The 112,422-nt window shown below is 47.3% G+C and carries 128 protein-coding genes, 1 pseudogene and 1 riboswitch (1 of these 130 only partly in view); of the genes and pseudogenes, 79 read left to right on the forward strand and 50 right to left on the reverse strand.

Annotation, left to right across the window (positions count from 1 at the left end):
- The first annotated feature begins 336 nt into the window (after nt 1-336).
- Both KTG14_RS12855 and KTG14_RS12860 read left to right on the forward strand, forming a co-directional pair.
- Nucleotides 337-1,170: a nucleotidyltransferase domain-containing protein gene (locus tag KTG14_RS12855; protein ID WP_308462034.1), complete on the forward strand. Its 834-nt coding sequence runs from the start codon at nt 337-339 to the stop codon at nt 1,168-1,170.
- A 26-nt stretch (nt 1,171-1,196) separates the two neighbouring features.
- Nucleotides 1,197-1,787, forward strand: coding sequence for a histidine phosphatase family protein (locus KTG14_RS12860; protein WP_216971300.1), 591 nt, complete (start codon nt 1,197-1,199; stop codon nt 1,785-1,787).
- 120 nt (nt 1,788-1,907) lie between these two features.
- On the opposite strand, the gene KTG14_RS12865 is transcribed toward KTG14_RS12860, so the two are convergent.
- Nucleotides 1,908-2,525: an NUDIX hydrolase gene (locus KTG14_RS12865; protein WP_216971301.1), complete on the reverse strand. Its 618-nt coding sequence runs from the start codon at nt 2,523-2,525 to the stop codon at nt 1,908-1,910.
- The gene (locus KTG14_RS12870) at nt 2,515-3,168 is read right to left on the reverse strand and encodes an HAD family hydrolase (protein WP_308462039.1); all 654 of its coding nucleotides are present in this window, start codon (nt 3,166-3,168) and stop codon (nt 2,515-2,517) included. The genes KTG14_RS12865 and KTG14_RS12870 overlap by 11 nt, the downstream gene beginning before the upstream one ends.
- A gap of 307 nt (nt 3,169-3,475) precedes the next feature.
- Between KTG14_RS12870 and KTG14_RS17865 the strand changes: the two genes are divergently transcribed.
- The 10 genes from KTG14_RS17865 (at nt 3,476) to KTG14_RS12915 (ending at nt 9,795) form a co-directional block, all read left to right on the forward strand.
- A complete protein-coding gene (locus KTG14_RS17865) occupies nt 3,476-3,676 on the forward strand; it encodes an SMI1/KNR4 family protein (RefSeq protein WP_254178158.1) in 201 nt (66 codons plus the stop codon).
- The gene (locus KTG14_RS12875; protein ID WP_254178159.1) at nt 3,603-3,881 is read left to right on the forward strand and encodes an SMI1/KNR4 family protein; all 279 of its coding nucleotides are present in this window, start codon (nt 3,603-3,605) and stop codon (nt 3,879-3,881) included. Before KTG14_RS17865 ends, KTG14_RS12875 begins: the two co-directional genes overlap by 74 nt.
- Nucleotides 3,882-3,893: 12 nt before the next feature.
- A complete protein-coding gene (locus tag KTG14_RS12880) occupies nt 3,894-4,178 on the forward strand; it encodes a hypothetical protein (protein ID WP_216971303.1) in 285 nt (94 codons plus the stop codon).
- 53 nt (nt 4,179-4,231) lie between these two features.
- On the forward strand, nt 4,232-4,672 hold the full coding sequence (locus tag KTG14_RS12885; RefSeq protein ID WP_216971304.1) for a YhfM domain-containing protein: 441 nt from the start codon (nt 4,232-4,234) through the stop codon (nt 4,670-4,672).
- 30 nt (nt 4,673-4,702) lie between these two features.
- Nucleotides 4,703-5,167, forward strand: a complete 465-nt coding sequence (locus KTG14_RS12890) for a hypothetical protein (protein WP_216971305.1) — start codon at nt 4,703-4,705, stop codon at nt 5,165-5,167.
- Between the two features lie 173 nt (nt 5,168-5,340).
- Nucleotides 5,341-5,586 carry a hypothetical protein gene (locus KTG14_RS12895; RefSeq protein WP_216971306.1) on the forward strand — a complete coding sequence of 82 codons (246 nt, stop codon included), beginning with the start codon at nt 5,341-5,343 and terminating at the stop codon, nt 5,584-5,586.
- 254 nt (nt 5,587-5,840) lie between these two features.
- Nucleotides 5,841-6,599 carry an HAD-IIB family hydrolase gene (locus tag KTG14_RS12900; RefSeq protein WP_216971307.1) on the forward strand — a complete coding sequence of 253 codons (759 nt, stop codon included), beginning with the start codon at nt 5,841-5,843 and terminating at the stop codon, nt 6,597-6,599.
- 778 nt (nt 6,600-7,377) lie between these two features.
- The gene (locus KTG14_RS12905; RefSeq protein ID WP_216971308.1) at nt 7,378-7,626 is read left to right on the forward strand and encodes a hypothetical protein; all 249 of its coding nucleotides are present in this window, start codon (nt 7,378-7,380) and stop codon (nt 7,624-7,626) included.
- 268 nt (nt 7,627-7,894) lie between these two features.
- Nucleotides 7,895-9,217 carry a PQQ-dependent sugar dehydrogenase gene (locus KTG14_RS12910; RefSeq protein WP_216971309.1) on the forward strand — a complete coding sequence of 441 codons (1,323 nt, stop codon included), beginning with the start codon at nt 7,895-7,897 and terminating at the stop codon, nt 9,215-9,217.
- A gap of 293 nt (nt 9,218-9,510) precedes the next feature.
- Entirely contained in the window at nt 9,511-9,795 is a 285-nt protein-coding gene (locus KTG14_RS12915) for a hypothetical protein (RefSeq protein WP_216971310.1), read from the forward strand.
- 85 nt (nt 9,796-9,880) lie between these two features.
- Here the strand turns inward: KTG14_RS12915 and KTG14_RS12920 are convergent, their stop codons facing one another.
- Nucleotides 9,881-10,591, reverse strand: a complete 711-nt coding sequence (locus KTG14_RS12920) for a hypothetical protein (protein WP_058380769.1) — start codon at nt 10,589-10,591, stop codon at nt 9,881-9,883.
- Between the two features lie 327 nt (nt 10,592-10,918).
- Between KTG14_RS12920 and KTG14_RS12925 the strand changes: the two genes are divergently transcribed.
- The 3 genes from KTG14_RS12925 to KTG14_RS12935 all read left to right on the forward strand — a co-directional run bounded on the left by KTG14_RS12925 (nt 10,919) and on the right by KTG14_RS12935 (nt 12,663).
- Nucleotides 10,919-11,275 carry a hypothetical protein gene (locus tag KTG14_RS12925; protein WP_216971311.1) on the forward strand — a complete coding sequence of 119 codons (357 nt, stop codon included), beginning with the start codon at nt 10,919-10,921 and terminating at the stop codon, nt 11,273-11,275.
- 158 nt (nt 11,276-11,433) lie between these two features.
- On the forward strand, nt 11,434-11,676 hold the full coding sequence (locus KTG14_RS12930) for a hypothetical protein (RefSeq protein ID WP_216971312.1): 243 nt from the start codon (nt 11,434-11,436) through the stop codon (nt 11,674-11,676).
- A 732-nt stretch (nt 11,677-12,408) separates the two neighbouring features.
- Complete coding sequence (locus tag KTG14_RS12935) at nt 12,409-12,663, forward strand: hypothetical protein (protein ID WP_216971313.1); 255 nt, start codon at nt 12,409-12,411, stop codon at nt 12,661-12,663.
- Between the two features lie 52 nt (nt 12,664-12,715).
- Here the strand turns inward: KTG14_RS12935 and KTG14_RS12940 are convergent, their stop codons facing one another.
- A complete protein-coding gene (locus KTG14_RS12940) occupies nt 12,716-14,503 on the reverse strand; it encodes a M3 family oligoendopeptidase (protein ID WP_216971314.1) in 1,788 nt (595 codons plus the stop codon).
- Between the two features lie 153 nt (nt 14,504-14,656).
- Here KTG14_RS12940 and KTG14_RS12945 point away from each other — a divergent pair, with 153 nt between their 5' ends.
- From KTG14_RS12945 to KTG14_RS12980, 8 genes are all read left to right on the forward strand, one after another.
- On the forward strand, nt 14,657-15,193 hold the full coding sequence (locus tag KTG14_RS12945; RefSeq protein WP_216971315.1) for a GNAT family N-acetyltransferase: 537 nt from the start codon (nt 14,657-14,659) through the stop codon (nt 15,191-15,193).
- Between the two features lie 160 nt (nt 15,194-15,353).
- Nucleotides 15,354-15,998: a nitroreductase family protein gene (locus tag KTG14_RS12950; protein ID WP_216971316.1), complete on the forward strand. Its 645-nt coding sequence runs from the start codon at nt 15,354-15,356 to the stop codon at nt 15,996-15,998.
- Between the two features lie 106 nt (nt 15,999-16,104).
- On the forward strand, nt 16,105-16,533 hold the full coding sequence (locus KTG14_RS12955) for a MarR family winged helix-turn-helix transcriptional regulator (RefSeq protein ID WP_216971317.1): 429 nt from the start codon (nt 16,105-16,107) through the stop codon (nt 16,531-16,533).
- Nucleotides 16,534-16,562: 29 nt separating this feature from the next.
- Nucleotides 16,563-16,859 carry a putative quinol monooxygenase gene (locus tag KTG14_RS12960; protein WP_216971318.1) on the forward strand — a complete coding sequence of 99 codons (297 nt, stop codon included), beginning with the start codon at nt 16,563-16,565 and terminating at the stop codon, nt 16,857-16,859.
- A gap of 97 nt (nt 16,860-16,956) precedes the next feature.
- A riboswitch (TPP riboswitch) is annotated at nt 16,957-17,066 on the forward strand.
- Nucleotides 17,067-17,194: 128 nt separating this feature from the next.
- Nucleotides 17,195-18,202 carry an ABC transporter substrate-binding protein gene (locus KTG14_RS12965; protein ID WP_216971319.1) on the forward strand — a complete coding sequence of 336 codons (1,008 nt, stop codon included), beginning with the start codon at nt 17,195-17,197 and terminating at the stop codon, nt 18,200-18,202.
- A complete protein-coding gene (locus KTG14_RS12970) occupies nt 18,202-18,495 on the forward strand; it encodes a thiamine-binding protein (protein WP_216971320.1) in 294 nt (97 codons plus the stop codon). Before KTG14_RS12965 ends, KTG14_RS12970 begins: the two co-directional genes overlap by 1 nt.
- 5 nt (nt 18,496-18,500) lie before the next feature.
- Entirely contained in the window at nt 18,501-19,262 is a 762-nt protein-coding gene (locus tag KTG14_RS12975) for an ABC transporter permease (protein ID WP_216971414.1), read from the forward strand.
- Nucleotides 19,255-19,998 carry an ABC transporter ATP-binding protein gene (locus KTG14_RS12980; protein WP_216971321.1) on the forward strand — a complete coding sequence of 248 codons (744 nt, stop codon included), beginning with the start codon at nt 19,255-19,257 and terminating at the stop codon, nt 19,996-19,998. The genes KTG14_RS12975 and KTG14_RS12980 overlap by 8 nt, the downstream gene beginning before the upstream one ends.
- 127 nt (nt 19,999-20,125) lie before the next feature.
- Here KTG14_RS12980 and KTG14_RS12985 read toward each other — a convergent pair whose 3' ends face one another.
- Nucleotides 20,126-20,896, reverse strand: coding sequence for an alpha/beta fold hydrolase (locus KTG14_RS12985; RefSeq protein WP_216971322.1), 771 nt, complete (start codon nt 20,894-20,896; stop codon nt 20,126-20,128).
- 352 nt (nt 20,897-21,248) lie between these two features.
- Between KTG14_RS12985 and KTG14_RS12990 the strand changes: the two genes are divergently transcribed.
- Together KTG14_RS12990 and cls are read left to right on the forward strand one after the other, a co-directional pair.
- Nucleotides 21,249-21,983, forward strand: coding sequence for a YwaF family protein (locus KTG14_RS12990; protein ID WP_216971323.1), 735 nt, complete (start codon nt 21,249-21,251; stop codon nt 21,981-21,983).
- 110 nt (nt 21,984-22,093) lie between these two features.
- The gene (cls, locus tag KTG14_RS12995) at nt 22,094-23,548 is read left to right on the forward strand and encodes a cardiolipin synthase (protein ID WP_216971324.1); all 1,455 of its coding nucleotides are present in this window, start codon (nt 22,094-22,096) and stop codon (nt 23,546-23,548) included.
- A gap of 88 nt (nt 23,549-23,636) precedes the next feature.
- Here the strand turns inward: cls and KTG14_RS13000 are convergent, their stop codons facing one another.
- Nucleotides 23,637-24,488 carry a MurR/RpiR family transcriptional regulator gene (locus KTG14_RS13000; protein ID WP_216971325.1) on the reverse strand — a complete coding sequence of 284 codons (852 nt, stop codon included), beginning with the start codon at nt 24,486-24,488 and terminating at the stop codon, nt 23,637-23,639.
- 130 nt (nt 24,489-24,618) lie between these two features.
- Between KTG14_RS13000 and gnd the strand changes: the two genes are divergently transcribed.
- The 13 genes from gnd (at nt 24,619) to KTG14_RS13060 (ending at nt 35,049) form a co-directional block, all read left to right on the forward strand.
- The gene (gene gnd, locus KTG14_RS13005; RefSeq protein ID WP_216971326.1) at nt 24,619-25,500 is read left to right on the forward strand and encodes a phosphogluconate dehydrogenase (NAD(+)-dependent, decarboxylating); all 882 of its coding nucleotides are present in this window, start codon (nt 24,619-24,621) and stop codon (nt 25,498-25,500) included.
- A 30-nt stretch (nt 25,501-25,530) separates the two neighbouring features.
- The gene (locus tag KTG14_RS13010; protein WP_216971327.1) at nt 25,531-26,874 is read left to right on the forward strand and encodes a GntT/GntP/DsdX family permease; all 1,344 of its coding nucleotides are present in this window, start codon (nt 25,531-25,533) and stop codon (nt 26,872-26,874) included.
- Nucleotides 26,875-26,937: 63 nt separating this feature from the next.
- Nucleotides 26,938-28,482 carry a gluconokinase gene (gene gntK, locus KTG14_RS13015; RefSeq protein ID WP_216971328.1) on the forward strand — a complete coding sequence of 515 codons (1,545 nt, stop codon included), beginning with the start codon at nt 26,938-26,940 and terminating at the stop codon, nt 28,480-28,482.
- Nucleotides 28,483-28,676: 194 nt separating this feature from the next.
- Nucleotides 28,677-29,234, forward strand: coding sequence for a P-loop nucleotide/nucleoside kinase family protein (locus KTG14_RS13020; protein ID WP_216971329.1), 558 nt, complete (start codon nt 28,677-28,679; stop codon nt 29,232-29,234).
- 76 nt (nt 29,235-29,310) lie between these two features.
- Entirely contained in the window at nt 29,311-29,757 is a 447-nt protein-coding gene (locus KTG14_RS18030; RefSeq protein ID WP_308462035.1) for a protein kinase family protein, read from the forward strand.
- On the forward strand, nt 29,640-30,191 hold the full coding sequence (locus KTG14_RS18035) for a phosphotransferase (RefSeq protein WP_308462036.1): 552 nt from the start codon (nt 29,640-29,642) through the stop codon (nt 30,189-30,191). Before KTG14_RS18030 ends, KTG14_RS18035 begins: the two co-directional genes overlap by 118 nt.
- Before the next feature lie 131 nt (nt 30,192-30,322).
- Complete coding sequence (locus tag KTG14_RS13030; protein WP_216971330.1) at nt 30,323-30,694, forward strand: hypothetical protein; 372 nt, start codon at nt 30,323-30,325, stop codon at nt 30,692-30,694.
- A gap of 38 nt (nt 30,695-30,732) precedes the next feature.
- Nucleotides 30,733-31,248, forward strand: coding sequence for an NUDIX domain-containing protein (locus tag KTG14_RS13035; protein WP_308462037.1), 516 nt, complete (start codon nt 30,733-30,735; stop codon nt 31,246-31,248).
- On the forward strand, nt 31,241-31,729 hold the full coding sequence (locus KTG14_RS13040) for a hypothetical protein (protein WP_254178160.1): 489 nt from the start codon (nt 31,241-31,243) through the stop codon (nt 31,727-31,729). Before KTG14_RS13035 ends, KTG14_RS13040 begins: the two co-directional genes overlap by 8 nt.
- Nucleotides 31,726-32,187 (forward strand): VOC family protein, encoded by a 462-nt coding sequence (locus tag KTG14_RS13045; protein ID WP_216971332.1) that lies wholly within the window; start codon nt 31,726-31,728, stop codon nt 32,185-32,187. The genes KTG14_RS13040 and KTG14_RS13045 overlap by 4 nt, the downstream gene beginning before the upstream one ends.
- 42 nt (nt 32,188-32,229) lie before the next feature.
- Nucleotides 32,230-32,751 (forward strand): NUDIX hydrolase, encoded by a 522-nt coding sequence (locus tag KTG14_RS13050; RefSeq protein WP_216971333.1) that lies wholly within the window; start codon nt 32,230-32,232, stop codon nt 32,749-32,751.
- 15 nt (nt 32,752-32,766) lie between these two features.
- Nucleotides 32,767-33,132 (forward strand): cupin domain-containing protein, encoded by a 366-nt coding sequence (locus KTG14_RS13055; RefSeq protein ID WP_216971334.1) that lies wholly within the window; start codon nt 32,767-32,769, stop codon nt 33,130-33,132.
- An 81-nt stretch (nt 33,133-33,213) separates the two neighbouring features.
- A complete protein-coding gene (locus KTG14_RS13060; protein WP_216971335.1) occupies nt 33,214-35,049 on the forward strand; it encodes a beta/alpha barrel domain-containing protein in 1,836 nt (611 codons plus the stop codon).
- Nucleotides 35,050-35,120: 71 nt separating this feature from the next.
- Here KTG14_RS13060 and KTG14_RS13065 read toward each other — a convergent pair whose 3' ends face one another.
- From KTG14_RS13065 to KTG14_RS13080, 4 genes are all read right to left on the reverse strand, one after another.
- Complete coding sequence (locus KTG14_RS13065; protein WP_216971336.1) at nt 35,121-35,606, reverse strand: DUF948 domain-containing protein; 486 nt, start codon at nt 35,604-35,606, stop codon at nt 35,121-35,123.
- A 200-nt stretch (nt 35,607-35,806) separates the two neighbouring features.
- Nucleotides 35,807-36,505: a Na-translocating system protein MpsC family protein gene (locus tag KTG14_RS13070; protein WP_216971337.1), complete on the reverse strand. Its 699-nt coding sequence runs from the start codon at nt 36,503-36,505 to the stop codon at nt 35,807-35,809.
- A gap of 444 nt (nt 36,506-36,949) precedes the next feature.
- On the reverse strand, nt 36,950-38,038 hold the full coding sequence (locus KTG14_RS13075; protein WP_216971338.1) for an FAD-dependent oxidoreductase: 1,089 nt from the start codon (nt 38,036-38,038) through the stop codon (nt 36,950-36,952).
- 12 nt (nt 38,039-38,050) lie between these two features.
- Complete coding sequence (locus KTG14_RS13080) at nt 38,051-38,632, reverse strand: CDP-alcohol phosphatidyltransferase family protein (RefSeq protein ID WP_216971339.1); 582 nt, start codon at nt 38,630-38,632, stop codon at nt 38,051-38,053.
- Nucleotides 38,633-38,768: 136 nt separating this feature from the next.
- On the opposite strand from KTG14_RS13080, the gene KTG14_RS13085 reads away from it, so the two are divergent.
- The 6 genes from KTG14_RS13085 (at nt 38,769) to KTG14_RS13110 (ending at nt 45,448) form a co-directional block, all read left to right on the forward strand.
- Complete coding sequence (locus tag KTG14_RS13085) at nt 38,769-40,703, forward strand: FAD-dependent oxidoreductase (protein ID WP_308462038.1); 1,935 nt, start codon at nt 38,769-38,771, stop codon at nt 40,701-40,703.
- A complete protein-coding gene (locus KTG14_RS13090) occupies nt 40,700-41,362 on the forward strand; it encodes a TVP38/TMEM64 family protein (protein WP_216971340.1) in 663 nt (220 codons plus the stop codon). Before KTG14_RS13085 ends, KTG14_RS13090 begins: the two co-directional genes overlap by 4 nt.
- 82 nt (nt 41,363-41,444) lie before the next feature.
- A complete protein-coding gene (locus KTG14_RS13095; protein WP_216971341.1) occupies nt 41,445-42,689 on the forward strand; it encodes an ABC transporter substrate-binding protein in 1,245 nt (414 codons plus the stop codon).
- Entirely contained in the window at nt 42,673-43,557 is an 885-nt protein-coding gene (locus KTG14_RS13100; protein ID WP_216971342.1) for an ABC transporter permease, read from the forward strand. Before KTG14_RS13095 ends, KTG14_RS13100 begins: the two co-directional genes overlap by 17 nt.
- A complete protein-coding gene (locus KTG14_RS13105) occupies nt 43,557-44,384 on the forward strand; it encodes an ABC transporter permease (protein WP_216971343.1) in 828 nt (275 codons plus the stop codon). The genes KTG14_RS13100 and KTG14_RS13105 overlap by 1 nt, the downstream gene beginning before the upstream one ends.
- Nucleotides 44,381-45,448, forward strand: a complete 1,068-nt coding sequence (locus KTG14_RS13110) for an ABC transporter ATP-binding protein (protein ID WP_216971344.1) — start codon at nt 44,381-44,383, stop codon at nt 45,446-45,448. The genes KTG14_RS13105 and KTG14_RS13110 overlap by 4 nt, the downstream gene beginning before the upstream one ends.
- Nucleotides 45,449-45,950: 502 nt before the next feature.
- Here KTG14_RS13110 and namA read toward each other — a convergent pair.
- Together namA and proC are read right to left on the reverse strand one after the other, a co-directional pair.
- Nucleotides 45,951-46,967 carry an NADPH dehydrogenase NamA gene (gene namA, locus KTG14_RS13115; protein WP_216971345.1) on the reverse strand — a complete coding sequence of 339 codons (1,017 nt, stop codon included), beginning with the start codon at nt 46,965-46,967 and terminating at the stop codon, nt 45,951-45,953.
- A 164-nt stretch (nt 46,968-47,131) separates the two neighbouring features.
- A complete protein-coding gene (gene proC, locus KTG14_RS13120) occupies nt 47,132-47,935 on the reverse strand; it encodes a pyrroline-5-carboxylate reductase (RefSeq protein WP_216971346.1) in 804 nt (267 codons plus the stop codon).
- 372 nt (nt 47,936-48,307) lie between these two features.
- Here proC and KTG14_RS13125 point away from each other — a divergent pair, with 372 nt between their 5' ends.
- From KTG14_RS13125 to KTG14_RS13155, 7 genes and pseudogenes are all read left to right on the forward strand, one after another.
- Nucleotides 48,308-49,258 (forward strand): MBL fold metallo-hydrolase, encoded by a 951-nt coding sequence (locus KTG14_RS13125; protein WP_216971347.1) that lies wholly within the window; start codon nt 48,308-48,310, stop codon nt 49,256-49,258.
- Between the two features lie 87 nt (nt 49,259-49,345).
- Entirely contained in the window at nt 49,346-49,948 is a 603-nt protein-coding gene (locus KTG14_RS13130; protein ID WP_216971348.1) for a DUF3221 domain-containing protein, read from the forward strand.
- Nucleotides 49,949-50,162: 214 nt separating this feature from the next.
- A pseudogene (locus tag KTG14_RS13135) lies at nt 50,163-51,396 on the forward strand (argininosuccinate synthase).
- Nucleotides 51,393-52,766 (forward strand): argininosuccinate lyase, encoded by a 1,374-nt coding sequence (gene argH, locus KTG14_RS13140; RefSeq protein ID WP_216971349.1) that lies wholly within the window; start codon nt 51,393-51,395, stop codon nt 52,764-52,766. Before KTG14_RS13135 ends, argH begins: the two are co-directional and overlap by 4 nt.
- Before the next feature lie 248 nt (nt 52,767-53,014).
- On the forward strand, nt 53,015-53,725 hold the full coding sequence (locus KTG14_RS13145; RefSeq protein ID WP_211654187.1) for a cytochrome c biogenesis CcdA family protein: 711 nt from the start codon (nt 53,015-53,017) through the stop codon (nt 53,723-53,725).
- A gap of 15 nt (nt 53,726-53,740) precedes the next feature.
- Nucleotides 53,741-54,064, forward strand: a complete 324-nt coding sequence (locus tag KTG14_RS13150; protein ID WP_216971350.1) for a thioredoxin family protein — start codon at nt 53,741-53,743, stop codon at nt 54,062-54,064.
- Nucleotides 54,057-54,563: a CcdC family protein gene (locus KTG14_RS13155; RefSeq protein ID WP_216971351.1), complete on the forward strand. Its 507-nt coding sequence runs from the start codon at nt 54,057-54,059 to the stop codon at nt 54,561-54,563. The genes KTG14_RS13150 and KTG14_RS13155 overlap by 8 nt, the downstream gene beginning before the upstream one ends.
- 20 nt (nt 54,564-54,583) lie before the next feature.
- Here the strand turns inward: KTG14_RS13155 and KTG14_RS13160 are convergent, their stop codons facing one another.
- Nucleotides 54,584-55,018: a DUF2621 domain-containing protein gene (locus KTG14_RS13160; protein WP_216971352.1), complete on the reverse strand. Its 435-nt coding sequence runs from the start codon at nt 55,016-55,018 to the stop codon at nt 54,584-54,586.
- A 118-nt stretch (nt 55,019-55,136) separates the two neighbouring features.
- On the opposite strand from KTG14_RS13160, the gene KTG14_RS13165 reads away from it, so the two are divergent.
- The 4 genes from KTG14_RS13165 (at nt 55,137) to KTG14_RS13180 (ending at nt 56,432) form a co-directional block, all read left to right on the forward strand.
- Nucleotides 55,137-55,355, forward strand: a complete 219-nt coding sequence (locus tag KTG14_RS13165) for a DUF1659 domain-containing protein (protein ID WP_058380731.1) — start codon at nt 55,137-55,139, stop codon at nt 55,353-55,355.
- A gap of 18 nt (nt 55,356-55,373) precedes the next feature.
- Nucleotides 55,374-55,589 carry a DUF2922 domain-containing protein gene (locus KTG14_RS13170; RefSeq protein ID WP_216971353.1) on the forward strand — a complete coding sequence of 72 codons (216 nt, stop codon included), beginning with the start codon at nt 55,374-55,376 and terminating at the stop codon, nt 55,587-55,589.
- A gap of 61 nt (nt 55,590-55,650) precedes the next feature.
- Nucleotides 55,651-55,779, forward strand: a complete 129-nt coding sequence (locus tag KTG14_RS13175; RefSeq protein ID WP_083509135.1) for a YvrJ family protein — start codon at nt 55,651-55,653, stop codon at nt 55,777-55,779.
- A 95-nt stretch (nt 55,780-55,874) separates the two neighbouring features.
- Nucleotides 55,875-56,432, forward strand: coding sequence for an SCO family protein (locus KTG14_RS13180; protein WP_216971354.1), 558 nt, complete (start codon nt 55,875-55,877; stop codon nt 56,430-56,432).
- Nucleotides 56,433-56,480: 48 nt separating this feature from the next.
- On the opposite strand, the gene mscL is transcribed toward KTG14_RS13180, so the two are convergent.
- Nucleotides 56,481-56,870 (reverse strand): large conductance mechanosensitive channel protein MscL, encoded by a 390-nt coding sequence (mscL, locus tag KTG14_RS13185; protein WP_216971355.1) that lies wholly within the window; start codon nt 56,868-56,870, stop codon nt 56,481-56,483.
- Between the two features lie 148 nt (nt 56,871-57,018).
- Between mscL and KTG14_RS13190 the strand changes: the two genes are divergently transcribed.
- Nucleotides 57,019-57,666, forward strand: coding sequence for a lytic transglycosylase domain-containing protein (locus KTG14_RS13190; RefSeq protein WP_216971356.1), 648 nt, complete (start codon nt 57,019-57,021; stop codon nt 57,664-57,666).
- A 34-nt stretch (nt 57,667-57,700) separates the two neighbouring features.
- Here KTG14_RS13190 and KTG14_RS13195 read toward each other — a convergent pair whose 3' ends face one another.
- From KTG14_RS13195 to KTG14_RS13205, 3 genes are all read right to left on the reverse strand, one after another.
- The gene (locus KTG14_RS13195; RefSeq protein ID WP_068869160.1) at nt 57,701-57,964 is read right to left on the reverse strand and encodes a GlsB/YeaQ/YmgE family stress response membrane protein; all 264 of its coding nucleotides are present in this window, start codon (nt 57,962-57,964) and stop codon (nt 57,701-57,703) included.
- A 95-nt stretch (nt 57,965-58,059) separates the two neighbouring features.
- Nucleotides 58,060-58,602 carry a cysteine hydrolase family protein gene (locus KTG14_RS13200; protein ID WP_216971357.1) on the reverse strand — a complete coding sequence of 181 codons (543 nt, stop codon included), beginning with the start codon at nt 58,600-58,602 and terminating at the stop codon, nt 58,060-58,062.
- A 336-nt stretch (nt 58,603-58,938) separates the two neighbouring features.
- The gene (locus tag KTG14_RS13205) at nt 58,939-59,808 is read right to left on the reverse strand and encodes a site-specific integrase (RefSeq protein ID WP_216971358.1); all 870 of its coding nucleotides are present in this window, start codon (nt 59,806-59,808) and stop codon (nt 58,939-58,941) included.
- Between the two features lie 254 nt (nt 59,809-60,062).
- Here KTG14_RS13205 and KTG14_RS13210 point away from each other — a divergent pair, with 254 nt between their 5' ends.
- From KTG14_RS13210 to KTG14_RS13225, 4 genes are all read left to right on the forward strand, one after another.
- Nucleotides 60,063-60,566, forward strand: a complete 504-nt coding sequence (locus tag KTG14_RS13210; RefSeq protein ID WP_216971359.1) for a DinB family protein — start codon at nt 60,063-60,065, stop codon at nt 60,564-60,566.
- 130 nt (nt 60,567-60,696) lie between these two features.
- Nucleotides 60,697-63,411: an aconitate hydratase AcnA gene (gene acnA / locus KTG14_RS13215; RefSeq protein ID WP_216971360.1), complete on the forward strand. Its 2,715-nt coding sequence runs from the start codon at nt 60,697-60,699 to the stop codon at nt 63,409-63,411.
- A gap of 151 nt (nt 63,412-63,562) precedes the next feature.
- Nucleotides 63,563-64,012, forward strand: a complete 450-nt coding sequence (locus KTG14_RS13220) for an acyl-CoA thioesterase (RefSeq protein ID WP_216971417.1) — start codon at nt 63,563-63,565, stop codon at nt 64,010-64,012.
- Nucleotides 63,987-64,295 (forward strand): hypothetical protein, encoded by a 309-nt coding sequence (locus KTG14_RS13225; RefSeq protein ID WP_216971361.1) that lies wholly within the window; start codon nt 63,987-63,989, stop codon nt 64,293-64,295. The genes KTG14_RS13220 and KTG14_RS13225 overlap by 26 nt, the downstream gene beginning before the upstream one ends.
- Before the next feature lie 38 nt (nt 64,296-64,333).
- Here the strand turns inward: KTG14_RS13225 and KTG14_RS13230 are convergent, their stop codons facing one another.
- Together KTG14_RS13230 and plsY are read right to left on the reverse strand one after the other, a co-directional pair.
- Nucleotides 64,334-64,630 (reverse strand): HesB/YadR/YfhF family protein, encoded by a 297-nt coding sequence (locus tag KTG14_RS13230; protein WP_216971362.1) that lies wholly within the window; start codon nt 64,628-64,630, stop codon nt 64,334-64,336.
- A gap of 21 nt (nt 64,631-64,651) precedes the next feature.
- Nucleotides 64,652-65,242, reverse strand: coding sequence for a glycerol-3-phosphate 1-O-acyltransferase PlsY (plsY, locus tag KTG14_RS13235; RefSeq protein ID WP_216971363.1), 591 nt, complete (start codon nt 65,240-65,242; stop codon nt 64,652-64,654).
- A gap of 102 nt (nt 65,243-65,344) precedes the next feature.
- On the opposite strand from plsY, the gene KTG14_RS13240 reads away from it, so the two are divergent.
- The 5 genes from KTG14_RS13240 (at nt 65,345) to KTG14_RS13260 (ending at nt 72,816) form a co-directional block, all read left to right on the forward strand.
- Entirely contained in the window at nt 65,345-65,785 is a 441-nt protein-coding gene (locus KTG14_RS13240) for a CoA-binding protein (RefSeq protein WP_254178161.1), read from the forward strand.
- Between the two features lie 117 nt (nt 65,786-65,902).
- A complete protein-coding gene (gene parE, locus KTG14_RS13245; RefSeq protein ID WP_216971364.1) occupies nt 65,903-67,873 on the forward strand; it encodes a DNA topoisomerase IV subunit B in 1,971 nt (656 codons plus the stop codon).
- A complete protein-coding gene (parC, locus tag KTG14_RS13250) occupies nt 67,870-70,296 on the forward strand; it encodes a DNA topoisomerase IV subunit A (RefSeq protein ID WP_216971365.1) in 2,427 nt (808 codons plus the stop codon). Before parE ends, parC begins: the two co-directional genes overlap by 4 nt.
- 160 nt (nt 70,297-70,456) lie before the next feature.
- A complete protein-coding gene (locus KTG14_RS13255) occupies nt 70,457-71,020 on the forward strand; it encodes a GNAT family N-acetyltransferase (protein ID WP_216971366.1) in 564 nt (187 codons plus the stop codon).
- Between the two features lie 200 nt (nt 71,021-71,220).
- Nucleotides 71,221-72,816 carry a long-chain-fatty-acid--CoA ligase gene (locus KTG14_RS13260; RefSeq protein ID WP_216971367.1) on the forward strand — a complete coding sequence of 532 codons (1,596 nt, stop codon included), beginning with the start codon at nt 71,221-71,223 and terminating at the stop codon, nt 72,814-72,816.
- Between the two features lie 48 nt (nt 72,817-72,864).
- Here the strand turns inward: KTG14_RS13260 and KTG14_RS13265 are convergent, their stop codons facing one another.
- The 3 genes from KTG14_RS13265 to KTG14_RS13275 form a co-directional block, all read right to left on the reverse strand.
- Complete coding sequence (locus KTG14_RS13265; protein ID WP_216971368.1) at nt 72,865-73,410, reverse strand: TVP38/TMEM64 family protein; 546 nt, start codon at nt 73,408-73,410, stop codon at nt 72,865-72,867.
- A gap of 34 nt (nt 73,411-73,444) precedes the next feature.
- Nucleotides 73,445-74,233, reverse strand: a complete 789-nt coding sequence (locus KTG14_RS13270) for a helix-turn-helix transcriptional regulator (RefSeq protein ID WP_216971369.1) — start codon at nt 74,231-74,233, stop codon at nt 73,445-73,447.
- Nucleotides 74,234-74,471: 238 nt separating this feature from the next.
- Nucleotides 74,472-75,731 carry a YeeE/YedE family protein gene (locus KTG14_RS13275; protein ID WP_216971370.1) on the reverse strand — a complete coding sequence of 420 codons (1,260 nt, stop codon included), beginning with the start codon at nt 75,729-75,731 and terminating at the stop codon, nt 74,472-74,474.
- Nucleotides 75,732-75,998: 267 nt separating this feature from the next.
- On the opposite strand from KTG14_RS13275, the gene KTG14_RS13280 reads away from it, so the two are divergent.
- Both KTG14_RS13280 and KTG14_RS13285 read left to right on the forward strand, forming a co-directional pair.
- Nucleotides 75,999-76,394 (forward strand): VOC family protein, encoded by a 396-nt coding sequence (locus tag KTG14_RS13280; RefSeq protein WP_216971371.1) that lies wholly within the window; start codon nt 75,999-76,001, stop codon nt 76,392-76,394.
- Between the two features lie 197 nt (nt 76,395-76,591).
- Entirely contained in the window at nt 76,592-77,482 is an 891-nt protein-coding gene (locus tag KTG14_RS13285) for a DMT family transporter (protein ID WP_216971372.1), read from the forward strand.
- A gap of 573 nt (nt 77,483-78,055) precedes the next feature.
- On the opposite strand, the gene KTG14_RS17955 is transcribed toward KTG14_RS13285, so the two are convergent.
- The 3 genes from KTG14_RS17955 to KTG14_RS13295 all read right to left on the reverse strand — a co-directional run bounded on the left by KTG14_RS17955 (nt 78,056) and on the right by KTG14_RS13295 (nt 80,939).
- Nucleotides 78,056-78,178, reverse strand: a complete 123-nt coding sequence (locus KTG14_RS17955) for a hypothetical protein (RefSeq protein WP_258048471.1) — start codon at nt 78,176-78,178, stop codon at nt 78,056-78,058.
- Between the two features lie 55 nt (nt 78,179-78,233).
- The gene (locus KTG14_RS13290; RefSeq protein ID WP_216971373.1) at nt 78,234-80,246 is read right to left on the reverse strand and encodes an ABC1 kinase family protein; all 2,013 of its coding nucleotides are present in this window, start codon (nt 80,244-80,246) and stop codon (nt 78,234-78,236) included.
- A gap of 237 nt (nt 80,247-80,483) precedes the next feature.
- Nucleotides 80,484-80,939 (reverse strand): SRPBCC family protein, encoded by a 456-nt coding sequence (locus tag KTG14_RS13295; protein WP_216971374.1) that lies wholly within the window; start codon nt 80,937-80,939, stop codon nt 80,484-80,486.
- Nucleotides 80,940-81,045: 106 nt separating this feature from the next.
- On the opposite strand from KTG14_RS13295, the gene KTG14_RS13300 reads away from it, so the two are divergent.
- Complete coding sequence (locus tag KTG14_RS13300) at nt 81,046-81,258, forward strand: hypothetical protein (protein ID WP_216971375.1); 213 nt, start codon at nt 81,046-81,048, stop codon at nt 81,256-81,258.
- A gap of 67 nt (nt 81,259-81,325) precedes the next feature.
- Here the strand turns inward: KTG14_RS13300 and KTG14_RS13305 are convergent, their stop codons facing one another.
- The 4 genes from KTG14_RS13305 to KTG14_RS13320 form a co-directional block, all read right to left on the reverse strand.
- Nucleotides 81,326-81,670, reverse strand: coding sequence for a hypothetical protein (locus KTG14_RS13305; protein ID WP_216971376.1), 345 nt, complete (start codon nt 81,668-81,670; stop codon nt 81,326-81,328).
- 28 nt (nt 81,671-81,698) lie between these two features.
- Complete coding sequence (locus tag KTG14_RS13310; protein ID WP_216971377.1) at nt 81,699-82,286, reverse strand: histidine phosphatase family protein; 588 nt, start codon at nt 82,284-82,286, stop codon at nt 81,699-81,701.
- 44 nt (nt 82,287-82,330) lie between these two features.
- Nucleotides 82,331-82,534: a hypothetical protein gene (locus KTG14_RS13315; RefSeq protein WP_216971378.1), complete on the reverse strand. Its 204-nt coding sequence runs from the start codon at nt 82,532-82,534 to the stop codon at nt 82,331-82,333.
- Nucleotides 82,535-82,733: 199 nt separating this feature from the next.
- Entirely contained in the window at nt 82,734-83,099 is a 366-nt protein-coding gene (locus KTG14_RS13320; RefSeq protein ID WP_216971379.1) for a nuclear transport factor 2 family protein, read from the reverse strand.
- Between the two features lie 245 nt (nt 83,100-83,344).
- On the opposite strand from KTG14_RS13320, the gene KTG14_RS13325 reads away from it, so the two are divergent.
- Nucleotides 83,345-83,620 carry an HPr family phosphocarrier protein gene (locus KTG14_RS13325; RefSeq protein ID WP_216971380.1) on the forward strand — a complete coding sequence of 92 codons (276 nt, stop codon included), beginning with the start codon at nt 83,345-83,347 and terminating at the stop codon, nt 83,618-83,620.
- A gap of 92 nt (nt 83,621-83,712) precedes the next feature.
- Here the strand turns inward: KTG14_RS13325 and KTG14_RS13330 are convergent, their stop codons facing one another.
- The 3 genes from KTG14_RS13330 to KTG14_RS13340 are packed head-to-tail and all read right to left on the reverse strand — an operon-like array spanning nt 83,713 to nt 87,322.
- Nucleotides 83,713-85,644: a PTS fructose transporter subunit IIABC gene (locus tag KTG14_RS13330; RefSeq protein ID WP_216971381.1), complete on the reverse strand. Its 1,932-nt coding sequence runs from the start codon at nt 85,642-85,644 to the stop codon at nt 83,713-83,715.
- On the reverse strand, nt 85,641-86,573 hold the full coding sequence (pfkB, locus tag KTG14_RS13335) for a 1-phosphofructokinase (protein ID WP_216971382.1): 933 nt from the start codon (nt 86,571-86,573) through the stop codon (nt 85,641-85,643). The genes KTG14_RS13330 and pfkB overlap by 4 nt, the downstream gene beginning before the upstream one ends.
- Nucleotides 86,570-87,322, reverse strand: coding sequence for a DeoR/GlpR family DNA-binding transcription regulator (locus tag KTG14_RS13340; protein ID WP_216971383.1), 753 nt, complete (start codon nt 87,320-87,322; stop codon nt 86,570-86,572). Before KTG14_RS13340 ends, pfkB begins: the two co-directional genes overlap by 4 nt.
- 149 nt (nt 87,323-87,471) lie before the next feature.
- Between KTG14_RS13340 and KTG14_RS13345 the strand changes: the two genes are divergently transcribed.
- The gene (locus KTG14_RS13345) at nt 87,472-87,741 is read left to right on the forward strand and encodes a phosphocarrier protein HPr (protein WP_216971384.1); all 270 of its coding nucleotides are present in this window, start codon (nt 87,472-87,474) and stop codon (nt 87,739-87,741) included.
- On the forward strand, nt 87,738-89,450 hold the full coding sequence (gene ptsP, locus KTG14_RS13350) for a phosphoenolpyruvate--protein phosphotransferase (RefSeq protein WP_216971385.1): 1,713 nt from the start codon (nt 87,738-87,740) through the stop codon (nt 89,448-89,450). The genes KTG14_RS13345 and ptsP overlap by 4 nt, the downstream gene beginning before the upstream one ends.
- Before the next feature lie 46 nt (nt 89,451-89,496).
- Here the strand turns inward: ptsP and KTG14_RS13355 are convergent, their stop codons facing one another.
- The 3 genes from KTG14_RS13355 to KTG14_RS13365 form a co-directional block, all read right to left on the reverse strand.
- Complete coding sequence (locus KTG14_RS13355; RefSeq protein ID WP_216971386.1) at nt 89,497-90,219, reverse strand: 3-ketoacyl-ACP reductase; 723 nt, start codon at nt 90,217-90,219, stop codon at nt 89,497-89,499.
- 112 nt (nt 90,220-90,331) lie between these two features.
- Nucleotides 90,332-91,267, reverse strand: coding sequence for an MBL fold metallo-hydrolase (locus tag KTG14_RS13360; RefSeq protein WP_216971387.1), 936 nt, complete (start codon nt 91,265-91,267; stop codon nt 90,332-90,334).
- Between the two features lie 99 nt (nt 91,268-91,366).
- Nucleotides 91,367-92,506: a M14 family zinc carboxypeptidase gene (locus KTG14_RS13365; RefSeq protein WP_254178170.1), complete on the reverse strand. Its 1,140-nt coding sequence runs from the start codon at nt 92,504-92,506 to the stop codon at nt 91,367-91,369.
- 386 nt (nt 92,507-92,892) lie between these two features.
- Here KTG14_RS13365 and KTG14_RS13370 point away from each other — a divergent pair, with 386 nt between their 5' ends.
- Nucleotides 92,893-93,747, forward strand: coding sequence for an NAD(P)H-hydrate dehydratase (locus KTG14_RS13370; protein WP_216971388.1), 855 nt, complete (start codon nt 92,893-92,895; stop codon nt 93,745-93,747).
- 110 nt (nt 93,748-93,857) lie between these two features.
- On the forward strand, nt 93,858-94,841 hold the full coding sequence (locus KTG14_RS13375; protein WP_254178162.1) for a c-type cytochrome: 984 nt from the start codon (nt 93,858-93,860) through the stop codon (nt 94,839-94,841).
- Between the two features lie 46 nt (nt 94,842-94,887).
- Here KTG14_RS13375 and KTG14_RS13380 read toward each other — a convergent pair whose 3' ends face one another.
- Complete coding sequence (locus tag KTG14_RS13380) at nt 94,888-95,490, reverse strand: class I SAM-dependent methyltransferase (RefSeq protein ID WP_216971389.1); 603 nt, start codon at nt 95,488-95,490, stop codon at nt 94,888-94,890.
- Between the two features lie 158 nt (nt 95,491-95,648).
- Here KTG14_RS13380 and KTG14_RS13385 point away from each other — a divergent pair, with 158 nt between their 5' ends.
- The 3 genes from KTG14_RS13385 (at nt 95,649) to KTG14_RS13395 (ending at nt 97,348) form a co-directional block, all read left to right on the forward strand.
- Nucleotides 95,649-96,269 (forward strand): hypothetical protein, encoded by a 621-nt coding sequence (locus tag KTG14_RS13385; RefSeq protein WP_216971390.1) that lies wholly within the window; start codon nt 95,649-95,651, stop codon nt 96,267-96,269.
- Nucleotides 96,266-96,832 carry a peroxiredoxin family protein gene (locus KTG14_RS13390; protein WP_216971391.1) on the forward strand — a complete coding sequence of 189 codons (567 nt, stop codon included), beginning with the start codon at nt 96,266-96,268 and terminating at the stop codon, nt 96,830-96,832. Before KTG14_RS13385 ends, KTG14_RS13390 begins: the two co-directional genes overlap by 4 nt.
- Nucleotides 96,833-96,928: 96 nt before the next feature.
- Entirely contained in the window at nt 96,929-97,348 is a 420-nt protein-coding gene (locus tag KTG14_RS13395; protein ID WP_216971392.1) for a DUF2892 domain-containing protein, read from the forward strand.
- Between the two features lie 32 nt (nt 97,349-97,380).
- On the opposite strand, the gene KTG14_RS13400 is transcribed toward KTG14_RS13395, so the two are convergent.
- Nucleotides 97,381-98,475, reverse strand: coding sequence for an acyltransferase family protein (locus tag KTG14_RS13400; RefSeq protein ID WP_216971393.1), 1,095 nt, complete (start codon nt 98,473-98,475; stop codon nt 97,381-97,383).
- Between the two features lie 209 nt (nt 98,476-98,684).
- Complete coding sequence (locus KTG14_RS13405; RefSeq protein WP_216971394.1) at nt 98,685-99,374, reverse strand: SGNH/GDSL hydrolase family protein; 690 nt, start codon at nt 99,372-99,374, stop codon at nt 98,685-98,687.
- Between the two features lie 136 nt (nt 99,375-99,510).
- Between KTG14_RS13405 and KTG14_RS13410 the strand changes: the two genes are divergently transcribed.
- Together KTG14_RS13410 and KTG14_RS13415 are read left to right on the forward strand one after the other, a co-directional pair.
- Nucleotides 99,511-100,512, forward strand: a complete 1,002-nt coding sequence (locus KTG14_RS13410; RefSeq protein WP_216971395.1) for an ion channel — start codon at nt 99,511-99,513, stop codon at nt 100,510-100,512.
- Nucleotides 100,513-100,697: 185 nt separating this feature from the next.
- Nucleotides 100,698-101,429, forward strand: a complete 732-nt coding sequence (locus tag KTG14_RS13415) for a YqcI/YcgG family protein (RefSeq protein WP_216971396.1) — start codon at nt 100,698-100,700, stop codon at nt 101,427-101,429.
- A 53-nt stretch (nt 101,430-101,482) separates the two neighbouring features.
- Here the strand turns inward: KTG14_RS13415 and KTG14_RS13420 are convergent, their stop codons facing one another.
- The 6 genes from KTG14_RS13420 to KTG14_RS17960 form a co-directional block, all read right to left on the reverse strand.
- Entirely contained in the window at nt 101,483-102,469 is a 987-nt protein-coding gene (locus KTG14_RS13420; RefSeq protein WP_216971397.1) for a LacI family DNA-binding transcriptional regulator, read from the reverse strand.
- Nucleotides 102,470-102,822: 353 nt separating this feature from the next.
- Complete coding sequence (locus KTG14_RS13425; RefSeq protein WP_216971398.1) at nt 102,823-103,713, reverse strand: HNH endonuclease; 891 nt, start codon at nt 103,711-103,713, stop codon at nt 102,823-102,825.
- Nucleotides 103,714-103,836: 123 nt separating this feature from the next.
- Complete coding sequence (locus KTG14_RS13430) at nt 103,837-104,619, reverse strand: cytochrome c oxidase assembly protein (RefSeq protein ID WP_216971399.1); 783 nt, start codon at nt 104,617-104,619, stop codon at nt 103,837-103,839.
- Nucleotides 104,620-104,623: 4 nt separating this feature from the next.
- Entirely contained in the window at nt 104,624-105,103 is a 480-nt protein-coding gene (locus KTG14_RS13435) for a DUF2243 domain-containing protein (protein ID WP_216971400.1), read from the reverse strand.
- Nucleotides 105,104-105,196: 93 nt separating this feature from the next.
- A complete protein-coding gene (locus KTG14_RS13440; protein WP_217341221.1) occupies nt 105,197-105,502 on the reverse strand; it encodes an Hsp20/alpha crystallin family protein in 306 nt (101 codons plus the stop codon).
- Entirely contained in the window at nt 105,486-105,614 is a 129-nt protein-coding gene (locus tag KTG14_RS17960; protein WP_258048472.1) for a hypothetical protein, read from the reverse strand. The genes KTG14_RS13440 and KTG14_RS17960 overlap by 17 nt, the downstream gene beginning before the upstream one ends.
- A 381-nt stretch (nt 105,615-105,995) precedes the next feature.
- Between KTG14_RS17960 and KTG14_RS13445 the strand changes: the two genes are divergently transcribed.
- Nucleotides 105,996-106,193: a hypothetical protein gene (locus KTG14_RS13445; RefSeq protein ID WP_058380680.1), complete on the forward strand. Its 198-nt coding sequence runs from the start codon at nt 105,996-105,998 to the stop codon at nt 106,191-106,193.
- A gap of 97 nt (nt 106,194-106,290) precedes the next feature.
- Here KTG14_RS13445 and KTG14_RS13450 read toward each other — a convergent pair whose 3' ends face one another.
- The 6 genes from KTG14_RS13450 to KTG14_RS13475 form a co-directional block, all read right to left on the reverse strand.
- The gene (locus KTG14_RS13450) at nt 106,291-106,452 is read right to left on the reverse strand and encodes a hypothetical protein (protein ID WP_216971402.1); all 162 of its coding nucleotides are present in this window, start codon (nt 106,450-106,452) and stop codon (nt 106,291-106,293) included.
- 187 nt (nt 106,453-106,639) lie between these two features.
- Complete coding sequence (locus KTG14_RS13455) at nt 106,640-108,154, reverse strand: AbgT family transporter (protein WP_216971403.1); 1,515 nt, start codon at nt 108,152-108,154, stop codon at nt 106,640-106,642.
- Between the two features lie 21 nt (nt 108,155-108,175).
- Nucleotides 108,176-109,489, reverse strand: a complete 1,314-nt coding sequence (locus KTG14_RS13460; protein WP_216971404.1) for a helix-turn-helix domain-containing protein — start codon at nt 109,487-109,489, stop codon at nt 108,176-108,178.
- The gene (locus tag KTG14_RS13465) at nt 109,473-110,720 is read right to left on the reverse strand and encodes a M20 family metallo-hydrolase (RefSeq protein WP_216971405.1); all 1,248 of its coding nucleotides are present in this window, start codon (nt 110,718-110,720) and stop codon (nt 109,473-109,475) included. The genes KTG14_RS13460 and KTG14_RS13465 overlap by 17 nt, the downstream gene beginning before the upstream one ends.
- Entirely contained in the window at nt 110,701-112,029 is a 1,329-nt protein-coding gene (locus tag KTG14_RS13470; RefSeq protein ID WP_216971406.1) for an amidohydrolase, read from the reverse strand. The genes KTG14_RS13465 and KTG14_RS13470 overlap by 20 nt, the downstream gene beginning before the upstream one ends.
- Nucleotides 112,030-112,040: 11 nt before the next feature.
- Nucleotides 112,041-112,422, reverse strand: the 3' end of a protein-coding gene (locus tag KTG14_RS13475; protein ID WP_216971407.1) for a M20 metallopeptidase family protein. It continues 794 nt past the right edge of the window; the window shows 382 of its 1,176 coding nt (coding positions 795-1,176); the start codon falls outside the window, past its right edge — the gene reads right to left on this strand; it ends in the stop codon at nt 112,041-112,043.

Raw genomic sequence — 112,422 nt, forward strand, 5'->3', positions numbered from 1 at the left:
CATAAAAAGCCGCCGTTGGGCGGCCTTCTTATTCTTATGAGTGGTTCTCAGATGTCCGAAGTGGTTCTAAATTTTGTCCGAGGTGGTTCTATTTTATGGCACGAGTGGTTCTCGAGCTTGTCTTTCTTCACTGACAATATACAAAAAGAGAGTCACCGGTAAAATCTAGCCAGTGGCTCTCTTCTATGCATTTACTGGCCACATTCTCCGCAATTGATGGCTCAAATCTCCGCACACGTGGCTTTTTCGTTCCGCAATACTCATTTTTATTGAAAACAATGGTTTTAATAACAGATCCTTAAGCATTCAGGAAAATCCCATTAAGATTTTAGCTATATGAAAAAAGGAAGAGTATGGTATATTGATTTAATGCTTAAAAACAGAGGCGTCTTTGGGGGGATGGAATTGTTACAACAAGAATTAGCAGTGGAAAAAATATGCACAAGCTTAATAGAGGATCACCTGGTGAAAGCTATTTTCTTAAAAGGCTCAATGGGAAGAAATGAGCACGATGAGTACTCAGATATTGACCTTTATTGCTTAGTGGAAAAAGAAGATGAAGAGCTTTTTTTGAATAAAAGACTAGAACATATAAAAGCGTATCGAAAAATCATTTTTTATGATGATATCTATATCATCGCTCCTCAAATAATAGTGGTATTTGATAATTTACTGCATTTGGATTTGTTTACTGTTACGGAGCAAAACTTTACTGAAAAAGATTATTTTAAAGTTTTGTATGATCCTAGCCATTTACTAGAGCGATTTTTTGAAACACAAAGTCTAGAACTCAGTAAAAATGAATTCAGCGACAGTGCAATAGACATTGCTTGGTTCTTGTTCCAGTATAAAAAAGCAACCGACCGAGGCAACAATATTTGGGCTGTTAGAATGTTAACTAACGTGATGGAACATTTGGCAAGAGTGCTTCTATATAAGTATTGTCCAAAGAGAGCACAATTAGGATTGAAAACGCTTGATCAGTCGTTGCCAAATCATATCCTAAATCAAGTGGGAGATATTTTCGAACAAATAACTCCCATAAATCATTTGACTGCCTCTTCAAAAATCCGTCAATTGCTTGTAGAGGAGTACGAGTGGATCCTTTCGCATGTTAGCGATCGTTCTCTTGTTGAACCACTTCTTAAAGACATGGTCAATGTAAACTGAGAATACGAGCATGGAGGAGGTTAACTATGAGTACATTTATTTATATGGTAAGACATGGTGATTCCCCGAAGGAAGGAAATGAGAGAACGAGAGGATTAACTGAAAAAGGCGAAACAGATGCTCGACAACTAGCTGCAATATTGAAGGCTGAAGAAGTTAATGTGGTCACTTCAAGCCCCTATACGCGGTCCATACAAACGGTTGAAAAATTAGCTCATCGAATAGGGGAAGAAATTATAGTGTTTGAAGATCTAAAAGAGCGAGTATTTACTTTGGAAGGTGAGCGTATATCTGATCAGGAGTTGCTTCCACTATTAGAAAAATCATTTGTAGATTTCAATTACTCTTTAGAAGGCGGAGAATCAAACGCTGAATGTCAAAAAAGGGCGATAAAAGTTTTAAAGGAAATACTATCTGTTTATAAAGAACAGAAAATTGTAATTGGAACTCATGGAGCTGTTATGACTTTGATGATGGCCTTTTACGATAACAAATATGATTTAAAGTTTTTACATAGCACATCTAAACCAGACATCTATAAAATGGAATTTAAAGATCAGACTTTATTAAGTGTTCAAAGAGTATTGGTCAAAACAGGGGGGATTAATAACAGTTAATGAGCTAAGTTTACGTAGCGTCATTGAATATGGCATGAAAAAAATGACAGAGTAAATTACGCCATCTGCCATTTTACCGGGAGTAATAAAAAAATTCACTTGTCATAGTCGATCAGCAGCTCAATCAAATAAAGTTGCTTTAGTCGGATTCCTCTCAAATTCAAAGAGCATATGCAGCTGTGACTCGATATTCCGATTCAAGGATAGTTCCGGTAAATCGTATTCAGGAAAGAAATCCACTTCCTTTGTTTCGACACCGGTTTTTGCTTCACCGCCTACAATTTCACACTGAATGAAAAGCTTATAATAGTGAAAAGCTTGGGGTGGATGCGGATGTTTATTCATATCCAGTAAGGCAAGCATTTTTGTCGGCACCACAAGATAGCCGGATTCCTCCTGTATTTCTTTCGTAATGTTTTCAGCTGGAGATAAGCCAATATCGCAAAATCCGCCAGGTAAAGCCCATCTATCGTCGATACGTTCGCGAACCATGAGAATCTTTCCTTTATCGAAGACAGCACCCCTCACATCCATTTTGGGAGTCTGGTAACCTTCATCATTAGCAAATAACTCTTTGATTTTTTGCATTTCCTCGCCGGTATGTTCTTCCATGATTTCCACACTGATTTTCCGTAACTCTTCGTAACGTTCCAAATCAAAGACATCTTTTGAAAAAGTCAGTCCGGATTGAGAAAGCGATTGGATTCGCTTAGCCCAGTCCAGCCATTTAAGACTCATAATGGCCACCCGTTTCCAAGGATTCCATAAATTCAGCCGCAGTTCGGTATGAGGAATTCGGTGCTACTGCAAATTCCAAGGTTTGATAATCGGGCAACCAATGCACGCCGACGGTTAAAACGTTCGCGCTAATTCCAGCTTGAATGTCAGCATCACTGTCTCCGATGAATATTGCTTCCTGAGGGCTAACATCCAACATCGCTAAAGCTTTGAACAAACCTTCTGGATCCGGTTTAGGTTGTGCCACATCGTCCCCCGTAATGATGGCGTCGAAGAAATGCTCCATTTGAAGTGCTTTTAATGAGATATCCAAACTTCTTCTGGCTTTTCCTGTGACAATTCCTAATTTCATCCCTTTTTTTCTTAAATGCAGCAATAACTCGTGAATTTCTTGGTTATGGTCAACGAGTTGTCCATGCTGTTCTAGATATTTTGTATAATACAGTTCAATTGCTTCTTCTGTATCCCCATGAAGCAAATTCTTCCGGATGATTCCAGTTTCTGACGGGCCAAACATGGCGCGAATTTCAGCCGAAGAGAGATCGCGCTGGTCGAATTCCTTGAAAACATGTTGGAAAGCATAGTCGCAGACGGGCAATGTATTAGCTAATGTACCATCGAAATCAAAAATAATCGCTTTTATTGGAACCACCATCCTTGTTTAGATATATAAAGTTGAAGTTGCGAATTATGCTTGATAGTTAGAATTAACTGATAATTTTTATACTATAGGAACTCATCGTTTTTTTCTAGTTAATCCGATTTCCATAAAATCTGTTTAGGCATGTACAGTTGTCTTAATAGAGGCTATTAGAAAATTTTTGAACAAAAATTCAGTAAACAGAGTTAAAATTCTAGATACGCTATCATTCTTAATGAATTCAATGTAACTTATTGGTTATGAAGGTAACTTAAAATTAACTAGCTATTTATAGTATGGAGGTTAGATGATGAATGAAATTATGGACTTGTTAGATACTAATAGAAAAGGTGTAGCGGAAGCTGCGATAAGAGAAACGGAACAGAAATTGAGTATTCGTTTCCCGGATCAGTACGTTCAATTGTTTAGATTGGCAAATGGCCCTGAAATTGGCGAGTGGATTTTATTTCCCATCAAAGATCCTAATAATACGAAAAAAAACATGGGATGATGTAGTCAGACAAAATGAGGAAGTTTTAGATAGAGAGTTCCCTGACAATCTGCTTGCGATCGCTGAAGATGGTACAGGGGATTACTTATGCTTGAAAGTAGAAGATGAACAAGCGGCGGATTCAATTTATTTATGGCTCCATGAAACAGATGAAACAGAAGAGCTAGCTCCCACTTTAAAAGACTTAATCCAAAATATATTGTGAAAGGAGCCTATTATGAAACGAATAGCTTTAGGAGCGTTGCTTTTTGTGTTTATACTCGGTTTCTTTATAATGCTAAATAATATGGAACTCGCAACGAACATAACCGGCGTAATAGGGCTTGGTGGCATATTAATCGGGGGCTATTTGAAAACAGGATTCGTCAGCCCAAATGCACCTGTGATTGGAAATCTGGCAGTTATGAAACTAGATAAAAAAATGGATTTATCTAATACCATCTTGTTAATAGCTTTACCTCATATCATCGGTTCTTTGTTATTGTTTTTTTATACTTGGTAAGATGTTTTTCTTTCACTAAATGTACATTCGATGATTATGTGAGGGGTGTTAAAATGCGATTAATTGGCTGGGTTCCTATGCTGATCTTAATTTTTTGTTCGGGGTGTTCTTCAATTATTATAGAAGATGCAGAAACTGTGCGCTTGGATTATTGGAGCGGAGAAGTTACAGAAGAAATCCGAGAAGAATACATAGATGAAAATAATGGCCTCGATTATTTTGTAAATGCAGTGAATGCTGCAGAAGAAGTAACTGAGCAGAGCGTTATCACAACAAGACCACTTCTTTCACTTGAGTTTGTGATGGAAGATAAAGAGAACCGGAACTACCATCTGTGGGTAACAGATAGGGGAGAAGGATTTATCCAAAGCTTAAAGCCACATAAAAGTCTTACATTTCGATTGGATCCTGATTCTGTAAAGGAATTGAAAAGCTTCTTTGAAACGAAAGAAAGTGTAGAGGTTTTAAAAGGTAAAATTGAGTTTGAGCAGTGACAGAGAAAAAACTACAAAAGGGCTGATAGTTTGAAAAAGTTTCGCGGGAAAAGACGTTATTTCCGTAATTTGCATAAAGCAGCTGCCACGGATCATCTCCGGTTGGACTTCGGAAAAGGCGGCTGGTTTGATCTTTGGCACACCCACCTGGATTTTATTGGACATGGAAATAGAAGCATAAAAATCAGGAGAGAGCATGTCAAAGCTCATATAGCTTTATACAAAAGTTTATTAAAGAACTTGGAGATTTTCGAAAAGCCTTTTCAATCTTGGATTGAAATAGACGGACAGGATGCCGGATCAGATGCTGTTTATATTCATAGTCCCAATCCGAACGAAGACAATTTTCCTTTGAAGATAGAGAATATCGATTGGGAAGTTGAACTTCCTTTATACCTCAAGGGTTTAATCGACACACAAGAATTTGACATTGGTCAATACCTCTCGGAGACAGAAGTGCACTATATAATACAAGCCAAATGTCTAAAGAATTGACTTTAGGTCGTTTTAATTGGATTGAAGTAATGCGCCGATTCAGTTGATGTTTTCGAAGATAAAACATTTGAATGATTCCACTAAAATTCAATAAAGAATAAAAATTGAGGAAGTGAGTAACCATCTTATTAAAAGTTGTTTTTCCATTAATAATTTTAAGCACAGGGTTGGTCATGGCTTATATGTTAAGCAGACATAAGTCAGAGAAAAAGAAGCAGATTATATTGGGAATCACTCTGATAGTGGTGGTTGCACCCTTTCTTTCTTGGCTTGTCGGAGGCTTGTATGCAATATTTGGTTCTGTTGAAACTACAGGCTGGGCAGAAATCGTTTATCCTATGATTATTTTTCCTTTGATTGGCTTACTTGGAGTTGGATGGTTGGTAAAAGGGGTTCTTAAGAAGAAGGAAGCCAATTAGTTTGAAAGGGATAGAATTGAATCCAATGTTTCTAGAAGTATCCTATTTTCTTTACTCGTTTCTTGTCTGCTAACTTTTTAGGTTGTAAAAACAAAAGCAAGTAACTGGACAAGAATTTTGTCGGCCTTTTTCGTAAACTCACATATCCTTTTCGTTGCTTCAGTTTATCTTTACAAGTAAGCCTAAAAACTTTGGGAAAGTCGTTCTTTTTAGTACAACAAATCTTAGGCAAGATAAAAGTGAGGTAACTAATTATGCAATTTGTATTCGATCTTGACGGAACCATTTGTTTTAAAGGACAACCTTTAAAACAAGAAATTTGTGCTGCTTTGGATAGGTGCCAGGCAATGGGACACGAAATCATCTTTGCATCTGCGAGACCGATACGTGACTTATTGCCGGTGCTGCCGGAAAAATATCACTGGTTAAGAATGGTCGGTGGAAACGGGGCTTTTCGAAATGCGGATGGCTCAATCGACGTAAACAGTTTTGACAAGAGCACTTGCAGGCAACTGTTCAATATTATTGATACGCATCAGCTTCCGTATTTAATTGATAGCAGCTGGGATTACAGCTATACCGGAGAACAAACCCATCCGATCTATCAAAATATCGATCCGTTGAAGAGTGCGAAAAATGTGCCGATTGATTTGCTGGAAAATGTAGTGAAAGTGGTTCTTTTCACAAGCGATACCGAGATACAGAAAAGCTTGGAAGTCCTTCCTCTGACCCTGCATCTTCACCAGAATGAAGGAATTCTTGATTTGAGTCCTGAAGGCATTGATAAATGGGCAGGGCTACAACAACTGGGGCTCAAAGCAAATGAGTTCATTGCCTTTGGAAATGACTCAAATGACATTTGCATATTTGAAGCTGCCAAAGAAAGTATCTGCATTGGTCCCCATCCTGTTGCAAAACAACATGCAACCTTACAAATTACAGAGGATGAAGTGGCAAAAATGATTTTGCGTATGAGTGATAAGTATCTTCTGCAAGAGATTGAAGTTAAATAGTGTAAGCAAAGCTGTGTATACACTTTCAAACGCAGTTAAATTTAGAAAAGATATCTACAGATTGTCAGTTTACATATGACCACTTATTTGAAGAAGCTTAAGCTTCTTCTTTTTTTTGCATGGTAAAGCGTACTTTTACGAACACTTCTCTATTTTGAAAGACAAGGCGAATATTCTATCTATACAGCATGATATTTAATGCTAATCTGAATACAGATACTATCCTTTAAAGACATTGAAGTTAAAATTTAGAACAAAAAAGTTAGCTGTAATTATAGAAAGAGGTGGAAATTATTTTATTTTATATAGTTGGATCAGCTTTTCTTTTGTTCATTGGTATATCTGGAATTATCGGTGCTTTTAAATTAGATCGTAAAAGTCAAAACTCGATGTCAAAAGATCCATATAGCAGCATTTTTATTCTTATGCCTTTAGGGTTAGCAAAGGTCGTTCTTTTTCTACTGAGCTTATTTCCAATAGTAATTGTATTAGCACTGTGGTTACAAGAGTATGGTGTCATCGAGTAGAACCTTTTTAGAATCCTATAGTGAGTTAAATGTATTTCTATTATTTAAAGAGATTTAGAAATCGATATTTTGAAAGAATGTAAGTTTATATATCCGAAATCCCAGGCAGTTTGATATGTCTAGGATTTGGAACAATTAGTGCTTAGTTAAAGTAGTTAAATGCAACATAAGTACAGACTAGTTATCTTTAAAAGTTTTTTTGCGAGAAAGAAAGTTAATCATTATAAGTAGAAAAATTGAGGGAGAATAGTATGAAACAAAAATATCCATTCAAAGTAAACTGGTGTAAGCAATGCGATCAGGGTTGGATAGAGATTGTAAGATACTCTAAAGGCGGCAAGCCATTTGTTAAATGTAGTGAATGTGACGGTAAATGGGATACGCCTTTGGATAGTAATGATGCTAATAAAGCATCCATTCCATTAGATCAACGAATCAAGAGACCCACTACCCAAGAGGTTATAGAACTTGGCTGGGATAAATATATTCGAAAATTTTAGTGTAAACTGAAAATAACTTAATGTTGTTATCCAATCAATGAAGGTTCGCCGGTCGGTAGAAGCCACAACTTCTTGTATTTTCCCTTTCACCACACGAAAAAGTCAAATTATTTTCTATTATCCTATAATTATGATAACATTATTTACAAATAGGTTTCATATGTTTCATTATGATATAAAAGTCTTAACCATTTTAGATGTTAAATTTCGGTAGACCGAAATTTGATATATATTCGGTTGAATATTCTAGAAATGGGGAGGAAAAATTATGACAAAATTATCATGGTCAAGATTAATGTCTCTCACAGTGTTAAGCTCTGTATTGGCTTTAGCAGCATGTGGCGATGAAGATGCTTCAAACGAAGAGTCAACGAATGACTCGGATGCTGCAACAGAGGAAAGTACCGATGAGGGTACTACAACAGAAGAAGGTGCAGACGAAGGCGCTAATGAAAGTGCAGAAACTGAGCCAAAAGTTACTGAGTTTGAACCAGCATTTCCAGAACAAACTAGAGCACCTGCATTAGAGACTGAAACAGAACTTAATGAGGAAGTTGTTGTTGATGGTCTTGGCGTGACTTGGGGTATGGTAGAGTTTGAACCAAACCGCTTACTTGTGACGCAAAGAGATGCAGCAGAACTTCTTATTGTAAACCTTGAAGAGGGCTCTGTTTCAGAACCAATTGAAGGTACACCGGAAGTAAATAACTCAGGTCAAGGCGGTTTGCTTGATGTAGCCGTTGCACCTGATTTTGATGAATCAAGATCAGTATTCATGACGTTTTCTCAGGATATTGAAGGCGGCACTGTCACTGCTGTAGGTAAAGGTGTTTTATCAGAAGATGAAACTTCACTCGAAGATTTTGAAGTCATCTTCCAGGCAACACCAGCATATGATGGCGACTTACACTATGGCGGCCGTATTATCTTCGATGAGGAAGGCAACCTATTCCTAACAACTGGTGAGCGTTCAGACGATCCAATTCGTGAACGTGCACAAGACTTGGATGCTTACTTAGGTAAAGTCATTCACATTACACAGGACGGGGAACCAGTAGATTCAAATCCATTTGTCGAAGATGAAGACGCACTGGATGGGATATATAGCTATGGCCACCGTAATATTCAAGGCATAGACTACAACCCTGAAACAGGAGACTTATGGATCGTGGAATTCGGTCCACAAGCTGGCGACGAACTGAATATCATCGAACCAGCGAATAACTATGGATGGCCTATTGTTTCTTATGGTATCGAGTATACGGGTGAATTAATCAATGATGGGATCTCAGAACACGAGGCGCAAGGCTTTGTTGAACCAAGATATTATTGGGATCCAACAAGTGCGCCAAGTGGTATGTCATTCTATGATAATGACGCAATTCCTGAATGGGAAAACAACTTGTTCATCGGTGGTTTAGCGCCGAACTATATTGTACGTGTCGTTATTGAAGATGACATCGTTGTGGGAGAAGAACGACTATTAACGGATGAAGCGCAACGTTTCCGTGACATTCTTGTAACTGAAGATGGCGCGCTAATTGCGAGCACTGATGGCGGTCTGATTTACCAGATTACTGCAGCAGAATAATTTATTATTCTTTAAAAGCACCTAATCTTAGGTAAAAACTACGACGGTCAATAGTAGTATAGAAGCAGGCATTTATGGGAATCCATGAATGCCTGCTTTTTTTTGTGCCTGAACAGCTTGAAAGTATAAAGGTGGATGATCGAAACAAAGAGAAAAGGGTTGCATCCATCATTATCTCCCATTTCTTTCTATGGTATAATTACCCAAATCGATGAAGGTTTATAGACTGCTAAAATACCCTTACATTTTATTTATGCTTTTTAGTCTGTTTTAAGAAGGGAGAATGCTTCTTTATGAAATTAACCATCATACTTCTGCGTTTTGTATACCTTCCTATAGCTGGCCTTTTTATACTTCCCGTATCTTATTGGTTCGCAGCTGGCTTCATCTCTGAATATGGACCGGAAGCACCTGATATTATCTTTCCACTCTGGCTAATCCCCGCTGCTGTGTTCTTGCTCGGCGTCGTCATACAATGTTGGAGAAAGTATTTTTGGTTAGGGATAGGAATTACTGTGTTTTCGTTTGTTTTGTTCTTTACAGATATTATTCCCTATAGAGCAATTGATTTGTTTTGAATTAATGGAACAAGTTTATGAAGAAGAGAAGCGAAAATAAACAAGCCCGGCGCAGTTTATAACTGTGCCGGGCTTGTTTTGGTATCTACCATTCGAACACAAATTTCAATGTAATCGTAATCGCAGAGTATATGATGACAGAGATAAGGAAAGTCGGGAAATGCGTATCCTTTTCGCTCGGCAGTTCGTGCTTGAAAACCGTGTAGATCATCGCGCCGGAAACGAGGGAGAAGACGATCGATTTGAACAGCGGCGTCAGTTCAGTCGTCAAAGCGACGATCCAGCCGGCGACAATTCCGACAGCCAATATATAGCGGCCGTATTTATTGTATTCCACGGGAAACTTCCGCCACATGTCATGAGCGACCGCCATGAAATGCGGACCGATCGCGACGCAGTAAAACAAGGCTTGAACAGCCGATACTTCAAATGACAGCACAGAGTAGGAAACTAGCGCGTTATAGAAAGCATAGAACACGATGACCGACCAGAAAGTAGAGGTGTGGGAAATATAATTTTGCTGGATGACAATTTGAATGCCAACAAACAAGACGACACCGAGAAGGCCGACGAAATAGATTTCAGACTCCATCGTCAACTGCCGGTACGGTTCTTCGATGGCGGCTTGCTGCTTATGAAGTGTGGGAAGCAGGTAGATAAAAATATACGAAACAGCGAGCCCGCCTGAAAACGAGAACCATTTCACTTGCTTGAGTTTATCTCGAGGCACCAGGACGCTGGCGAAGAAATGGATCAAGATGAATACTATGCCGATCAAGAACGGTATCAACAGCATGACCCAAGCCTCCTGTCAGATGAAATGATCTGGTGAAATGGCGAGATTTTGTTAAGTAAAAAATGTCGTAAATAGTGTGCGATGATTTTCTATATTGTACTGCTTCGACTCTAAATAATGAATAACCTTTTAATCTTTAGAAGTGTTGCGTAGTTGAAACTATATTTAACAAGACGATAGGGTTTTTTGGCGAAGAAAGAGAATCTAGTCCAATGACTAAAATTCCGGAGGTTGAAGATGAAACACAATATGCATTATGAACTTACAAGCATGGCGGATACGCCTTAAACGTATTCTTACGCAGAAGACTATTCGTTTTGGATACCGATGATCGAGTATTTCTTTGCGTATGCAGATTCATTTGAAATCCATTGTTGGAAAGAAGAAAGCGCAAAATTCGAAGATATTATAAATGAGTTGTCGAGGGTAGAACGTGATGAAGATGGCCAGTTGTTTATTGCAAGTGGGCAATTAAATGAAAAAGCGAAAGAATTCATTCTTTCGCGATCTCTTGATACCAAAGGCAGGTTGAAGTGGTTCTCCTTATTTTTAGAAAAGCAAGGCGAAGCACTATTTTCGTCTGAACATTATGGAGTGGAATTGATCGGTTACAAGTTAAACGCAGAACAAATAGCCTTTTTAGAAAAAGTTCTTCCTGGAGATGTTCGTAGGTTTGAGTGGTGAATTTGATGACGCCTATATCCATAGTTCTGGTAATTATGTATCAAACTTCTTTACTACAAATTATTTTATTATTAAATCCATCTAATCGATAAGATATTTATATACAGATAATAGACACGGAGATATACTAAATTTTAGTATATAAGGGGGTAATTAGATTGAATCGAAGAGGGACTGGAACAATTTTTATCTTGATTGCTGCGATGTTGTATTCTGCAAAATATATAAGCGCTGCTATATTTGGAAGCGCCACTACCTCGTGGGACGAAGAGTTATTCGATATATTTTTGTCTTACACAGGAACTTCTTTACATGCCTTGAGTATTATTGCACTTATAAGCGGCATAGTATATATCGGATGGGCTGAAATAGGTGAAATAAAAAAAGGAAATTCAAATTAGGATGGAAGGTATAATATTTACAACCATTACTGAATAGAGTTCAAAAGTAAAAAAGCATCTTCATTCTATAGTGTCTTTTATCTTGGTTTAACCGAAGGATTGATCAAAACTATTAAAGGAGAACCACTTATGATTATTCACTTGTTGAAGTCATTCGCTCTATCGATCGTCTTCTTTTTCACCGCACTTATCTCTTTAATCATTGCTTTCAACGGAGACTCTTTTGCTATTGTAATATCAAGACCTTATGGAGCTGAATCTTGGGAAACATCGAGCAATTTGATTGATGCCTATACATATATCCCTATGTTCATTGGCGTTTATTTTCTTTTGCTTTCTTCGATTACTTTTACTATTTCATACTTAAATCTCCAAAAAAAATGAACTACGTTGTAATTACTGGGGAAAGAATTATTTGAAACTCCCTGATTATCACTAAAAAATTCTTCAATGTTTCAGATTTAACGCAATTGGAGTTATCAAATTGTCTTTTAGATTGATTGTATAAAACAGGGAGGCAGCCAATAATATGGCTGTCTCCCTGTTTCTATTTTGTGAAACACACAATAGATTGATAACCTTTTATGGTTATTTCTGGTATTCTATTGATATTAGCTCATCGGTTTTAAACCTATTTAAAAAGAGAGATACCTAAAAACAAGTTCAGGATCTATTCATTCCTAAGAATTTGAAATTCACATTTTTTGTATGAAATAGGCTAGGAGGGAGACAATGGTTTTTCAAATTTATCGGGTGGTTCATATATTGTTCACTGGAGCTGTCACTATCTTTATTTCCACTTTCATCGCATCGGGTGGCATCGCAGAAAACTATACAGATAATCCTTTTCCAAATCCGCAAGGTCTTTTGCCCATCTTAGTATGGGGAATTGGATGTGTGCTGTCCTTCATCAAAAAGACAATCATTGTCGGATTAATCATTAGTCTTTTGCCAACACTTTTTTTTCTAGTGCTTTTCTATATTTAAAATACGTTTTAATCATGATCTTGATGTGGAGTGATTCCCTTTATCGTTTTACTCATGCCAATCCGCTAAGCCGAATAAATTCCTCAGCATCTTTCACACATAGCGCCATGCCTTTTTCCCAGAATTCTTTCCGGGTAATATCTTCGCCTAGATGCTTCATCGCCAGCTCTTCTACGGTAAGTTTTCCAGTATCGCGGAGCAGTGCCAAGTATTGCTGCTCGAAGCCCGAGCCATGTTCCAGCGCCTTAGCGTAGACACTGATGGAAAACAGATAGCCGAATGTATAAGGGAAATTATAGAAGGGCGAACTGGTTATGTAGAAATGCGGCGTGGAGATCCAGTAATGCAGCGGCAGGTCATCCATCGAACCGGCATAGCCTTCATCCAGTGAAGATTTCATCAGTTGGTTCAATTGCTCTGCACTAAGCATGCCTTCCTTGCGCTTTTCATAAAGTTTTTCTTCAAAAAGGAATCTCCCGTGCAGGTTCATGAAGTTCATGACGCTGCGCTTTATTTTTTCATCCAACAGCATGAGTTTTTCTGCCTTCGTATCCGCTTTTTTAATGGCTGCATCCAACACGATCATCTCACAAAACGTGGACGCTGATTCCGCGGTCGTCATGCCGTATTTTCGGTTGAGCGGCTCAACTTCTTTCATCGCATGGTTATGGAAGGCATGCCCCAGTTCGTGCGTAAGAGTCAACAAGCTGGTCATCGATCCGTCGAATGTCAAAAACACCCTGGATTCACCAGTGGCAGGAAAGCCTGCGCAAAACGCGACAGAGCCTTTACCAGAAGAGTTGGCGGATTCAATCCAGCCTTCTTCAAAAGCGGTACGTGCAAATTGTTCCAGTTCCGGACCGAATTGACGGAATTGCTCCATGAGAAATTCGGCCGCTTGCGAATAATCCATGGAGGCTTTCTCCTGGTCAAAAGGCGCCCAGAAATCATGGAAAGACATTTTATTTCCGCCGGCTTTGTGTGTTAAATATGAGGCAAAGCTGTGCTTGTTTTCACTGACGACTTGCCACATAGCCTCCAAGGTTTCTTTTTGTATCCGGCTGTCTTGTAATGGCTTGTCGAGTCCATTCGGGATTCCTCTGTTTTTATCTACTTGCAGCCGGAACCCTGTGAGGTGATTGAGGATGCGGGCCATGGTATCCTGCTGCGTTTGCCACATGTTTTCTAAGGCTTGTGCTGCATGATGGCGAAGCTTTTTATCCGGGTGGGAGCGCAAGTTCGTCGCTTGGGCGATTGAATATTCTTTTCTCGTTCCGTTAATTTCGATGGCGACGGTCAAATTATTGAGGGTAGATCGGTAGAGATCGCCCCAGGCATGATATCCATCGACCATCAAATCAGACAGGAGATGTTCCGATTCTACAGACAATGGTGAATTGGCTTGCTCGCGCCATTCATTTAAGATGAACTGATAATCTTTTAGTTGCTCCAAGTCCATTAAGGCATTCCACTGGGGTTTGTCGATTCCTGACAGCAGCTGCTGGAAACGCGTCAGGATTGCATTGTATTCTGTTTGAAGCGAGGCCGTTTTTCCGCGCAATATCAATGCTTGCTGGTTTTTCGGGCTTTCTGCCAGCAGGCACGTGACAAACGAGCTCATCTGCGAAAGCGATAGCTGGACGACTCCAAAACCATTTAAGTTTTCCACCAACATTTTCTCGATGGAAAAACTTTTCGAATTGATGGAATCAATCAGTTCAGACAGCTCTTGAATCTGGCTTTTTGTCTGCTCCATTAATTGAAAAAATTCAGGCGAGGTGCTCTTGCCATTAAATAAAGCTTCCAAGTTCCAATGCTCGGGGTAAGTTGTGGTGTTCATTGAGTTACTCCTTTCAGCTTTTCGAATAGAAACATGTGTTCTATGTTAGTTTACAGCAACCGGTGAAAGAAGTCGAAATGATTTGAAGATTTTGTGCTGCAGCGGCATTCATTTAAAATGAGTGAAGTTAGCATTTTGAATGGGGAGAGAACCATGAAGTTAATCAATGAACGAATTTACTTGAGGCCAGTGGAGGCAGAAGATGCACAACTGTTCTTGGACCACACCGAAGACGAAGAAATGCGCTATATGACCGGAACGACAGCCAGGTTTTCGCTTGAGCAAATCCAAGACCATATCGAACGGATCCAGCAGGACGACTCGCGCTACGATTTTACGATCTGTTTGAACGCAACGGATCAAATGATCGGCGAGTTGTCGGTGCTGGATATTGATCTGGTCAACCAGAGTGCAGGTTTCAGGATCACTATGAATGCGATGCCACTGACGAGGAAAGGCTATGGCACAGAAGCGATCGAGCTGGTGCTGAAGTTTGTCTTCAACGAGCTAAAACTCAACCGCCTGCAATTGGAAGTGTTCAGCCATAACGCACGTGGCATACGCGCTTATGAAAAAAACGGCTTCAGACGAGAAGGCGTCTTGCGGGAAGCACTCTATTACAATGGGGCATTTTCGGATAAAATCATCATGGCAATGATCCGAAGCGATTATATGACTGCAAAAACATGAAAGGCTACAGAAGCCTTTCTTTTTTTGAGGATAAAAAATACTGTGAAACCTTCTGGTTGCATTTTTTCTGTAACGGGTTTATATTATGTGAGGCATCAATTAATGAGGGGTCAATTAATATCTCTCAAAACAATTAGGATAGAAAAAGGAGCAATTTATCATGAACACACTGCAAAACAAAAAAACCAATGATTTCAATGAAATCGTCAATGGACGCCGTTCCATTAAACAATACGACCCGGATGTGAAAATCAGCCGCGAGGAAATGACCGAGATCCTGGAACAGGCTTCTACGGCGCCATCTTCCATCAACATGCAGCCTTGGCGTTTCCTCGTTATCGACAGTGCAGAAGGAAAAGAAAAGCTTGCGCCGCTGGCATCTTTCAACTTGGAAAAAGTGATGAGTGCATCAGCTGTCATCGCTGTGTTCGGCGACCTCAAAAACATTGAGTACGCAGAAGAAATTTACGGAAAAGCCGTAGAACTCGGTTATATGCCGGAAGAAGTGAAAGAATTCCAAGTCGGCTACTTCAAACCTTTGTATGAAGGCATGTCCAATGAGCAGATGAAAGACATCGTGCTATTGGACTCAGGACTTGTATCCATGCAATTGATGCTCGTTGCCCGTGCATTCGGCTACGACACCAACCCGATCGGCGGCTATGACAAAGAGAAGATCGCTGAAACATTCGGCTTGGACCAAGAGCGTTATGTGCCAGTCATGCTTCTCACGATCGGTAAAGCCGCGAGTGAAGGCTTTCAGTCCTACCGCTTGCCGGTCGAGACGACCACGACCTGGAGCTAAGCCAGCTGACCTTGAGTATTCGGGATTTATGTATTATATTTGACTGGTCAATGAATAGTGGGCACAGCTATCAATTGACTTCACCGATCATTTAGGAGGTCTTTTTATGCCGTGTTCATTTTCAAAGCAGGAACAAGTGCTGCACCAGTTTAAGGGCCTGACCAATCAAATCAGCCCGAAGTTCGAGCGTTGCACAGGCATCAGTGCGTCGCGCTATGAGTTATTGTCCCAGCTTTATAAAGTTGACGAAATCAACCAGTCGACGCTGCAAAAATTGGTCAATATCGATAGTGCCGCGGTTACGCGCCACTTGAAACAGCTTGAAGCGAGCGGCATGGTCACGAAGCGCAGAAATCCAGAAGACAATCGCGTAATCTTTGTCAGCCTAACGGATGAAGGACGCGAGCGCATCGTCGAATACCGGAAAGAAAATACAGGCTTCGTCAAGCAAATGCTAAGCGACTTCACCACTGACGAAGTCGATGCGCTAAGCGATATGCTCCAGCGTATGCAAAACAATATCGTTGATTATTAAAAATACACATTAAAGGATGGCGAAATGAAATGATGATTATACACGCACATTTACAAGTAAAACCTGACCAAGAACAAGCATTTTTAGACGAAGGTAAAAAGTTGATCGAAGCGTCGCGTCAAGAACCAGGCAATGTCCAATACGATTTAATGAAATCGGTTGAGCGGGAAGGCCATTACACGATGATCGAAGTGTGGAAAGATGCGCAGGCGATCGAAGCCCATAACACGAGCGAGCATTTCACGGCTTTCTCCAAAAAAGCGGCTGGATTCATGAGCGCGCCGATGGAACTCAAAGTCTATAGCGGCGAAGCTGTCCCGATGTAAGGAACTTTAATTTGTTCAAGCGAGATGCCAGACCGCGCTTGAACATATCCGTCATCTGTGACAAGATAGTCTTTGAAAGACAAATGCTAATTTCATAAAACACATGTGGGGGAATCGGTGTTGCCGATTGAGAGAATATCCGTGAGATATTGACCCTTGGAACCTGAACTGGCTAATACCAGCGGAGGGAACATATTCAAATCGGTCTATTCTGCGATGATATGCGCCCAAGGTTTCTATAACCTTGGGCGCTTTTTTGTATCCGCAATTGAATATGTCCCCTGATTCAGCTTCTGAAATCATCTTTTATGAATTCATTCAGAGGGGGAAACAATATGAAAAAATGGACGATTGCCATTGCGCCGGTGTTACTGATGGCAGCATGTACAGACGAAGCGGAAAATCCGGGAAGCGATGTGGCGAATGAACAGCAGGAATTACAAGAGGTGACGATGGTCTTGGATTGGACGCCGAACACGAACCATACCGGATTGTATGTGGCACAGCAAAAGGGCTATTTTGAAGAGCAAGGGCTCGATGTCGAGATCATCTTGCCGGGTGAAGCAGGCGCTAATCAATTGGTCGCTTCCAACCAGGCGGAATTCGGCATCGGCGCACAGGAAAGCTTGACGGAAGCGAGAGTGCAGGACATTCCGATTGTTTCGATCGCGGCGCTCATTCAACACAACACCTCCGGATTTGCCTCACCTAAAGACAAAGGGATCGAGTCGCCGAGCGATTACGAAGGAAAAACTTACGGCGGCTGGGGAGCGCCAGTCGAAAAAGCGGTGCTTGGGTCCATCATGGAGCAGGAAGAGGCTGATGTGGAAAAAGTCGACATCGTCAATATCGGCAATAGCGACTTTTTCACGGCCGTCGAGCGCGATATCGATTTTGCCTGGATCTATTACGGTTGGACGGGCATTGAAGCAGAGTTGCGCGGCGATGAATTGAACATGCAGTATTTGACGGATTACTCGGACAAACTGGATTATTACACACCGATTCTGATGACCAATGAAAACATGATCGCAGAAGATCCGGAAACGGTTCGGGCATTTACTAAAGCGGTGTCGCAAGGCTATGAATTCGCGATTGAAGAGCCGGAACAAGCAGCGGACATCCTGATCGAGTCGGTACCGGATTTGGACCCGGAACTGGTGAAAGCGAGCCAGAAATGGCTGTCGCCGAAATATCAGGACGATGCCCCGAAATTCGGCGAACAACAAGAGCAAGTATGGGCAGATTACGCTGCCTGGATGTTCGACAATGGGTTACTGGATGAGGAATTGGACGTCGAGCAGGCGTACACCAATGAATTTTTACCGGAGGAGGAAAACTGATGGGTAATGCATTATTAAGTATTCAAATCATCCCGAAAACGAAAAACGGGGAAGACGTCATTCCGTATGTAGACAAAGCCATCGCCGTCATTGAAAAGTCAGGCGTCCCGTACCAAGTCAATCCACTGGAGACGACGATGGAAGGGGATCTGGCGCAGTTGTTTTCGATCGTCGAGGAAATGAACGAGGCGATGATCGAAAGCGGCAGTTCGAACGTCATCTCCCAAATCAAAGTGCTGTATCAGCCGAGCGGTGCATCGATGGACAAATTGACGGAGAAATACCGGCCGTGAAGATTATGCAAAAAGGATGGAGACCGGTTCTGGTCCTCATCCTTTTATTGATCATCTGGCAAGTGCTGGTGCCGCTGTTTCAAGTGCCGGACTGGCTGCTTCCGACCCCTTATCAAATCGGGCTGGAAGCGGTAAACAGTTGGCCAAACTACAGCGGTCATTTGTTTGCGACGATCCGGTTATCGATCCTCGGCTTTTTCATCGGATCGTCGGTCGGCCTTGGCGTCGCTATGATCCTCCATCTCGTGCCGAAACTGCGGGAGACCTTTTACCCTTTGCTGATTTTATCGCAAAATATCCCGATTATCGTGTTGGCGCCGCTATTGGTCATTTGGTTCGGTTTTGGCTTACTGCCGAAACTCGTCATCATTATCCTTGTGTGCTTTTTTCCGATCACCATCGCGGCGCTCGACGGGTTCAGGCAGACGAGCGGCGAGTTGCTGCATTATATGAAAATGGCCGGTGCCGACAGACGCCAGATTTTTTGGAAGCTCGAATGGCCGCATGCGATGCCATCGATTTTCTCAGGATTGAAAATTGCGGCGACCTATAGCGTTATGGGTGCTGTTATTTCCGAATGGCTCGGGGCGCAGGAAGGAATCGGAGTTTATATGACGCTCGCCTCGTCGTCGTTCCGGACGACGCAAGTTTTTGTCGCGATCTTGTTGATCATGTGTTTAAGTATGCTGTTTTTTGCGGCGATCGTGTTGCTCGAAAAGCGCGTCATCCGCTGGAAAACGAGCAGGGGAGGAGATGCGAATGGCTGAATTGGTGATTGAACAATTGATGAAAAGCTTCGACGGGGCCGAGGTGCTAAAAGAGCTGTCGCTGCATATTGAAAAAGATGAATTCGTCGCCGTGCTCGGCCCATCCGGCAGCGGAAAAAGCACTTTGTTTCATTTGATCGGCGGGCTTTATGAACCGGATGCAGGAGCGATCCTATTGGATGGCGACAACATCAACGGTGAAAAAGGCTCGGTTAGCTATATGCCGCAAAGCCCGTCTTTACTGCCGTGGCGCACAGTGCTGGACAATGTCTTATTAGGGGCTGAAATCGCTGGGCATAAAGATCAGCAGGCAGCCATTCAAATGATGGAAAAAGCAGGATTGGCAGGTTATGAGCAATCATATCCACACCAATTGTCAGGTGGCATGAAACAGCGCGCTGCTTTCATCCGCAGCCTCTTGAGCCCACAGCCGCTCATTTTGCTGGACGAACCGTTTTCCGCACTCGATGAGTTCACCCGTTCGGAGATGCAGCAATGGCTGCTTGATATTTGGCAGCGCAATAAACGCTCGATTCTTTTCGTCACACATAATATAGAAGAAGCCTTGTTTCTCGCAGACCGAATTCTCGTGTTGTCGGAAAAACCTGCGCACGTCGTTGCTGAATTCAAAGTGAAATTCGAGCGACCGAGAGCACAAGATATTACCTTGACAGAAGAGTTTCTGCAATATAAGAAGGAAATTTATAAGGTGTTGAAAAAAGGCGAACTAAAATAGGAACATAGAAGGCCGAAAAGAAGTCTCGACGGCCTTCTATGTTCCTTTTAAATCGGAGCGTGAAAGTCCTGCCAGTGCAAGCAGCCGGTTCACCGGCAGTGTTCATTTCGACAGGATATCTGGTGGATTAATCGAGAATTGGTAAATCCTTCTCTTCATACAGGTTTTTCGTTATCCATTTCCTCAATAGGCGATTGAATTCTGTTGCATGCTGAATTGGCCAATCATGTCGGGCACTTGGGATTAACATGCCGACAGCATTCGGCATGACAACAGGAGCAATTTCAATCGAAGCGATGATGGCGCGAGACTCTTGGCCTCCAGCTGCAAACAGGGCGGGCTTGTGGAAAGAACTATACGATGCATCGAGGTGGAATCGAATGATTTCCTTAAATATGGCTTCATATGTCTCGCGGGTTAGAAGTTGATAATTGGAGATGAATTCAGGAATTTTTTCAGGAGGCAAGCGGTAATATTCACGGGCCAACTTTTCGAGATGCGGTTTATTGTGAATAGTCCGCTGCACAGCGCGTGATTGCAGCTTTAATAAAAACCCATAATGCAAGGGCTTCACCGTAATGCCGCTAATGAAAAGGCTGAGTACCTTTTCAGGAAAATGCTTAGCCAATTCCAAGGCGACATGGCCTCCTAAAGAAAGTCCCACTATATGCACAGCTCGATCCTTAATCACTTGTTGGGCGATTTGTTCGGCACTATCCGCTAAACTGACCCATGAAGTAGCCGCAGTTTTTCCGTGGCCGGGCAAATCGACCATGATTAATGGGTAATCTGAAAACGCGCTCTCTTGTTGCCACCACATCCATCGGCTTGCACCAAGGCCATGGATGAAAAGGATGGGTTCCGCTCCAGTTAATATCGTCTCTGAGTAATTGATCAAGTTTGACACCCCTTTGTTTCAAGTTTGAACACCGTTCGGGAAAAAGTTTGGACTGAAAGAAATGTGGGAGAATTTTTAAGTTCATCTTAAGGTCGTGAATTTAGCACAACACATTTTGTAAAACAGATTAACAGGCAATATTGCTTTTACCATTCCCCGATTTCTAAAGCTTTATCATTTTTAAGGAGTACGGGAAAGTATGTGCCTGTCCGGATGAACTCGGAATCATGCAATTAGAGTATAGGTTGCCAGCACCTACCAAAAATAAAGCGAGCTGATACAGCAGGATTTGAATTCCACCAGAAGAAAAAATGATAAGATATCAGCATAATACTTATCCGGAGGTGCAGCGATGGGCACGTGGTTTGGTGCAAGATCCGATTATCCATTCGAGCTTTTTTCCATAAGCCATTTAATAGTATTGGCAATTGCCTTGACAGGGTTCCTTTGTCTCATCCTTTTTAGAGATAGTTTAGCCGCTAAAGACGCCTTGTTCCAGCAATTGCGCTGGCTGCTGTTTCTTGTCCTGTTCATTTCGGAAGTGTCCTATCAATATTGGGCTGTCAGCCATGGGTTTTGGAGCTTCAACCGGTATATGCCTCTTCATTTATGCGGCATCGCTTCTTTCACCGCCATTATTGGATTGTTGACTTTGCATCCATTTTGGGTTCGTGTGTCGTTTTTTATCGGCATCGTCCCGGCTGCATTGGCGCTGGTGACACCCGATATGCCTTATGATTACCAGCATTACCGGTTTTGGAAATTCTTTGTCCATCATACAGCCATCGCATGGGCCTGTTTATTTTTGGCTTTGGCTATGCCAGGTGCACTCACGTGGCGTTCAGTGTTTTCGGTCTATGGTTTGCTGCTTGTCTACGCCGCTTTTATCGGCTTTTGGATCAATCCCCAAACCGGCTCGAATTACCTCTACTTGTCCCAGCGGCCATCCACCGTTTCGCCGTTGGACTTTTTTGGGGACGGCATTTGGTATTATGTCAATCTATGCTTGGCGGCACTCGCATTATTTGCGGTTCAGTACGGGATATTCCGAGGGGTCGTCAAGAAAGCGGGAAAGGAAGAAAGTTGAACTAGCTGTCTGGATGGAAAAGCTTCCGTACTCGGCAGCTTTTTCTTTTCAATAGAGGACTATTTACATATTTAGCGAATAAAGGGGACATAGCGAAAGGGGTGGCGAGAATGGATTGGGTAGTCGCACTCAGCTGGACATTGAACTCATTGATATTATTGAACATTGTGCTCGCGTTTGTAATCATTTTCAATGAACGCCGTGATGCCGGGACTACTTGGGCCTGGCTGTTGATTTTGTTCTTTTTGCCGATTCTAGGATTCATCGTCTATTTGTTTTTCGGCAGGCATTTAACCAATAAAAACTTTTACAATTTAAGTGAGGATGAACAATCCTATTACTCTCGGCAAGTCGATGCTCAAGTCCAACGAATTCGGGACGGGGAAGAGGAGTATGACGAAGAGCTGTTGAATAAATACGAACAATTATTGATCATGAATTTGCAATCATCCAAATCACTCGTCAGCTTCTATAACGAAACACGGATCTTTTCTGAAGGAAACCAAAAGTTCGACACGATGATTGACGACATCGGCAAAGCGCAGGAAGAAGTCAACGTCCAATACTACATCATACAGCGGGACGCGCTCGGCCAACGACTATTTGATGCGTTGCTCGAACGGGCCAAAGCGGGGGTCAAGGTACGGCTTCTATATGACGCAGTGGGATCCAAAAGTTTAAAGCAATCAGATTTCAAAGAATTGATCGAGCACGGGGGAGAAGTGGAGATCTTCTTTCCGTCCAAACTGGGCTTTATCAATTTCCGCATCAATAACCGCAATCACCGGAAAGTGTGCATCATTGATGGGAAAATCGGTTATATCGGCGGATTCAATGTCGGGACGGAATATTTAGGCGAAGTGAAAAAATTTGGCTACTGGCGTGACGTCCATCTGCGCATTGAAGGAGATGTGGTCCATCACATCCAGGCACGTTTTATCTTGGACTGGAACTACGCCAATCAATATAGAAACCGGGAGGACATTTTCTGCTTTCCTGTTCATCAAGTAAAGACATTCGCACCTATGCAAATTGTAACAAGTGGGCCAAATTCTGATACAGAACATTTAAAGAACATGATAATTAAAATGATCTCGTCAGCCAAACAGGAAATCTACATCCAGACGCCGTATTTCATTCCGGATAAAAGTTTTATGGACGCCTGTAAAATGGTCTTGCTGAGCGGTGTCAAAATGAATATTATGATTCCAGGAAAGCCTGACCATCCTTTTGTCATGTGGGGATCCTGGTCGTTCCTAGGCGAGTTGCTCGATTACGGAGCGGACGTTTATCTATACGATCGCGGCTTTTTACACGCCAAGACAATGACCGTGGACGGCGAGATTTCAACTGTCGGCACCACCAACCTGGATGCCCGCAGCTTCCGTTTGAATTTCGAGATCAACGCATTGGTGTTCAATCGCCGAATTGCGCTCGAACTAGAATCTTTGTTTGAATCGGATACGGCTGATTGCCGCAAATTGACGAAAGAGCTCTACGCACAGCGCGATTGGACCATCAAGCTGCGCGAAGGTATTGCCCGTTTATTGAGCCCGATTTTGTAACTTTTGATTGCGATGTGTTGAATAGCATATAAAAAAGCTGAAACCATTTAAGGTTCCAGCTTTTTTATATGCCCGAATTTTTCAATGCCTATAAGCGCTTTTGTGACATGGCTTCACGCATATGGCGGAGTGCCACTTTGCCTTCGTCTCCGCGGGCGATCAAGACGTTCGTGTAGAGCGCATCGATCAAGCTGAGCTGCGCGATGCGAGAGGCGAGGGCTTCTGAGCGAAAATCTGTCTCTTCCGATAAGGTGTATAACACAATATCCGATTCTTTGGATAAAGGCGATTTAGCAAAATTGGTCATGCAAATGATCGTCACTTCTTTTTCCTTCAGGACGTGAAGCACTTCGAGCACATCGCGTGTGCTGCCGGAATGGGAGATGACGATGGCGACGTCACCTTTTGTCAATTGTGATGCAGACATAAGCTGCAAGTGGGCGTCCATATTCATCGCAACGTGAAGGCCGAGGCGGACGAATTTATGGTAGCCATCCATGGCAATCATCGCGGACCCGCCGTTTCCGAAGAATTCAATCTTGCGCGCAGATAGCAACGCGTCGACAGCTTGCTTTAATGCGTCTTCATCCATAATCTGCAACGTATCTTCAAGCGTCTTGATGTTGGAACGGAAGACTTTTTCCGCAACGGTTTTGACTTCGTCGCCTTCTTCAATCTGTTCATGGATGTCTTTTAACGGTGCCACGACTTCAGCGGCGAGTGCGATTTTGAACGCTTGAAAGCCTTTAAAGCCAAGCCGTTGGCAGAAACGGAAGACCGTGGATTCTGCAAGACCGAGCTCGTCAGCGATTTGGTTGATCGTCAAATGGATGATGTTGCGGGGATCATTCAAGATGTAATCGGCGATTTTCTTTTCTTTCTCACTGAAATTACGGTAACTGCCACGGATGGCCGCTAATGCAAATTGGGGTTGTTTCATTCTGCCACGCCTCTTTCTATTACTAGAATTATTTTATCTTTCTATCATAACACGCTTGCATGTGGAAAAATATTTGATATACTGAATTCATTAAGGAAAAATATTCTTTTATTCTACAGGAGGTTATATGATGGAAATCGGAATTATCGGTTTGGGCAAGATGGGGAAAAACCTTGCACTCAATTTAACAGACCATGGGCATACGGTAGTAGGGCATGATGCTAATACCACAGAAGTAAGCGGTTTCAAGACGGTTGACTCTCTCGAAGAGATGGTACAGAACTTGCAGGCGCCGCGCACCGTATGGTTGATGGTGCCAGCAGGAGAGATTACGGAGTCAGTTATCGCACAATTGGTGCCATTATTGGACAAAGGCGATGCAATCATTGACGGAGGCAACTCGAATTACAAAGAATCGGTGAGACGCGCTGAGGAATTGAAAGCCAGCGGAATTTATTTCTTCGACTGCGGAACAAGCGGTGGAACAGAAGGTGCTCGCCACGGAATTTGCGCGATGATCGGCGGAGACGAAGAAAGATTCAACGACATCGAACCTCTCTTCCGTGACATCTCAGTCGAAGGCGGTTATCTATATGCTGGGAAATCCGGTAGCGGACATTTCATGAAAATGATCCATAACGGCATCGAGTACGGCATGATGCAATCGATTGCTGAAGGATTTGATATCCTTCACAAGAGTGATTTCGATTATGACTACGAAAAAGTGGCCGGTGTTTGGAACAACGGCTCGATCATCAGCTCTTATTTGATGGGCTTGACGCAAAACGCGTTCTCGAAAGATGAAAAACTCGATGGCATCAAAGGGGTCATGAACTCGTCAGGTGAAGGGAAATGGACAGTGGAAACGGCACTCGACTTGAATGTGCCGGCACCGGTCATCACGTTGTCACTGATGATGCGCTACCGTTCGCTCGAAGACGATACCTTTACAGGAAAAGTCGTTGCAGCACTTCGCAATGAATTCGGCGGGCACGCAGTCGTCAAAAAATAATCCATTGTTTATCTGATAGGGGGAAATTACATGGCTGGTTCAACATTGATTATCATCGCGGTCGCAAGTATTTTCGTTTTGCTATTTTTGGTCATGCGCACGAAATTGCACGCGTTCGTCGCGTTATTATTGGTAAGTTTACTGCTCGGCATCGCGGCGGGCATGCCGCTTGGGGATGTTATTCAATCGATTCAAAACGGCATGGGCGGAACACTCGGCTTTGTCGCAGTGGTCGTCGGGCTCGGTGCTATGTTCGGGAAAATGCTGGAAGTTTCTGGCGGTGCTGAACGCTTAGCGGGTACATTGATTGCGAAGTTCGGAGAAGATAAAGCACCATGGGCACTTGGTGTGACAGGTTTTATCGTAGCCATTCCTGTATTCTTCGATGTTGGTTTCATCATTTTGGTACCAATTGTTTACAGCTTGGCAAAGAAAACCGGCAAATCGCTATTGCATTACGGAATTCCGCTATTGGCGGGTCTTGCTGTAACGCATAGTTTCATCCCACCGACTCCAGGGCCGATTGCGGTTGCGGAATTGGTCGGAGCAGAACTTGGCTGGGTTATCCTGTTCGGGGTGCTTGCAGGGATTCCATCCATGATTTTAGCCGGTCCATTATTCGGCCGTTTTATTGGTAAGCGTATCCACTTAACAATTCCAGATTATATGGACATTAAAGAACAGGAATACGATAAGGAATTGCCAAGCTTTGGCATGATTATTTCCTTGATTTTGATTCCACTTGTGTTGATTCTCTTCAACACCTTGTCAGCTGTCATTTTGGAGGAAGGCAATCAAATTCGCGAGATTTTGACCTTCCTTGGCCATCCATTTGTTGCCTTGACAATCGCTACGATCTTGACATTTTTCTTTCTCGGCACACGCCGCGGGTATTCGCGCCAAGAAGTTCAAGACATTGCAACAAAAGCGCTGGAACCTGCAGGGATTATCATCCTTGTCACAGGAGCTGGTGGCGTGTTCAAACAAGTGCTGATCGACTCAGGTGTCGGCGATGTGCTTGGTGAAATGATGGGCGACTCGGCGCTTCCGCCGATTGTGCTAGCATTCTTGATCGCTTCTGCGGTCCGTGTGGCACAAGGTTCTGCGACGGTTTCCATGGTAACGGCTGCAGGCTTGATCGCACCGCTTCTAGAAATTACGGGAACGACCGGCCCAGCGCTTGGTTTGATCGTTATTGCCATTGCTGCAGGCGCAACTGTCTTGTCCCACGTAAACGATTCCGGCTTTTGGCTCGTTAACCGTTACTTCGGGATGAGCGTGAAAGATACCTTGAAATCCTGGACCATGATGGAAACCATCATTGGCCTCACCGGATTCGTGGTAGTATTGATTTTAAGTTTCTTTATCACATGATTGCAGCAAAAAGAAAAAGGGATTCTCCTTTTTCTTTTTCTGTTATAAGGAAGGAAGAAAAATATGCCTGAACAATCCTATTATTTAGGGGTCGATATAGGGACCACTTCCACAAAAGCTGTGTTATTCAATAAAGCTGGACAAATTAAGGATAGCCATACGGTGTTCTATCCTTTGCACACTCCGAACCAACTGACCGCCGAACAGGATCCGGAAGAAATATTCCGTGCCGTCCTGACAGCTGTCCGGGAAACCTTGAGAAAAAGCGAAATCACCCAAGAGTCTTTAAAGCTTTTGTCATTTAGTTCAGCCATGCACAGTTTGATCGCTGTGGATGCTGAAGGCGAACTATTGACCAATAGCATCACTTGGGCAGACACCAGAAGCTCGAAACATGCGAAGCACATCAATGACAATTTGAACGGACACGATATTTATTTGCGGACGGGCACACCGATCCATGCCATGTCGCCGCTATCTAAACTGTTATGGCTGTCAGACGAAAAACTGGAAATTTGCCAGCAGACCGCAAAGTTCATCAGCATTAAAAGCTATGTTTTCCACAAGTTCTTTGGGGAATACGTCGAAGACCATTCAATCGCCTCCGCTACCGGCTTGTTTAATTTGGAACAGCTCGACTGGGACCAAGGTGCACTGGATGTATCTTGTGTCACGACAGAGAAATTGCCGCGCCTCGTACCGACGACCGAGCAATTTACAGGAGTCGCGCCGGAATTCGCTGCATTCATGGGTGTCCGGGAAGACGTCCCGTTTGTTATTGGTGCCAGTGACGGCGTGTTGGCCAATCTTGGCGTCAATGCCATTGACCCCGGCGTCATCGCAGTGACCATCGGGACGAGTGGTGCCATCCGCACGGTGTCTCCGGTGCCGAAAACCGACCCGAAAGAGCGGACCTTCTGTTATGTATTGACGGAGAATCACTGGGTGATCGGCGGGCCGGTCAACAACGGCGGCATCATTTTGCGCTGGCTGCGCGATGAATTCGCTTCATCGGAAGTAGAAACGGCGAAGCGTCTCGGAATCGATACATACGACGTGTTGACGAAAATCGCCGCAACGGTCAAACCAGGAGCTGACGGGCTATTGTTCCACCCTTATTTGACAGGCGAACGGGCACCACTATGGGATGCCAATGCCAGAGGCTCATTTTTCGGCCTCAGCATCCACCACCAAAAACAGCATATGATTCGCGCGGTACTCGAAGGCATCGTCTTCAACCTGTATACTGTGCTTCTCGCCGTAGAAGAATTGACGGGAGAACCGGCAAGCATACAAGCATCCGGTGGGTTTGCCCGCTCTGAGTTATGGCGCCAGTTGTTGGCCGATGTCTTCGATAAACCGGTCGTCATTCCAGAAAGCTTCGAAAGTCCTTGTCTCGGGGCCATCGTGCTTGGGATGTATGCGACTGGAGAGATTGAGGATTTCAGCATTGTCTCCGAGATGATCGGCAGCACCCATACTCATCATCCGGAAGCGGAAGCAAGCACGATTTACCGTGAGCTGCTCCCGATTTACATCCGCTTGTCGCGTTTATTGACAGAAGAATACGAAAGCATTTCCGATTTTCAGCGCAAGCACATGAACTAACGAGAAAACCCGAAGCTTAACGGCTTCGGGTTTTTCTGATTCTTCGATTGATATTTGAAATAATGTTGACCATTATTTTGTGGAAAAGTTCTGAAAACGAATCGAATTCGAAGACGTTTTTGATATACTAATATTTACAAGTACAGGTGGTTGCTGGGAGAAATTGATTACCGACAGCTACGATTGGAGGCGCTATGAAACTCGTATTATTATTCGGCCCGCAAGCAGTCGGTAAAATGACCATAGGCCATGAATTAGAAAAGATAACGCACCTCAAATTACTTCATAATCATATGACGATTGACTTGCTGCACCCATTCTTTGGCTTCAGCGAAGACACATGGCGAATCTCGACTATCATTCGGGAAGAAATATTTAAAGCGGCCGTTAAAAGCGATCTGGAAGGCATTGTGTTCACTTTCGTCTGGTCATTTGAGTCAACAAAGGATTGGGAATTTGTAAGCCATATTCGCTCTATTTTTGAACAAGCGGGTGGAGAAGTCTATTTCGTGGAACTTGAAGCACAGCAGAGCGAACGTTTGCTACGAAACCAAACGCCTCATCGCCTTGCACATAAAGCAACGAAGCGCAATGTGGCAGAATCCGAAGTGCATTTAATCGAAACGCATAAACTGAACCGGCTTAACTCTTTGCCGGAGGAAATTCATGAAGAAAATTACATACGAATCGATAACACAAAGCTAGACCCGCAAACTGTCGCTCAAATGATCAAAGACTGCTTTGCATTATAGAAAATCGGTAGCCGGCCTGTTATACAACCAGCCAGAAAGACATTAGGGCATTTATAACAAACGAGGTGAGAGACCCATGTTGGATCAAGTATTGAAGCAATTCCGTTTGGAAGTCGTTACTGTCAATGAAGTCGAAGATTCTTTCAGTTCAACGGTATACAAGTGCACTTTACTAAGTGGCGAAACGGTCTTTGTGAAAATCCCGTATACCCGTGTGAAATACGAGCGCGAGCTAGCTGCTTATGAAATCCTCGCTGGATATGTCCCGATTCCAAAGCTGCTCGATTTTTGGGCGGGTGACGCCAAGTGCCCAGGGGCTTTGCTGCTGTCCGAACTGAAAGGGAAGCCTTTGTCTGCAACAGCTTCTCCAAAATTGCTTATCAAATCGGTGCAATGCAAGCGTCTATGCATCAAATCAAGCCTTCGAACGCGACAGGACCCGGCGTCATACAAAATGAATTCTCCAATTGGCATGATTTTATCGAAAGGCAGTTTTACAGCTTCGCGGAAGATGCAAAAGTAGTATTGGATGAAGATTTATATAGGGCCAGCTTGAAGAAGTTTGAGCAAATGAAAGGTGAGCTGCCAGAACCAGACGGACCCAGCTTTGTCCATATGGATTTTCGTCCAGCCAATATCATTGTGCAGGAAGGCCGGGTGACCGGTATGATCGATTTTGAAAGTGTCCGCTTCGGTTCGTCGGAAATCGATTTCACTAAAATTCACCGTGATTTTTTAAAGGGGAATCCAGTTTTGATTACTGCCTATCAAGAGGGCTATACCAGCATCCGGCCGATGATCGATTTGCGAGCCGTCTTGCCTTTTTATCGATTCATTGATGCCTTTAACAGTATCGGGTGGAGCCAAAGACGAGGCATGGAGAAAAATTTCGCGTTCTATAAATCTAATTTGGGGATATTGAAAGAGATACTGCAGGGAGAGCAGCTGGAAAAATGAACATAAAACTCTGGCAGTTCCTAATCTAGGAGAGTGGAGAAAGCATGTTAAGGACACTCTGTTACCTCTTGCTTTTAGCTGTTGTTTTTTTAACGGCGTGCAATAAGGATCAACAAAAGAGCGCCGCTGTTTTGGAAGCGGAAGCTTATCTGGAAAGACAAGGATATACGCCGATTTCCATGGTAGAAGAAGATTCGTTATTTTTCACGAAACAAGATTTGACAGATCCGGCCTACGCACCAATTTGGCAAGTTCAACCCTTCGATTCAACTCAATACATAGACAAAGAGCTTGCTTCTGTGGAATTAATCGTACAAAATCACCCGCTGGAACTTCTCTACAACAGCAAGCAAACAAGAACCATCGTCTATCTTCATCAAAATAAAGTAATAGGCGGGTGGTCTTTTCCAGTGAGCTCAAGCGAAGCGCTTGTCGGCAATGTGTATTCCTTGGATGGGAAAACGGTAGAAGAAGTGGAGCAAGAAGAATTAAGCCCTAATTAGAAAAGATAATGAACACAAACGAATTGGGAGAGTGTTCCGTGGAAAATAAAACGTATGTTAATTGGGACGGCAAGACAGTGGGCCTGACCTGGCAGCCTTATAAACAGCTACGCGCAAGCGACATCGTGACAAGTGTTCATGGCTATTGCTTTCTAGATGAAAAACTTGTGCTGGTTCAAGTAAAAGGGCGAGGGTTTAATGTTCCGGGCGGCCATGTAGAAAAAGGGGAAGTGCCAGAACAGGCATTGCGGCGCGAAGTATACGAAGAGGCATATATAGCCGGAGAGCTAACTTATATCGGTGCAATAGAAGTGGACCACTCAGAAAACGAGAAGTTTACAGAAAATAAAAAATACCCGAAAGTTGGATATCAACTATTCTACCGAATGGACATTACAGAGTGTTTTCCATTTTTGCGTCAATACGAGACCACCGCCCGCATTTGGGTAGAACCAGAACAAGTACCTCACGTAATGAACGATCACGAGGTGGCGTTATTGGTATTAAAAGAAGCAATGGCGAATAAGCGGAAGATGGTTTCAAATATTGATTGAGGAGAAGCTTTTACATAAAGAATTTATTCGTCTTTGTAAAAGCTTTAATAAAGAATTGCATATCATTCCCGTTCTATACGGCTCTTTAGGTCTCGGAAAAATCGCGAAAATGGATTTCTCTCCTCAAGATATTGATATGCTGGTTCCCTTTGTTTATCTTAATGAACAGTGGAGCGCGTTGGAAAACCTAATGGAACGGCTCGGTTATTCGGTGATTGATTATCGGGAGCATGAATTTAGCGATGGCTATAACCAGGTGGGGTTTTCATTCATCGAGGATTTAGAGACTTTTGCAGGGGTCGACCATAGAAGTTTGGAAAAAGTACTGGAAGATGGAGCGGAATATTATGTGTTAAGTTTGGATGATTATTTAAAAATATATACAAAATCTACTATAGACGGCTACAGGAGAATCAAGAACCACGGAAAAGACTTAAAAAAGATAAAAATTATAAGAAAAATAAAGGAAGTGAATCAATGATTAAAGGCCTTTATGAAGCGCATTTACCGGTCCGGGATTTAAAACGTTCCATTGAATTTTATACTAGTTTGGAATTGGAACTCGCTTATGAGACTCCAAAGCTGGCTTTCTTTTGGATTGTTAAAGGGCAAAGTTGGGTGGGCTTATGGGAAACGGATAGAGCGAAAACGCCTTATCATCCTTCGCTTCGCCACATCGCTTTTCATGTGGATGTAGAAGCGATCCGTAACGCTATGGACTGGTTGGCCGAAAGAGAAATCGAAGGGCGAACGGCTTTCGGTTTTTCACCGGAAGAACAACCACCACTCATCTTGCCGAACCATCCTTTTGCTCACGCAGCAGTCTATTTTCATGACCCGGATGGCAATTCACTTGAATTTATTGCACCGCTAGATCTCGAGGTTGAGGACGAATTCGACATGATGTCTTTGGCACAATGGGATCAAAAGCACGTATGAAAAAATTCAACTAATCAAGCTGGCGATAGGAGAACAACAATCATGCTGAAATATACTTTGTGCTTAATTCGAAATGGTGATAAAATTCTGCTCCTGAACCGTGAGAAGCCGCCGCAGATGGGCATGTGGAATGGCGTCGGCGGAAAAATCGAGCCCGGCGAAACACCCCTTGAAAGTGCTATTAGGGAAACCTTTGAAGAGACCGGCATTCGATTAACAGACATGCTGCATGCAGGAAATGTTCTTTTCACAAGTGAAAACAGCCGGCAAGGCATGTACTTGTTTATGGCGGAATTGGCGGAAACTCAAGTTTTGGCTACGCCTTTCGGAACGCGTGAAGGCATATTGGATTGGAAATCGATCGACTGGATTATGCAAAAAGACAATCGCGGGGTAGCCGCTAATTTATGTGCTTATCTGCCTTCGCTGCTGAATGGTGATTTGGGGTTGGAACATTGCTTCATTTATAAAAATCGGGAAATCGCAGCGTACACAGCTTCAGCACTTTCAAGATTAGAACTCCAGAAAGCTTATTCTACAGTTTCTGGGACAATGAAAATATAAAGAGGAGTAGATCTAATGAATTTCAAGCCGATCAATTTCAATGAAAAACTTTCGAAATTCGACGATCTATGGTCGCCGAAAATCATTGCAGAAATGAATGATTATCAATTCAAAACCGTAAAAGTGCAAGGGGAGTTTGTCTGGCATAAGCACGAGGACACTGATGAAGTGTTTATTGTTTTGGAAGGAGAACTGGTCATTGAATTTCGGGACGGGGAAGTGGTCTTGAAAGAAGGCGAAATGTTTGTCATTCCAAAGAATACCGAGCACAAGCCATATGCCAAAACGCAAGCGAGCATCTTGCTGGTTGAACCTAAAGGCGTTGTCAATACAGGCGATGCAAAAAGCGCGCAGACGGCAGAAAATGACGTGTGGATCTAAACGGTTTTTTATGAAATTTATGCTTTCATTGGGTGAAATGCGGTAAAATAACAGCATACTTTGTTTTAGGACGTGATTTTCTTGCCGGATTGGACTTATCATACGATGTTTGAACCGACACTTTCCCGCTTGCAGGCAAAAAACGGGAGAGCGTTTATCCATAAGGGCATGCATCGGATTGCCTCGATTCCCGGCGGAAGCAAACTGATTGAATATTTAGGGCATACAGCTCCCGCCAAGCAGTTGGAAATGGAGATTTTCGGTTTAAAGATCGCTAATCCCGTTGGCTTGAGCGGGAAAATCGATCCCTTGCTTTCCGGAACGAAGGCATTCAGCCATTTGGGAATGGGCTTTATCGAAATCGGCCCGGTATCATGGGAGCCAGTGGAAACGGGTTCGCCAGCATTCAGCGACTCCAAAGATAATGTAGTTTTCCCATACCTTTTGGAATCGCCCGGCCTCAAGCAAACGATCGATAAACTGGACAAGCTAAGGCCGTTCGGCAAGCCGATTTTCATCCGTGTAGGCAAGAACGGCTCTTTTGAACAAACACGTTCTTTATTGGACAAGTTGTCTGGGTATGGAGAAGCTTTTATCATTGAAGAGCCGTTCAGCGAGGAACAGTGTCAGTCTTTTAAAAAAGCAATTAACGGCAAGCCGATGTTAACTGCCAGTTCCATGCATGGAATCGATTCGGCTGTTATGGATTTGGCCGCTAGTGAGTTATACGTAGACGGAATCGTCATTGATGAACAGGGAATAGACACGGGCGAAGGCATGGAGTATGCGCTTGACCAAACCCTTCTACTGGCTGAACAAGTATCATCCATCCGGCAGCACAGTACAATTCCGATCATCGTCTCAGGCGGAATCGCTGAACCGAAAGATGCACTGGCTTTGTATGGGGCAGGAGCGGATTTGGTGATGCTCGCGGGCGGCTATGTCAGGACCGGCCCCGGTTTGCCGAAGCGCATCAATGAAGGGCTGCTGGATCAACGAATCGCTGCACCAGCTGTGTATGATGGCTGGATTTGGCATTGGTTATTCGGACTTTTCATGTTCCTCGGTGGGGCAGTGGCAATGCTCGTCAGCATGACCATAGTCCTTATACCGTACGACGAGGCATTTTTGAATTTAACGCGAGAAGAACTCATGGCGATCAATCCGAATATTTACTATTTTATGCAGCACGATCGGATGACTGTAGCCGGTGCGATGGTTTCCGGCGGCATTCTCTATATGCAATTGGCGAGGCACGGCGTCCGCTACGGGCTGGAATGGGCAAAACGCGCCATCCACATCGCAGGCGTGTTGGGGTTCCTCGGCATTTTATTATTTATCGGATTCGGTTATTTTGACTGGCTCCACGGCATTCTTTGGCTCGTGCTGTTGCCATTTTTCTGGAAAGGCTACCAGGCATCCAAGAATCATAGCGAACATTCGCCTTCACGCAACCGCACGAACCACCTGGCATGGAAGCGCAGCCTTTGGGGCCAGCTGGCATTTGTCGCACTCGGATTTGCACTCGCTGCAGCAGGGCTGGTCATTTCCACAATCGGTGTAAACGGCGTATTCGTCCAAACCGATATCGCTTTTATTTGCATGAACCCTGAACAAATCGCTGCCATTAACGAACGGCTCATTCCTGTAATCGCGCATGACCGTGCGGGGCTTGGCAGTGCTTTAATTAGCGTCGGGCTGCTCGTTTTGATGCTTGCGCTATGGGGATTCCAAGAAGGGCAGCGCTGGGTGTGGTACACGTTTCTTTTCGGCGGGTTGCCGGCGTTCGGTGCGGCCATCATCATTCATTATGTCATCGGATATACGAGCTTTATTCATATCCTTCCGGCGTACGTGGCCTTATTGCTGTTCGCGATTGGGTTGATCTTGTCCAAAAAATTCTTTTTTATAAAATAGCAACTTGCCGGCGATTGTGCCGGCAAGTTTTTTTGCATAAAAAAAGCAGCCTCTAGGGCTGCTTTTCAATGTTAATATTTTTTGGATACCTGTTGTGTAGCAGGGGGTTCCGGGTTATAAGTTGCAGTTGTTTGATCTTGATTTTTCTTCTTATCCAAGTAGTTCATCAAGCCGGCTGCGTTGTTGCTGTATTGGTTGACTTGGAAACGGTTGGCAGGGTCGTCTTCGACTTTCTTTGAAATGCCTGTCGTGATGCTGCGGACCACCGAATTCATGTCGATGACTGAATTGATCGTTCCTTTTGCCCCGTCGACAAGGACGGCCACTTTCTCGGATTTCTGTTGGATGTCTTCTTTCAATTCATTCGTCGTATGCTGCAAATGAGTTGTCTCAAGCATCAGCTTGTCCATGCGGCCTTTCAAGTTATCTGCCGAGCCTTTCATTTCTTTCATCGGCTCCTTGATGCCGGATAAGAGCATCACGACACCAACGACGGCGACGATCAGGCCAAGGACAATGATTCCAAGTGCTATGTAAAGCCAGATTATCGAATCCATATAAACTTCCTCCTTTTTGCATTGTGTATTAAGCCATACCCTTTTTAGGCAGTCTTTAACACAAAAACTGAGGATAGCGCTCAATCTCACTGGATCCAGAGCTTTAGAACTTTAGCAATGTATGCATTAACTGAACATTCCCAGTTATACATAGAAGGTTTTGCTAGTTTTTTGTAGGTTTATACTCTTTCTTGTTCCAGTTATCGAGGCTCAGCGGATAGAATAAACGCAATATAGCCGATATCCTGGCTGAAATTCCAATCCATGAAAATTTCATCTATACTCCTATGTAAGGTGTGGGTCAATGGGGCATCTTCAAGAAGCTTTTGTTCCAGAGGGCGTTTGGTCAATTTCAGTATTTCGGAAAACCCTCCCTCAATCAATGCTTTTTCGATGCCTACCAAAATGCCGCTGCGCTTCAGCAGCAAGGTTCGGTTACTCATCCACAAGGTCTCAATCTTATTCGGGATGCGCCCGGCTTCTTCGCTGATACGCTCCACCTGTTTATGGAAAATATCTCGTTCACTATCCTCCGGCCATTCTAGTGGATCTACGATGCCTTCTTCAGCCATGACACCGATGAAGATTCCGCTTTTCAGCGGTAAATTCCAATCGGCGTATAGCTCGGTAAATTCCAATTGGGTAATCGACAAGAGCTCGCTTAAAATTTCAGACTTCAACGCATTGAACATAAAATCTCTTGTTTCCAATACGCGTTTGCCTTCTTCTTGGTCAAGTAGGATCTTTTCCATGGGACTGACGAACCCACGGAAATGTATTGTAATGTAAGGCCTTTTGATTGTGACGTAAACAGAAGCAGGCCCTTTTCCGAAATGCTGACGGAGTAGGTTTGAAATATAACCCGAAACTTCTGATTGAATAGGTCGTGCTTCCTGCATAATAACTAGCTCCTTCCCGGCATGTGGCAGCCGGCTTGTTCTTTAGTTTTCCATCACTATTTCTTAGTGTCCTGAAAAATGGCTTTTCAATTGCTGTTCTTTATTGCGTTTCAAATATTACTAAACTCTAAATGAGGGAGGGCGCTTTATTGGGCAGTTAGAAGTGAATAATCCATGAGGAAGCGCATAAGGGGGGTATAAAATAAAAAAATACGCCAAAAAGAATGATTCATTCTCTTTGGCGTTATTCCCAGCTCTATTGTCAGGTATATACTCTGCGCAATTTCAATATGGCAGCCCATGCTGCATTTTTAATTAACATTCAATTATTAGTGATGAAGCCTGCTAGAAGTTCTCGGAAATGATTCAACTACTGTATAAAGAATTATAGCGAGAAAGTCGGAAAATTTCAAGACACTATTAAGGAATGAAGGAAAGAGCAGTTCATTTGTAAATTGCTTGATAAGCCTTCATGAATTTTTTATCGATATACTGCTTGAGTTTCCAGGGTATTTTTCCGTGCACACTCCAATTGCCGTAAGTCAATAGCGCTTCGCCACCGCCCGTGGAAAGGATGGCTATATAGCGTTTTTGTGGAACGAAGAAGGACAATGGATTTCTGTCGAGGAATTTCAATAGATTTTCCCACAAGACAGGGCCTTGGCGAACCGCATAGACCCCGTTTTTCGCAAGGTCCGGATAGCGGTCGATCGAGACGCAATCGCCTGCACCGAAGACTTCGGGGTAACGGAGCGATTGAAGTGTTTCATGGACAGCCAGAAATCCAGAACGGTCGACTGGCATGCCCGACTGTTCGAACAAGCTAGGGCTTTTTGGTCCGGTCAACCAGAGCACGTCTGACTGGGGATAAGAAGTGCCGGTGCTTGTAGTGACGGAAGTTGCGTCAATATCTTCTATAGTTACATCCGTGAAAAAAGGCAATGCTTTTTTCCGGGCGACTGCCTCGATTTTTCTCGAAACGGCCGCTCCTTGAGCCGATAGCAGAGCTCCGGAACTAAACAGTAAAGCGTCGCTCAAATGCCGTCGCATTCGCCAGGCGTGTGTAGAGAAAGCCAATTCCACGCCCGATGCGCCGCCTCCGACAATGACAGGCTTGGCGGATTTCCGGAACTTTATTAGTTGATCTGGAAAATGATAATTGGGCTTGATCGGTGAGATGTAGTTTCTAATCGCTTCCGGACTATCTGTCTGCGACCCGATGTCAAAAGACACTGCATCATAAGGATAGGTCTCGCCATGTTGGCCAATCAATGTGCGAGAGTTCGCGTCGATGGCGCAGATGGTGTCTTGATAGAAAGCCGCGCCGATTTTTTGGGCGAGCTGTTTCAAATCGATGCGGATCTCATCCAAACCGTAAACACCTTCAGTGAATCCGGAAAACATCCCCGAATAGTATTGATGCACCGCAGGCGAGATGAGCACCAGCTGCACATCTTCCCGCGGTTTTTTTGCAAATTGTGAAAGGCTATGCAAATGTGCATGGCCACCTCCAACCAGGACAACAATCTTCATGTTAAACACTCCTTACGACAAAATCCGTTTGGCCTCGGCCATGCGCTGAATAATGGTGAAAATCTGCACGGCGATGAACAAAAGGGTGATCGCCGTCAAGTATGGAGAAAAGACGATCATCAAAGTAAACAGGATAAACCCTTCTGTCCGTTCAGCAAGACCGGCTTGATAATAGAATGATTTCATCCCTTGTTTTTCGGATAATGCCCCGACGGTTAAAAAAACGGTCATGGCGACGATGATCGATGCACTTAGTAGCAGCAAAGCCCACATCGAGTCCGGAAAGCGGAAAGCGAGCCCCAAGATCACGCTGATTTCCACCAACCGGTCAAAGCTGATATCGAGCAGCGTGCCCCAAGGAGAAGGCTTTGTTTTTCTCGCCATTGTCCCGTCGACCACATCCAAAAATCCGGACAGCCAAAGCGCGAAGAGCGCCAGAACCGGCAAGTCCAAATAAATGAAAACACCAGAAGATAAACCGATGGCAAAAGCGGTCTTGGTCACGCCATCAGCAGTGCAGCCTTTTTTCAATAGATAATCAGCGGTCTTGTCGACAGCTGGTTGTACATGTTTTCTTGCGTATGTATCGAGCATATAATTCACCTTTTCATGTAAAAGATATTCTAAGTATAAAGCATATTGTCGTATAGCCCCCCTGAAGAACTCTCTAATCTGAGGGGATTTTTTTTAAGCAGACTAAGCGAGGGTAAATAGGGGTAAGTATATAGGAGTGTTTGTTAAGATATATTTAATTCACGATACAAGAAAGGAATTGATGGATATGACCAAGAAATACGATATCGCAATTATTGGAGCGGGCGCAGCAGGCCTGACTGCCGCTTTTACAGCCGCAGGGTTTTCGAAAAAGACCGTTCTCATCGACAAGAATCTGCCTGGCGGGGAATGTACATGGTCCGGCTGCATTCCGAGCAAATCGCTCATCAATATCGCGAAGGAAGTCCATCACGCTAAAAAATATTCACCTGAGCTGAAAGTCGATACATCGGAAGTGTTGAAAGATATCCAAAAAGTCATTCAAAAAGTATACGCTGGGGAATCGCCGGAAGTCTTAAAAGAATCCGGCATCGACTTTTTGAACGCTTACGCCACATTCACAGGGCCGAATACCTTGGAAGTGGACGGGGAAACGATTGAAGCAAAAAAAATCATCCTCTCTACTGGCTCAACTCCGTTAGTGCCGCCGATCGATGGCTTGAGGGAAGTGGATTACCTGACCAATGAATCCATCTTCAAATTGGAATCATTCCCAAAAACGATGACCATTCTCGGCGCAGGCCCGATCGGCGTCGAAATGAGCCAAGCGCTCAACCGCCTCGGTATTAAGGTGACACTGGTGGAAAAATCGGATCGCATCTTATCAAACGATGACGAAGAACTTGCGCTGATGATCCAACAGCGGCTCGTCGAAGAAGGCGTCACGATCTATGCCGGTGCGGCAGCAGTGAAAGCTGCTCAACAAGGCAGCCAAATTGAACTGACGGTCGAAAAAGACGGCAAGGAAATGACTGTTTCAAACGAGGGGCTCCTCGTAGCGCTCGGACGGCAAGCAAATGTATCCGGCTATAATCTGGAAACAGCTGGGGTCGAGTACGATAAGAAACGCATCCAAGTAGACGACCATATGGAAACGACCGCCAAAGGCATCTATGCCATTGGAGATGTAGTCGGCCCTTATCAACTCTCGCATATGGCCAACGCACAAGGCATCACAGCGACGCAGAATGCCATTTTGCCAATCAACCGCAAGATGAATTACGACAATGTGACCTGGTGTACATACACGGATCCGGAACTCGGCCACTCTGGCTTGTCCGAAGCTCAGGCACGCGAACAACACGGCGATTCAATTCGCGTTTACGAACAGGATTATGCGGATATCGACCGTGCCAATACGAAACAAGGGTCTATCGGCAAAGTGAAGATCGTTCTCGATAAAAAAGGCCATATTCTCGGAGCGAGTATTTTGGGCGACAGAGCTGGTGAAATCATTAGCCAAATTCAGACACTCAAAACTCTTGGTATCAATATGGGTAAATTATCCAGTGTTATCCACCCGTATCCGACCTATAGCGAAGTGCTGGTGAAAATCGGCAAAAAAGTCTATGTCGATAACCTGCTCAACCAACCGGTCGTCAAAACCTTCAACAAAGCCAAAGCAGGAGAGTTGCCTGTGAAAAAAATCGGCTTGTATGGCGCTGCAGCAGCCACCGGATTTGGCATTGCCAATATGGCGATACAAAACAATACCAAGCCACAACTTGGGGTTAAAAATGGCCGTCTCACAGAAGTGCCTTCTACACCGAATGCCGTTTCTTCGCAAACGACGGCGCGAAGCAAATTTGTGCCGGCATGGCCGTACAATGGCAGCAAAGAGCAAGCGAAAAAGAGCTTGATCGGCATGTTGAAAAGCTATGAAGGCATCCGGATTGTGCAAGTGAATAATGATTACGTATATGCCATTGCTTCGAGCAAACTGCTGAAATTCAAGGATGATATCGAATTTTACTTTAATGATGCAGCGCAGCAAATCGAATTCCGTTCCGCATCACGCGTCGGTTATTCAGACCAAGGAGTCAACCGCAAGCGCTATAACGAAATGAAAAAACGCTATTCAAGCATTTCGACCCACACGCGCAATTCATGAATAAAAAGCGCATCGCCAAATGGCTGCTGGTGGCTGTGGCCATCGGCTTGGGTATCTGGCTCAGCCGTTCCGTTTTTGACGTGGAAGCGGAAGATCTTCGCAGCTGGATTTTATCGTTCGGGTTATGGGCGCCTGTCATTTACATTATCGTTTACACCATCAGGCCGCTGATTTTCTTCCCGGCCTCGGTGTTGTCGATTGCCGGCGGCTTGGCTTTCGGGGCCTGGATGGGCACCCTTTATACCATCATTGGCGCGACTTTGGGGGCAATGCTGTCCTTTCTTGTCGCAAAGACGGTCGGAAAAAGCATCGTTACAAAAGAGTGGACAGGAAACGCTGCCAAGTTTCAGGCGCAAATGGAACACAACGGATTTTTATATGTGCTGTTATTTCGGCTGATCCCGGTTATTAACTTTGACTTGATCAGCTATATGGCAGCGATTGCCAAAGTGCGTTTCACCTCGTTTACCTTGGCGACCTTGATCGGTATCATTCCCGGGACTTTCGCCTATAATTTTCTCGGCAGCAGCTTTGTCAGCGGAAATCCGAAAATCATAGCAACGGCGATCGTTGTATTTGTTATTTTGACGGTCGTCCCAATTTTGATCCGCAATCGCTGGAACCGGAAAGCAGGCGGCGATTCAGATAAATCGAATTGATTGCTCTAATAGTTAAGCCGTTGTGGAGGCTTGAATAAGAAATACAGAGAAGCAGCATAAAAGGGATTAGGAAGTGGGACAAATGAAACTATATCCAATAACGGCAATTGGCATGCTGGCACTTGCCTTGTCAGCGTGTTCATCCGAGGAAGCAGGAAGCGCAACCGATGCAGACAGCTTATTAACGGATGACTGGAGCGTTATTCAAGATAACGCACAAGGCCAGGAAGTCAATATGTACATGTGGGGCGGAAACGACAACATCAATAATTATTTGGATGACTGGGTCGCACCGCGCATGAAAGAACAGCACGGCATCGAGTTGGTGCGTGTGCCAATGAATGATGCACAAGACATCATCAATCAATTGCTCGATGAAAAAACGGCCGGCAAAACGGATGGCAGCATGGACATCGTCTGGATCAACGGTGAAAATTTCAAAGCTGCGAAAGACAATGACTTGTTGTGGGGAGATTTCACCGGACAATTGCCGAACTTCAATGACTACGTCGATGCGGATGCACCGGAAGTTTCACAGGATTTCGGAGAACCGGTAGAAGGCTTGGAAGCACCATGGGGCAAGGCTCAATTCGTCTTCGTGCACGATGCGAACCAACACGAGAATCCGCCCAAGTCAATGACAGAACTTGCTGATTGGGTGAAACAGAACCCGGGCCAGTTCACATACCCCGCACCGCCTGATTTCACAGGAAGTGCTTTTGTCCGCCAGGTGTTGTATGAAACGACCGGGGGACACGAGCAGTATCAGCAGCCTGCAGCAGACATTGAAGATTTGGAAGAACGCCTTGAGCCGATGTGGCAATACCTGAACAGCATTGAGCCGTATTTGTGGCGGGAAGGGGAAACGTATCCGGAAAGCTTGGCGAAACAAGATCAATTGTTTGCGAGCGGTGAAATCGGCATGACCATGAGCTACGACCCGGCACTTGCTGCAAGTGAAGTGTTGAAGGGACGTTTTCCGGAGTCGACCCGCACCTATCTATTAGACGGGGGAACGCTTGCGAATACGCATTTCCTGTCGATTCCGTTTAATGCCTCGGATAAAGCGGGAGCGCTTGTCGCAATCAATGAACTAATGTCGCCTGCCGCACAAACCGCCAAATTGTCACCAGAGAATTGGGGCGATTTAACGGCACTCGACTTGGAAAAATTATCGCCCGAGCAGCAACAGGCGATGAATGAAGTGGACCTGGGGGAAGCGACCCTTTCAATAGAAGAACTGGAACAAAATCGCTTGCCTGAATTGTCCTCGGATTACATCGATATCATTGAAAAAGGATGGACGGAACATGTGGCGAAAGAGTAAACCATATCTTTTGCTGCTGCCAGCCGCCGCTACCATTATCCTCCTGTTTTTCGGGGGGATTTTTGACGGGTTGCTGAAAAGCTTCGGCTATTTTCCGGCGATCGGGGAGACGGAGTTGAACCTTGCGGCCTACGACAGGCTCCTGCATTCCGCCTCTTTCTGGGAATCGATGGAACTCACGCTGCGGGTAGCTGCCTTGTCTTCGTTCCTGTCGGCCGTTATCGGGGCGCTAATTGCCGTAGCTTTGTTTTTTCTCAATGAATCCATGAAAACGAACTCGCCAAAAGCCTGGCATCGCTTATTCCAATTGCCATTGACCATACCGCATCTGGTCGCCGGCTATATCGTCGTACTGCTGTTCACCCAAAGTGGATTTGTATCGAGAGTACTTGCGGCGTTTGGGTGGATCGACAACATCACGGAGTTCCCGGTGCTCGTCAATGACCCGTTCGGATGGGGAATCATCCTCACGTATGCTTGGAAAGAAGCGCCTTTTGTGTCGCTTATGCTGTATCCGGTGCTGTCTCGGATCCACGGCTCCTGGCGTGAAGTGTCGCGCGTTTTCGGTGCGGGTAATTGGCAATTTATCCGGGAAATAGTCGTGCCGGCCATAATGCCGGGGTGGGCAATTGCGACGTTCATCGTCTTTGTGTTTACTTTTTCCGCTTTTGAAGTGCCTTATCTGCTGGGTGTCACTTATCCAAGCGTATTGCCGGTTTACTCGTATCAGCTGTACACAAGCGGCACGCTTTCAGATCGCCCCGAAGCGCTCGCGGTCAATATGATTCTTGCGGCTATCACGATTTTACTGGGCCTAGTGGCATATTACTTCAGTAAGCGCTGGAACGTACTCAAGGGGTGGGGCTAATGAAAAAACATCCGCAGCTTCTGTCCTTGTTTGCATTCATCGCATTAATCATTTTTGTCGTCGTCCCGTTTGTTCCCTTGATTTTATCTAGCGTGTCATTCAGTTGGCGCTGGCCGGATGTATTGCCTGAGTCATGGAGTTTTCGTGCGTGGGAATACGTATTGAATGACGGGCGAACATGGCAAGCGGTCGGGATCAGCTTATGGATTGCCTTGATTGTAACAGCCGTGAACATCTTACTGGCGCTCCCGGCGGCCAACGCGTTGGTGCGTTATCCAGTCCGCGGCAGATGGCTATTCGAAGCGATCATTTTTGCGCCAATCATCATTCCGCCTTTTATCTCAGTCATGGGGATCCACTTGACCTTTTTGCGGCTCGGATTGACTGAAACTGTTCTTGGGGTCGTGTTAGCACATATCGCGCCGACTTTGCCGTATATGTTCCGTGCAGTCATGATTAGCTATCAAACCTTGTCAGCGGATTGGGAAGACCAAGCGCGCATGCTGGGGGCGCGTGCGCTGCCGCGATTCTTTCACGTCGTGCTGCCGCATCTGTTGCCAGGCATATTGGCAGGCGCCAGTTTAAGCGTCTTGATTTCCTTGAGCCAATACTTGATCACCTTCATCATCGGTGCCGGCCAAGTGGTTACCTTGCCGATTTTGCTGTTCCCGTTTGTCAGTGGAGGAGACCCAGGCATTGCATCGGCTTATTCATTGCTCTATGCAGCCATTGCCATTGCGGCTTTGGTTGGAATGGACGCCGCTTTAAAACGTTATTATCAACTGAATAAAGCCCCACAGGACTTGGCGAAAGGAGGGAAACCGTGAGTGATTTGCGCATCATCGATATAGAAAAGCGGTACCAAGCCGTACAGCCGAAAAACGATGCGTCGTTCATGCTTCGTCCGGTCCGGCTGTCCATTCGCGAAGGAGAATTCTTTTCGCTCCTTGGGCCTTCCGGCTGCGGCAAGACAACTTTGCTAAAACTGGTTGCTGGCTTATTGCAAGCAGATGGCGGCGAGATTTGGGTGGGGGGTGAAAACCTGACAAATGTGCCGCCTGAATCGAGACGATTTGCCATGGTGTTTCAGCAATCGTTGCTGTTTCCACATAAAACCATTGAAGACAATGTCGCGTTTGGCTTAAAAATGCAGAAAGTCGGCAAAAAGCAGCGCTTGAAAGCAGCGCGCGATATGCTCGAACAAGTAGGGCTTGCAGGATTCGGCAACCGATTTCCTGACGAACTGAGTGGCGGTCAGCAGCAGCGCGTGGCACTGGCCAGGGCATTGGTGGCGAATCCACGCGTCTTGTTGATGGATGAACCATTTAGCGCGCTCGATCCGGGCTTACGGAAAGAAATGCGCGAGCTGCTTAGCCGCATCCAAAAAGATTTTCGTGTTACCGTCTTGTTCGTTACACATGACCGTGATGAAGCTTTCGCATTATCCGACCGCATCGCAGTAATGGGCGATGGACAATTGCGCCAGGTCGGCAGTGCAAGAGATTTATACGAACGCCCTGAAACTACAGCAGTCGCTTCTTTCCTTGGCTTGCGAAATATCTTGAGCGGTGTGCTGAAAAACAGCCGTTTCGCCTCCTCCGACGGGACGATCGAAACGGATGTTACCAAGCAGCTGACAGACGGTGCTTATTTCATGGTCATCAGGCCGGAAGCGATTAAAGCGGCGGAAGGTAATCAATTAGGCCATGTCTCGGTTAGCGGCATCGTTCAGGAGTTGAAATACGGCCGCGGCATGTACAGCCTGAAAGTAAATGCAGGGAATCAGCTGTTGGAATGTGTAGTTACCACAACACAAGCTGAAAAGACAGCAGTTGGAGAACCGATCAATTTACTAGTGGATATGGAGGAAGTTTGGTTCCTGAAAGAATAGCATGACTCAAGTTCAAAGCCCCTTGCCACATTGATGGCGAGGGGCTTTGTATATGAGTCCTACTTAGCGAGAGCATGCCATCTGAAAAGGGAACATCCTAGAGGGTGCAACTTGAAATTGGGTTATTTTTACTGATTATTTTTACAGTTATTAATAGAACAAGTGTTCTGTTTGTGGTAAAATAAAGATACAGTTGCATGAGGGCGGTTTGGCCATTCCCTATAGAAAGGGGGTGGTAGCATGACCATGGCAGAAGCATTTTCGCTTGTGTTCACGAGTGTCGGGTTGACGATTAGCGCATTGACGCTCGTCTTATCCTTGATTCTGGTCATTCCGAAAAAAAAATAACCGTCCCATTGGCGTGGGCTGACGGTTATTTCGTAAACCTATAGTGTCCAGCCGACCGCCCTCAAAAGGCGGCATGCAGCTGGCCGGATGCACACAGTATCCGGTTTTTTTCGTTACTTTCAGTATACTAAATTACAGCTATTTTGCAACTGTCTCATATCCAACCCCGCTCATAAGGCACAGGAGCTTCGATATCAGCTCCGAGCGTCTGAGCGGCAGTGTAGGCCCAATACGGGTTGCGCAGCAATTCGCGTGCTAGGAAGATGAAATCGGCACGGCCGTTCTGGAGAATTTCTTCTGCATGGCGCGGCTCGGTGATCAAGCCAACTGCTCCGGTTGCGATTGGTGTTTCTTTTTTGATCGTTTCCGCAAAATTCACTTGATAGCCAGGGAACACCGGAATCTGTGCCGGCACGACGGCCCCTGAACTGACATCGATCAAATCGACGTTTTGCTGCTTCATCCATTTGGTCATTTCGACGTATTGTTCAGGCGTCATGCCACCGTCTGTGTAATCTTCTGCCGAAATGCGCACGAACAAAGGCCCGTCCCAAACTGCATTCACTTCATCCAGTACACGGCGAAGCAGACGGTAGCGGTTTTCACTAGTGCCGCCATACTCATCGGTGCGTTGGTTGGTCAGTGGTGACAAGAACTGGTTGATCAAATAGCCATGGGCTGCATGAATTTCGATGACATCGAAGCGGGCTTGTTTCGCGCGCACGGCGCCGTCTCGGAACGCTTGGACGGTGTCATCGATTTCGTCTATCGTCATCGCTTTCGGAGTTTTGTATTTATCGTTAAAAGCAATCGCGCTCGGTGCCTGAATGTCGCCGTCGACAGTGGCTTTTCTGCCGGCATGCGCCAGTTGGATGCCGGTTTTTGCGCCGTTCGCTTTCATCAAGCGGACGATTTCCGCTTGACCGTCGATATGGGCATCGTCCCATATGCCAAGGTCACGCGATGAAATGCGCCCGATCGGCTGGACGGCGGTGGCTTCAGTGATAATCAATCCGATGCCGCCGACTGCGCGCGTCGGATAATGGACACGGTGCCAATCGGTGACCTGCCCGTCTTCTTTATCGCTTTGATACATGCACATCGGGGCCATGACGATGCGATTTTTGAAATGGACGCCTTTAAGCTCAAATTCTTCGAAAAGTTTTGCCACGTAAAATTCCTCCTTCAATCTCTATACAAAGAATTAGTATACCGGAAATCCGGGAAGGCTTCGATTCGAAAGACTTGTCGTGCTTCTTTAGCGGTTTAATAAACATCCAGATAAACAGAAACACCCGGTGAAAGTCTTTGCTTTCACCGGGTGTAATGGAGGTTTTATTCGAATTCTTTACCGAGTTCGCGGGAGCGGTTGGCGGCCGAGGTGACGCAATCGCCGACGATGCGCTTGAAGTCATTATCGTAGAGGGCTTGGAGTCCAGCGGCGGTTGTGCCGTTCGGGCTCGTGACACGTTTGCGCAATTCGCCGAAATCTTCCTGCTGAAGCATTTCCGCTGCGCCGTCGAATGTTTGGCGCACAAGTTTTTTCGCATCCGCAGAAGATAAGCCATTATCGATTCCTGCTTGCACCATGGATTCTGCGAAGTAATAAAGATACGCTGGACCGCTTCCGGCAATGCCAGTCACTGCGTGCAACTGGTCTTCTTCCACGACCGTCACGCCGCCAATCGACGACAATAGTTTTCTCAGCAAGTGCTGCTGTTCTTTGGTGACGAATTTGCTCCAGGCGACGCCTGTAGCCGATTTGCCGATTTGTGCCGACGTATTCGGCATCGCGCGGGCAACGGCGAAATCACCGACATGTTTTTGGATTGTTTCGATGGAAACGCCTGCTGCGACCGAGACGATGACGGTGTCGCCGGCCAATTTTTCGCGGATGCCTTTTAACGCCACTTCGACGTCTTTCGGTTTCATCGCAAGCAAGATGAAATCAGCATCTTTCAGTTCAGTCTTGTCGTCACAGACGATGTTGACGCCGTATTCATCGTGCAAAAGTTCCAACCGGTCCTGGTCCGAGCGATTCATGACAGAGATTTCTTCCGGTTTCATAATTCGTTTATTGATCCACCCATGGATCATGGATTCGGCCATCGAACCGGCCCCTACACATACAATTTTCATACCTTCCACTTCCTTTTCTCAAAATAAAAAGCGCAATCATCCCTGTTACTCCAAGGACGAAAACGCTTGTTTCCGCGGTACCACCTAAGTTTGCACATGTGCACAACTCGATGTCCTTATCGCGGACAGACGGCCGTGTTTGCACGGCAGCTCAGAAGCAGGTTCAGGAAGGGAGCGGGGGTGCGGCGTTTCAGCGTTGGCGGCACTCTCTTGTACCCATCACCTTCCGTACTAATCTTCATCTACGCTTACATATGTTATTAAATTATAAGTAAAGAAATTTTATTTGTCAAATTGACCAGCCGGCGTGACGGCGCCTGCCATTCAAGGTATGATAAGTGAATAGACATTCATTTTAAGGGAGTGGGAACGATGGAACCGATCAAAATCACCATCCCGACGCCATTTGCGGTCGGAGATGTCAATTCTTATCTATTGAAGGGCGATGCATTGACATTGATCGATGCAGGGCCGAAAACACCGGAAGCTTGGGAAGCGCTCAAGGCCGGATTGAAAGCGGCAAATGTCGTCCCGCAAGACATCGAGCAAGTGGTTTTGACACATCACCACCCGGATCACGCCGGATGGGTCGATGGCTTCGATGCCGCAAAACTGTACGGCCATCCATATAATGATTTATGGCTGCGCCGGGACGAAGCTTTTTTCGATTACCACGATGCGTTCTATCAGGAGCGCTTGAAAGAAGAAGGCGTGCCGGGCGATTTGATGTACTGGATGAAAAAGATGAAGCGGCCGCTCAATTTGATGGGGAACCGCCCGCTCGATATGGCGATCAACGAAGGCGATACGATCCCGGGCCACGCTGACTGGCACGTTATGGAGACTTTGGGGCATGCTCAAAGCCATTTGTCTTTTTGGAATCCGGAACAACGCATGATGATCGGCGGCGACCATGTCATCGCGAAAGTGTCATCGAACCCGCTCATCGAACCGCCGTATAACCCGGAAGAAGGGCGTCCAAAGTCCTTGCTGCAGTACAATGCTTCCCTTGGCCGGCTATTGAAGATGCCGATAGACGTCATCTACAGCGGCCACGGTGAAGATGTACGCAATGTACATGAACTTGTTTCAACACGACTCGAAAAGCAGCACTTGCGGGCGATGAAAGTGCTGGACATGCTTGACCGTACGAGCGAGCAATCGGTTTACGAATTGACGCAGCAGCTATTTCCGCATGCCTACGAGAAAGAACTCGGCCTGACATTGTCTGAGACGATTGGCCAGGTCGATTACCTGCTCGAAGACGGTTTGATCGAAGAGCGGCTGGACGACCGGGGCATTTTTGTCTACCGCCAGGCGTGATGTACAGAGTTGCATGCGCAAGCTTCAGCAGGTAAACTGAAAATTAAGAGTTGCAACAAGAATCTAAGCGTAAAGGATTGAGATAAAGTGAAAAAAGCTAGCTTATTTCTCTCAGGATTCCTGCTATTGGCGGGTTGCTCCGATGATGCCGCACCGTCAGAACCGACAGAACCTACGGAGTCGACAGGTAATGAAGAAGAACCGGAAATCGCCGTTGAACAAGAAGGTTTGACAGAAGAAGGCTTTATTACACAGATTGGTCAAGGGCGCATTCTCATTAATAATATTTACTTCTCTGTACCGGAAGATGTTGAAGTCCAGTTTGCGGAAGGCGGCGAAACGACAGAAGCCGTCATCAGCGACTTGCGCACTGGCATGAAAGTCACAACGGATTACACAGGACCACTCGAAGAATCGTTCCCGATGCAAGGTGAAGCGGAAAAGATCACCATTTTGCAGGACGAAGAATCCCTGCGCCAATCAGAAGCATTACAAGCGTTCATCAACGAAGAGCAATTGTCCACATTGATCTTGATGGGGCAGCCGATCGTACGCGGAGATGAAATCGGGTTTTTATTCAACAATATGGAAACCGGAGAGCTAACGGAAGTGCGCATCGATATGAACACATTGGAATATACAATGGGCAATGAAGACGACGAAGAACAACCAGAAGATACCGAGGAATGACTCGGTGTAGTAAAACCCGGATGGCGATGAGCCATCCGGGTTTTTTCGTGGCCACAAGTTATTCTTTCCTATATAAAAGAAATACGTTGTTTTTGTATATTCCCTAAAAAATATGAAAATTTATGCGTGTCTTCCCTTGCGTTATAAAAAAACCCATGTTACTATTTGTATATTCATTGCATATAACGCATAAAAATACAGGAGGTCATATTATATGAACAAAAAAATCGTACTCGCATACTCAGGTGGACTAGATACATCGGTGGCCATTCCGTGGCTGAAATCCCAAGGCTACGACGTCGTCGCCGTGTGTCTCGACATCGGAGAAGGAAAAGATTTGGACTTCATCAAGAAAAAAAGCGCTGCAGGTTGGAGCGGTCGAAAGCTATATGATCGATGCCAGAGATGAATTTGCCGAAGAATATGCACTCATTTCGCTTCAAGCCCATACATTATACGAAGGCAAATACCCACTCGTTTCTGCTCTGTCGCGTCCATTGATTTCCAAAAAACTCGTGGAAATCGCAGTGGAAAGCGGCGCAACGGCTGTTGCCCATGGATGTACAGGAAAAGGCAACGACCAGGTTCGTTTTGAAGTTTCCATCAAATCCTTGAACCCCGATCTTGAAGTCGTCGCACCGGTTCGCCAGTGGGGCTGGTCGCGTGACGAGGAAATCGCTTATGCCAAGCAGCATGACGTACCGGTTCCGGTCAACTTGGATTCCCCGTTTTCCATCGACATGAACCTATGGGGCCGTGCCAACGAATGCGGCATCCTCGAAGACCCTTGGGCAACACCGCCAGCTGATGCATACGACATCACCAATGCACTCGAGGATACGCCGCATACACCGGATATCGTGGAAATCGAATTTGTCAAAGGCGTACCGACAAAATTAAACGGAATTGACTATAAATTGACGGATCTGATCTTTGAATTGAACCATGTCGCAGGCAAACATGGCGTCGGCAGAATCGACCATGTGGAAAACAGATTGGTCGGCATCAAATCCCGTGAAATCTATGAAGCACCGGCAGCGATGACATTGATCGCCGCGCATAAAGAACTTGAAGATATCACCTTGGTAAAAGAAATGGCTCATTTCAAGCCGGTCATCGAGAAGAAAATGACCGAGTTGATCTATGAAGGGCTGTGGTTCTCTCCACTGCGTGTCGCACTTGAAGCGTTCCTGAAAGAAACACAGGAATTCGTCAACGGCACCGTACGTGTGAAATTGTTCAAAGGCCACGCCATCACGGAAGGGCGTAAGTCGCCGAACTCCTTGTACAGCGAAGAACTCGCGACGTATTCAACAGACGATACGTTCAACCATGAGTCTGCAGTCGGATTTATCGAGCTATGGGGCTTGCCGACTGTCGTCAACTCGAAAGTCAACAAGAAAGAAGTTGCGGTCACGGCACAAGTCAAAGAGGAGGTACAGCTATGACCAAACTGTGGGGCGGTCGTTTCCAAAAGACAGCTGAACAGTGGGTCGACGAGTTCGGGGCTTCCATTTCCTTTGACCAGAAATTAGTGCTCGAGGATCTCCAGGGCAGCATGGCGCATGTACAAATGCTGTCTTCCTGCAAGATCCTGCCGCCACAAGACGCGGACTTGATCTTGTCTGGGCTTCAGACGCTGCAGCAAAAAGCGCAGAACGGAGAACTCGAGTACAGCGTATCGAACGAAGACATCCACTTGAATTTAGAAAAACTGCTGATCGATGAAATCGGCCCTGTCGGCGGCAAACTGCATACCGGCAGAAGCCGCAACGACCAGGTCGCAACGGATATGCATCTCTATCTGAAAAACCGCGTGACGGAAATCATCGAGCTGATCGAAGCCTTTCAGTCAGCGATTGTCGAGCAGGCAGAAACACATGTCGAGACAGTTGTGCCGGGATATACGCATCTGCAGCGTGCGCAGCCGATATCATTTGGCCATCATTTGATGACGTACTTCTGGATGCTGCAGCGCGACAAAGAACGTATGCAGGAATCCCTGAAGCGCATCGACGTGTCGCCACTCGGGGCAGGGGCGATGTCCGGGACGAGTTTCCCGATTGACCGCGAACTGTCCGCTGAGCTGCTCGGCTTCTCAGGCGTCTATCAAAACAGCCTGGACGCCGTCAGCGACCGCGACTTTATCCTGGAATTTCTCAGCAACTCTTCGATGCTCATGATGCATTTATCACGTTTTGCAGAGGAGATCATCTTGTGGTCGAGCGAAGAGTTCCGTTTCATCGAACTCGATGATACCTTCTCGACCGGCTCGAGCATCATGCCGCAAAAGAAAAACCCGGATATGGCGGAGCTTGTCCGCGGCAAGACAGGACGTGTCTACGGCAATCTGTTCGGCTTGCTGACGACTTTGAAAGGCTTGCCGCTTGCCTATAATAAAGATATGCAGGAAGACAAGGAAGGCATGTTTGACACAGTTCATACCTTGATGGGGTCATTGCCGATCTTTGAAGGGATGATCCGGACGATGAATGTCAACACGGCGTCCATGGAAAAAGCGGTGAACTCCGACTTCTCGAATGCGACGGAGCTTGCGGATTACCTTGCGGCGAAAGGCATGCCATTCCGTGAAGCGCATGATGTCACCGGCAAGCTAGTCTTCACGTGCATCCAGCGTGGCTATTATTTGAAAGATCTGCCGCTTGGGGACCTCCAGGCAGCCAGCCCGCTCATTGAAGACGATATTTACGAAACCTTGCTGCCGCAGACGGCCGTCAAACGCCGCAACTCACTTGGCGGCACAGGATTTGATCAAGTACATCATCAATTGGGACTAGCCAAGAAACTCATCGGGTGATCATTAGTCCATTTATATGCGCGCTTGCTTTGTTCGGTACAACAGGCAGGCTACTTGCGCCCGGCTCTCTCCCCCCTAAAGAGAGCCGGTTTTTTTATGGTACTTAGGCAGTTTCTGTCTGCCTGCAAATTATAGGGCGAAAGCGTGAAGATTACGGAAATGTCCATAAAGATTTCACAGGCAATTTGGCAGTTTTTGCGCACCATCTCTGATAAGATAGAGTTCGTGAGAGAGAGGAGCGTGTTCGAATGGCAACCGATATTAATTTACTTTTGGCTTTCGGTGCCGGATTCTTGAGTTTCATCTCGCCATGTACATTGCCTTTGTATCCTGCCTTTTTATCTTATATTACAGGCATGACCATGGATGAGATTAAAAATGACCGAAAAGTGATGCAACGCCGTGGAATGTTCCACACCCTATTTTTCCTATTGGGTTTTTCCACCATTTTCATCGCATTAGGCTTCAGCACATCGTTCTTTTATGAATGGTTTGTGCGCTACGATGAATTAATCCGCCAAGTGGGCGCTTTGTTCATCATCATCTTCGGATTGATGATCGTCGGGGTCTTCACGCCGAAATTCTTGATGCAAGACCGAAAGTTCTCGTTCAAGAACCGGCCTTCCGGATTTTTGGGTACTTTCGTTATCGGCCTCGCGTTTGCGGCTGGCTGGACGCCTTGCACCGGACCGATCACAGCAGCGATCTATGCACTTGCTGCGACCAACCCGGGTTCAGGCATTTGGTATATGCTCGCCTACGTACTCGGCTTTGCGATTCCATTTTTCGTGTTGTCGTTTTTCGTTACCCGCCTCGGCTGGCTGCGCAAGCATCACAGCACGATCATGAAAGTCGGCGGATTTATCATGATCGCGGTAGGGGTCTTGTTGTTCTTTGACGGCATGACATACATCATCCGCATTTTGAGCCCGATTTTCGGAGATTTCCAAGGATTCTAAAAAGTAGGTGACGAGATGGAAACTATTTCTTCAATGGATCAATTCCAACAGAAAATAGAAAGCGGCGAATCATTTCTGCTATTCGTCAAAACCGATCATTGTTCGGTATGCGAAGGGCTGAAACCACAAGTCGAAGGGTTGGAGCAGGACGCATCCATTCCATTCTATTTGGTGAATGCGGCGCGTGTTCCAGAAATCGCTGGACAATTGGTGTTATTCACGGCACCTGTGGTTATTCTTTTTAAGCAAGGGAACGAACAGCTGCGGTTCGCCCGTTTCGTGCGCATGGATGAGCTGGAGAGCCGCCTCGGTGAATTGGAGGCAGAATTGGATGGATGAAATATTCAATAGCATCCCGCCGGCTGTCTTTCTTGCTGTGACGACCATCGGCGCTTTCGTCATGGGAACGCTCGCGATTATTGTCCGGTCAAAATCGGCAAAGAAACCGGCATCGGTCAAAAAGATCATCTTGCCGCCTTTGTTCATGTCGACCGGCGCCTTAATGTTCATATTCCCGTTTTTCCGGGTGGCGCCGCTGCAAATTATAGAAGCGCTGCTCGTCGGTGCTTTGTTTTCGATTATCTTGATCCGCACATCGAAATTCGAAGTGCGTGACGGGGAAATTTATTTAAAGCGCTCCAAAGCATTCGTTTTCATTTTGCTTGGGTTATTGCTCGTGCGCTTGCTGGCGAAAGTTATCCTTAGCTCTTCGATTGACGTTGGGGAGCTTGGCGGCATGTTTTGGCTGCTCGCTTTTGGCATGCTTGTGCCGTGGCGTCTTGCGATGCTGCGCAAATACCAATTGATTGCAGGACAAAAAAACGCTGTTCCCGAATAGGGAGCAGCGTTTTTTTATGGTCATTGTTCGAAATATTGCTCATACGGCGTGACATCGATTTCGAGTTCAGCCATTTTTTTGCGCAAAAATTTGTGGTCGCGTTTTGGCGTCGCTTGGATATAGCCGCGGATAATGTGTTGCATTTCCATTTTCTTGGCTTTTTCTTCAAGCAGGATCTCGCCGATGCGCCCAGCGATTTTCTGTTTTGCTACCGGGCGAAATAGGTCCGGTACCGGTTGTACGAGTTCATTCAATAGCTCTTTTTCTTCGGCTCCCCATAGGTGGATCGTTTTTTCTACGTAGTATTCTTCCCAGTTCAGATCCGACAAGCCGTCTTCTTTTGGCATCGATTTTAGGAATTTCCGGAACATAAAATAGCCGCCGATCGCGAACAGCCCGACCAACACAACGACCCAGAATAGTATGAACCATAAAAACCAGCCTGCTAATTCCACTTCGTCTCACCTCAATCATTCTCTCTACCATTATAGAAGCCAACGAAAAAAAATTCACCTGAAATGTATCCTTTTTTCACGTTTATGTCTATATAGCGAATGAAAGGGGGTGAGCAATATGGCATTCAGCGATTTTAAGAACGCAAGCATGCGCTTGACGTTTGATAACGGGCTTGACGAGCAAGGGCGTTTGAAGCGCAAAGTGAAAGCGTACCAAAACGTGGCGGAAGCGGCTACTGCTGATGGGATTTTCCAGGCAGCGCAAGTGTTGGAAACATTCGGCACGAAACCGCTTATGGAATTGGAGAAAATCTCCGGTTCAAGCATCTACCAATAATAAGGGGGAATGGGACACATGGCGAAAACATTGGAATTGATTTTTGAAACGGCTGCAAACAAAGCGGTCACCTTGACGGTCGATGAGCCGCGCGAAGACTTGACAGCGCAGGAAATCATCACCGGCATGCAGACGATCGTCGCCCAGAACATTTTTGAAGTCGGCGGATCGCCGGTTGCGCTCGCTAAAGGCGCGCGCGTCGTCGAACGCACCATCGTCGAGTACGAAGTCTAATGAACAGGGCCTTCCCGCTGATGCGGGAAGGCTTTTTTTAAAAAGGAAGGGAGGCGCTGGGATGCAGGAGTGGATGCAATGGATACAGGAACTTGGGTTTCCGATATTCGTTTCGTTTTACCTGATGCACCGTGTGGAAGGCAAACTTGTGGCGATCCATGACGCGCTCATTACGATGAAGACGCCGTAATTCACAAAGTTGTGATTTCTGAAGCGGGAACCTGGATTGTTTTCAGGTCTTTGTTCGGCTATGATATAGGCAGTTACGAGAGTGGGGGCAATGATATGAAGTGGAAATGGGCGGTGATGCTGTCGGCGCTGATGCTGTTTCTCGCAGCATGCGGCGCAGATACGGTCGAAGATTTCAATTACACCGACCACCGCGGCGAGCAAGTAAGTAAACAGCAATTGGAAGGGACGCCTTGGTTGGCAACATTTGTTTTCACAAACTGTGAGACGGTATGTCCGCCGATGACTTTCAATATGGCAGATTTGCAGAAGAAATTGGAAGCGCAGGGCTTGAGCGACTATAAAATTATCGCATTCAGTGTAGACCCAAAAGAAGACACACCGGAGAAAATGCAGGAATATTTGTCACATTACCCGATTCCCGATGAAAGCAAGTGGCATTTACTGACGGGTTATTCGCAGGATGAGATTGCGGAGTTTGCGACGAAGAATTTTAAATCTTTGGTCAAGAACGATCCGAACAGCGACCAGGTCATCCACGGAACTTCCTTTTACCTGGTTGACCAAGAAGGGGAAGTCGTGGGCAATTACGACGGTTTTGAACAAGTACCGACAGCGGAAATCATTGAAGACATGCAGGAACTGGCAGGGTGAAATAAATAACAAGCTGCCGAATCGATTCGGCAGCTTAAGGAAAACCGGTCATTGGCCGGTTTTTTCTTTTGATAAAAGGTCGCGAATTTCAATCAGCAGTTCCTCTTTCTTGTCGAGCACTTCCGGTTCTTCTTCCGCCGGTACATCTTTTTGGCGTTTCATGCGTGTAAATAAACGAATCACCAGGAAAATAGAGAACGCAATAATGAAAAAATCGATGACAGATTGCATGAATGCGCCATAGCGGAGTTTGGCTCCGTTAACTGTGTAAGTCAAATCTTCGACACTGAATCCACCGAGTAAAATCCCCACGCCAGGCATGATGATGTCCTCGACAAGTGAGGTAACAATCTTCCCGAATGCGGCCCCAATGACCACTGCCACTGCCAAGTCCAGAACGTTTCCTTTTAGAGCGAATTTCTTAAAATCTTCCCACATTGGCTATTCCTCCTTCCAATTCCCATTATACATATTCTTCCCGAATAATTATTCTCCTGTTTGAGGTTATGCCAACAGCTGGCGGCATACGGGCAAAGGCGGGGCGGCTGTGGTAAACTGAGGCAAATGAAACTATAGGTGTGAACATATGAAACAGACAAAACGAAAAAAATCCTCGCTAGTTTTGAGATTCCTCTTGTTACTGGCTTTTGTTCCGGCAGCGATTGTGGGGTTCACGCTCCTCGCGGTAGTGGCGTATTCCTATTACGGCGATACCGTCAAGGAAACGGTGCAAAAAGGGCAGGACCGTGTGTTTGAAGTGCCGTTTCCGGAAGAAAACATTGCGCTTTACCAGGAAGCGGCCGATCGTTACGAAATCCCATGGACGCTACTGGCTGCCCATCACCGCATCGAAACCAAATTCTCGACGATGGATCCCTTGTTGTCACCCGTAGGGGCAGAAGGGCATATGCAGTTCATGCCTTGCACGTTTGTCGGCTGGAGCCATCCCACGTGTTCCGGTCAAGGGCAAGGAGAAATTCCGCAAGCAGACAAGACCAACCCCGCAGTCATCGCGAAATATGGGGGCTACGGCGTGGATGCCAATGGCGACGGTTTAGCTGACCCCTACGATCTGGAAGATGCACTCCACAGCGCCGCCAACTATCTGGCGCAAAACGGTGCGGCAGAAGGGGATTTGGAGCGGGCGATTTACCGCTACAACCATAGCGATGAATACGTGGAAGACATTCTCCATTATTATGGACGTTTTGAAGAACAATACAATAATTCATGAAAAAAAAGAGTGGACCGAAGTCCACTCTTTTTTATTATGCGCGTTTGCGTCCTTTGTTCATTGATCCAAGGATCAAGCTAAGAACGAAGACAAAGATCAATGCGCCGATCAATGCCGGGATGATTGCTACGTCCCAGATGACTGGCCCCATGTCTCCTAGAAGCAAGCCGCCTAGCCATGCACCGATGATACCTGCAATGATGTTACCGATGATGCCGCCAGGAATGTCTTTCCCGAGGATTAGGCCGGCTAGCCAACCGATGATACCGCCCATGATTAGATATAAAATGATTCCCATAATTCTTCCAGCTCCTTCAAAATGTTTTATTGTTATAAGTGCTACACTTTAGGTATAACCACATTCAGGACTTTTAAAACATGGAACAGTAAAAATTATCGTATTTGGGCGCCTAAAATAGTTTCAAAGTGCCGCATAGCATAGCGGTGGCCGGCATCATCGAAACTTGCGACGGCCTGTTCATGGATGACAATTTGAAATCCTTCATTATAGGCATCTATTGCTGTGTGCAGCACACAAATATCCGTGCAAACGCCGATAATATGCAGTTCTTCGATGCCGCGCTCCCGTAGCATCAATTCAAGACGGGTTCCGGCAAACGCGCTGTAACGGGTTTTATCCATCCAAATAATATATTTTTGATGGCGGTCGTATACTTCCTGGAGACGGCCGTATAACTTGCGGCCCTCTGTTCCTTGGATGTTATGGGGAGGAAAGAGCTTGGTTTCGGGGTGATAGGGATCATTTTCTTCATGCAGATCAACAGGCATGACTACCAAATCACCGTTTTCAAGAAATTGCTCTGTGATGAAGCATAGTGCTTCCTCGATTTCCTGGCCGGGTGCGCCGCATGTCAATGCGCCGTCTTGCGCGACAAAATCCACCGTATAATCCACTACCAGCAATGCTTTTTTCATGTCAATCGCCTCCAATTTTAGTTTCAGTATACCTGTTTCTACTACACCTGTTAACGGATATAGCAGGGAGTGGAACGAGAACTATTATCTTGCCAATTTTCAGAAAAATAAATATAATAGACAAAACAGAAAAGGGGTGTGTCACATGCAATACGAAAACCTGGAAAAACTCAATAAACAAGGATTATGGTTCACAGTCATCCACACACTCATCATTTTCAGCTTTGCGCTCGATTTTGGTTTTTTGGCCTAACCGCTGCATAAACAGGAAGGCATCATCTAAAAATTAAAACGAATCGATAAAAATCCACCCGTCCAATAGGAGCGGGTGGATTTTTATGCAGGCGGATGGGCTTGGCGTTTCATGCGCACGAGTGAATCCTTTAGCATGCGGGAAGCGGAATCGAGGGAGACACCGAGGATTTCCTGGATCTCCTCCAGATTCTTGCGCTCGACCGCATACAAATGATGGACATACGCAAACCGGATATCACCCGAACGCATCGGGGCGCCGACAAATTCGGCGAGTGCCTCTGTGTAGTCGGACAGGGAGCCCATCTGGAAGTTAGTGAATTGATCTTTCACTTTCGATGACAGCAGGAAGGAGGTGCCGCGCGTTTTCGCCCGTTCGATCCCTTGTTCCATCACCGCTTCCTCGTGTTCATCAAAATGCAGCGTGCAATGATAGCCGTCTTTCTTCTCGACGTCCAGATGGAGGCCGTCTGCGTCATTCAGGAAATTATCGATATCGATCGTCACCATATCGCGAAGGCGCAAGCCTCTAAGGTAAAAGATGTAAAGCAGTTTGGCATTGAGCGGCAGCTTCGCAGACTTCAGCACATCCGGTTTCTTTTCCAAAAGGTGTCCGTAATCAACCTCGATGTCATGGGGCTTTAAATCAAGCTTATGATTTAACTTGAATTTCGGCATAAAATCATTCGGGATTTTGCCAATCTGCCACATATAATCGAACCAGCGGCGAATGTATATTAATTTGCGGTTCAAGGTGCTGTCCTTGATGCCAGCTTCTTTTTGTTCCAATAGGAATTGTTGAATATCGGAAGGGCGGATTTCATGCGGCTCCACCGATTTTTTGTAGGTTTTGCGCAAAAAGGCAAAAAGTGCACGAATCAATTGGACTTCATGGACCACTGTGTTGGGGCTGATGCCGTTATCCAACCTGTATTTTTCATAACCGTATGGCATGGACATTCACCTCTTTAACTGGGTTTTATTCATTGTACCAGTTTTGGGGCAATATAGAACGTACTTTCCCTTACCAGGCAAGAGAATGACTTGAAAAGTTCGTTATTCATTCATAAGTAATAAACTACTTAAGGATATTACATAAAAATCAAAAAAAGCCCACAAGCAGTTAAAATGAGAAATGAAAAAACGAATGATAATCGACAAAGCGGGTATAAAGAAAGATAATGGGAAATAGAAATGAGGTGCAGTAATTGCAAAATGAAGAAACCGCAAGAATACGGCATACCATCTTAAAGAAAGTGGAATCGTATAGCGACAAAGAACTCAATGAAAAACCGTCGGCCAGTGAATGGTCCGCCATGCAGATTTTGGATCATCTCCATAAAATGGAGGAGACGATTGCCGCTGGAGTCGCAAAAACAGCAGAGAAAAACCAACAGAAAAAAGCTTTGAAGAAACCGATTCAAATATCGGTCAGCCGCAAAGTAAAAGTCGATGCGCCAAAACATACGGTCCCTGAAGAAAAATTTGTCAGTTTAGACGAAATGAAAAAGAAATTGAAGAATTCGAGAAACCGTTTGTATGAAGTCTACGCGCATACAGATGAAGAGACGTTAAAAAACAATTCCATGCCACATCCTGTTTTTGGCGATGTACCCCTCGTGCAATGGTTTCCGTTTGTCGGTTACCATGAGAAACGCCATTTTCTTCAACTAGAAGAGACCTTAAGAAAAATTGATGAGAAAAACAAATAGTCATTAGTAAAACTTATCGGAATGTATAATTTTAATGTAATTTACTTATGCACATTGTTTCGGTATGATGAAAGAGGAGAAAAGACGCGGTTACACGCCTTTTCAGAAGATTTAAAGGAGGAACACGATTATGGCAAAGAGCAGTTTGCACAACAGCCGCACGTCGTTCGAGCTCAACGGCAAGACATATAATTATTACCGTCTCGCTGCACTCGAAGAAGCGGGGATCGCGAAAGTATCTCGCCTTCCATACTCTGTAAAAGTACTATTGGAATCCGTATTGCGTCAGCACGACGGATATGTCATCAAAGACGAACACGTAGAAGAACTAGCAAAATGGGGCAAGGACGCAAACAAAGAAGCGGAAGTGCCATTCAAACCTTCCCGTGTCATCCTTCAAGATTTCACCGGCGTACCGGTAGTGGTCGACTTGGCGGCGCTTCGTTCAGCAATGGCTGAAATGGGCGGCGACCCGGACAAAATCAACCCTGAAATTCCGGTTGATTTGGTTATTGACCACTCGGTACAAGTTGACCGTTATGGCACTGAAGATGCACTGCGCGCGAACATGGAATTTGAGTTCGAACGTAATGCAGAGCGTTACCAATTCCTCAACTGGGCACAAAAAGCATACGACAACTACCGTGCGGTTCCACCAGCAACAGGTATCGTCCACCAAGTAAACCTTGAATACTTGGCGAATGTTGTCCACGCTCTTCCAAACGAAGACGGCACATTCGAAGCTTTCCCGGATACACTTGTCGGTACGGATTCCCATACGACAATGATCAACGGGATCGGCGTTCTTGGATGGGGCGTCGGCGGAATCGAAGCTGAAGCAGGCATGCTCGGGCAGCCTTCGTACTTCCCGATTCCTGAAGTTATCGGCGTGAAAATGACTGGCGAACTGCCAAACGGCGCTACAGCGACGGATTTGGCACTCAAAGTCACTGAAACTTTGCGTAAAAAAGGCGTAGTCGGCAAATTCGTCGAGTTCTTCGGACCTGGTGTTACGACATTGCCGCTTGCAGACCGTGCGACGATCGCCAACATGGCACCTGAATACGGCGCAACTTGCGGATTCTTCCCAGTGGATGAAGAAGCATTGACTTACATGCGTTTGACTGCCCGTACTGAAGAGCAAATCGCTGTCACGAAAGAATACTTAACAGCAAATGATATGTTCTTTACAGTCGACAACGAAGATCCGATCTACACGGACCTTGTCGAAATCGACTTGACGACAATCGAACCGAATTTGTCCGGCCCGAAACGCCCGCAGGATTTGATTCCATTGTCTCAAATGAAAAAAGAATTCAACACAGCAGTTACAGGCCCAGAAGGCCCGCATGGCTTCGCGTTGGATCAAGAAGAAATCAACAAAACAGCAACTGTCAAATTCAATGACGGCAAAACAGCTAACATGAACACGGGTGCTTTGGCAATTGCTGCGATTACATCTTGCACAAACACGTCCAACCCGTACGTTATGCTGGGAGCTGGACTAGTCGCGAAAAAAGCAGTCGAAAAAGGCTTGACGCCACCGCCATACGTGAAAACTTCACTAGCACCAGGTTCAAAAGTCGTTACAGGCTACTTGAGCGATTCCGGCCTGCTTGACTACATGAACCAAATCGGATTCAACTTGGTCGGCTACGGCTGTACAACATGTATCGGTAACTCCGGCCCGCTCCTTCCTGAAATTGAAGAAGCAATCGTTGAAAACGACTTGCTCGTTTCATCTGTATTGTCCGGTAACCGTAACTTTGAAGGACGCATCCATCCGCTTGTAAAAGCCAACTACTTGGCATCCCCGATGCTTGTTGTAGCTTATGCACTTGCCGGTACAGTGGATATCGACTTCGAAGTGGACCCAATCGGGCAAGACCAAGACGGCAATGATGTATTCTTCAAAGACATCTGGCCTTCAACTGAAGAAGTAAAAGACGTCGTACACAACACGGTAACGCCTGAATTGTTCCGTAAAGAATACGAGCATGTCTTCACTGAGAACGCAGAGTGGAACGCCATCGAAACAAACGATGATTCATTGTATGCTTTCGATGACAATTCTACGTATATCCAAAACCCGCCGTTCTTCACTGGCATGTCAAAAGAACCGGCACCGATCCAGCCGCTATCCGGCCTTCGTGTCATGGCGAAATTCGCTGATTCCATCACGACAGACCACATTTCACCGGCAGGCGCGATTGGCAAAGATACACCAGCTGGCTTGTACTTGCGTGAAAACGGCGTTGAGCCGCGTAATTTCAACTCTTACGGCTCCCGTCGCGGTAACCACGAAGTCATGATGCGTGGTACGTTTGCGAACATCCGCATCCGTAACCAAGTCGCACCAGGCACAACTGGCGGCTTCACGACATTCTGGCCGACTGGCGAAGTTATGCCGATCTACGATGCATGCATGAAGTATCAACAGCAAGGCACTGGCCTTGTGGTTCTAGCCGGTAAGGATTACGGCATGGGCTCTTCCCGTGACTGGGCTGCTAAAGGGACATTCCTTCTAGGCGTCAAAACAGTCATCGCGGAAAGCTATGAGCGTATCCACCGTTCGAACCTTGTGATGATGGGCGTCTTGCCGCTTCAATTCGTCAACGGCGAAAGCGCTGATTCTCTTGGTCTTACAGGCCACGAAGCCATCAGCGTCAACTTGTCCGACGATGTGAAACCGCGCGACGTACTGACGGTTACAGCTACTGCTGAAGATGGCAAAGTAACGGAATTCAAAGTCCTCGCACGCTTCGATTCTGAAGTGGAAGTCGACTATTTCCGTCACGGCGGCATCCTGCAAATGGTGCTCCGCAACAAATTGCTAGAAGCATAAAAAAACAAAAAGGCTGCCTTCGGGCGGCCTTTTTGTTTTGGGGACAATCGCAATGGCATGGAATCTGGCGAGCTATGAGAAACATCGCTTTAGGACCTTGTGCTTTTTGATCGCGATACATGTCCTGTATACTAGAAGAGAGGTGAAGGATATGTACATAAGCGAAAAAGAAATTGAGATCCGATACGCGGAAACAGACCAGATGGGCGTCGTCTACCATGCCAATTACTTGATTTGGCTCGAGCTTGGGCGCACCCAACTGATCGAGGATCTCGGGTTTACGTACGCCGGGATGGAATCGCAAGGGTTCTTGTCTCCGGTGACGGATATCTCGATCCAATACAAAGCCGCGCTGCGCTACGGACAAAAAGCACGCGTCAAAACCTGGGTAGAGTCTCACGGACGCTTGCGAACCACATACGGCTACGAAGTGCTCCATGAAAATGGCACAATCGCCGCGAAAGCGACATCCGAGCATGTAGTCGTGAAAAAAGACAATTTCCGTCCGGTCCCACTCGCCAAAGTGGCGCCTGAATGGGATGCCAAATACAAAGAAGTGGTGAAGGGGGCAGAAGATGGCGTTTGGAATTCGACGACCTGAATTGGAACGCTGGAAACAGGATGTGCAGAACGGCCAGATTTCGTTTCTTACCCACTACTGGGTCGACCACCGATTCCCGGGTTGCAATACGGTGACTAAAGTGGGCTGCAGTGACATCGACAAACTCGCCGATTGGGGCAGCCGTTATGGATTGCAGCGTGAGTGGCTGGATCTTCGCAATGACTACCCGCATTTCGATTTATTCGGTGATAGGCAAGTGGAAATACTGGAAGCGGAAGGTCAGTTAGACCAACTAACTAAGCTAACCAAAAACCTGGAATGAATAAAATGAATAAAAAAGAAGCATGACGCAACTTGGCGTCATGCTTCTTTTGTTTCGTATGAATAACTCAATTCACCCAATGTATCATCCACAGTGACATGCAGGTCATGTTCATCAAAATACCAGTGATCCGCTTCCTCGATAAAGTAAAGCACTTTATCTTCCTCGAGTCGGGTCACTGCTTCATACGGTTGGTCTTTTGTGACGCCAAGCGAGAAGCCCGGCTGCAAGCCAGCGCCTCCGTAGCGGACGAAAAACCGCACCGCTTCTCCAGCCTCGACTTCCATTTCGTTATGGAACCAATCTCGTGCATCTTTGCTCAAATGAATCTCCATGCAAACACGTCCTTTCGGGTCCTACCACTTGATCTTGGGTTCGGTACCTGCGCGGATTCGTGCGATGTTCGCGCGATGCCGGTAAATGATGAAAGTGGCGAGTGTCAAAATCACGGCAAAAAACAAGTAATCGCCGGTATTGATGGTGTAGATGATCGTATAGACGACCGACACAAGAGCTAAAATGATGGAAGACAACGATACCATTTTCGTGATCTTCAACGCAATCAATAAGACGGCGACAGCAAGTAAAAACAACGGCCATTGATAACCAAGCAAAATCCCGCCGGATGTGGCAACCGCTTTGCCGCCTTTAAAGCGCGCAAACACCGGAAACATATGACCGATAACGGCGATCACCCCGAGTATCAGCGGGTGAACATCGGTGACCATCACGAGCGGCAATAGTGTTGCTGCTGTGCCTTTTAAAATGTCCATGATGGTGACGACAAACCCGGCTTTGGGGCCGAGCACTCGGAACGTATTGGTTGCCCCTAAATTGCCGCTGCCCTTAGTCCGAATGTCCGTTTTGTAGAAAAGTTTTCCGATCCATAATGCTGAAGGGATGGATCCGAGTAAATAAGCGATAATTACCGGAAGCAAAATGTCCATGATTGACTCCTTTGACGTACACTGTTTTCTTTTCTACAGTTTACCATGACCGAAGAGACAGAAACAATAGATGGCGGATTATTCAACAAACGGCCCCGTTTCATGTATGATAGACTAAAAGGACAGGTGATTTTGTTGAAAAATCCAGACCGCACAGAAATCAAAGAAGTGCTCGACACGGCCAAAACCATTGCCGTTGTCGGCTTGAGCCCGAACCCGATGAGAACCTCGTACATGGTATCCAAAGCGATGCAAGATGCCGGCTACCGCATCATCCCGGTCAATCCGATGGCAGATGAAGTGCTGGGGGAAAAAAGTTACGCGACGCTTGCGGACATTCCGGAACCGGTCGACATCGTCAATGTCTTCCGCCGCAGCGAATTTTTGCCGGCCATTGCCGAAGAGTTTCTCAAGATCGAAGCGCCGGTGTTCTGGACGCAGCTGAACGTCGTCGACGAAGAGGTCTTCAATCGCCTCCACGCTGACGGCTACACGGTCATCATGGACCGGTGCATCAAAGTCGAACATGCCATCCTGAAATAGCAGCTTTCACGAAGGGCGCCTAGCGCTCTTTTTCTATGAACATTGACAGGAATGCCTGGGATGGCATACGATTAAAAGAAGAGAGTATACGAACAAATGTTTGTTGGAGGGAAATAGATGGCTAAAACGAACAGCAATGCATACAACGAAGAAGCGATCCAAGTTCTAGAAGGGCTGGATGCCGTACGCAAACGCCCCGGGATGTACATCGGTTCGACCGATGCCCGCGGGCTTCACCATTTGGTTTACGAAATCGTCGATAATTCCGTCGATGAAGCACTAGCCGGATTCGGCGACCGCATCACCGTGACCATTCACGAAAACAATAGCATTAGCGTGCGCGACTATGGCCGCGGCATGCCCACCGGAATGCACAGAAGCGGCAAGCCGACACCGGAAGTCATTTTGACGGTACTGCACGCCGGCGGGAAATTCGGCCAAGGCGGATACAAGACGAGCGGCGGGCTTCACGGCGTCGGCGCATCTGTCGTCAATGCCTTGTCGAGCTTCCTCGAAGTGACGATCCACCGCGACGGGCGCAAATACCGCCAGCGTTTTGAAAATGGCGGCAAACCCGTCACGACTTTGGAAGAGATCGGCAAAACGAAAGAATCGGGCACCTTGATCCACTTTCTGCCCGATGAAAGCATTTTTAGCGTAGCCAAATACAACTACGACACGTTGAGCGAACGCCTGCGTGAATCCGCGTTCCTTATGAAAGGCATGAACATCGAGTTGATCGACGAGCGCAACCAAACCGGCGAGAGCTTCTTTTATGAAACCGGTATCAAAGCCTTCGTCGAATACTTGAACGAAGAAAAAGACGTGCTTCACAAAGTGGCGTATATGGAAGGGCAGAGCGACAGCCTTGAAGTCGAATTCGCGTTCCAGTTCAACGACGGCTATTCGGAAACGATCCTGTCGTTCGTCAACAATGTCAGAACACGCGACGGCGGGACGCACGAAACCGGTGCGAAAGCAGCGATGACCCGTGTATTCAACGATTACGCACGCAAAATTAATTTATTGAAAGATAAAGACAAGAACTTAGAAGGCTCTGACATCCGTGAAGGCTTAGCCGCGATCGTTTCGGTGCGCATCCCAGAAGCCTTGCTGCAATTTGAAGGCCAGACGAAGAGCAAACTCGGCACAAGCGAAGCCCGCGGTGCTGTCGATGCCGTCATCTCCCAGCAATTGATGTACTTCCTCGAGGAGAACGCCGAACACAGTGCATCACTCGTCCGCAAAGCAATACGAGCCTCTCAGGCGCGTCTCGCCGCACGAAAAGCGCGGGAAGATGCCCGAAATGGCAAAAAACGCAAGAAATCCGATACCTTATTGTCCGGTAAATTAACGCCGGCACAGTCGCGCAACGCCAAAAAGAACGAATTGTACCTCGTCGAGGGCGACTCGGCCGGTGGTTCGGCCAAGCAAGGCCGCGACCGGACCTTCCAGGCGATCTTGCCGCTGCGCGGGAAAGTCGTCAATACCGAAAAAGCGAAACTAGAAGAAATCATGAAAAACGAAGAAATCGCCACCATCATCCATGCGATCGGCGGCGGGGTATCGTCTGATTTCTCGGTTGATGACATCGCTTATAATAAAGTCATCATCATGACCGATGCCGATACCGACGGCGCGCATATCCAAGTGCTTTTGTTGACGTTTTTCTACCGCTACATGAAGCCATTGATCGAAGCGGGCAAAGTGTTTATCGCCTTGCCGCCGCTCTACAAAGTGTCCAAAGGCGTCGGCAAAAAAGAAGTCGTCGATTACGCCTGGACCGAAGCGGATCTCGACGAGTCGATTACGAAAATCGGCAAAGGCTATATGCTTCAGCGCTATAAAGGACTCGGAGAAATGAACGCCGACCAATTATGGGAAACGACGATGAACCCGGAATCGCGCACCTTGATCCGCGTGACGATCGAGGACGGTGCGCGTGCTGAACGCCGCATCACGACCTTGATGGGCGATAAAGTCGAACCGCGCCGCAAATGGATCGAAAACAACGTCGACTTTGGCTTAGAAGACGACAGCAATATTCTCGAAAATGATTTGATTCACGCTGAGGAGGAACTCGTATGACACAAACCGAACGTTTCCAAGATCTGCCCTTAGAAGAAGTCATCGGCGATCGGTTTGGCCGCTATAGTAAATACATTATCCAAGACCGCGCCTTGCCGGATGCGCGCGATGGGCTGAAGCCGGTGCAACGGCGCATTTTGTATGCTATGCACCACGAGGGCAACACCAACGACAAAGCATTCCGTAAATCGGCCAAAACGGTCGGGAACGTCATCGGGAATTACCACCCGCACGGCGATAGCTCTGTATACGAAGCGATGGTACGGCTTAGCCAGGACTGGAAAATCCGCCATATGCTGGTGGAAATGCACGGCAACAACGGCTCAATGGACGGGGATTCCCCAGCCGCGATGCGTTATACGGAAGCCCGGCTTTCTGCGATTTCTGGCGAATTATTGCGTGACATTGAAAAACGCACCGTCGAATTCATTCCGAATTTTGATGATGTGGACGTCGAACCGACCGTTTTGCCGGCGCGGTTCCCGAACTTGCTCGTCAACGGCTCGACCGGAATCTCCGCTGGGTATGCCACCGACATCCCGCCGCATGCGCTGCACGAAGCACTCGATGCTGTCCTGATGCGCATCGACAAACCGGATGCTTCGATCGATGAATTGATGACCGTCATCAAAGGCCCTGATTTCCCGACCGGCGGCATCATCCAAGGCGTCGAAGGCATCAAAAAAGCCTATGAAACGGGACGCGGCAAAATCGTCGTCCGTTCCAAAGCGGCCGTTGAACCGCTCAAGGGCGGCAAGGAACAGATCGTCATTACGGAAATCCCGTTTGAAGTGAACAAAGCGAGCCTCATCAAGAAAATTGATGACCACCGCTTTGACCGCAAACTCGACGGCATTTCCGAAGTGCGCGATGAATCCGACCGCACAGGCCTGCGCATCGTCATTGAATTGAAAAAAGAAGTGCAGGCGGCCGGCATCTTGAACTATTTGTATAAAAACACCGACCTGCAGATCAGCTATAACTTCAATATGGTGGCGATTCATCACCGCCGCCCGACTATGATGACCTTGCCGACGATGCTCGATGCCTATATCGAACACCAAAAAGAAGTCGTAACGAAACGCTCGGAATTCGACCTGCAAAAAGCGAGCGACCGCATGCACATTGTGGAAGGCTTGATCAAAGCCTTGTCGATCCTCGATAAAGTGATCAAGACGATTCGTGCGTCGAAAGACAAGCGCGACGCGAAAAATAATTTAATCGCGAAATTTGAGTTTTCGGAAGCGCAGGCAGAAGCGATTGTTTCCTTGCAACTATACCGTTTGACGAATACCGATATCACCGAGCTTGAAAAAGAAGAGGAAAGCTTGCGCAAATTGATTGCCGAGCTGACCGGCATCTTGACGAGCGCGACGAAGTTGAAAAACCTCATCAAAAAGGAATTACAGGCGATCCGCAAGAAATTCGCGGAACCACGGCGTTCTGAAATCGAAGAAAAGATTGAAGAGCTGACCATTACACGCGAAATCATGATTCCAAGCGAAGAAGTCATCGTCACCGTGACGAAAGAAGGCTATGTCAAACGGACGAGTACCCGCTCCCATGCGGCATCGAACGGCAAGGATTTTGCGATGAAAGACAGCGATCATTTGTTGTTCGAAGACACACTCAATACGCAGCATACCGTGTTGATCTTCACGACCGGCGGAAATTTCGTGTTCCAGCCCGTCAACGAACTGCCGGACATCAAATGGAAAGACCTCGGCCAGCATTTGTCGAGCATCGTCACACTGGATTCCAACGAATCGGTGCTCGCCGTATTCCCGTTCGAAGATTTTGAACAGGATGCGACCATTTTGACCGTCTCCAAATTCGGCCAAGTGAAGCGGTCGGCGCTGAAAGATTACCAGGTGCAGCGCTATTCACGCGCCATCAAGACGATGAACTTGAAAAAAGGCGACGACATGATCTTCGCCGGGCTCGTGACGAACGAAACCGAATTGTTCCTGGCGACGAAAATGGCCTATGGCGTACGCTTCCCGCTCGAAGAAGTGCCGGTGACCGGACTTCGCACAGCAGGCGTCAAAGGCTTGAACTTAAAAGAAGGCGACGAAGCGGTGTCTGCGGTCATGATCGACGCGGAACAGCAGCCAGATCTCGTGCTCGCGACGCAGCGCGGAGCCGCCAAAAAAATGAAACTGACAGAATTTGAAAGCGGCAGCCGTGCCAAACGCGGCGTCATCATGCTGCGGGAATTGAAATCCAATCCCCACCGTGTGGTTGCTGTCATCGGCACGACCGGAAAAGATGAGATTCTGCTCGAAACCGCCAAAGGCTTGCGCATCCCGATTGCGCCAGGCCGCCTGAAAGCGGTCGACCGTTATTCAAACGGGTCGTTTATCGTAGACGAAGCAACCGACGGCGCCGTCACGGCAGCTTACTTAGTGCCCGCTACTGAATAATTCCAAAAGGCGTTGAATGAATAAATCATTCAACGCCTTTTTATTATAGGTTCATCTATTCATTTAAAAAATCACCAAAATGATTACTGAATAGCGCATTGAATACATTCTTTTTGCCAGCACCCAAGCCAATATGAAGCACCAAACAGGAGGCGTGTATATGACGATATTAGAAACCGAACGGCTGTGGTTGAAGCCTTATCAAGCGGACATGGCGGATAGCGTTTACGCCGTGATTCAAAAACGCGAAATTGCCGATACGATGCTGATGATTCCGCATCCGTATCCGAGAAAACAGCTGAATGGGTGGCTCGACTATGTCCAGAAAAGCTTTGACATCGGCCACGCCTTTGAATACGCCGTCTTCACGAAAGACCAGCCTGCCCGCTATATCGGCAATTGCGGATTGGTCGCGGTGTCAAAAGCCCATCACTCCGGAGAAATCGGCTATTTCATCGATCCTGCCGAGTGGGGACAAGGCTATGCGACAGAAGCGTGCCGAAGAGTGCTCGAACAGGCCTTCACCGAACACGGCTTGAACCGCGTATTCGGCCGCTGCCTCGCGCGCAACCCAGCGTCGAGGCGAGTGCTTGAGAAGGTGGGCTTGGCGTTTGAAGGACGGTTCGAACAGGAGTTTTTCATGGACGGCGTCTATGAAGATATCGATTATTTGGCATTGTTGAAACAGGATTACGGCACGAGGCAACATGACACGCCGTGTTGAATGGCTGCCGCTCCTCTTGAATCCGAGAAACGTAGGAGCAAATCCCTTTCCGCCAAAGTGCATGAAAGTGTGCTATAACACAGGATCTCCATTGTTTCATTTTTTCGCCAATTCCGAAAATTTCGTTGACACCCCATGTTCGGCTTTCTATACTTGATATATAACAGTTGGACACTAGAGACGCGAGAGGGGTTTTCGAAATGATCGTACCATTGACACCGTTGGACTGGAAACGGCGCGCGGCAAAATATTACCCGGACAAAGTAGCCGTGATCGACGGAGACAAGCGTTTTACGTATAAGGAGTTTGCCCGCCGCTCTGACCAGTTAGGGATTGCCTTACATAACGCAGGCATCCAGGAACAAGACCATGTCGCTGTGATGCTGCCGAATACCCATTATATGCTCGAAGCGTTCTATGGCATCCCGCCGCTCGGAGCGGTCATCGTGCCGCTTAATTATCGGTTGTCTGCCAAAGACTTGGGCTATATCATCAAGCACAGCGACGCGAAGATGCTGATTGTCGATGCGGAATACGCCAAGATCATTGAAGAGATCCAAGGCGACTTGCCGATCGAGAAATACATTATCGCGCCGGCTGAAGGGCATGAGACAAATCTTGCGGGCATTGGCTACGAGGAATTTATCGGAGCGGTCACAGACAATGAACGATTGCCGGCTGTGGAACTGGATGAAAACCAGATGCTGTCGCTCAATTACACGAGCGGCACGACGTCAAACCCAAAAGGCGTCATGCAGACGCACCGGACGAATTACTTGAACGGCGCGAACTTCCTGCATCATTTGGAGATCAAATTTGACGATGTCTATTTGCATACTTTGCCGATGTTCCACACGAACGGATGGGGCGGTGTCTGGGCGATCACAGCAGCTGGTGCCACGCATGTGTGCTTAAGAAAAGTCGACCCGCCGCTCATCCTCGACCTGTTTGAAAGCCATGGCATCACCTCCTTGTGCGGCGCGCCGACGGTCGTCAATATGCTGGTCAATGAACCCAAAGCAAAAACCATTGAATTGAAGACCAAAATCCGCATGGGCACAGCCGGTGCGCCGCCTGCTGCGGCACTGATCGCCAAAGCCCAAAAGACGCTCGGCCTTAACATGATGCACGTTTACGGACTGACCGAGACCTCGCCGTTCATTTTGTATTGCGAATGGAAAAATGAATTCGATGCGCTGGATGCTGATCAACAAGCGAGCATCAAGGCACGGCAAGGCATTGAACTGGCTTTCAACGGGGAAACGAAAGTCGTCAATCAGGGAGACGGAAAAGAAGTCGCTTGGAACGGCAAGGAACTGGGGGAAATCATCACCCGCGGCAATGTCGTCATGGCGGGCTATTACAAAGACCCGGAAAAAACCGCGGAAGCAATACGCGACGGCTGGTTCTATACCGGCGACCTTGCTGTGACGCATCCAGACGGGTTTATCGAAATCCAAGACCGTATCAAGGATATGATCATCTCCGGCGGTGAGAACATTTCCTCTACCGAGATCGAAGGCGTGCTTTACAAGCATCCGGCGATCGCGGAAGTGGCGGTTATTGCCGTCCCGGACGAGAAATGGGGCGAAGTGCCAAAAGCCATTATTGTGCTGCACAAAGACGCGGAAGTGACCGAACAGGAAATCCTCGACTACACACGCGACCATATGGCGCGCTTTAAAGTGCCAAAATCGGTCGACTTCGTGGAATCCTTGCCGAAGACGGCCACTGGCAAGCTGCAGAAGTTCCAATTGCGCGAAATGTATTGGGGCGGCGGCAAGAAAGTCAATTAACGAAGCTAAAAAAGCGGGAACTCCTCAACTGGGAGCTCCCGCTTTTTTTTAATGGGGCGCATTTGTTTTCGGGCTGCGTTTGCGGATCAACACAACTAATAAGAACATCACCAAGATGATACTGATGATGCTATACATTGCGGAGCGCGGCAACCATAGCACCAGTCCGACCGCGATTTCAATGGCCACCGCCGGCAACTTGCCGATTGAACTTGCCCCAAAAAACGCTAGCGCGGAAATTCGGGTCAATGCAGCGCCTGCTGTGACGGCGCCTGATGGGACAAACGGCAAGATGCGCAGCGCCAACACTGCCCACCCGACCGTTCGAGGTGATTGATTGCGGAAAAAGCGGAACCAGGAACGCTGTTGCCACGCATCCGGGATATGCTTCGCCCCGTAGCGGTACAGCCAAAACCCGAACAGTGCGCCGAAGATTTCCCCGCTGACGGATAATGCGCTGCCGCCGATCAACCCGAAGCGGTCGAGGTTAATTGGGGTGATGAGAAGGCTCGGGATGAATCCAAGCGTGCCGATGGCGATATTGGCGATTAACAATAAGATGAATTCCAACGAGCGCAGCAGCCCTTCCATCATCGCGGCGCCTCACTTACTGGCTCAATAGATGCACTCATCGCTTGGCCTCGAGAGTTGTCAGGTGTTCGCGAAAGCGTTTTGGCGTGCTGCCGCTATGGCGGGTAAAGGCGGCGTGAAACTGTGTGGGGCTCTTATAGCCGCAGTCCCCGGCAATGTCCGCCACAGATTGCTCCGAAGTCAGGAGCAGCTGCCTGGCGCGCTCCATGCGGCAGCTGATGACGAACTGCAGCGGCGTCTGGCCGACCGACTTTTTAAAATGGCGGCTGAAATGGAATTTGCTGAGGGCGGAAGCAGCAGCGGTGGATTCCAGTGAAAACGGCAAATGACAAGTTTCTTCCATTTGGTGCAAAATAGACTCCATCTTAGACGGGATAGCTGTTTGAGCCGGGACGCTTTGTGGTTTTGCCGCAGTCCCATATAGCCAGCGGAGCAAAAGCTGCACTTGTCTCGACGAGGCAGGGTTCGCTTGTTGCAGTTCACGGGCCAGTTCGTCCATCACGGATGCGAGAAAAGCAGGATGCGCAGGATAAGCGAAACAGATCGTGTCATTTGCTGACTCAAGGGGATGCGTGACCAGCAGTCTTTGGTAGCGCTGTTCACTGCTTGAAGCAAAAGACAATGCGTGCCATTGGCCAGGAGGGATTAGCGCAAGCGCTCCTGTCCCGAGCGTCAAGCATTCAGCGTTTGCGATGAGTTCGAGTTCGCCCGATTCCACCCATAGCCATTCTGCCAGTTGCTCGTGGCGGTGGAGCGGGATGTGCACGGACTGTCCGTTCGCGACGGTCTTCGATTCAATGGCATGCAATTCAAAATCACGGGTCATGTTCAGCCAACTTTCGTGGAAAGAATATGTTTATTATAGCAAGAAACGAGAAAGAGATCGGAAAAATTTCGGGGAAAAGACCGAAACAGACTATATGAACCGCAAGAATTGATAATCACAACGGGTTTCATACAAGCACAATCTATTTTATTGGAAATTGAGAAATGTTCCGCTGCATGCCCATAAAAAAGAGGCTTCCGGTGAACGGAAACCTCTTTTAAAAATGGATCGCGACTGTTCAGCACACCGAATCATTGGATTTCGGAACCGACAAGCCGAACAAGGGCCGCAAGTAAAGCGCGAAGAACGTACCGGCGAGTGCCAGAATGCCCCAAATATAGCCGTGCAAGCTAAAGGAAGCGATGCCGCCGAAGTACGCGCCGATGTTGCAGCCGAACGCAAGACGCGCCCCGTAGCCCATCAGCAAGCCACCGACAACGGATGCCCAGAAATTGCCCATCGTGATTGTGGTGAACTTGAACAAGCCGCCAGCTGCTGATGCGAGAAAGGCGCCGAGAATGACCCCGAAATTCAACACCGTCGTGGAATCAGCGAAAATGGACGATTCGAGCATTGCGGCGTTCGCTCCTTGCCAGTAGCCCCAGCTTGCGACGTCTACACCGAAAAACTCGGCAATTTTCGAGCCCCATAATGCGAAAGCGGACGTGATGCCCCAAGGCGTGCCGCGCGTCATCAAGGTCAGTGCGTTCAATACCGCAAGTGCGATCGCTGCGGCGAACAATGGCCATGAACCACGGAAAATGCGTTTCCATCCCGTAGTGGTCGGAAGCGGCGCCATTTTCGGTGCGCGTTTCTTTTTCTCGATGATCAAGGTAATCCAGGCAACGAGCCCGAACAACGCAATCGACACGAGCCATGCGCCGCCGTAACCAAGACCGGTCGAAGTGGCCAGTGACACCGGTTCAAAAGTCGGCAACTCTTCTGTCCAAAACGGCAGATGATACGCGCCGATCGTTGCGCCGATAATAAAGAACAACAGCGTGATGAACATGACCGAACGCCCGCCGCCGATCGCATAAAGCGTACCGGAAGCACAGCCGCCGCCGAGCTGCATGCCGATGCCGAAAATGAACGATCCGACAACCAAGCTGACGCCGACAGGGGAAACGTAACCCGACACCCCGGTGCCGAAGAACGAATAGCCATACGCCAGAATCGGCGCGAACAAGGTCACGGCCACTGCCAGCATGAGCATGTGCGAACGCATCGCCTGGCCATTACCGACCGACATGAAGCGGCGGAACGCGGAGGTAAAGCCGAACCGTGCATGGAATAAGGTATAGCCGAGCAACAGCCCGATGCCAAGCAGCACAGTTTGTGCGATATGCTGCGTGGCGAGTAAATAAACCGTCAACAACGCCGCTACCGCAATGCCTCCAGCAATCAAGGATTTCTGCGGGGCGTTCAAAGCGGTCGTGTCGCGGTAGACAGGATCGTTTACTTCATTGACGGGTTGGACCCGTGTGCTAGTTGTCATGTAAAACATCCTTTTCTGAGTGATATAGTAGGGAATAAAATATTATATTAAAGGAGCGTTTTGGGAAAGTCAACGAAGCGGCTCGCGCGCGGCAAGCACGCGGCTAGTGCCTGTCAGAGAGGTTAGTAAAAATGAATTCAGGGAATAGAAAGATAGTAAAAACTGCTTTGACCTGTAGGTGAAGGAGGCGGGCGAGAAACTAATGAACAGAGGATGCTCAACGATTTTGGCCATTTGGTTTTAGTGATGGAAGTGAGGTGAAGCACCATGGACAATACGTTGTGGATCAATTTGCCGGTAAAGGATCTGCAGGCAGCTCAGGCTTTTTATGAGCAAGCGGGGTTCTTGATGGCAAAGGCGGATTCGAGCAATGCCCATCAGGCGGCGTTTTACGTGGAAAGGCAACAGCTCTATGTAATGCTGTTTCCGCAAGAAAGTTTTAAAGCCTTTACGCAGCAAGACATAGCAGATGCCTCGATCGGCTCTGAGGTATTGTTTACGCTATCCGCCAAAACCCGTGAAGAAGTCGATAACTTCATGTTCCGTATCGAACAGGCAGGCGGCACTGTCTATGCACCGTCGGGTGAGCGAAACGGCATGTACGGAGCGGGGTTTTCGGATGTGGACGGTCATCGCTGGAACTTTCTGGTGATGGACGTTTAAGCCGGTAACTCAAGATGAAACCGGAAGCGCACATGAGGCGGCGTTTCCGGTTTTTTTCTATGGCATGCGAATGAATAACTGCGGATTTTATCGATATGGAGACAAGCCGAGCGGAATTGCGGTACGATGGATGAATGGATCAAAGGTTTTGACTATTTCTGGATGATTTCTTTCATGCAGCTAGGAGCGGGTGCACTGTGAACAATAAATTCCTTTTCGCGTTTCTCGTCATCATCACCACCAGTTTGATGGGTTCTTCGTTTGCGGTCGGCAAAATCGGCCTCGAACACGTCTCGCCGCTGCTGTTGGTGGGAATTCGTTTCACAATTGCGGGCATCTTGATGGCCCTATTCGTCAAATTGTTCAAGCGCAAGCACCCACGGCAGCGTTCCGAATGGCTGCATATTCTTCTCATCGGCTTTTTCCAGACCGCCGGCGTCATGGGCTGCATTTTCCTGAGCCTGCGGACGATCACGGCAGGGGAATCCGCCATTCTTACCTTTACCAATCCCTTGTTGGTCGTGTTGTTCGGGACCTTGGCACTCGGCATCCGCTACCGCATTGTCCAATGGGGAGGGGTGCTGCTTGGGTTTTTCGGGGTGTTCATTACGATGGGCAGCCAGGTGAATATAGAAGTCGGCACGCTTTTCGGCTTTGGCAGCGCCGTGTCCTGGGCGATTGGCACATTATTGATCAAGCATTGGGGCATTCGGCTCGATACGTGGGTGCTGACGGCGTATCAAATGCTGTTTGGCGGCTTGATATTGCTGATGGCGAGCAGCTTGTTGGAAACCCAGCGACTGGCCATCAATCCCGAATCGCTGTTCATCATTTTCTGGCTGGCGATTCCGGCGTCGATCATTCAGTTTGCGATTTGGTTTTTCCTGTTGCAAAACGGCAATCCCGGAAAAGTAAGCGCCTTTTTGTTCCTGGCACCATTTTTTGGCGTCATCTCAGGATGGCTCGTTTTAGGGGAACAAGTCGGGGTGTCGCTGATCATTGGAGGCGCGTTGATCTTTTCAGGCATATTTATGGTAAATTGGCCGGAAAAGCGGCCGGAAGCGGCAATTCCTGGAAAAGCCATATGAAGAAGTATGATAGCGAATTTATGTGAATAACAGATGCTGTGGATCGATAACAGGCGGCAACCAAATCAAAACTGCAGCCAGAAGCCAGCCGGAGCGGTTCATGGACAACTTTAAAAAACATTAGAGCTAAAAGACGTATGAATACGCGAATGCAGCGATGCATAAATGAGCGTCAGAATCATCAGCAGGCTGACGGCTACGAGTCGAATTGATATACGATAAGCTGACGACAATCAACTAAACCCAAACCAGAACGGCTGACCAACAGCTGAACCGGTTTGGGTTTTTAATTTACTCATCATTTTGCTTGGCGCAACGTTCATTACTAAAAACCGATAAAATCACTCAAACAAACGAATAACTCAGTGAATGGAAAACTAGCCGGTTTCACCAAAAAAATCGCTTTTGTCTCACTGTCTTGAGTATACTTATTAAATGAAACACAACTTCCTATAATTTATATTATGTAAACTAAATTTTAAAAACGCCTTCATGAGTGTTCAACCGGCCCCCATCACCCATATCAAGTGTCTTTAGAAACCGCCCTGAGTTTATTTCAAATACGTGAATTTCTTACTCTGCACATTCTCGATATCCATCGCCAAATTTATCCGGCAAATTTCTGGCGTGCTCGCTTAGTTCCTGCTCGACTTTCGTCAGCACTCTAATCAATAAGTTAGTCAACAAATCCTCCATTCAAAAAACCCACCCCGAAATCGATTTCAGGATGGGTTCTCACTCTATTTTCACATTATTTATATTGGTTGCTGCGTTTCATATCGCGAATGGCCTGAATCGACAATCTGACGAGTAAAATGACACATAAGAACAATCCCCCGTATGCGGCAGTATTTAAGTAAATGGCGTACACCGTATCGATGAATTGAGCAATCGCCAGCAATGCTGCTGATATGAACCCGAACGTGATTCCCGACATCAGCAAGACAAACCTGGAGAATAATTGCATGACGAATCCGGAGTTGTGCTTATCGGAAAACACGTCATGGTGCAAAATGATCTTGCCGCCTTCTACGCGCCGGATCAATTGATCGATGCGTTTCGGCAGTTTGGCGACTTCTGGCAAGATCAGTACCAATTCCTCTTCAAGGCGTTCTTTTGTGACGCGTGGCTGTTTGAACGGCTTTTTCAACACGGAGGTCTTGTATTCTTTTGCGAAGCTTTTCGCTTCCGTGAACATGTCGAATTTCGGGTCAATGGTGTGCAAGGTACTATCGAGGCTAATCAATGACCTTAGCGCAATCCCAACGGATGGATAAAATGCCAAACCGAATTCGCGAATGACATCGAATAAGGAATGGATCAATTCTGCAGTCGGTATGCGGTCGACATAAGAAATCTTCAATAAAATCTCTCCAATGGCCTGTTCAAATTTCGCCCCGTCAAGCTTCTCGCTATTTTCCACCAGCTTTCTGACGGCATCATGGACAATGCCCGCGTCATTTTGCTGGATACCGATGATGAAATGATTGAGTGCTTCCTGCTGAGGGGCAGTTAATCGGCCGACAGAGCCAAAATCAAGCAAAATCGGTTGGCCGTCCGTTTCATCGATGAAAATATTTCCAGGGTGCGGATCGGCATGGAATATGCCGGAAAACAACATTTGTTCCAGAAATGAAAACAACACTGTGCGCCCGAAATTTTTTGGTTCGACAGTAAAGTGGCGGAACACTGCATCTCCTTGTGAAATGCTTTTGCCCTGGAAATACTGCATGACGATAATCGTTGAATTGCTGTATTCCCGGTAGACTTTTGGGATTTTGACTTGATTTTTGCTATCTTCTAGAGCATTTTTCACTTGAATCATATTGCGCATTTCGATTTCAAAGTCGATCTCCTCGCGCAAGCCATTGGCGAATCCGACCGCTAGTTCGCGGAATCCGATGTTCTGCGCCCACGTGGATCTGTTGGATACCCATTCGGCAAATTCCACAAGAATGTCCAAATCATCCCGCATAATGGCGCTCACTTCCGGACGCTGCATCTTGATAATGACTTCTTCGTTGGTCTTGCGCAGCACGCCGCGGTGTATCTGGCCAATGGATGCCGAGGCGAGCGGTTGTTTCTCAAGCTTCGAAAATACTTCTTCGATGGGCTGTGCCATGGATTTCCTCAGAATTTCCGTCACTTGCTCTTTCGGCAAAGCTTTAACGTTTTGCTGCAGCTGGCTCAGTTCCTCGATGAATACCGGCGCGAACAAATCTGTCCGGGTCGACAATACTTGGCCGAATTTAATGAACACCCCTCCGGCTTCTTCAAGCGTCCTGCGAAAAGCAACTGCCAGCTCACGATTATTCTCACGATGCCGCGCATATTTCAAGGTACTGGAAATCCCATTCTTGACGGCAATCTCCAGCACTTTGCTCAAGCGTTTCTGGCGTCTCCAGCGGCTGCGCAGCCGTTTCCAGATGAATTTACGGTTCGTGATACGTTCACCGCGGTCTCCCAGTTCAATCGGATCGAATAATTCCAGTATCAAGTAAAATAGCATTGAAATCATCAACATGCTGCCAATCCAAATGACGGTGCTGGTATCTGTCAACATCGTGGCGAAAGCATCATCCATGAATTCGGTATAACGTAAATAGGAATACCAATAAACAAATGTCGTCAGGACAACACCAAGTACAACAGACAATATCCGTTTTGTGAAATTTACTTTCGCCCCCATCAACCGGCCGCTGACGAAATAAATGAAAATGGCGATGACTAGCATTTCAGCAATCATCCGTACATATATGACCATTCGCGGACTCCTTTCGCTGAACCATAGAACCAACGATGAATTACTGGTTGTTTTTTTTTGGAATACAACTGTATTCCTTCTACATATGTAGTTTCGAGGTATCGCCATGCCCTTCCTGCTTTTTGTTTGCTATGAATGAATTTTGCTTGTTTGCGGTTTTTTCTTTTTTATATTAGTCCTTATGTAGTTTATTACATTTCTATTTTATATCCAGCTTATTCTGCTGGATCACCTTTTTTACTCGTAGGATTCCGCTTGCTCTTTGACCCTGTTCATGAAGTTCAACACGGTATTTCGGGCTGCTTTTTTACTGCCCGCTAGAAGCATCATTTTCCCTGTGACGCTCATGCCTTTGTTTTGCCCTTCATAAACAAAACGCGTACTCTGTGCTGACTCTTTTTCCAAACTGAAGGCATAGCGTACTTTGAACATCTGCCCCATCTCAAAAGCCGTCTCCTTGTATTTTCTTTCCGGTTCATCCACATACGACAAAGTTTCAACGATATAGCGTTGCTGCTGTTTGCCCTCCGTATACACCTGAGCATGTTTAGCGCCTGCAGCATTATTCTCCCCTTCGAGCAAGTCATGCGATTCTACTTTCGGCATGATGCGCTGGATCTCTTCGTCCTGAAACAATTCCCAAACCCGGTCGATCGGTGCTTCGATGACCAGTTGCTCTTTCCATTTGACCATTTTCCTCATCCTTTCATGAACTCTTTTCTACAATTCCCTTAAATGCTAACTGCTGTCCGCCAATTCCGTTACAATGGAAAAAGCACAACGATTATGGAGTGATTTAATGAGAACCTCGACTATTCTATTCATTTTTTTACTGGTGATGCATCTATTGACCGTCCTCAACACTTTGTTGTTTGGCGGCAATTTAAATGACCTTGTGTTTTGGTTCAACTCTGCCCTATTTATGGCGGCGCTCGCTGTATTTGTTTACCGCCGCGGCATTTTCGATGCCAAAGAAGCGCCTGCTGGCGAAACTGCCAAAAAACGCAAATGATTTGGTGCTGACAGCACTGAATCCATCTCCTTTAAAACACCGCCTGGGATAGGCGGTGTTTTTTCATTCAATTCATTTCATATGACTGAAGAATTTCTTCACATTTGCCCGCCAGTATCTCAGACTCAATAAAAGCTTGCAGCAAGCCTTTGACAGTCAAGCCTGTGAACTTATGGCCCATGCCCGATGCCTGCTGTTGAAAAGCTTTCACGTCGCCCTCATAGTCCCGGATCAATTGTGTGAATGCTTGGAGCTCCGGTTTTGATAGATCATGCACCACGATCGCCTCGTGGATCGTTGGCTCTTGCATTTTCTCTTCCAATAGATTCCCGAGCAATACCAACAGAGTCCGGTTATGAAACTTTAGTTTTTCGATTTCCTGGTGCAAGCGCTCCGCTTCATCGTCTCCCATCTGCCAAGCTCCCTTTACCTCATTGCCATCATTTTGCTTTCGTATCCATCAAATCGAGATGGTCAATGAAATTGTATTTTTGGATTTCCCAGCGCTGGCTGGCATAAGCCAAGTGATTCATGCCGCCATTTTGCAAACGGACTTCGCCGTCGTAGTCCCCGTGTGCCAATTGTTCGAGTATGGCATTGATGACGCCTCCGTGCGCCACGACAAGCACTCGCTGATTGCCGAAGCGTTCATTGAGTTGAGACAGTCCATTCGACAACCTGCCATGAAATTCTTCCGGCTGTTCCTGTCCAGGATAATTCTTATCTGGATACAGCCCGTAACGCTCTTCCGCTGTCATGCCTTCCGCTTTGCCGAAATGCTTTTCCTGGAATTCTTTCATTTCAAATATGGGTAACTGCATCGTTTCATTGATGATCGCCGCGGTCTCTTTGGCGCGCTTAAGTGGGCTCGTCACAATAACGTCCCACGCTTCTTGCGTCAGATGGGATCCACATGCGTGTGCTTGGAGTTTACCCGTCTCGTTCAAAGGCACATCCGTCGTTCCCTGGATGCGGCCGATCTTATTCCATTCTGTTTCTCCGTGCCGAATCAGGCAAATTGTTGTCATCGTCCTCTACTTCCCTTCCGCTGCTAGTTGATTAATGGATGCCATCAATCTTCGCGTTGTTTTGTTTTGCGTTGTTTGCTCCAGCGCCAGAACATGACCGCTTCCCCGATCACCACACCAATTGCGCCTGCTGCGACCAAGGTCGATATATCCGGGTCATCGTTGATCAAAAATGCAATGACGACCCCCACCACAAGACCACTCAGCAAAACGGCATAAGCATTTTTGCGTGATTTCAGATAATCCACTGTCTTGCACCCTTTCTTATTGCTTATGAGTCCATCTTGCCGAACTTTTCATGAGAACGCAACAATCATCAGCATCGTTCGCCCGTATTGGCCTATTGTCTTGTGTGCTTGTTTTTATTTTCACCTATATCCTTATGTAGTTTATTACATTTAAATTAATCGACAATGATGTCTCCAAAAAAAAGAGCCTGTTTCGGCTCTATTTTGTCTCGACCACAAACGATGTCATCTTCGTTATTTGCGGCTCACCGTCTCCTTGCCATTCATAAAAATCGCAATAGTGATATTTCCGCTCTCTGTCGTTTCCGCCTGTTGCGGTCATGATCCCTTTGACCGCCCCTTCTTGGCCTGCTGCGATAACAGTATCGATTACAAATGCCATCTGTGTGTAATCCTGCATCCCAAAAGCCGCATCCACCAATGCCTGCCGTCCTTTTAAAGGCATCGTTCCGACCATGATCCATTCCACATCATCTGAAACATGCTGTTCAATGAATTCTTTCTTGCCTTTGAAAAAAGCATCGTTGAAATCCCTTAAAAAATCGGTGGTACTGCTCGTCTTCATGGTTTTCCCCTCCCTTATGCTGGTAAGGATTCATTGGCTGAACAGCTGATGCTTTTTTTATCTGAATATTCAACTTATTTACAGTTTACTCTCTTTTCAGCACCCTGCCTAGCTTATTGTTTCCGTTTTGATACGTTTTTTTGTTAGGCCTCCACTCTTCAAGCTTGTTTTTTTTCATTGCTGACCCTAAATGGCTATAATGGAAAAATGAATGAATAGATTAAACACTTGGAGGATACATCGATATGGCCAAAAAACAGTTTTTCATTTCCGCAGAAGAAGGCTTGCATGCGCGGCCGGCTGCAGCACTCGTCAGCGAGGCGAATCGCTATCAATGCGAATTGTCGCTAGAATTCAAAGACAGGACCGTCAACTTGAAGTCCATCCTTGGCGTCATGGGGCTCGGGATTCCGACTCGCTCTGACATTACCATTCATGCGGACGGCCAGGACGAACAAGAAGCGCTTCTTGGCCTAGCCGCCGTGTTGCTGGCAAAAGACATGATCGATGCCGACCGATGAACGTGAGTGGCTTTAAAGGGCTCATTCGCTTGTCGTGCTTGCGGCATCAAAAAAACCGCCATCCGGATTATCACCGGATGGCGGTTTTTCAGTTATGCAGCTGCCGTGATATTTTTCTTCAGCAAGCCGACGAGGATCGCTGTCACAAATGAACCGGCGAGGATGGCGACCAAATACATCAAGATGCTTGAAATTGCACCGCCGTCTATTAAGCCGATGACGAAAACACCGCCATGAGGTGCACGAAGGCCGATATCGAACAACATGACGAGTGCTCCTGTCGTTGCCGCTCCTGCAACTGCTGACGGGATGACCCGAGCTGGATCCGCCGCCGCAAACGGGATGACGCCTTCAGTGATAAAGCTGGCGCCGAGAACATACGCCGTTTTGCCGGCTTCACGTTCCGGCTTAGTGAATTTCTTCTTAAACATTGTTGTTGCGATGGCGAGTCCAAGCGGTGGGACCATGCCCGCTGCCATAACTGTTGCCATGAAATTGAAGTTCTGTGCATCGAGCATGGCGATGCCGAAAGTGTAAGCGGCTTTATTAACTGGACCGCCCATATCGACAGCCATCATGCCGCCAAGGAGCAGTCCGACGAGAACCAGGTTGGTGCCGCCAAGGCCTTCAAGGAAAGCGGAGATGCCTGTATACACTTGAGTCAAAGGCGGGTTGATAAGCATCATGATGACGCCGGTGATCAGAATGCTGAATACCGGATAGAACAACACGGGTTTCAATCCTTCTAGGCTTTGTGGGATGCCCGAGAATACTTTCTTCACGAGAAGCGTGACGTAACCGGCAAGGAAACCGGCGATCAAACCGCCGAGGAAACCGGAACCGCCGCTAACTTCTTCGACGCCTGTGACCGTGATCGCAAGCAAGCCACCGATCATCCCTGGTGCGAACCCGGGACGGTCGGCAATGCTCATTGCGATGAATCCGGCAAGGACAGGAACCATCAGGAAGAACGCCGTGCCGCCGCCGATGGTTGACAGCATCGCAGCAAATTCATTGTACTCCGGGCTATTCGGATCTGCAGCGTTGATGCCAAAGAAGAACGACAGGGCGATCAAGATCCCGCCGCCGACAACGAATGGCAGCATGTTGGAGACACCATTCATTAAATGCTTGTAAAATCCTGATTTCGGCTCTGTGCCGGCATCTGCATCTTTGGTGCGGTCATGCTTATAGACAGGCGCATCTTGTGCAAGTGCGCGGTCCAAAAGCTGGTCCGCCTCATAGATTGCTTTGCCGACTTGCGTTTGGATGACGTGCTTGCCATCGAATCTTGCCATTTCAACTTTTGTATCGGCAGCGACGATAATAGCATCCGCTTCCGCAATCTCCGCATCGGTCAAGCGGTTTTTCACTCCGCTCGACCCGTTCGTTTCCACTTTTAAGTTGATGCCGCGCTCTTTCGCACGGCCGTTGAGCTTCTCCGCCGCCATATAGGTGTGCGCGATGCCTGTCGGGCAAGCCGTGACCGCCAGGATCTTGCCGCCTGCAGCGGGTTCTGCACTGCCGGCAACCGGCGCGGCTTCATTTGTTTGTTCCGGCCCGTCCACTTCCGCTTCTTTGGCAGAGACAATGTCGAGTACTTGTTGTTTCGACTGCGCTTCCAAAATATTGACGCGGAATTTCTCATCCATCAAAAACGTCGCCAGGCGCGATAGGGCTTCTAGGTGATCATCATTCGCACCGGCTGTTGCCGCAATCATGAAAAACAGCTGTGCAGGCTGTCCGTCCAGTGACTCGAAGTCAATGCCTTCGAACGAACGGCCGAACGCGATAGCCGGCGCTTTGACCGCTTCGGATTTTGCGTGAGGAATGGCAATCGTATCACCGATCCCTGTCGTGCTTTGTTCTTCGCGTGCCAGGATATCTTTCGTGAATTGCTTTTTGTCGTTCAATTTCCCGGCCCGGTCCAGTTGCCCAGCCAGTTCGTCCAATACTTCCCGTTTGGAGCGGGCTTTCAGGTCCAGAATGATGGTGTTTTCCGTCAATAATTGTGTAATTCTCATTTTGTCACATCCTTTTTTTCGAATGGTGTTACGGTCACTTCAGAAAGCAATTGTTCGACATCTGCCAGTTCGCATAAATCGGTGCGAAAAGCAGTGGCACTTCCGCTGGCGACGCCGTATTGGAAAGCTTTTCTCGGCTCTTGGTGCTGAATATAAGAAGCGATAAATCCTGACACTAAGGAATCTCCTGAACCGACGGTATTGACGACTTTACCTTTTGGTACGTCAGCTGTATAGCAATGAGCACGGGAAGTGTAGATAGCTCCCGCCCCGCCCATGGAGACGACCACATGCTCAACCCCTCTATCCACCAGCAGGCTGGCATAATGGAACGCTTGGGCTTGGGTGCTGATTTCCACTCCGAAAATCTCCCCCAGTTCATGTTCGTTCGGTTTGATGAGGAATGGCTTTGAATCCAATAATTCCTTTAGCGCAGGACCGGACGTGTCGAGCACGAAATGAATGCCCCGCTCTTCACAACGGTCTGCCAGATCCTTGAAGAATTGGGTCGGTACCGATGACGGCAAGCTGCCCGCCAAGACGAACCAATCACCTTGTGCCATGACGGCAATCTTTTCTTTTAATTGTTCAAGCTGCGCTTTCTCTAGCTCCGGGCCAGGCCCGTTCAATTCGGTTTCCTGGTCGGTCTTGATTTTGACATTGATCCGCGTGATGGCACCGGTGTCGATAAAATCGGTCTCGATGCCTTCTGCTCCTAGGAACTCTTCGATAAAGCGCCCCGTGAAACCGCCAGCGAATCCGAGCGCCCGGCTTTTCAGTCCCAAACGGCTGAGCACGCGCGAGACGTTGATGCCCTTGCCGCCGGGGTAATAATACACTTCCTCCGAACGGTTCAAGGCGCCGCTTTCAAAATGCGTCAAATAGGCTGTGTAATCAATGGATGGAGCGAATGTGCATGTATAGATCATTGTGTCACCACCTTAATCGTTGTTTGTCGTTCGATTTCTTCTAATGCCTCATCCGGCAAGCCGTCGATGATGAGCGCAGACCTGCTTAAGTCAGAGATATGCGCAAAACTGACTTTGCCGAATTTGGATTGGTCCGCAAGTACGTAACAGCTTCTGGATAATTCCCCGGCCCTTCGTTTGACGGCCGCTTCTTCGGGGTCCGGTGTCGTGAAGCCGTGGCCGGGATGAATCCCGTTAACGCCGAGAAAGCTTTTATCGAAGCGATAATTCTCCAGCGACTGTGTCGCTTGAGGTCCGACCAAAGCGCCTGTCCGCGATTTGATGAAGCCGCCCGTCAAATAGGAAGTGATGCCGTGCTCGATCAAGGCTTCCAGATGGCTCAGGCCGTTGGTGACAACGGTTACATCTTTGCCTTTTAAAAAAGGGATCATTTGCGCCGTCGTCGTGCCTGCATCCAAAAACAGTGAGTCGCCTGTTTTGACGAGCGAAGCCGCATAACGCGCGACCAGCTGTTTTTCCTTGAGGTTCTTCGCCGCTTTATCGGACAGGCTCGGTTCTGGCATATTCTGTGCAATCCGGCTCGCACCGCCAAAAACGCGTTCCAGCTTCTGCAATTCCTCAAGTTCCGTCAAATCTCGGCGGATGGTGGATTCGGAAGCCGAGGTCAGTTCCACCAGCTCCTGGATTTTAATGCTCTGCTTTTCTTTCAAAAGGTTCAAAATCAATTGATGCCGCTCCGTCGTCAGCATTCCCTCACCTTCTTTTCTTTTCTGATTATATAGATAATACTTGAAATCGTTTTCAAAATCAATCATAATCTTTCATAAGCAGTCAAACTCATTCAAAAAAAAAAGAATGAATACCGCTCAAATACATTCATTAATAGGAGGATATCACCATGATAGAAAAGCAATATACAATTACAGACGAAGCAGGCATCCACGCCCGCCCGGCATCGGCACTCGTCGGTTCCATCTCGAAATTCCAATCGGACATCACGCTCGGCTTCAACGGCAAGCAAGTCAATTTGAAATCGATACTCGGCGTCATGTCGCTCGGCATTGCTTCAGGCTCAACCGTGACAATCGCTGCGGACGGAACAGATGAAGAGGAAGCGATGGCCAAAATCGACGAAGTGCTGAAAGCGGAAGGGATTTCGAACCCATGACAAGTCCCCTGTCCGGTATCGCAGCCTCCACCGGCATTGCCATCGCCAAAGCGTTCCGGTTGGAAAATCCGGAATTGACCGTCGAACAGCAACAAGTGGGCAATCCTGCAGAAGAAATCGCCCGCTTTGATGCAGCCGTGGCACAAGCGGCCGCCGAACTTGAAGTCATTCAGCAAAAGACCTCACAGCAGATCAGCGACAAGGAAGCCGCGATTTTCGGCGCCCATTTGCTGGTCTTGAGCGACCCGGAACTGATTGGGCCGATCAAAGAGCGCATTTCAGCGGATAGCGTCAATGCGGAATTTGCCTTGCAGGAAACAAGCGATATGTTCATCACGATGTTCGAAGCGATGGACAATGAGTATATGAAAGAACGCGCAGCGGATATTAAAGACGTCCGCAAACGCCTGCTGTCTCATCTGCTCGGCGTGAAAATCCAAGACCCGAGCATGATTGATGAGGAAGTCATCGTCATCGCAGAAGATTTGACACCGTCCGATACCGTCCAATTGAATGCCCAGTTCGTCAAAGGCTTCATCACCGACATCGGCGGGCGCACTTCGCATTCGGCCATCCTTGCGCGCACCTTGGAAATCCCGGCAGTGGTCGGCGCCCAAAACGCCATGGCAACGATCCGCAACGGCCAGATGGTGATTATCGATGGCTTGGAAGGTAAAATCATCGTCGACCCCGACGCGGCTACCATCGAGCAGTTCGAACAGGAAAAGTCAGCCTATGACGCCCAAAAAGCCGAATGGGCCAAGCTCAAAGATGAGCCGACGATAAGTGCCGACGGGCAGCATGTGGAACTTGCCGCCAATATCGGCACGCCGAAAGACCTTGCCGGGGTGCTCGAACACGGCGCGGAAGGCATCGGACTTTACCGCACCGAGTTTCTTTATATGGGAAGAGACACCTTCCCGACAGAAGACGAGCAGTTTGACGCCTATGCTAAAGTGTTAAAAGGCATGGATGGCAAGCCGACTGTTGTCCGGACGCTCGACATCGGCGGCGATAAAGAACTAACGTATCTGGACTTGCCGAAAGAACTTAACCCATTCCTAGGGCTTCGCGCCATCCGTTTGTGCCTGGAGATGCCAGAACTCTTCAGAACGCAGCTGCGCGCCTTATTGCGCGCAAGCGTGCATGGCAATTTGAAAATTATGTTCCCGATGATTGCAACACTAGAAGAATTCCGCCAAGGCAAAGCAATGCTTGCAGAAGAAAAGGCCAAATTATCGGATGCCGGCATCCCGGTGAGCGACTCGATCGAAGTCGGCATCATGGTGGAGATTCCTTCTACCGCTGTTATGGCAGATGTCTTTGCGAAAGAAGTGGATTTTTTCTCCATCGGCACGAACGACTTGATCCAGTATACGATGGCCGCAGACCGCATGAACGAACGCGTGTCGTATCTGTACCAGCCGTTCAACCCCGCGATTTTGCGCTTGGTGAAGATGGTTATCGACGCCGCCCATAAAGAAGGAAAATGGGCAGGCATGTGCGGCGAGATGGCCGGCGATGACATCGCCATCCCGATTCTTCTAGGGCTCGGCTTGGATGAATTCTCCATGAGCGCTTCTTCTGTCCTGAAGGCGCGTGCTCAGATCAGCCACTTGTCAAAACAACAAATGGCTTCGCATACCGGCCACATCCTTGCACTCTCGTCCTCTCAAGAAGTCGAAGCGTATGTTAAAGGAATCAGCTAAAAAAACCCCTGAACGCCTTTACGGCATTCAGGGGTTTTTCGTGTGATCAAAATGGGTTGGTCGCCCATTGTTTCGATAAAGGGATAAAGATGCGCGGGTTCAATTTCAATTGCGAAACGATGTATTCCGCGATGTCTTCCGGTTGCATGAATTTCTCTTTTTCCTGTTCTGTTTCATTGCCGGAATCGGTCATGCTCGTCACGACACGGCTTGGTGCCAAAGCGAAGACACGGATATTGTCCGGACGCACTTCCTGCATCAAAGCCTCGCTCATGCCGAGCACCGCGAATTTCGATGCGCTATAGGCGCTCGAGCCTTTCGTGCCTTTGAGTCCTGATGAAGAGGAGATGTTGACGATGTCGCCCCCTTGCTTCTCCACCATCTGCGGAAGCACCGCTTTGGTCATGTGGACCATGCCCATCAAATTGATATTGAGCATATTTTGCCAATCCTCTGTCTCGAGTTCCATGAACTTGCCGTATTTCCCGATTCCTGCGTTGTTGATGAGGATATCGATCGTGCCGAGTTCGTCGGTCAATTTCTGGACGGCCGCTTCAACTTGCTTGGGATCCGACACATCCGCAACCGCAAATGCTGCACGGCCACGCAACGAACGGATCTCTTTCGCCAATTGTTCGATGTCTTTTTCGGTTCTGGCGATCAGCCCGACGGCCACGCCTTCATTGGCCAGGGCCAGGGCGGTTGCCCGGCCGATGCCGCGCCCTGCTCCTGTAATAATTGCTGTTTTTTCCGTTAACACTTGTCCCACTTTATTTTCCGCCCTTCAGGTAAATGAATTTTCTCTGCCCTAGTCTTTGCCCCTAAACGGTCGGCGGTAAACCGGCTGTTTGCCTGAGGGCGACATTTTTTCTCCAGCCGGCTCAGCCTTGTCTATGGAAATAATCCAATAGGCCTTGTGCGCTGACCTGTAAGTCCATTTCGATATAAGGCATCACGCGGTGCGGCTGTTTGGCGCCTTTTTCCGCCAGCTGCGCCATAACCGGTGTCAGCAGCCGTTTCGCTAATTGATCTGCGGATTCTTTGTTCTGATAGGCCGCCGCTCCTTCTTCAACAAACAGCTCTAGCCATTCCAGCACCTGCTCTAGCGCTGCAGCAGGGTTATGCGCAGCGCCGAAATGCCCGAAATAAAGCACATCGAGTTGCTGCCGTTGCATCCGTTCGATAGATGCCTTCATCGCCTCAGGGTCAAACTGGTTCGGTGAGGTGGACGGCAAGTAAAAGTCGATGCCGTCTTCGATTAACTGCGCATAGCGGATGCCGGCTGTATCCCCTGCGAAAAACCCATTCGATACAGGGTCTAAGATGCCGAAATGATGCTTGGCATGGCCCGGCGTATCCCAGAACTCAAGCGTACAGTCCGGGCCGATCTGCAGCCGGTCGCCTTCTGTTTTGATAGCGATGCGGTGTTCGGGCACCGGGACAATCGGATTGAACAAGTCATCGAATTGGCCGCCGTATACCGCTCTCGCCCCGGCGATGAGACGGCTCGGGTCTGCCAGGTGCCTGGCGCCTTTCGGGTGGACGATGAGTGTCGCGTTCGGGCAGTCCCGCAACAGTAAGCCCGCTCCCCCGGCGTGGTCGAGGTGGATGTGGGTCACGATGATGTAACGGACTTCATCGAGTGAGATGCCGAGTTCGTTCAATCCTTGTTTCACATGCTCCACCGACGGGCTCGGCCCTGTTTCAATAATGGTCAGCTGCTGTTCCATGATGACGTAGCTGCCTGTTCGCTGTTCGAGGCCGAGATCGAAACCGTCGATCAATTGAATGCGGTCGTTCAACTTGCTGATTGCCATGCTGGCACCCCTTTCTGTTTGTTTTCAGTCTACCAAAGCCCGGGCTTGCCTCACAACTCGGCACATAAAAACACCGCCAGAATTCGGCGGCGTTTCCCATCAATTGCTGGATGGGCTATAGGAAGTCATTGGAATGTCTTCATAGTCTTCCGGGTCCAACGAGTAGACGCTGTCATCGGCTACCCCTTCGACAATCGCCGTCAAGCCGCGCTCCACCGATTTGACCAATTGGCCTTTTTCTTTCTGCCCAAGCGACTGGGTTTGGCCGCGTACTTCAAACAACACGGTGCCGCTGCCATTCAGCGCATAGCTGCCAAGCGCTGTGCCCGGCAAATCGAGCCCTTGTGAATAAAGCGAGATATTGGTGAATTTCGAATTGCCGTAGGACTGCAGCTCCTCATACGCTGCTACATTCAGCTGACGTGAAAAATCATAATTGTAGCGGTCTGCATATTCGCTGTATTTCGCCCCTTCAGCAGTCGATGGGTCCGGGACGAATTGTGCGGACAGCGATAACGTCACCGGATCCGGCGTGCCATCGACATAATACATCCCTTGGTGATGCAGGTCGATAAAGACGTCAACGGTGCCGTATTCCGCTTGCAACGATTTATAGACCTCGCGTGACACTTGGGCTTCTTTCGTGATAAACCAGCCCGGTTCGTTCGATGCGCCAGGGAAATCTTCGGCTTGTGGTACATAGTCCAGGTCCGGGTTAAAGTCGCGGTTGACATCAAAGCCTGGGTTGGCGCCGTAATCATAGCTTTGGCTGATTCCGCGGTCCAAATAATTCCATGATGGCGTTGCAGCTGTGAGTTCCGGATAATCCGCCACGACATCGCTCCATGTCATGCTATTGCGGCGCTTATCGCCTTCTGATGCATCCGGGTTCATCATCGGCATGAAGACGATCGTCACTTCGTCGCGCAAGGCTTTCGCCGCTTTCGAGTTGCCGGATAGGGTTTTCAACATATTCAAAATGGCCACAGTGCCTGTTTTTTCGTTTCCATGAATCTCACTTTGGATCAGCAGCACTTTATCGCCGGTCCCGACAGTCGCCGTATAAATATCGCGGCCTTCAAAGGATTGGCCGGCAACATCCACGGAAACCGAGCTTTTGCTGTTGGCTTCGATGCGTTGAAGTTCTTTTTGCAGCTCCGCATAATCGATAAACCCGGAAATGGCGTTGTCGTGATGGTGTTCAGTCGGCTGTGCAGGCTCTGATGCTTGTACCGGCATCGCAAGCATCGCACAAAGCCCCGCCATGGTCATTGTCTTGAATATGTGTTTTTTCACTATCCCCACTCCTTTTCATTGAATAGGCTGAGTATAGCAAAGCTTGTCAATCTCGCCTATAGTTGTCAGAAATTTCAGTTCTTTGGATATATAATCCACAGCGTCAATTGCCCTTCGCCCGTTACCATTGCCGGAGCGCAAATTTCGAGCTCGCTGATTTTCATTGTTTCGTGGGACGAAATACCTGCAGCATCCAGTTGGCAACTGAAGATATTCATCAGTAAAATACTGATTTCTCCGTTAGTTTCTATAAATGGCGCTTTAGGGTTTGCCTATTGCCCTGAATCGGCTACAGTTATACCATCAAGGAAGAAACTGGAGGTTTTCATATGAACGATCCACAAATCCCGCAAGACAGCCTCATCTGGTCTCAGGAAATGGTGCGCAGCACATTGCCAAAGCGCGCACAAGACAGCCATAAAGGTGTGTTCGGAACGGCGCTATTAGTAGCCGGAGGCCCGGATATGCCAGGGGCTGCCTTGATTTCCGGGCTCGGCGCGTTAACAAGCGGCGTCGGGAAATTGGCAATCGGGACGTACCGCGAAACCATCCGCAGCATCGCTCACGCGGCGGCCGAAGCGACATATGTGCCGGATGCGCTGGTCCATATCGCCAATGGCAGCCATGCACTCACTTCTTATAAAGCCATCGCCTGCGGACCGGGCACCGTACCGGATGCATTGACCGAATCCGCTATTGACAATTTGCTGAAGTCTTCTGCCCCACTCATTCTCGACGCGGGCGCATTGAGCGAACGAAGCTATGCCAAAAGAAGCGCCCCGCTTATCTTGACGCCGCACGCCGGTGAATTCAGCCGGATCTCTGGTTATTCAATGGAGCAAATTAGCGAGTCTCCCGGTTCATGTGCTTCTGCATTTGCCACGGAACACAATTTGACGGTCGTCTTGAAAGGCCCTCGAACAACTATCGCGTTTCCGGACGGCGAACTGTTCCGCAACCCGACAGGAAATGCTGCGCTTGCAAAAGGCGGCACGGGCGATATGCTGACCGGCATGATGCTCGGCATGCTATGCTGCCATGAAAACTGGCGCCACGCCGTTTTGAATGCCGTTTACTTACACGGAGAGTGTGCGGACGAATTCATCAAAACCCGCTCCCCCCACACCATGTTGGCACGCGATATTGCGGAGCTGCTGCCGGAAGTATGGAAACAATTCGAGTGATCCGTTGTTCGGAAAATCGTCACCCGCGTAATAGCCTGACTGTGAATTAGTTCACAGCCAGGCTATTTTTTGTTTGTTAGGCTGAAAGTGACTTGAAAGGAGTGTTCGACATGATGAAAAAACTTGGCTACGGCAGCATTTTTCTGTTGATTCTCGCTGTCATTGCCATCGGCGTCTTATCCAGCGAACTGTCTGCTGAAAAATCGATAACAGCGGAAGTACAGCTGGATGAGTCCGAAACAGCCCAAACAGACCAAGCGACAGCAGGCGTCGCCCACAATCCGCCGTCTTTGGATGAGGTGCCGGAAGGGCCTGAAGGAGAAGCGGTGAAACGCGGCTATGAACTGGTCAATAACACTTCGGAAGTGTTGCGCGCTGATGCCGCCAGCGTAGAGGATGGCCAACAACGCGTTAATGAATTGTCCTGTACTAGCTGCCATGCAGGAGCCGGGCTTGAGAAAGATTCCTCTTCACTCGTCGGCATGGCTTCCGCTTACCCGATGTATATCGGGCGTTCTGGTGAAATGGTCACACTCGAAGAGCGCATCAACGGCTGCATGGTCCGTAGCATGAACGGTGAAATGTTTGCAGAAGACGATGAGGACATGGATGCCATGGTTGCCTACTTCAAATATATCTCCGAGGGCATTCCGCAAGGTGCAGAAATGCCTTGGCGCCACCAAAACACCATGGATGATGTTCCGGTGCCCGATCTCGAAAATGGAGAGAAGCTTTACCAGGCAAGTTGTGTAGCCTGCCACGCAGCTGATGGCGCCGGCACCGGCTCGAACAGTGGCCCTGCCCTATGGGGAGAAGGCTCGTTCAACGACGGTGCAGGACTTGCACGCATGTCGAAGATGGCCGGCTATTTGCAGAACAATATGCCAAAAGGCGCTGAGAATACATTATCCGACCAGGAGGCTAGCGACCTGGCTGCTTTCGTCCTGTCACAGGACCGACCTGAATGGAAAGGGCATGAACAGGATTGGCCAAATGGCAATCGCCCCCCAGATGCCATTCATAAAGAACGGCGTGATCAAGTGAAAGACGGCACGATAGATTGGAACGAAGTGCTCGGAAAAGATACCGAGTAAAAAAACACCCATCGCCAAAAATCGGTGATGGGTATTCTCTTGCCTATCATTCCACAGGTTTTTGGCAAGCGAGCTGGATGACATGCGACAAGCCATTATGCAGCTTGCCTTCATGCCGCTCGACTTCCCCTGCGAAAAAATGGGTGATTTTAAACTCCTGAAAAGCCTCGAGCACTTCTTCTGGACGGTACAGGAATGATTCCTGTTTCGGGCCACCGGTGCCATAAGCGGGTTGGTCGACGGAATACACTTCCATCAGAAAATGGCCGCCCGGTTTCAATGCATACCGAATGCCATCGAATGTTTTGTGCTGCACGTCTTTTGGATAATGGCCGAATACGCAAATGACGAGGTCCCAGACTTCTTCTGCCCATTCAGCTTGTGCCAGGTCCACTTGCTCTGTCAAAACCGCCACGTGGCGTTCTTCTGCCAGCCGCTCCGTCTTATCCAATCCGCTTCTCGCCAAATCCCAAGCAGTGACATCCATGCCCTGTTCAGCCAGATAGACGGCGTTGCGCCCCTCGCCTTCCGCTACCGCAAGCGCTCGTCCAGACAGCCTGAGCCTGTTTTGCATCATTTTGATGAATTCGTTCGGGTCTTTCCCGTATACATATTCTTTTGTTTGAAAGCGTTCATGCCATGTAGCCATATGGCACCTCCTGATTCAGTCTTTATTCAAGCATAATCGCCAAACAAAAAAGATGAAAAGATTGTGCTTTCCGCTATAATGGAAAGCGCCAGGCATAAGATTTTCAATACGGACGGAGGTCTCTTTATAATGTATAGACACTGTAAGGGACAAAGCCAGTGAGCTATGTTCCGATACTACATCTGACCGTTCCTGCGGTATGGATTTCTGTACTTTTGGCAGCCGCGTTAGCAAGCCTGCTGATGCGCGCCGCGATTGGACATAAACCTGGCGAATGGTACTGGAACGCTTTGGCGCTTTATATCCTGACGTGGAAGCTCTGCTACATCGTTTTCAATTTGAAACATTTTCTTGACATGCCTTTATCCATTCTTTATTTCAACGGCGGGCTGTATGGGCATTTGCTTGCTACAGTTTTTGTCGTCGGTTATTTGCTGCTGGCACAAAGAAAACACGTCGCTGTGGCGGAACAGGCTGCTAGTGCGTGGCTTTTGTTTTTTCTGGCGTATCAGTCGATCTTGCAATACTTTGAAGCCCAATGGATGCAGGCAATCTTTCAAACCGCACTTTTGATAGCGGCGATCGTGTCTATCCGCTTGCTCCGAAAACGGCTTGATGTTCCGAACGGATTAATGCTTGCCGCCTTTTTCACAGTGGAACTGCTTATCTTAAGCGCATTCGGCCCGCTAGTGACTTGGCAAACGGCGACACTCCTCGTTATCGCCGCAGTCACTCTTGCCATGTATAGACGTTTTGAACAGAAAGGACCGAGCATATGATTAAAAAAATTATTATCGGCATATTGCTCCTTGCAGCGATCGCCATCATCGCCATCAATTTCTTCGAAGAAGATGCACAGCCGGTCGATACAAGCTCCTCTTCTGCAAACGCACAAGACGAGTCCTTGACGGAAGGCCTGTCAGTAGGGCAGGCAGCTCCCGATTTTACGTTGACTGACCAAAACGGCGAAACGGTCAAACTATCTGATTACCAAGGCAAGAAAGTCATTTTGAACTTCTGGGCTACTTGGTGTCCGCCTTGCCGCGCCGAAATGCCGCATATGCAAGAGTTCCACGAAAACAATGCGGACGGCGACGTTGAAGTCCTGGCTGTCAACTTAACAGCGCAAGACAACGGTGATGAAGCGATACAATCGTTTATCGATCAATTCGGTTTGACCTTCTCCATTCCAATGGATGAAACCGGCAGTACTGCCCAAACTTATCAAATCCGTACCGTGCCGACCACTTACATCCTCAACACGAAAGGCGAAATCGCCCAAAAAATTGTCGGCCCGATGGATGAACAGATCATGAAAGAACAGACTGACAGCATCGACTAAGTTTCTCCACAAAGCTTGCATGAACTTAAGGGTTTAAAGAAAAGCCATTTGCGGAATACTAGAAGCAGGACTTGCAATGAAATGGAGGATTTTTTCATGGAACTTGATTTAGCAAAAGAACAATTGCCATCGACACAATCTAAAGTGAACGACCACACACCTGATCACATCAATCAGCAAATCGAACGCGAAACGGAAGCTTCGGTCAATTATTACAAACGCCAAGATAAAAATGAAATCCAGACGCGCATCAAAGAGTTGGACCATGAATGGGACACAGAACGCTTATTGAAAGTGAATATGGCGTCTATTGCAGCTATTTCCGCTGTACTGGCAGTCCGTGCCAATAGAAAATGGGCGCTTTTAGCAGGAGCGTCAAGCGCCGTCATCATTCAGCATGCGTTACAAGGTTGGACGCCACCGATCGTTCTCTTCCGCCAAATGGGCATCCGCACCGTTGACGAAATCAACCGTGAAAAAAAAGCCTTACAAAATTTATTGAAAAAGCCTGAATAAAAAAACCCCTAAGCTGTAGCGCTTAGGGGTTTTTACGTGTTTTTCGTTGCAGCCTCTCGGTCACTCGGTGCAACTGAAGGTGGTTTATTTATCTGCAGCCAGCCTTTAAATAGGCGGTGCAGCGGCAGCTCGAGTTTGAAATGCGCTAAAATACCAAAAAACAGCATCAAAATTACGAGCACCGTGCTCATACCGATATTACCCAATACTTCATGCAATCCCTCTTGGTCCATCCATTCCGAAAATAAGTCGAGCACTACATTGTGTACAAGGTAAATCGCAAAAGCTGCATCCCCGAGCTGGTGCAGCGCGTTCGGAATCCGGATATCCTGTTTCAAATCGATGACCCCAAGCCCTATCAACAAAAACATAATGGAGACACTGGCGCTCAGTTCAAAGCTGATATCCATAAAAGGATTCAACGCGTTCACCCACGTTACAGGGAAGCCGATTAAACCGATTGCCATGAATAAGTACCCCAAGCCGACCGGAATTTTGGCGTTGAGGATCAACCATGCACAAACCACGCCCGCTATGAACATAAAATTATAGGTAGCAAACAGGAAATCGAACAGAAAATGATCGATGTAGACAATGCCGGTGACGCCTAGGAACGACAGCACACCCCAGCCGATGAACAATGCCCTTCCGAGAACACGGGGATTTAGAAAAAGCATAGAGAACATGAGATAAAAATAAATGGTATATTCCAATGACCACGCAACAATCAAAAACGGGTCTTGCCAATCAGGATTCGGAACCAAAAAAATCGAAGTTAAAATAACAGTTGGGTCCCGCTCCGCACCAGTTGCAAACCACGGGAACAGAAACGCCAAGATTAAGAATGCGATGGTCACGGCCCAATAAAGCGGATATATCCGGATAAAGCGATTCAGAAGAAAATCCTTTAGTTGCCCTACCTTGCTGAAGTTCTTCCGGTAAATATAATAAGCCATGAACCCTGACAAGGAAAAGAAATAATAGACGCCGCCCGTAAGCGGCAAATAAGCCAGGTTCCAAATATTGAATCCGTAGTAATCCATCATGGTCGTCGATAAATGGTGAAGCATGACCAATAACGGCACCAATGCCCTGGACAATTGAATCAGCACTAGCTTTTTTCTCACATGCCCCACCCCTCCACCGCAGATTCAAAACCTCTTCAAAAGTCCCAGCATAAAACATAAGTCTTAATAATATTTAAAATTTATAGATATAATATACCACTTTTTATTAATATCACAAACATTAACTCCCATTATCTGCTAGAGATTTTAGTGTGGCCTTATTTCAATCAAAAAAACCCGGAAGCCAAAGATGGCCCGGGTCTGGTCATTCATCGACGCTCTTTTGCGACCGCTATGCCGGTCGTCTGCAAAGTTTCCAGCAGCAATTGATGCATGATCGCATAGCCTTCTTCGTTCGGATGGATCGAATCCAGCCAAATGGACGGCACTTTCCCCATTTTCCGCGTGTTCGTGACGATGACGCCTTTCGCGCCGATTGCCGAATTCCACATGCGGAACAGCAGGTTGGTGAAACCGAAATACTGCACTTCTTTTTTCATCGAATTATATAAGCTGTTTTGGACGATCAACACTCGATTGTTGCCAGATTGAATATGCCCGTAAATCTCCAACAAATTGTGGCGGTATTTCTTTTTCAATGCCGCAAACTGGCGGATCAATTCACTTGCGCCTCCATCCTTGTATTGACGCAGCAAATCGTTGCCGCCAATATTCAGCAGCACGAGATCGGCTTGAGCCAATTCCGACTGCCAATGATCGGCCCGGAGCCGTTCGACGAGGCCATCACTCGTCAATCCATTGATGCCGAAGTTCAGCACCTCACTGGCCGGAAAGCTGTCTTCCAAATGTCTTGCAATCCCGCCCTTTGTCCCGTAGCCATACGCTACGGAATCACCGAGAATGATGATCTTATCTATATGGCGCGGCCTTGCCGCATTGCGTTGTTTACGTCTGAGTGCCTTTTGAAAAAGGGCACTCGATCGGAAATTGTTGCCCAATCTTCTGCACGCCCCCTCATTATCGTATCTCTTCATTTTAGCATAATTGCCTGTTTCTTTTCCCTTTTTACGCTTCTATGCATATCCTGCATGGCTGGTTGGGTATGGACAAGTAGAACAAAAAGGAGGGATGTTGATGGATCAGCTTTATTTAGTTATTGGCATCGTCATCGTCGTCCTCACATTGAGTGATTTCATTTGGACGACTTTATGGGTCGATGGCGGCGCCGGCCCATTGACCCATAAGCTCACTTCCGCCTACTGGACGCTCCATAAGCAAGTGAGCCGGAACAACTCAAAATTCCTGAGTCTCGCGGGGCCAATTATTTTGGTCTCCACTTTGGCGACATGGATCTTCTTGTTATGGGCGGGCTGGACTTTTATTTTTGCCAGTTCCGACAGGATTGTCGATACCAAAGACGGCGGGCCTTTGTCATGGGTTGAATATGCCTATTATGCAGGCTACTTGATTTTCACACTTGGCAATGGGGAGTTCGCACCGGATGACGGCATCTGGCAAATCGTGGCGATTTTTGCAACCGGTACCGGCATGCTATTCATTACCTTCGGGGTGACTTATTTGCTGCAAGTGCTGAGCGCCGTGTCAGAAAAACGCTCGCTTGCCTCGAGCATCAGCGGCATTGCAATGGATCCCGCTTCCTTTGTCAACAACGCATGGAATGGAAAAAACTTCGATAACCTCAATTTAGTGCTCGATACCTTCGCGAATGAATTAAGCAATGCCGTATCCAAATACAACGCCTATCCTGTACTCCATTATTACCGCAGCTCGACGCACGACCGATCGTTGCCGGTCAATATCGTCGTGTTAGATGAATCATTGACTTTCTTGAAGCATGGCATAGCAAAGGATATTCAGCCAAATGCCTTATTGATGCAGGAACTCTCAAGCAGCGTCACCAGTTATTTGGATACCTTGCATAGTTCATCCATCGACGCATCCACTGTGGTTCCCCCCCATCAAGTGCTGGCGAATCTCGATAGATCGATTCCGACAATTGAAGCAGAATCCTACGAAAAAAAGATGGAGTCACTTGAAAGGCGCCGAAGAAAGCTTCTCGGACTCGTGGAAATGACGGGCGAAGAGTGGCCGGTCACAACAAACGACCTTGAATGAATAGGACTTGCCCTAAAAACGCACGAATAACCAGTCGTAAAAAAAGCGCAATTCTTTGGCGTTTTTCACTCCCTATTTTCTTTCCCTATTATTGTCGCTATTTCCAACAAATAAAAAAGGTGTTTCAATTAAAATAATTCAGGGAACAATTGGAAGGATGAGATTTTGAAAATGGAGGCTATGTAATGCAAACCACTACCCCTGCTTTATTAACTAAAGAAGACTTCACAAGCCGCAACGACTTGCCAGATTGGTTGCTGCGCGAATACAAAACCTTCCATGAAACGGTGACGGACAAGACCTTTCCGTGCTATTTCGGCAGAAGCGGCGAATTGAAAAGTGAACTGCGTTATGCATATATAAGTCAAGACGACTGGTCCAACTTGCCTGGAGCCGTTGCGGAGTTTTTAACTTTGTTTGAAGACCCGAAACATAAGCGTCATGGCCTGTTTGTATTTGTGGAACCTTTTGAATCCGAAGGGCCGCTCGATGCATACCGCACGCAGTTCTGGGAGATTTTGCAGTATCTTCATGACATGGATGATACCGAATGGCCAGAACAAGCTCCGCGTGATCCTGATCATTATTTATGGGACTTTAACTTCAAAGGAGAACCCATTTTCATCTTTGGCAACGCGCCTGCCTACAAACAGCGCCGCACGCGCCACCTAGGCAATTCGATGGTGCTCGGTTTCCAGCCAAGGAGAATATTCGAAGGACTGACAGGGACTGAAAAAGGCGGCATCATGTCGCGCGAAAAGGTGCGGGAGCGTGTCGAGAAATGGGATGAATTGCCTACCCACCCAGACATCAGCCATTTTGGCGACCCTGAACATAATGAATGGAAACAATTTTTCATCGGTGATGATGTGGAGCCAGTTAAAGGCAAATGCCCGTTTTCGCATAAAGAACTTTAGACAGTTAAAAGCGTCCAATACAGTTTTCCTGTATTGGACGCTTTTTTCTATGCTCAAGCTGTATGTTTCTGCCGCTCCTTAAACTTTTTCACTGTTGCGCCCTTATCGAGCTGCAGCTCGTCCTCGACAGCTTGCATTTTCATTTCGTTTCCTTCGATTTGCTGAAGCAGGCGGTCAACTGCCTGTTGGGCAGAGGGCTGTACGGTCGATGGCGGCTTGACGGCTGTCAATTCAGCGTTATCGCTTTCTTCCGCCCCTCCTACCGCCACGAGGCTGATATCTTTCGGGACTTTGAATCCGGCGCTTTTCAATGAATTGAGTAATTGCAGTCCGTCTTCATAACTCGCAACGACAAACGCGCTGGTCGGTTTTTTGAATGAACGCAATTCAGCCGCAATGGCATCGAAATCCGACGGGCTTTCGACTGAATGAACTCGTTTTTTGCGCAACTTCAATTGATGATGCGCCATGGCTTCATAGTATCCTTGAAGACTTTCGCCAGCATCTGGAAAATCTTCTCCCACCCAAGCAATCTGCTGATGGCCTTTTTCAGCAAGATAACTGGTGGCAAGGTATGCCGCTTTACGCCGATCAAATGGTTTTATCTCATCCGCTGTTTTTTCGGCTTGCAAAAATACACTTGTTTCATTCAAGTACTCCTTAAGTTCAACGGGCAGGCTTCCGATGCCGATGACACCAGCAACACCGTTCACTAAGGCTTTGCTGGCTTCCACTGATTCACTTCCAGTCAATGCATGGGCCGTCAACTGGTAGCCGTATGCCTGTGCTGATTCCGCAAATTCGCGCAAACGAGCGAACTCATCGGGGGCGCAATCCTTCGAAAACAGTACGGCTATATGCTTTGGCGTTTCAACAACTTGTGCATTTTCGGTGCTGGTATTTCCGTAATCCAACTCAGCCAAGGCTTGCATCACTTTGTCATAGGTTTCCTTTTTAACTTGCTCAGGCCGATTCAACACTCGAGACACTGTCGTTTGTGAGACTCCTGCATGTTTTGCAACTTCTGTGGTCGATACCATTTCCGCCACCCTTTCCATTCATTCATTTATTTATTGAATACACTATACCACATCTAACCACAATATTCAGGATGAACTTGAAATACATGCGGATATCCATGAGCGGAATGAGAGGGAAAAATGGAACAGCGAAATAGTTTCAGCAGAAAAATAAAATTTATGCGAATATTTTTATTCATCTTTAAAGCAAAGACTCTATTTATTCATTCATTCATTCATTCATTCATATTCAATTGAATAATTTTATTTATTTTCGTCAATTATTTTCTCCTGCCAAACTTCGTGCATTTGTGTTTATTAAAATGAATAATTTATGAATAAAAAAAGCGCAGCGATGGCTGCGCGTCAAATCATTATTCGTTAACAAAAAAGTTATTTCTATGCCATCTGAAAAAGGCTGTATTTGAATCATTCGCTGCGATGCGCATGTTTTTCTTCAAGCCATAGCGGCTCGCTTGTGATTGAATGGCTGCTGACATTCTGAGTGTCCCGATTCCGGTAAATGAAATTTGCCCGCTTTCATAAAGCGCTGCATGATTGGCGCATAACAACAACCCATTCGCTGGATCGATTCGTTCTGCATCACTGCTGTCTTTCCAAGGTTTACTGTATGCCGCTTTCAACAGCGCCGGATTGTCAAGACCACAAATCGCACATTTATTTTGCCATCGTTCCATTTGCACTATCTTAAACTGCTTCTTCAAGTCCCGGAATTTTCGCCGCAGCAAGTAGTCGGAATCCATCATCCAGGCAGTTAAGGAATTGTATTTTTCCTCACGCACAGCATCGTAAACAAACTCCAATTGCTCAATATTGCGCCATTTTGATGACGACAATAATTCCAGAAACACCAATGCCAATGCTTCATTGCACGGATATACATAGCCTGAGTTGCCGTTACCGTCTGGCTGGAAAGCAGAATACTTGATTGGCAAATGTTCTGAAACTATTTTGATGCAACTGGTAATTTCCAATGGGTCGTCAAGTTCTAAGTATTCACAAGGCGCAAGCCATTCAGCGTATGGCGTACCTAATGCTTGCTCACGCGCATCTTCTTGGATGGTGCCGACTGCCACCAATTCACCCTTAACGTAGTGGAAGGTCCGATCTCCTTTTTGCAGCGATTTTACGCGCTCCCACGAATGCGGCGTGGCCCCCGATTTATCTTTCATAGGCGCCCGGAGAATTCCGAGGCGTTTTTCTTCTCTATAGGTTTCACCCTGCATGACGATGTAGCTATTCATTACGTGCCTCCTGACCATTGCTTTCTTCTATTCTACCATCATTTTGCCGATTCCGCCCGGTCACACTGCCAACAAAACGAATGAAGGCCACGAAAAAAACCATCTCCTAAAAGGAAATGGCTGTCAAACGGCACGGGCGATTCGACCGGGCGCAGTCGCCTTGTACCAGCTATAGCAAAAAAGGACAATGACGACCAAATCGATGACATCGCCCCCATAGTACATGATTAGCGCCCCCATCTCCCCGTCGCTGGTCGTAACTCCAGCCGGAGGCATGGTGTAAAGCGATTTCGCCAACACTTTATGGCCCGCAAACGCCACGATCAAGACCGCTGCGCGTAAACGGAACGAATGCCGATGGGTAGTCAGGTCAGTGTATAGGATTGACCAAGTAAATACGTATCCTGCCAATAAAATATGAATATGGACCAAGGCATAAACCCATGTTGATTGGTGCATCCACACGAACAGATCCGTTCTATAGAGAATAAACAATCCACCGAAATTCAAGAAAGAGGTGCTGACGGGATGGCTTGCGAGTGCAATGAATCGGCTATTCATTACACGGCTTAGCTTGCGCGCAGGTTTGGTCGGCAAGCCCCTCATCACTAAAGTCAAGGGTTTGCCGTGCAGCAATAATAACGGTGCCAGCATCCCGAGCAGCAAATGTCCGGTCATATGGGCGGAAAAACTTGTGTGCGCTGCATCCGCTAAAGGGCCGACTAACGACGCGCCTGCCACAATCACGCCAGCAAACCAAAACACATAACGATGCATAGGCCATTTTTTATAGCGTTCATTAGTCCAAATCGCAAGCATCGGGTAAAACATCATCGCCCAGGCGAGCACTAAAGCTGCTGTCAGCTGAAACCAAGGTTCTACGGGGCCGAGGTAATGGTGAATCATCGCTTTATGCGGACCGCCTTTCTTTGGCGGATTTTGCAAGGATGATCCCGGCAATAAGCAAAGCAGCGCCAAACAAATTCCAGCTCAAGTCATAAGGCCATAATTCGACCTGATAACGTACCTGGTGAATCCTGAACACCTTATGGTCAATAATGCCGTCAAACAGCTGGAATGCCCCGGCGCCGATGAGGATAGAGCCAATCCAATACCGCATGCGGAGCGCTTGCCGCCTTCTCAAGTCTGCGAACATGAATAGACCGCCGATCGCTGCAAACCAGGCAAAAGAATTCAACAAACCGTCTGCCAAAATGCCAATTTGCGGTGTCGCCAAATCATAGAAATGATGCCATTGGAGCAATTGATGAAAAATAACTTCATCGATAAATGCCATCAAGCCAATCCCGAACAGTAAACCCGCCCAAAAATTCCGTTTATCCAGATTTGAGCTTATTTTTTCAGTGCTTGATTGTTCTGCCTTTTCCATCTCCACACCTCCCCCTCTAACAATAGCCAACCTTATCTAATATGTACCCAATCAGTTTTTAAGGAAACGAAAAAAAGCCTCTGGCCAGGCTCTTCACTCGATTTCGATGCGTTTGCCATTGCCCTGGTCTTTTTCTGCCGGCTTTGGCACAGTCAATTGCAAGACACCGTCCTTGAAATTTCCTTTGATGGACTGGTCATCTACATCTCCGACATAAAAGCTGCGCTTGAAAGAACCAAAAGAGCGTTCTTTTCGAATGTAATGGCCTTCATCTTCCGAAGTTTCCGAGCTTTCTTCTTTTTTGCCGCTGATCGATAAATAACCGTCTTTAAAATCTACTTGGATGTCATCTTTTGAGAAGCCCGGAACGTCGACCACCACTTCATACTGCCCATTCATCAACTTGCGGGTAATTGCTTTCCTTGAAGAATCGGTCAAAGAAATCCGAATCCAAATCGCTTTGAAACAGTTTCGGGAAGAAATCCTCCCGTTTTCTGGGCATGAACTTCATCAATTTTCCTCCTCGATTGCCGATTAGTTAAAACGAAGCCAGAGACTCTTTCGTATAAATGGTGTTGTTACTGTGAATTATAGGTGGTTCTCCGCAAAAGTCAACCAAATTTTTACCAATTCCCAATTGGTTGGCGCGTGCTTAAACAACTTCCATAAGGCCGCAGGAAAAGGCATAATAACTCCCTTCGCATGCTTGGCCGCATAAGGCTTGAGCTGATTTTTTACTATAAAAATCATTGTCTTTTCCTTACTTTTAAGTTTTGTTCGGAAGGCGGGTTTAAAAAAACTCGATTACAGGAATACTACAGAAAGCATATGTGTACTACTCATAATGATTTCCCTGTTATAATGGGAGATATCACTGAAGGAGATGATAGCGATGGAAATGGGTACGATTAAAGGTTCGAGCATGATGGTTAAAGTAGTACGTTCCCTTATGGAAGAAGGCTGGTCTTTTACACCGAACGAATTGGACATCATCGTCCGCGCCGAGCATCCTGAAACCGGCGAATCCATCTCCTTCCCTTCATTCGGGAGCCTTAAAATGTGGCTCTACGAAAAAGGGCTTAGCTATTAACTGAAAAAGCTGTCCCTGCTGCCAAATCGGCAGCAGGGACAGCTTTTTTTGTTGGTCATTTCAAGTTTATTTGCAGCAATTCGAGCTGTGCTAAAGTTTAGGCAAACGGCCCAAGAATTGCCGGCTTTTTGCATAGTGAAGCATTGATGCCTTGTTTTCGCAACTCAGAAACGATTGCGCCGTTGGTTTTTCTGCACGCTTCATACGATTCATCGAACATTTTTTTTAACTGCTTCATTTGATTGGATTGACGGTTCATTCGACACACCCTCCACTCGGATGACTTCCTAGACCAGTATACAGGGTAACTATGAACAAACTATTAACAAACGGAAAAAAGTTTCGAAAACACGGATTTTTCTCCCGGGATGATAGTCTCTGCCACTTGATATCAAATCAGCGCTGACTCCCAGAAAAATCCGTCTGTAAGAGGCGGATTTTTTCTTTTACATGCGCAAGCTGATCCCTGGCCCGATCGGAATCCCAGTCAAGGCAAAGATGATCATCATGACAAGCCATACGCCGAAGAAGATAAGGCTATACGGCAGCATCAAAGAAATCAAAGTGCCAAGGCCCGCTTTTTTATCGTATTCCCGCATGAAAGCGAGGACGATTAAAATATAAGGATTGAGCGGTGTAATGATATTCGTTGATGAATCGGCGATGCGGAACGCCAATTGGACAAATGCCGGGTGATAATCGAGCAGCATGAACATCGGAATGAAAATCGGTGCCATCAATGCCCATTGTGCAGATCCACTGAAAATCAATAGATTCAACAACGCGGCGAGAATACTGAAGCCGACCATGACCGGCAAGCCGGTCATATTGATGCTCGTCAAGAACTCAGCACTGTTGACGGCGAGCCAGATGCCCAAATTGCTCCAGTTGAAATAATTGATAAACTGGGCGGCAGCGAAGATTAAGACAATATAGCCGGACATGTCCTTGATGGCATCTCCCATATAAGCCGGGATATCTTTGGATTCGGTAATTTTCTTGACGGTGATGCCGTATGCGACAGCCACTGTAATGAAGAAGAACAGAATGATCGGCACGATGCCAGAAAGGAATGGCGATGGGATGATGCCGCCGTCTTCATTGCGGACAGGTGAACCTGGGAAGAACAACAGCAAGGCGATTAAGCCGATGTATACAGCCCCCGCGATCACGGCATTCAGCAAGCCTTTGTTTTCCTGTTTCGTCACCGGTTCAAATGAATTATCGGCTCTGCCTGTGTATGTACCAAGGCGTGGTTCAACCAGTTTCTCGGTAATGATCGCCCCGACAATCGCCATAACGATAACGGAAGCACTCATGAAATACCAATTGTCGACCGGCGTGACGACGAACGAATCATCAATTGCCCTGGCCGCTTCTGTGGAAATCCCGGACAATAGCGCATCCGTCCCGGTTACCAGAATATTTGCTGTGAAACCGGCACCGGTCCCGGCAAATCCTGCTGCCAGCCCTGCGAGTGGATGCCTCCCGACAGAAGCGAAAACCATTGCTGCAAGCGGTGGCACCAGGATGAAGGCGGCGTCTGACGCCAAGTTCCCCATGATTCCTGTGAATATAACCGCGTAAGTGATCAATGATTTCGGTGCATTCAGAATGGATTTTTTGATGGCGGTCTCCATCAGCCCGACACGTTCTGCCAAACCGATTCCGAGCATCATGACGAGCACGAGCCCGAGTGGCGCAAAGCCGGTGAAGTTATTGATGGTCTCTGCGAGGATGTAACGAATCCCTTCTCCTGAGACAATGCTTTGAATCGCCAGCTCCTCACCCGTTCCGGGATGGACGACGGTCGTGCCAAGTGAACTAACGAGCCATGACAGCAAGACGACAAAAACTGCTAAATATACAAAAATGAAGAATGGATCGGGCAAGCGGTTGCCCCACTTTTCGATGAAATTCAAAAATCCTTTTTTGTCTGGTTGTTCAGTCGGTGTTGCCATTCCCATTCCTCCCTTTTCGTTTTATGCACCGAATAACAAACGGTACAATTTCCGCGGCCGGCCGCGACGCCCGGCTTCTTCCCCCGCCACTTCCGCGAGGCCGATGCTCTCGAGCTCCGTTAAGATCCTGCGCGCATTGCGTTCTGTGCTGTTCATCCATTGCGATAATTCCAAGGCCGTGAGTTCAACTTTCGCGTAATGGTGGGACAAGGATTCAATGCGTGAAATTACGGTCTGGCTAATCGCTGCGTCTTTCAACGCTTCCTGCCATTTCGACTCGGAACTGCGGCGGCTGTAACGGAGACGGTCGCCTGATGAGTTGATTTCCGTCACTTTTCCGCCTTCGTCAATATTGATGACTACGCCGTTCTCTTTTTCTCGGGCGTAGTCAAGCGCCAGCCGGACATTCTGCTCGGATTCCGTGACGGTCCGGCCATAGCCGATGCCGATGCGGACCTGAAACTTGCTGTTGGCAAAAATCTCTTCCTTTAGCTCTTCCGGATGATGGAATTTGCTGTAAAGTTCCAATTCCCCACGAGTCGTATAAATAAAGTAAATGCCATTGCCCATTCCGACTTTCGAGCCTTGGACTTCTTCCGCAAAATCGATGAGCACCCGGTTCATCGCCAGTTCCTGGCGTTCGATCTTGAACGGCGTCTTGCGCTGCTGCGCTTGGCTCGGGTAGATGATTTCAATGCCAATCATCGCCAATTGCTTCATGCGGTACAAGTCCGACAGGCTTCTTTCTTTGATGACAGAAATCGCTCGGTGGGCGGCGAGTTCCGATACGCTGATCCGGTAGACCGGCACACCGCGTTCTTTCAAACCGTTATAGGTGGCGTGAACGCAAGTGAGTGCAGCTTGAATGCGCCCTGATCGGTATAGTTTCTCGTGGTAGTCGATCAATTCTTCAGCCGGGATATAGCCGAGTTCCGGCGCGGTGTGGATTTCCAGTTTTTCCAGATCGAAATCCTTGAGCATTTTCAGCACTTCGCGGCGCGGAACCGAATCGACACTGATGCTCGATAATACTGCGCCTTCTTCCATAAAGGCGTCGAGCATCGTCCCAAGCAGGCTCGACCCATGGAGCAAAATATAATCCGCATGATCTGCATCGATTAACTCTTCTTTCAAAGCAAAATGATAAGGTGCAGGGCCTGAAAAGAGCCAATGCCCGATACGCTCTGAATGTTGGTTAATGATGTCTTTCGTTTCTTCCGTGTGCTGATAAATGAACGGAATAAGCTCGATGCCATCTAAACTTTCTGCCGCTTTCATTGTTTCATTGACCGAATCATTTGGCCCGATTAGCCCGACTTTAACGTTTTCCGTCATTTGAAGTGGCCTCCATTAAGAAACGGGATAGTAACTCAACACCCATCATCAAATCTTCAGCAGTGGCAAATTCTTCTGGGTGATGGCTCAATCCTTCCTTACAAGGGATAAACAGCAAGCCACTTGGCCAAGTTTGCGCCATGTTCATGACATCATGGCCTGCGCCGCTGTCCATCCGATGCACCAAATAGGCTTCGTGGTCGCCCGCATCGACCAATTGCTGGGCGATTTCGTCATCGAGCAAAACAGATGGGTTATCAACCAGCACTTCGATATCGATTTTTACGCCGGTCGATTCTTCAATGCGCTTCGCTTCACTCCGTATGGCATCTGCCATCTTTTTTTTCAACGAATCATCCACACTGCGGATATCGACTCCTGCTGTGACCGTTTGGGGAATGACGTTCATCGAATTCGGCGAGGCAGTCAAGGTCGACACGGTCGCGACCAATGATTTTTCGTATGCGTCATTCATTTGAAGCGACGTCTCTTGGACAAATGAAATGAACGGCGCGGCGGCTGCCAGTGCATCTTGCCTTTGGTCCATTGGCGTTGTTCCCGTATGGCCTGCCTTTCCGTTGAAAGTGACCGCTAAACGCACCGGGCAAGCGACGCCTTTGACTACCCCATAATCTTTTTCATGATTGACGATGTGCATCCCTTGCTCGATATGCAGCTCGACAAAGCATTCCAATTCGTGTTTCTGGCGCTTCGCGTTGACCAAATCCTGCCACAGAAATCCTTGGCTTTCGACAGCTTGGGCGAGTGTGACGCCATGTTGGTCTTCAAGTGTGCCGATGGATGGATCCAATAATCCGCTCATCGCTTTGCTGCCGATTGTCGAGACGCCGAAACGCGAAGATTCTTCCGATCGAAAGCAAATGATTTCGATTGGGCGCCGCGGATTAAAATCGGCTTCCTTTAACATCTTGACAGCCCCTAGTCCGCATACAACACCAGCGCCGCCGTCGAATGCCCCGCCATTTGGCACAGTGTCAAGATGGGATCCCGTCGCTACTGCCGCTTTTTCGCCCGCAACATTCCAGCGGGCGATGACATTTCCTGCGGCATCCTCTGAAACGTCGAGCCCCAATTCTTCAGCAATCGCTTTAAAGACTTCGATCGCTTCCGTTTCTTCCGCGGTATAGCCTTCCCGTGTAAACCCTCGCGGCTGGACCAATACATCGCTTAAATTCATCCGTTGCAATTGCTCAATCAGCCAGTTTTTCACGGGTCTCATCCTCCTTCAGCAAATAATCAGTTGTCCGGATCAAAGTTTCCACTCCTGCCGACAATGCCCGTTCCTCATAATCAAAGCGCGGGTGGTGATGGCCGGCTGGCAAGGGGCTGGTAAAAATCATAAATGTCGCTTTGCCGCCGCGTTCGCGAACGCGCTCCATCATATAGGTAACATCTTCAGAAGCGCCAATTGGCAAATGCGGCACAATGTTCAAGTGCTTTGATGCAGCACAGGAACGTTCTACAATGTCAGCGAACTCGAGATCTGCGTGGGCCGAAATTGCTTTTCCCATATGCTCGATTTCCAGTTCGACATCAAACATCGCTGCACTCGCCTTTAGGATGCGCAATGCATTTTCCTGCATGTATTCATCCAATTCATTGGTTTCGCCACGCGTCTCGATTTCCATCAACGCACGATCTGCGATGATATTGCGTCCCGAGCCGGCGTACAAAGTCCCGACATTGACGCGCGTCGCCCCGTCTTTATGGCGCGAAATGCTATGCAAATGCAGGGTGGCGGATGCGGCAGCCAGCAACGCGTTGCGCCCAGCGTTCGGCTCCAATCCGGAATGCGCCGATTTGCCGTTGAATTTCGCGTTAATCTTGGAACTCGCCAAGAACTTCGATGTAGCTGCTGCGACGGTTCCTGATGGCAAGTCATGTATTCCGACATGGCCGCTCAGGAAATAATCGGCATCATCGAGCCAGCCTTTCTCGACAACAGCCTTTGCCCCGCGCCCGCCTTCTTCGGCTGGCTGGAATAAAATCGTAAATTTGCCGCGAAGACTGTCTTTTTTCTTCGATAGATACTCAGCTAGCCCAAGCCCGACAGCGGCATGGCCATCATGCCCGCATGCGTGCATCATGCCGGGAACATCCGAGCGGAAATCTCGCTTAGCCGGCACATGGGCTGAAGCATCGTCTTCTTCGATCGGCAAGGCGTCAATATCGAAGCGGTAAGCGAAATTCGGCCCTTTTTTGCCGGTATCGAGCACGGCAGCAAGTCCGGTATGCCCGCCTTTCATTCGCTCCAGGAATTCTTGGGGTACGCCTTGATCGAGCGCGCGTTGTTCCTGCTGCTTTAGAAATTGCTCATCAGGAACACCCATGCGTTCATCGCTGGCCAAAAAATCGGTACCATAAAACAATTCGAAACCTTTACCGGCCAGTTGTTCGCTTAACTCATGCGTCGTGACATATTCCGCAAAGCCAATTTCGGGATACTTATGCCGGTTGCGCCTTTGTTCGATAAGATGTGGCTCTATTTCTTCCATAAACCGATCAATAGTATCTGCCATGTCCATTCCCCCTATTTGTTCAATTCCGCGAGTACATCAAGCGCTGCCTGTGCCATTAAGCCCGTACCGATCGGCAATGCCTGTTCGTCGATCATAAAGCCTGGGTCATGAAGCGGTTTTTGGTGTTCGCCAACCGATGTTCCGAGCCAGTAATAAACACCTTCGTATTTTTTCAAGAAGCGCCCGAAATCTTCGCCTGCCATGCTGCCGATCACTTCAGGAACAGCTTCCGGACCCAATTGACTCTTTGCAGATTGGCGGACCACTTCCGCCCAGCGTTTCGTGTTGACCGTTGCCGGATAGCCATCCGAATAATCGATTTCACACGAGCCGCCCATCATTTCAGCTGCGCCTTTGACGACTTCGTGGAAGCGTTTTTTCAATAATTTCTTC

The organism is Planococcus sp. CP5-4_YE (genome assembly GCF_019042655.1).
Taxonomy (GTDB): domain Bacteria; phylum Bacillota; class Bacilli; order Bacillales_A; family Planococcaceae; genus Planococcus.

Coding starts and splice junctions, on each gene's coding strand:
- KTG14_RS13435 (WP_216971400.1), bottom strand. CDS start 105,103: ATGGAAAAGGCAGAACAATCAAGCACTGAAAAAATAAGCTCAAATCTG.
- KTG14_RS13275 (WP_216971370.1), bottom strand. CDS start 75,731: ATGACAACTAGCACACGGGTCCAACCCGTCAATGAAGTAAACGATCCT.
- KTG14_RS13200 (WP_216971357.1), bottom strand. CDS start 58,602: ATGAAAAAAGCATTGCTGGTAGTGGATTATACGGTGGATTTTGTCGCG.
- KTG14_RS12940 (WP_216971314.1), bottom strand. CDS start 14,503: ATGAACACCACAACTTACCCCGAGCATTGGAACTTGGAAGCTTTATTT.
- KTG14_RS13240 (WP_254178161.1), top strand. CDS start 65,345: ATGTATGATAGACTAAAAGGACAGGTGATTTTGTTGAAAAATCCAGAC.
- ptsP (WP_216971385.1), top strand. CDS start 87,738: ATGACAAGTCCCCTGTCCGGTATCGCAGCCTCCACCGGCATTGCCATC.
- KTG14_RS13300 (WP_216971375.1), top strand. CDS start 81,046: ATGAGAACCTCGACTATTCTATTCATTTTTTTACTGGTGATGCATCTA.
- KTG14_RS13205 (WP_216971358.1), bottom strand. CDS start 59,808: ATGCCATACGGTTATGAAAAATACAGGTTGGATAACGGCATCAGCCCC.
- KTG14_RS13090 (WP_216971340.1), top strand. CDS start 40,700: ATGAATAAAAAGCGCATCGCCAAATGGCTGCTGGTGGCTGTGGCCATC.
- KTG14_RS13370 (WP_216971388.1), top strand. CDS start 92,893: ATGAACGATCCACAAATCCCGCAAGACAGCCTCATCTGGTCTCAGGAA.
- KTG14_RS13280 (WP_216971371.1), top strand. CDS start 75,999: ATGGACAATACGTTGTGGATCAATTTGCCGGTAAAGGATCTGCAGGCA.
- KTG14_RS12980 (WP_216971321.1), top strand. CDS start 19,255: ATGGCTGAATTGGTGATTGAACAATTGATGAAAAGCTTCGACGGGGCC.
- KTG14_RS13440 (WP_217341221.1), bottom strand. CDS start 105,502: ATGAATGGGCAGTATGAAGTGGTGGTCGACGTTCCGGGCTTCTCAAAA.
- KTG14_RS13055 (WP_216971334.1), top strand. CDS start 32,767: ATGAATTTCAAGCCGATCAATTTCAATGAAAAACTTTCGAAATTCGAC.
- KTG14_RS13105 (WP_216971343.1), top strand. CDS start 43,557: ATGAAAAAACATCCGCAGCTTCTGTCCTTGTTTGCATTCATCGCATTA.
- KTG14_RS12970 (WP_216971320.1), top strand. CDS start 18,202: ATGGGTAATGCATTATTAAGTATTCAAATCATCCCGAAAACGAAAAAC.
- KTG14_RS13325 (WP_216971380.1), top strand. CDS start 83,345: ATGGCCAAAAAACAGTTTTTCATTTCCGCAGAAGAAGGCTTGCATGCG.
- KTG14_RS13430 (WP_216971399.1), bottom strand. CDS start 104,619: ATGATTCACCATTACCTCGGCCCCGTAGAACCTTGGTTTCAGCTGACA.
- KTG14_RS13020 (WP_216971329.1), top strand. CDS start 28,677: ATGAAACTCGTATTATTATTCGGCCCGCAAGCAGTCGGTAAAATGACC.
- KTG14_RS13455 (WP_216971403.1), bottom strand. CDS start 108,154: ATGGCAACACCGACTGAACAACCAGACAAAAAAGGATTTTTGAATTTC.
- KTG14_RS13045 (WP_216971332.1), top strand. CDS start 31,726: ATGATTAAAGGCCTTTATGAAGCGCATTTACCGGTCCGGGATTTAAAA.
- KTG14_RS13095 (WP_216971341.1), top strand. CDS start 41,445: ATGAAACTATATCCAATAACGGCAATTGGCATGCTGGCACTTGCCTTG.
- KTG14_RS13190 (WP_216971356.1), top strand. CDS start 57,019: ATGAAACAGACAAAACGAAAAAAATCCTCGCTAGTTTTGAGATTCCTC.
- mscL (WP_216971355.1), bottom strand. CDS start 56,870: ATGTGGGAAGATTTTAAGAAATTCGCTCTAAAAGGAAACGTTCTGGAC.
- KTG14_RS12905 (WP_216971308.1), top strand. CDS start 7,378: ATGAAACAAAAATATCCATTCAAAGTAAACTGGTGTAAGCAATGCGAT.
- KTG14_RS13150 (WP_216971350.1), top strand. CDS start 53,741: ATGGAAACTATTTCTTCAATGGATCAATTCCAACAGAAAATAGAAAGC.
- KTG14_RS13375 (WP_254178162.1), top strand. CDS start 93,858: ATGATGAAAAAACTTGGCTACGGCAGCATTTTTCTGTTGATTCTCGCT.
- KTG14_RS13320 (WP_216971379.1), bottom strand. CDS start 83,099: ATGAAGACGAGCAGTACCACCGATTTTTTAAGGGATTTCAACGATGCT.
- KTG14_RS12855 (WP_308462034.1), top strand. CDS start 337: ATGAAAAAAGGAAGAGTATGGTATATTGATTTAATGCTTAAAAACAGA.
- KTG14_RS13010 (WP_216971327.1), top strand. CDS start 25,531: ATGGCTGGTTCAACATTGATTATCATCGCGGTCGCAAGTATTTTCGTT.
- KTG14_RS13365 (WP_254178170.1), bottom strand. CDS start 92,506: ATGCCGGTACAAGCATCAGAGCCTGCACAGCCGACTGAACACCATCAC.
- parC (WP_216971365.1), top strand. CDS start 67,870: ATGACACAAACCGAACGTTTCCAAGATCTGCCCTTAGAAGAAGTCATC.
- KTG14_RS13075 (WP_216971338.1), bottom strand. CDS start 38,038: ATGAAGATTGTTGTCCTGGTTGGAGGTGGCCATGCACATTTGCATAGC.
- KTG14_RS12900 (WP_216971307.1), top strand. CDS start 5,841: ATGCAATTTGTATTCGATCTTGACGGAACCATTTGTTTTAAAGGACAA.
- KTG14_RS12955 (WP_216971317.1), top strand. CDS start 16,105: ATGCCGTGTTCATTTTCAAAGCAGGAACAAGTGCTGCACCAGTTTAAG.
- KTG14_RS13230 (WP_216971362.1), bottom strand. CDS start 64,630: ATGGAGATTCATTTGAGCAAAGATGCACGAGATTGGTTCCATAACGAA.
- KTG14_RS12950 (WP_216971316.1), top strand. CDS start 15,354: ATGAACACACTGCAAAACAAAAAAACCAATGATTTCAATGAAATCGTC.
- KTG14_RS13340 (WP_216971383.1), bottom strand. CDS start 87,322: ATGCTGACGACGGAGCGGCATCAATTGATTTTGAACCTTTTGAAAGAA.
- KTG14_RS13380 (WP_216971389.1), bottom strand. CDS start 95,490: ATGGCTACATGGCATGAACGCTTTCAAACAAAAGAATATGTATACGGG.
- KTG14_RS13470 (WP_216971406.1), bottom strand. CDS start 112,029: ATGGCAGATACTATTGATCGGTTTATGGAAGAAATAGAGCCACATCTT.
- KTG14_RS12895 (WP_216971306.1), top strand. CDS start 5,341: ATGGCTTATATGTTAAGCAGACATAAGTCAGAGAAAAAGAAGCAGATT.
- KTG14_RS13180 (WP_216971354.1), top strand. CDS start 55,875: ATGAAGTGGAAATGGGCGGTGATGCTGTCGGCGCTGATGCTGTTTCTC.
- KTG14_RS13260 (WP_216971367.1), top strand. CDS start 71,221: ATGATCGTACCATTGACACCGTTGGACTGGAAACGGCGCGCGGCAAAA.
- KTG14_RS13080 (WP_216971339.1), bottom strand. CDS start 38,632: ATGCTCGATACATACGCAAGAAAACATGTACAACCAGCTGTCGACAAG.
- KTG14_RS13310 (WP_216971377.1), bottom strand. CDS start 82,286: ATGACAACAATTTGCCTGATTCGGCACGGAGAAACAGAATGGAATAAG.
- KTG14_RS12945 (WP_216971315.1), top strand. CDS start 14,657: ATGAAGTTAATCAATGAACGAATTTACTTGAGGCCAGTGGAGGCAGAA.
- plsY (WP_216971363.1), bottom strand. CDS start 65,242: ATGGACATTTTGCTTCCGGTAATTATCGCTTATTTACTCGGATCCATC.
- parE (WP_216971364.1), top strand. CDS start 65,903: ATGGCTAAAACGAACAGCAATGCATACAACGAAGAAGCGATCCAAGTT.
- KTG14_RS13395 (WP_216971392.1), top strand. CDS start 96,929: ATGGAACTTGATTTAGCAAAAGAACAATTGCCATCGACACAATCTAAA.
- KTG14_RS13445 (WP_058380680.1), top strand. CDS start 105,996: ATGGAAATGGGTACGATTAAAGGTTCGAGCATGATGGTTAAAGTAGTA.
- KTG14_RS13410 (WP_216971395.1), top strand. CDS start 99,511: ATGGATCAGCTTTATTTAGTTATTGGCATCGTCATCGTCGTCCTCACA.
- KTG14_RS17955 (WP_258048471.1), bottom strand. CDS start 78,178: ATGGAGGATTTGTTGACTAACTTATTGATTAGAGTGCTGACGAAAGTC.
- proC (WP_216971346.1), bottom strand. CDS start 47,935: ATGAAAATTGTATGTGTAGGGGCCGGTTCGATGGCCGAATCCATGATC.
- KTG14_RS12965 (WP_216971319.1), top strand. CDS start 17,195: ATGAAAAAATGGACGATTGCCATTGCGCCGGTGTTACTGATGGCAGCA.
- KTG14_RS12880 (WP_216971303.1), top strand. CDS start 3,894: ATGAAACGAATAGCTTTAGGAGCGTTGCTTTTTGTGTTTATACTCGGT.
- KTG14_RS13100 (WP_216971342.1), top strand. CDS start 42,673: ATGTGGCGAAAGAGTAAACCATATCTTTTGCTGCTGCCAGCCGCCGCT.
- KTG14_RS13290 (WP_216971373.1), bottom strand. CDS start 80,246: ATGGTCATATATGTACGGATGATTGCTGAAATGCTAGTCATCGCCATT.
- KTG14_RS13460 (WP_216971404.1), bottom strand. CDS start 109,489: ATGACGGAAAACGTTAAAGTCGGGCTAATCGGGCCAAATGATTCGGTC.
- KTG14_RS18035 (WP_308462036.1), top strand. CDS start 29,640: ATGCATCAAATCAAGCCTTCGAACGCGACAGGACCCGGCGTCATACAA.
- argH (WP_216971349.1), top strand. CDS start 51,393: ATGACCAAACTGTGGGGCGGTCGTTTCCAAAAGACAGCTGAACAGTGG.
- KTG14_RS13265 (WP_216971368.1), bottom strand. CDS start 73,410: ATGATGGAAGGGCTGCTGCGCTCGTTGGAATTCATCTTATTGTTAATC.
- KTG14_RS12910 (WP_216971309.1), top strand. CDS start 7,895: ATGACAAAATTATCATGGTCAAGATTAATGTCTCTCACAGTGTTAAGC.
- KTG14_RS12960 (WP_216971318.1), top strand. CDS start 16,563: ATGATGATTATACACGCACATTTACAAGTAAAACCTGACCAAGAACAA.
- KTG14_RS13170 (WP_216971353.1), top strand. CDS start 55,374: ATGGCGAAAACATTGGAATTGATTTTTGAAACGGCTGCAAACAAAGCG.
- KTG14_RS12885 (WP_216971304.1), top strand. CDS start 4,232: ATGCGATTAATTGGCTGGGTTCCTATGCTGATCTTAATTTTTTGTTCG.
- KTG14_RS13145 (WP_211654187.1), top strand. CDS start 53,015: ATGGCAACCGATATTAATTTACTTTTGGCTTTCGGTGCCGGATTCTTG.
- gntK (WP_216971328.1), top strand. CDS start 26,938: ATGCCTGAACAATCCTATTATTTAGGGGTCGATATAGGGACCACTTCC.
- acnA (WP_216971360.1), top strand. CDS start 60,697: ATGGCAAAGAGCAGTTTGCACAACAGCCGCACGTCGTTCGAGCTCAAC.
- KTG14_RS17865 (WP_254178158.1), top strand. CDS start 3,476: ATGAATGAAATTATGGACTTGTTAGATACTAATAGAAAAGGTGTAGCG.
- KTG14_RS12920 (WP_058380769.1), bottom strand. CDS start 10,591: ATGCTGTTGATACCGTTCTTGATCGGCATAGTATTCATCTTGATCCAT.
- gnd (WP_216971326.1), top strand. CDS start 24,619: ATGGAAATCGGAATTATCGGTTTGGGCAAGATGGGGAAAAACCTTGCA.
- cls (WP_216971324.1), top strand. CDS start 22,094: ATGGATTGGGTAGTCGCACTCAGCTGGACATTGAACTCATTGATATTA.
- KTG14_RS13305 (WP_216971376.1), bottom strand. CDS start 81,670: ATGGGAGACGATGAAGCGGAGCGCTTGCACCAGGAAATCGAAAAACTA.
- KTG14_RS13225 (WP_216971361.1), top strand. CDS start 63,987: ATGGCGTTTGGAATTCGACGACCTGAATTGGAACGCTGGAAACAGGAT.
- KTG14_RS18030 (WP_308462035.1), top strand. CDS start 29,311: ATGTTGGATCAAGTATTGAAGCAATTCCGTTTGGAAGTCGTTACTGTC.
- KTG14_RS17960 (WP_258048472.1), bottom strand. CDS start 105,614: ATGAAGTTCATGCCCAGAAAACGGGAGGATTTCTTCCCGAAACTGTTT.
- KTG14_RS13195 (WP_068869160.1), bottom strand. CDS start 57,964: ATGGGAATCATTTTATATCTAATCATGGGCGGTATCATCGGTTGGCTA.
- KTG14_RS13360 (WP_216971387.1), bottom strand. CDS start 91,267: ATGGCAATCAGCAAGTTGAACGACCGCATTCAATTGATCGACGGTTTC.
- KTG14_RS13425 (WP_216971398.1), bottom strand. CDS start 103,713: ATGAATAGCTACATCGTCATGCAGGGTGAAACCTATAGAGAAGAAAAA.
- KTG14_RS12860 (WP_216971300.1), top strand. CDS start 1,197: ATGAGTACATTTATTTATATGGTAAGACATGGTGATTCCCCGAAGGAA.
- KTG14_RS13270 (WP_216971369.1), bottom strand. CDS start 74,233: ATGACCCGTGATTTTGAATTGCATGCCATTGAATCGAAGACCGTCGCG.
- KTG14_RS13070 (WP_216971337.1), bottom strand. CDS start 36,505: ATGCAGGAAGCACGACCTATTCAATCAGAAGTTTCGGGTTATATTTCA.
- KTG14_RS12865 (WP_216971301.1), bottom strand. CDS start 2,525: ATGAGTCTTAAATGGCTGGACTGGGCTAAGCGAATCCAATCGCTTTCT.
- pfkB (WP_216971382.1), bottom strand. CDS start 86,573: ATGATCTATACATGCACATTCGCTCCATCCATTGATTACACAGCCTAT.
- KTG14_RS13295 (WP_216971374.1), bottom strand. CDS start 80,939: ATGGTCAAATGGAAAGAGCAACTGGTCATCGAAGCACCGATCGACCGG.
- KTG14_RS12975 (WP_216971414.1), top strand. CDS start 18,501: ATGCAAAAAGGATGGAGACCGGTTCTGGTCCTCATCCTTTTATTGATC.
- KTG14_RS13175 (WP_083509135.1), top strand. CDS start 55,651: ATGCAGGAGTGGATGCAATGGATACAGGAACTTGGGTTTCCGATATTC.
- KTG14_RS12915 (WP_216971310.1), top strand. CDS start 9,511: ATGAAATTAACCATCATACTTCTGCGTTTTGTATACCTTCCTATAGCT.
- KTG14_RS12935 (WP_216971313.1), top strand. CDS start 12,409: ATGGTTTTTCAAATTTATCGGGTGGTTCATATATTGTTCACTGGAGCT.
- KTG14_RS13165 (WP_058380731.1), top strand. CDS start 55,137: ATGGCATTCAGCGATTTTAAGAACGCAAGCATGCGCTTGACGTTTGAT.
- KTG14_RS13050 (WP_216971333.1), top strand. CDS start 32,230: ATGCTGAAATATACTTTGTGCTTAATTCGAAATGGTGATAAAATTCTG.
- KTG14_RS13450 (WP_216971402.1), bottom strand. CDS start 106,452: ATGAACCGTCAATCCAATCAAATGAAGCAGTTAAAAAAAATGTTCGAT.
- KTG14_RS13415 (WP_216971396.1), top strand. CDS start 100,698: ATGCAAACCACTACCCCTGCTTTATTAACTAAAGAAGACTTCACAAGC.
- KTG14_RS13220 (WP_216971417.1), top strand. CDS start 63,563: ATGTACATAAGCGAAAAAGAAATTGAGATCCGATACGCGGAAACAGAC.
- KTG14_RS13330 (WP_216971381.1), bottom strand. CDS start 85,644: ATGAGAATTACACAATTATTGACGGAAAACACCATCATTCTGGACCTG.
- KTG14_RS13420 (WP_216971397.1), bottom strand. CDS start 102,469: ATGGTATCGACCACAGAAGTTGCAAAACATGCAGGAGTCTCACAAACG.
- KTG14_RS13125 (WP_216971347.1), top strand. CDS start 48,308: ATGGAACCGATCAAAATCACCATCCCGACGCCATTTGCGGTCGGAGAT.
- KTG14_RS13345 (WP_216971384.1), top strand. CDS start 87,472: ATGATAGAAAAGCAATATACAATTACAGACGAAGCAGGCATCCACGCC.
- KTG14_RS13065 (WP_216971336.1), bottom strand. CDS start 35,606: ATGGATTCGATAATCTGGCTTTACATAGCACTTGGAATCATTGTCCTT.
- KTG14_RS12875 (WP_254178159.1), top strand. CDS start 3,603: ATGGCCCTGAAATTGGCGAGTGGATTTTATTTCCCATCAAAGATCCTA.
- KTG14_RS12990 (WP_216971323.1), top strand. CDS start 21,249: ATGGGCACGTGGTTTGGTGCAAGATCCGATTATCCATTCGAGCTTTTT.
- KTG14_RS13000 (WP_216971325.1), bottom strand. CDS start 24,488: ATGAAACAACCCCAATTTGCATTAGCGGCCATCCGTGGCAGTTACCGT.
- KTG14_RS13155 (WP_216971351.1), top strand. CDS start 54,057: ATGGATGAAATATTCAATAGCATCCCGCCGGCTGTCTTTCTTGCTGTG.
- KTG14_RS12925 (WP_216971311.1), top strand. CDS start 10,919: ATGATCGAGTATTTCTTTGCGTATGCAGATTCATTTGAAATCCATTGT.
- KTG14_RS13390 (WP_216971391.1), top strand. CDS start 96,266: ATGATTAAAAAAATTATTATCGGCATATTGCTCCTTGCAGCGATCGCC.
- KTG14_RS13255 (WP_216971366.1), top strand. CDS start 70,457: ATGACGATATTAGAAACCGAACGGCTGTGGTTGAAGCCTTATCAAGCG.